The following is a 115,343-nucleotide window of genomic DNA, read 5'->3' on the forward strand; positions in this document are numbered from 1 at the left end:
TTTGCTTACTGCAATTGCATCAATCTCTTTTGGAGAAATATTCACTTTTTTAAATATATGCTCAATAGCAGGCATAACACCTGCAGAGTGGTTTACTCTGATGTTTGTAACTTCGCTTGCGATTACTTGTCCATCCTTTACTATTGCAATAGCTAAAGGAGAATTCGCTGTATCTATTCCTAACCAAATCATTTCATTAACTCCTCACACAACCGTTCGTAATGTATTCCGATTGGTTTCAATAAAAATCTTCTTGAATGTTCATCAATACGCTCAATTATAATCTCTAAACGCTCAGGTGGCAGGTCTTGTTCAATTAAATGAGCCCATTCTACGACAGTTACAGCTTCCCCATAGAAAATCTCATCCCACCCAAGATCTTCATCGCTATCTGCTAAACGATAAACGTCTAAATGATTAAACGGTAGTCGACCCTCGTATTGTTTTAATATCGTGAAAGTTGGGCTATTAACTGTACGTTTAATACCTAGACCTTTTGCTAAGAATTGCGTAAATGTAGTCTTCCCAGCACCAAGATTTCCTTCCAAAGTAATTGTATCTTGTGCTTCAAGTAATTTAGCAAGTTTCAATGCTAATCGGTTTGTTTCATCTAAAGAAGCAACTCTAATTTCCAATGTCATAGTCTTCGTCCTCTCAAATTCACACTACCTATAGTTTACCTAAAGCAATGAAAATGTTCAAAGTGAACGAGTTGAAATCATTCAGACATAAAAAAATAACACAGCTGTTTAGCTGTGTTTGCATTTACATTTAACCTAAAATGGCGGTCCGGACGGGACTCGAACCCGCGACCTCCTGCGTGACAGGCAGGCATTCTAACCAGCTGAACTACCGGACCATAATTTTTAGCCAAGAATTATTATAACAGGTATTTTATTAAATTAGCAAATTATTTATAGAATTGACAGATTTATTTGCTCATTTTGAGTGCGTTTGCTCTTTAGAGTTTTTAAGCTTAATTGAAAGTTTTATATACTTCTCGAAATGCTTTTTTGGCTATCTTGATTAATAGAGTTATTGTCTGTGATATTTATATAACACGTTTCAGTAGTAGCTTATATTCGTAATAATGCTATAAATAAACTTAATAATATTAACAAAGATCAAAAAAGCACAACTATTAACTAGTTGTGCTTTAATGTGTGCCTAGCAATGTCCTACTCTCGCAGGGGGACAGCCCCCAACTACCATTGGCGCTAAAGAGCTTAACTTCTGTGTTCGGCATGGGAACAGGTGTGACCTCTTTGCCATCATTACTAGACTATTTATAAAGAAAGAATTGTTCTTTCAAAACTGGATAAACCTTATTGAAGTTCTTAAAATAACGTTTGGTTAAGTCCTCGATCTATTAGTATTCGTCAGCTCCATGTGTCACCACACTTCCACCTCGAACCTATCTACCTTGTCGTCTTCAAGGGATCTTACTTACTTGCGTAATGGGAAATCTCATCTTGAGGGGGGCTTCATGCTTAGATGCTTTCAGCACTTATCCCGTCCACACATAGCTACCCAGCGATGCTCTTGGCAGAACAACTGGTACACCAGCGGTGTGTCCATCCCGGTCCTCTCGTACTAAGGACAGCTCCTCTCAAATTTCCTACGCCCACGACGGATAGGGACCGAACTGTCTCACGACGTTCTGAACCCAGCTCGCGTACCGCTTTAATGGGCGAACAGCCCAACCCTTGGGACCGACTACAGCCCCAGGATGCGATGAGCCGACATCGAGGTGCCAAACCTCCCCGTCGATGTGGACTCTTGGGGGAGATAAGCCTGTTATCCCCGGGGTAGCTTTTATCCGTTGAGCGATGGCCCTTCCATGCGGAACCACCGGATCACTAAGCCCGTCTTTCGACCCTGCTCGACTTGTAGGTCTCGCAGTCAAGCTCCCTTGTGCCTTTACACTCTGCGAATGATTTCCAACCATTCTGAGGGAACCTTTGGGCGCCTCCGTTACTCTTTAGGAGGCGACCGCCCCAGTCAAACTGTCCGCCTGACACTGTCTCCTACCCCGATATAGGGGTACGGGTTAGAATTTCAATACAGCTGGGGTAGTATCCCAAGGACGCCTCCACCGAAGCTGGCGCTCCGGTATCTCAGGCTCCTACCTATCCTGTACAAGCTGTACCAAAATTCAATATCAGGCTACAGTAAAGCTCCACGGGGTCTTTCCGTCCTGTCGCGGGTAACCTGCATCTTCACAGGTACTATAATTTCACCGAGTCTCTCGTTGAGACAGTGCCCAGATCGTTACGCCTTTCGTGCGGGTCGGAACTTACCCGACAAGGAATTTCGCTACCTTAGGACCGTTATAGTTACGGCCGCCGTTTACTGGGGCTTCGGTTCTCACCTTCGCTTACGCTAAGCAATCCCCTTAACCTTCCAGCACCGGGCAGGCGTCAGCCCCTATACGTCACCTTACGGTTTTGCAGAGACCTGTGTTTTTGCTAAACAGTCGCCTGGGCCTATTCACTGCGGCTCTCTCGGGCTTGCACCCTACTAGAGCACCCCTTCTCCCGAAGTTACGGGGTCATTTTGCCGAGTTCCTTAACGAGAGTTCTCTCGCTCACCTTAGGATTCTCTCCTCGACTACCTGTGTCGGTTTGCGGTACGGGCACCTCCTACCTCGCTAGAGGCTTTTCTTGACAGTGTGAAATCAGGAACTTCGCGGTAAACCGCTCGCCATCATAGCTCAACGTTATAGAGAGCGGATTTGCCTACTCTCACGCCTTACTATTTAGACGCACATAACCAACAGTGCGCTTACCCTATCCTACTGTGTCCCCCCATTACTCAAATGGTAGGGAGGTGGTACAGGAATATCAACCTGTTATCCATCGCCTACGCCTATCGGCCTCGGCTTAGGTCCCGACTAACCCTGAGAGGACGAGCCTTCCTCAGGAAACCTTAGTCATTCGGTGGATGGGATTCTCACCCATCTTTCGCTACTCATACCGGCATTCTCACTTCTAAGCGCTCCACCAGTCCTTCCGGTCTGACTTCACAGCACTTAGAACGCTCTCCTACCACAGACATCATAGATGTCTATCCACAGCTTCGGTGAATTGTTTAGCCCCGATACATTTTCGGCGCAGCGTCACTCGACCAGTGAGCTATTACGCACTCTTTAAATGGTGGCTGCTTCTGAGCCAACATCCTGGTTGTCTAAGCAACGTCACATCCTTTTCCACTTAACAATTACTTTGGGACCTTAGCTGGTGGTCTGGGCTGTTTCCCTTTTGACTACGGATCTTATCACTCGCAGTCTGACTCCCGTGCATAAATCATTGGCATTCGGAGTTTGTCTGAATTCGGTAATCCGGGATGGACCCCTAGTTCAAACAGTGCTCTACCTCCAAGATTCTCTATCACGAGGCTAGCCCTAAAGCTATTTCGGAGAGAACCAGCTATCTCCAAGTTCGATTGGAATTTCTCCGCTACCCACACCTCATCCCCGCACTTTTCAACGTGCGTGGGTTCGGGCCTCCAGTAAGTGTTACCTTACCTTCACCCTGGACATGGGTAGATCACCTGGTTTCGGGTCTACAACCACATACTCATTCGCCCTATTCAGACTCGCTTTCGCTACGGCTCCGTCTTTTCAACTTAACCTTGCATGTAATCGTAACTCGCCGGTTCATTCTACAAAAGGCACGCTATCACCCATTAACGGGCTCTAACTACTTGTAGGCACATGGTTTCAGGATCTCTTTCACTCCCCTCCCGGGGTGCTTTTCACCTTTCCCTCACGGTACTGGTTCACTATCGGTCACTAGAGAGTATTTAGCCTTAGGAGATGGTCCTCCCAGATTCCGACGGAATTTCACGTGTTCCGCCGTACTCAGGATCCACTCAGGAGAGAATGAACTTTTGACTACAGGACTGTTACCTTCTTCGGTAGGTCTTTCCAAACCGCTTCGTCTAATTCATTCCTTTGTAACTCCATATAGAGTGTCCTACAACCCCAAGAGGCAAGCCTCTTGGTTTGGGCTGTTCCCGTTTCGCTCGCCGCTACTAAGGGAATCGAAATTTCTTTCTCTTCCTTCAGGTACTTAGATGTTTCAGTTCCCTGAGTCTGCCATCATGACGCTATGTATTCACGTCAAGATACTATTCCATTACGAATAGTGGGTTTCCCCATTCGGAAATCTCCGGATCAAAGCTTACTTACAGCTCCCCGAAGCATATCGGTGTTAGTGCCGTCCTTCATCGGCTTCTAGTGCCAAGGCATCCGCCATGCGCCCTTAATAACTTAACCTATAAGTTATTAAGCCTAAAAATTTAAAACTTAATATAAAAAAATGTGTTACTTAAGAATTTTTCAATGTCGTTTTATCCAGTTTTCAAAGAACAATGTTTTGAAAGCGATGAGCCTTCAAAACTGAACAGCAAGCGTTAATCTTAGAGAACCACGTTCTCTATTCCGAAATATTCCTTAGAAAGGAGGTGATCCAGCCGCACCTTCCGATACGGCTACCTTGTTACGACTTCACCCCAATCATCTATCCCACCTTCGGCGGCTGGCCCCAAAAGGTTACCTCACCGACTTCGGGTGTTACAAACTCTCGTGGTGTGACGGGCGGTGTGTACAAGGCCCGGGAACGTATTCACCGCGGCATGCTGATCCGCGATTACTAGCGATTCCGGCTTCATGTAGGCGAGTTGCAGCCTACAATCCGAACTGAGAACGGTTTTATGAGATTAGCGTGCTCTCGCGAGTTAGCGACTCTTTGTACCGTCCATTGTAGCACGTGTGTAGCCCAGGTCATAAGGGGCATGATGATTTGACGTCATCCCCACCTTCCTCCGGTTTGTCACCGGCAGTCACCTTAGAGTGCCCAACTAAATGATGGCAACTAAGATTAAGGGTTGCGCTCGTTGCGGGACTTAACCCAACATCTCACGACACGAGCTGACGACAACCATGCACCACCTGTCACCAATGTCCCCGAAGGGAAAACTCTATCTCTAGAGCGGTCACTGGGATGTCAAGACCTGGTAAGGTTCTTCGCGTTGCTTCGAATTAAACCACATGCTCCACCGCTTGTGCGGGCCCCCGTCAATTCCTTTGAGTTTCAACCTTGCGGTCGTACTCCCCAGGCGGAGTGCTTAATGCGTTAGCTGCAGCACTAAGGGGCGGAAACCCCCTAACACTTAGCACTCATCGTTTACGGCATGGACTACCAGGGTATCTAATCCTGTTTGCTCCCCATGCTTTCGCGCCTCAGCGTCAGTTACAGACCAGAAAGTCGCCTTCGCCACTGGTGTTCCTCCAAATCTCTACGCATTTCACCGCTACACTTGGAATTCCACTTTCCTCTTCTGCACTCAAGTCTCCCAGTTTCCAATGACCCTCCACGGTTGAGCCGTGGGCTTTCACATCAGACTTAAGAAACCACCTGCGCGCGCTTTACGCCCAATAAATCCGGACAACGCTTGCCACCTACGTATTACCGCGGCTGCTGGCACGTAGTTAGCCGTGGCTTTCTAATAAGGTACCGTCAAGGTACGTTCATTTCCTAACGTACTTGTTCTTCCCTTACAACAGAGTTTTACGATCCGAAAACCTTCATCACTCACGCGGCGTTGCTCCATCAGACTTTCGTCCATTGTGGAAGATTCCCTACTGCTGCCTCCCGTAGGAGTTTGGGCCGTGTCTCAGTCCCAATGTGGCCGATCACCCTCTCAGGTCGGCTATGCATCGTCGCCTTGGTAGGCCGTTACCCCACCAACTAGCTAATGCACCGCGGGCCCATCCTGTAGTGACGCGAAAGCGCCTTTCAACATTTCACCATGAAGTGAAATGGATTATCCGGTATTAGCTCCGGTTTCCCGAAGTTATCCCAGTCTACAGGGCAGGTTGCCCACGTGTTACTCACCCGTCCGCCGCTAAATCAGAGGAGCAAGCTCCTCGTCATTCGCTCGACTTGCATGTATTAGGCACGCCGCCAGCGTTCGTCCTGAGCCAGGATCAAACTCTCCATAAAAGTAAAGTTTGAAAGCTCATTAGCTTTGCTAGCGCATCATCAAAGATGATGTCTATTGTTTGTCCTTGTCACTAACAAAAGTTAGCAAACAAGGTTTATTGATTAACGTCTTGCTTGTTCAGTTTTCAAGGTTCATATAATTTCATAATTTGGAGCGGGTGAGGAGAATCGAACTCCCGACAACAGCTTGGAAGGCTGTGGTTTTACCACTAAACTACACCCGCAAAAAAGGTTTTAGTTAATAATGTTTTTAAAATTATGGTGCGCCCAGCAGAAGTCGAATCCACAACCTTCTGATCCGTAGTCAGACGCTCTATCCAGTTGAGCTATGGGCGCATATTAAATTATTTTCTTGGTGCGATCGAGAGGACTTGAACCTCCACCGAGTTAACCCCGACTAGGCCCTCAACCTAGCGCGTCTGCCATTCCGCCACGACCGCATTATTCTTATCGGTATAAATTATTATAAAATATCTTTTTACCAATGTCAAGAAAAAATGGTGAGTCATGCAGGATTCGAACCAGCGACCCTCTGATTAAAAGTCAGATGCTCTACCAACTGAGCTAATGACTCGTAGCTGAAATAACAAAAGAAAATGGCTGGGGTACCTGGATTCGAACCAGGGCATGACGGAATCAAAATCCGTTGCCTTACCGCTTGGCTATACCCCAATAAAAATGGCGGTTCGGACGGGACTCGAACCCGCGACCTCCTGCGTGACAGGCAGGCATTCTAACCAGCTGAACTACCGAACCATTGAAATGGTGACCCCTACGAGATTCGAACTCGTGTTACCGCCGTGAAAGGGCGGTGTCTTAACCGCTTGACCAAGGGGCCAATATGGCTCCGAAGGCAGGACTCGAACCTGCGACCCTCTGATTAACAGTCAGATGCTGCTACCAACTGAGCTACTTCGGAATAACCTTCATTTGTTTGTCGCTTCAATGTCTTATCATCTTGTCGACTTTTACTATTATAAAGAGTTAAATCGTAATCGTCAAGAGTTTTTATAAAAAATTATTTTTTTAATATAAGGTTGCCTAAACACTTGCTACAACGATACTTTGCAGTATTCATTCGAATCTTACGATGATAATTTGCCCCACATTTGACGCAAATATACGTATATCTATTACTAATACTCCTTCTTTTTCCACCATCTAAATTTGCACAAAAGCGAGGAGCATTTGTTTTTTTCAATAGCATTCTAAAATCTGCATCTCTATGCTGATACCCCTTACCTTCTAAATGAAGATGGTAATGACATAGTTCATGACGAATGATTCCTTTTACTTCTTCAAGACCATATTGTTCATATGCTTTGGGGTTAATTTCAATATTATGAGATTGTAATAGATAGCGCCCCCCTGTTGTACGAAGTCTTTTATTGAAATAAGCTTTGTGTTGAAACGGCTTTTGAAATTCTTGCTCTGAAATTGTACAAACTAATTTATGTAAATCACAATCCTTCATAGTCTACCTCCTATAAAAAAACAATACCCCACATAAGTGGGATACTGCTAGTCTAATTCAATAATTTGTTGTTCGGGAGGAAGCATTGTTAAAGAGATTCTACCTTTACCCGCTTCTACTTTGTCTACCCAAACGGTAACTATATCACCTAAAGCTACAACATCTAGCGGATGCTTTACATAACCTTTTTTTAATTTTGAAATGTGTACAAGTCCATCTTGTTTTACCCCTATGTCAACAAATGCTCCAAAGTCAACAACATTACGCACTGTACCTTGTAGCTCCATTCCAGTTTGTAAATCTTCCATTTTCAATACATCTTTTTTAAGTAATGGTTGAGGAAACGCATCACGTGGATCTCTTGAAGGTTTCATAAGTGAATCAATTACATCTTTTAATGTTATTTCCCCTACTTCCCATTTCTTACTTAAATCAGTGATATTTAATGTACCGATGGATTGCTCCGCCTCGCGTGTACCAATATGTTCTTTATCGATATGAGCTGCTTCTAAAATTTGTTTTGCCAAATCATAGCTTTCCGGATGGATTGCAGTGGCATCTAGTGGGTTTTTGGCATTTGGGATACGTAGAAATCCTACCGCTTGTTCATAAGTTTTGGCACCTAATCTTGGTATTTTCTTTAACTGAGTACGTGCTGTAAACTTACCGTTTTCACTTCGAACCTTAACGATGTTCTCTGCAACAGTTTTGGATAAACCGGACACGTATTGTAGAAGTGAAGGGGATGCTGTATTTACATCTACACCGACTTGGTTTACCGCTGTTTCAACAATAAAAGTTAACGACTCTTCAAGTTTCTTTTGAGAAACATCATGTTGATATTGGCCTACACCTACTGCTTTCGGATCAATCTTTACTAGCTCTGCTAGAGGATCTTGTAATCGTCTTGCAATTGAAACAGCGCTTCGTTGCTCAACATGCAAATCTGGAAATTCCTCACGTGCAACTTCAGATGCAGAGTAAACACTAGCTCCTGCTTCACTTACAATTACATAAGACGCATCACTATGCGACTCCTTTAAACACTCAGATACAAATTGTTCTGTTTCACGAGATGCTGTACCATTTCCAATTGCAATAATTGAAATCGGATAACGATTCAAAATATCATTAAAAGTCTTTTTCGATTTTTCTACATCACCTTTTGCAGTATGAGGATAAATCACTGATATTTCTAACATTTTACCCGTGTCATCTACAACCGCAAGTTTACAACCTGTCCTATAAGCTGGGTCTACTCCTAGTACGTATTGGCCATTCATAGGAGGTTGAAGCAATAAATTCCTTAAGTTTTCAGAGAAAATATGAATAGCCTGCGCTTCTGCCTTTTCGGTAAGTTCATTACGTATTTCTCGTTCAATAGATGGCTGAATCAAACGTTTATATGCATCTTCAATAGCTGAATCAACTTGTGATACAGCCGGAGAAGAGGTTGCTGGAATCCATTCATTACGCATTATTTGAGTCACTCGTTCAATAGGTACTAAAATATTCACTTTGAGAATATCTTCTTTTTCACCACGATTAATCGCTAAAGTGCGATGTGGCACGATTTTATTAACGGGCTCTTCGTATTCATAGTACATTTCAAATACCGATTTCTCATCTTGTTCTGCGTTTTTAACAGCAGTTTGGATTTTACCTTGTTGCCATGAAATTTTACGGATTTTTTCGCGAATAGCTGCGTCATCTGCAAATCGTTCCGCTAATATATCATTTGCACCTTGAAGTGCTTCCTCTATATTTTCAACTTTTTCAGAAAGAAAAGGAGTAGCCAACTCTTCTAGAGACGTTTTTCCGAAAACCATTAATTGGTCAGCTAAAGGTTCTAAGCCCTTGTCTTTTGCAATTGTGGCCTTTGTACGTCGTTTTTGTTTATATGGGCGATATAAGTCTTCAATTCGCTTTAGAATTGTTGCTGCGTTAATTTCTTTAGCTAGTTCTTCTGTTAACTTGCCTTGTTCATTGATTAAACGGAGAACTTCCTGTTTTCGTTGTTCTAATTGTTGAATATAGTGATATCGATCTTCGATTGCCTTTATTTGCACCTCATCCAATGATCCTGTAGCTTCTTTTCGATAGCGGGCTATAAAAGGGACTGTATTAGAAGCTTCAAGTAATTGAATAACTTGCTCCACTTGATGCGTACGAATCCCAACTTCTGAGGCGATTAATTGATACATTTTTTTGTCGTCCATTCGTTCACTACCTTTCTTTTGTCTTCCCTATTTTACCATAGAGGAATTTTATTCTTCTTCTAGAAACACAAAAAAACCTGTCCCATTACAGAACAGGTAATTACTTTATGGTTTAAGATGGTGAGGCTATAGCATCTTGCAATTTTCTAATGGCCCCACGTTGTAGTCGTGAAACATGCATCTGTGATATACCAAGAATTTCGCCAGCTTCTTTTTGACTCAGTTGTTCAATATATGTAAGCTTTATAACATTTTTTTCTTTTTCCGATAGCACCTTCATAGCTTCTTTTACTATGATGCGTTGGTCTGTCTTTTCAAACTCATTGTCTTCTTCCCCAATAATATCAAACAATGTGGATGAACTCTCATCATTACCTGATTCAACCGGTCGATCCATTGATAACGCTTGATAGCTTCGGCTCATTTCCATTGCTTCCAATACATCTTCTTCTTCAACTTCTAAATAAGCAGCTATTTCAGAAATAAGGGGAGACCGTTGGGATTCGGTCGTAAGATATTCTATTGCAGCTTTAATTTTAGGTCCTAATTCTTTTATACGTCTAGGTACATGTACATCCCAAGTTTTATCTCTTAAATAACGTTTAATTTCACCGATAATCGTAGGTACTGCAAAAGCTTCAAAACTCCGACCAAAGGAAGAGTCAAACCTTCTAATCGCACCAAGTAGGCCAATCATTCCCACTTGATAGATGTCATCATAGTAAGAGCGTCCGCTAGAGTATTTACGCGCAATCGATTCAACCAAATATTGATAGTGCTTCACTATCTTCTCTTGGCAGTCTTTATCTTCATTCTCTTGGAATTGATGAATTAACTCTAAAATTTGCTCTTTTGACTTCAAATTAGAAGGAGATTGTTTCCACATGGTCATTCACCTGCTCTCGAGAAACATATTTAGTCATGAAAACAGTTACACCATTGTCGTTTAACACCTTCACTTCATCCATTAGGCTTTCAATAAGATATAGCCCTAATCCTCCTTCGCGGATAAATTGAATATCATCATCTTCGTGATAAGGTCCTACTTTTTCTTTGATTTCCTCATATTTAAAACTTTGCCCATAGTCTGAAACCATGATTTCTAACTTATCTTTATATAATGCACAGCCAATTATCACTTCGCCATATTCTTCCTCAGAATAAGCATGTTGGATTGCATTTGTAATTGCTTCACTAGAGGCAATTTTCAAGTCCTCGATATCATCATATGAAAAGCCTAAACGATTAGCTAAACCAGAAATAGCTAGCCTAGCAACACCAACAAACTGAGTTTTAGCAGGGACACGCATTTCAAAATAATCAAATTCTTTCATTGTTTGTTGTCACCTTTCCAACTTGTTCAATATTCATAATTTCACTTAAACCTGTTATATCGAAAAGTCTTTTTAATCGGTTAGAGAATCCAGTCAGCTTAATTTCACCTTCGTTTGCAACTACATTTTTATAAAATGTCACAATAACTCCAAGTCCTGTACTATCCATATAATTTACATTTGAAAAATCCAACTCAATTTTAATTCCATTTTGAATTTTCACGGTTTCCAATTTTTCTCGTAAAATAGGAGCTGTATAAGCATCTATTTCTCCACTAACGATTCCCTGTATAGTATCGCTATCTTTTGTTGATATATCTATATTAAAATCCAATTCAATCCCTCCTAATTGATAGCCGTTAAACAGATATGCCGAATTCAGGCAATATTGTTTTTATAAAAACGCATAAAATATCCTTCGTATAACAAGCAACAACAGTTATATACCCGCAATTCAACTTCATTAATCTAGGAAAATATTCATAATTTTGTATATAGTTAAAAAGAACTGCATTAATATGGAATATATTATCCACTTGAATTAAGCCATTTTTTTATTGTAACAGTCGTCCCCTTATTCAATTCAGTTTCTATATCAAATTCATCCATTAATCGTTTCACACCCGGTAAACCTGCACCTAGTCCCTGCGATGTGGAATATCCCTCTTGCAACACAAGTTCTACATTTGGAATACCCGGTCCAGAATCTGAAGCAATAATACATATCCCTACAGAAGATCCTTTTGTGATTTTTGTTATGTGAATTTTACCTTGTTCGGCATACAAATAAATATTACGGGCTAATTCACTGATGGCAGTGATAATTTTAGCTTGAGCTATCATATCAAAACCAATTGATTTAGCCTTCTTGCGACCTAACTGACGTGCGGTAACAATATCCCACTTTGTCAAAATATCTAGAGAAGACTCTTCCATCTCAAATTCTCCCCCCAAACTCTTAAGTATTTACCTTTAATCATTATTACGATAGGTTAAAACCTTCATATATCTCAATCTTTTTATAAACAATTATTTTTTGGATAAATCATCATAGTTACTATTAAACTACCTACTTTTTCTAATTGTATAATATATTAACTGACATTACACTGTTATTTTCGTAATATTTTACCTTAAACCATTGGATAAATATTCCTAAAATTTTATCTATGGAAAAACAAAAACACCAGAAATACAATTCTGGTGTTTCAATATGTATGCTATCTAAAATTTTAAAAGGCCAAGGCTAATTGCTAAAGCTTCTTCTACTTTTTCCATTAACGGACCATCTAGTTGCGTGATTTTATCAGTTAATCTTGATTTGTCAATTGTCCGCAATTGTTCTAACAAAATAACTGAATCTCTTTCAAATCCATATTTTTTTGCATCGATTTCTACATGAGTTGGAAGTTTTGCCTTTTGAATTTGTGCAGTGATTGCTGCAATAATTACTGTAGGACTAAACCGATTACCAATATCATTTTGAATTACCAGTACGGGCCTGGTGCCACCTTGCTCAGACCCAACTACTGGTGATAAATCTGCAAAAAAAACGTCACCACGTTTAACGTTCAAGTTTTCATCCTCCGCTTACGAGTCGCTCCACCATATGTTCCGCTTCATACTCAACATGTAAGCATTCACTACATATAGATAAGTTAATCTGTGACATTTCTACATATCCTTTAACCATTGCTTCTCGCATGTGATTTTTTTGTTTTGTATGCATATATCTTTTCGTAGGTATATAAACGATTTCATTCTTAATTTTAGTTATTTGTTTATAAGCTTGTTCAATATTCTCAGAAACCATCCGCTCCGGCATCTGAATAAGAACTTCTTCTGATCCTTTTTCACTCACGGCCAACACCTCCAAAAAACCATCACCTTTTATACCACTTTACCTACTATCCTAACATTAAAATAATTCATTGAAAAGACAGAATCAGTAAGTATTTGACATAAGCGTTGATTTTTTTCTGAATTTGTCGACAAGTAAAGATTATTTTTCATAGTATGAAGAATAAATAAAAAACATATCCCAGAACTACTCTTCATATACTCTTGGTACTCTTGAAGAAAGCATACATGGTATTTCATATACAATCGTGTTAAGTCTATCTGCCCATTCTTGAATGCGAATTTCTTCTTGTTGCTGTTTGCCAATTAAAACAACTTTTTGTCCAATTGCCATTTCGCGAGGTAATTTAATCATACATTGATCCATGCAAACTCTTCCGATAATAGGTGCTCGCATTCCATCAACTAATACTTCCTGACCGGATAGCCCACGATTAACACCATCAGCATAACCTACTGGTATTGTACCTACCCATTCTTCTTGTTGCGCTACATATGTACCGCCATAGCTGATTGTATCACCTTTAGCAATTTTCTTTACATACACTAGCTCACTTTCTAAAGATAAAGCTGCATGCAATTCATAAGGTAAATTCTTTTCGACATATGGTGATGGTGCAAGACCATACATTGAAATACCAAATCTTACAGCATCAAACTGAACATTTTCTTTAACCAATGAAGCGGCAGTATTTGCTGCGTGTACCAGGCGAGGTTTCACCGGTAATGTTGCTACTAATTCTTTAAATAGTTCTAATTGATGATCAAACTGAACCGTATTCTCTTCATCTGCAGTAGCAAAATGAGTGAAAATACCATCCACCTCTATATTATTTGCCAAAATTATTGCATCATATACAGCTCTTAATTCTTTTTCTGTTCGAACACCAATCCGACCCATACCACTATCTACTTTTAAATGTACTTTTAATGGTTTTTTAAAGTCTGTGGATGTTTTTGATACTTCATTAATCCATTCGGGAGTAAAAACGGTAAGTATAATATTATTCTCTGCAGCAAATGGTGCAAAGCTTTCAGGAACTGCGCCTAATATCAATATAGGAGTACCTTCAATAGCTTCTCTTACATGCAGTGCCTCTTCAGGTGTTGCAACTGCTAACATTGTTGCTCCAGAATCTATTGCAGCCCTTGCAACTTGTATATCACCATGACCGTAAGCATTTGCTTTTACAACTGCTATAATTTCAACATCTGCATGCAAATGCTTACGGAGATTTTCTATATTATAACGAATTGCTGATAAATCAATAATAGCTTTAGTGGGACGAAATTCTTGATGATAGTTCATATTTTCTTACCTTCTTATTTGTTTTTTTCTATTATCGTCCCAGATAAAGCTTTGGTCAATCATTAGTTACTTCACTTCTCCATTCACCATTGAAGATGCAACTTCGATTAGTTCATCCTTACTTAAATCGTTTGATGCGATAAAGAATGAAATACCATCGGCTTCCCAACTAATTGAATTATCTGTGATTGCACCAATTGTAAATCCTAAATCAGCAGGGTCACCAGGTGAGAATACCGGAATAAACAATTGTTCTGCTTTTGTTACTTTTTCTTGGATGATTGTAAAGCTCTTATCACCTTCAAATGATAAGATTTTACGTGTACCAGAATCCATTTGTAAAGACTCTTCATCTTTTAGTTTCACGTTATTCCATTTTTCTAATACAGGATAATGTGTTTTAAAGTCACCAGAATCAGCTGCTGTACTTGTTGAATCTTCAGTTGTAGTCACATTTTGATCTGCTGAGGTCGCAATTGTTCCATCATTTGTTGTAGTATTACCCTCTTCGTTAGTTAACGATTGACTATCTTCTGTAGTAGAGCCACTTGTAGATTGTGATGCGTCACTAGCACTCTCGTCCGTAGCTTGCCCATCTTTTGATTGTTCACTTGTTGCGTTCTCGCCTGTTGTTTGCTCTTCACTTGATGTTGTTGTTTGCTCTTCACTAGATGTTGTTGTTTGCTCACTTGTTGCTGCCTTGTCACTTGATTCCTCGCTTGTTGTTACTTGGTTATTAGCTCCTTGATCTGCCTTTTCCGCTGATGTTGTATCTTTCTTAGACTCAGCTTTTGTATCGCTTGTCTTTGTAAAGTCCTCAATTGAATAATCAGAAGCCTTCTTAGCTACACCAAGTGTTATCTTCTTAAATGTAATACGAATTTGTTCTTCATTTGCATCGTTTAAAACGATAACTTTTGTAGGCAATAGCGTCTTTTTGTCAATATAAACTTGTTGAGTCGGAAGCATTTTCGAGTGATTATTACGTGTCTTCGCTTTGAAGATATAAGCATTTTTTGTTTCTTTCATTTCCGCTGTTTTGTCTGAAGCTAAATCGTCTGCTAAAGCATTAATTAAATACCCTTGGCTGTTTTGCTTTGGCCAATCACTTTGGAATTTGTACGTCTTTTTCAAAGATGGTGTCACTACAAATACGCCATCTTCGTTTCGAATGATCATTTGTGATGTGTCTTGACCCTCTTCAGATACTGCAACACGATAAAATTCAGGCTTAGTATGCCATACATCTACATCATACTTTTTGGCATCACCAGTTGTTTTGATTTCCATGACAGCTTTTACTTCATATCCTTTGGCTGAAGTCCATTTCTTGCTTGTCTTTTTAACAATATCCTCTTTTGAATTCGATCCACAAGCCACTAACATTAATACTGCCGTAATACAAATGAGTCCTATAGTGAGAAATTTTCGCAAAATCCCATCCTTTCTACATTTTCCGTTAGAGTATCCTATGAACGAGCTTTAAAATTTATGCGAGCAGTATTACTTGAGCGGCCGCATATTCTTTTGAGTGAGTAATGCTTACAAACCCTTGAACAATTTCCTTTTTGAAATATAAAATCGGTTGACCCTGATTATTTGGCAAGATTTCTATATCCTGTAATGCACACCCCTTTCCAATTCCTGTCCCATTCGCTTTTGAGAATGCTTCTTTAGCTGAAAATCTTCCTGCTAGAAATTCTAGTTGCCTTCTTGTCTTTAACTGATTGAAAATTTTTAGCTCTCTTGGTGTTAAAACTCTTTCTTTAAATCGCGGGCTAAGATCATTTGCTTTCATTATTCTTGATATTTCTACGATATCGAGTCCAATTCCTTTTATCACTTTTGCTTCTCCTTCCATTCAGCTAATAAAACAATGTATAATAATCATATTAAAATCGAGGTGAATACATGTTTAATCGTACAGAAAATCTTTCGCAGTACATAAGACTATATCCTGTTATCTCGCTACTTGTTGCTATCAATATTATTATTTATCTAATTGGTCTAATTCCGCCAATTGGATCCAATATCATTAATATGGGTGCATCTGTAAATTTCCTAATTGCAGATGGTGAGTATTGGAGACTGATTACATCTATGTTCATACACGGTGGGTTTTTTCACTTACTTTTCAATATGTTCTCGTTATATGTATTTGGTCCAGAACTAGAACGTATCGCTGGTAAGCTTAGATTCTTTACCATTTACTTTGTATCTGGGATTATGGGAAATGTTGTTTCATTTCTGATACAGCCACCTAACTATGCAAGTGTAGGGGCAAGTGGCGCGATCTTCGGTATATTCGGTGCATTCGTAGCATTAGTTTACTATACAAGAAAAACAATGCCACAACTTAAACAAATAATTATGCCCATTATTGTAATCTCAGTTATTATGTCTTTCTTACAATCTGATGTGAATGGTACAGCTCATATTATCGGGCTTATTACCGGTCTAATTATTGGATTGTTTGATTTCCATCCAAAACGGGTTTTAAGATGGCTTAAAAAGAAAAAATAATGGATAAAGGAGTTGTCCAAGATACTTTTAGGACAACTCCTTTGCTACTAGTATTTCAATAGGAGCTTTTGCTTTTGCAGATTTTAGAGGCTGTCCTGAAAGTCCTTAAAGACTTTTAAGAAAGCCTCTCTTTTTATTCTTTTACACGACGTAAAGAATTAGGTTCATACCATCCAAAGGTTTCTTCCATCTCTAACAAATCAAAATGTTGGATTTTACAATTGTTACCTGTTGAACCTGACATAATATAAACGGTTATTGTTGCAAGGTCTTTCCTTTTTGCAAAGTAACTTTGTGAAAGGGACATAGTTTGTATTCTCTTTTTTAATGTCACAAAAGTATTTCTGCTAATCCCCCTGTATATAATCATAAGTTGGTTATTATTTAAAGAATAGCCTGCACTATGGTGTTGCCAAAGGCCAATTAATAAAGCTACAGGTAGTATAAGTAAGGACCATAACCCATATGGAAAAGCAAAGTAACTAACGATTACAGTTATAGGTGCAAGCCAATACACATTCTTAAACATGTATCGAAACATCGCTCTCTTAGGTGCTCCGTTAATAGAAGGCTCCAATTGAATTTCTGGAAATAGATTCTTCAAAATAGTCAATCCCTGCTTTTTTTTCACAAGGGGAATTAGAACAATCTTTTGATCGTCTTCTTCTCCAGAATTACCAGCACTCTCCAGAACAATCGTAGCATAGCCAAAAAGTTGCCTAAATGGGTTTTCTATAATCCTAATTCCTTGAATTCTTTTCAATGGAATAGTCAAACGTTTTTTCTCTAATAATCCTTTCGAGATAAAGAGCTTATCTTCCTCTTTTTCTACGATAAATCCATAATTATTTAAAAAGGTAAGAGCAACAGATAATAGCCATGCAATCAATAACACGATTAAACTTAAAATTATAATAATCAGCAATCCAAATTTCATGAACGCTTGGAACTCACCATATAACCGCTCATATGGTATCCAGTCATTAAACTGTGATGAAATAGCTGCAATACCTGAAAATACAACACCAATACCACTAGATGTAGTTGCTAACACCAATAAATCTTTTTTGGACATACGATGAATGACGGAGCGTGGAATTTCTCGTTCCTTTAGATCTCTATCAACCTCAACTAACAAATCTTCAGCCACATTCTGAGTAACTGTTTGCCCCCGCTCCCGCTTTGCCTTCTTCATCTCTTGTTCAATCATTGTAGCTTGTTCACGTGTTATAGCGATTAAATTTGCCTCTGCCTCACCGCCACTATCAGCTGCTGTTTCAATACTCACTTTAACAAGTTTAAACGGACGATGGAGGATTCCTTCTTTATAATTTAAGCTTTGAATACGTTCAAATGGAATATAACGCTTTTTCTTCACAAAGAATCCATATTCAATTCTGAGCTCTTCTTCCTCAAACCAATAGACAAAACGTTTCCAATTAATATAAGAAACAATTAGTAGAATCGTGATAATTAAAAGAATAATACAGGAGGAAATAATGGTTTCTGTAAAATGCTTGCTATCAGGATTTAATGTATAGTGAAATCCTTTTCCTAAAAAGATAAAAGCTAGTGGTATAACAAAGTTCTTAAGACTAGAAAAAAAACTAACTACAACAGTAATAGGATGTAAATGATTCACTTCTCTAGACATCATCTTCAGCCACCCTTGCTAATTCCGAAATACGAATCCGTAATTGATCAGCTTCCGCTACAGATAACGCTGGTATCGTATGAGTTGTTGCTGCGGTAGAAATTGAAATACTTGCTAACTTATAGTGTTTCAAAATTGGACCTTGTGAGGTATCTACGTGTTGAACACGTACCATAGGGACAAGTGTCCTTCTTACAATAAATAATCCCTGTTGTATATCGATTTCTTGCTCTCTTACTTCATATCGCCAATGATTCCAACGGATTTTCGGAAATAAATATATGGAAAAGAACATATCAATTAACACGATTACAAAACTAATACCGTAAATCCATTTAGGCCAATCGAAGATATAAGTTAATACACATGCAGTCACTGCAAGCAATATTAATATGGTCACTCCAAAAACAGCATGAATGCGCCACACCTTTAGCCCCCTTTTTGAAATATGATATTTTGGTTGTGAAGTCATATTAAAACCCCTTTTCCTATGTATACAAGCATACGGTACTAAAATAGAGTGGTTATTTAATGTGATTATTGTTCCTTAATTTATGCCTATATTTATATTCTATATACGTTTGGACAAGTTGATAGTTTCAATTTTATAGGATTTGTTTCAAACATGGACTCTTAACGGACAAATAAGAATATAAAAAAATAAGCATTTACAAATTGATTCCTCAATTTGTAAATGCTTTTGTAATCATGCAGACAAGTTAGTCTTCGCTACGACGAGGTTGACGTCTGCCACCTTCGCGACGTCCCCCTTCACGACGGCTGCTGCTATCACGACGATTATTACGATCGCTACTACGGCGTCCACCACGTTCGCCACGATTGTTACTGCCACCGCGTCCACCACGAGAACCACCGCGATTTCCACCACGGTTGTTGCCACCATGATTTGATGAACGACGCATTGGTAATGGACGTTCTTCAGTTATTTTAATTGGTGTATCATCAGGTTCTTTTGTTAATGATTTAAGTGCTGCAGCAACCAAATCCACTGCATCATGGCTTGCTAATAACTCTTCAGCCATTCCACGGTAATCACTCAAATGATTCTTTTCAACAAGTTCTTTTAATTGTTCTACAGCTAATGCTTGTTGACCAACTAATGCTTCATCTGCAGTAGGTGGCTTTAATGGAGTCATACGTTTTTTCGTTGTTTCTTCTACGATACGTAAATAGCCCATCTCACGAGGTGTAACGAATGTTACTGCAAGTCCTGATTTTCCGGCACGACCTGTACGTCCAATACGGTGAACATAAGATTCTGGATCTTGTGGAATATCGAAATTGTATACATGAGTAACACCTGAGATATCCAATCCACGTGCAGCAACGTCTGTTGCAACTAAGATATCAATTTTGTTTTCCTTAAATTGACGCAAAACAGAAAGACGTTTTGATTGGCTTAAATCCCCATGAATTCCTTCTGCAAGATATCCACGAATATTAAGTGCATGTGCTAACTCATCCACACGGCGCTTAGTACGACCAAACACGATTGCAAGTTCTGGTTGATGCACATTTAAAAGACGTGATAAGACATCGAATTTCTCGCGTTCTTGTGCTTTTACGAAATACTGATCGATATTTTCTACTGTCATCTCTTTTGACTTAATTTTAACGAGTTCTGGGTCTTTCATGAAAGTTTCAGCAATTTTACGAATTGGTGCTGGCATTGTTGCAGAGAACAATAGTGTTTGGCGTTCTGCTGGCACGTTTTCTAAAATTGTATTGATATCTTCAATGAAACCCATGTTTAACATTTCATCTGCTTCATCAAGGACAAGTGTTTCTACGTTTTCAAGTTTTAATGTGTGACGTTTAATATGATCTAGAATACGACCTGGAGTACCTACGATAATTTGTGGTTTGTTTTTAAGTGCACGAATTTGGCGACTAATATCTTGTCCACCATATACTGAAAGAATGCGTGCGCGTTTATCGTAACCAATTTTATGAAGTTCTTCTGAGCTTTGAATCGCTAATTCGCGAGTAGGGGCAATAATAAGAGCTTGTACCACAGGATTTTTAGGATCTACTTTTTCGATTAGTGGTATACCGAAAGCAGCAGTTTTACCAGTACCAGTTTGCGCTTGGCCAATAATATCGCGGCCTTCTAACGCATACCCAATAGTACCTTCTTGGATTGGTGTTGCTTCTTCAAATCCCATACGTTTTAGGGATTTTTGTGTAGAAGCGCTAATATTTAATTCTGAAAAATTTGTCAAACTTCTCATTCTCCTTCTTTGCTTATGCATTTGACAAATGGTTACATTTTCAGATGAAAATAGGGCAAATCGAGCCTTATGTTAGGAACGTTTCCGTTACTTATTATATCTCTACAAAAGAATAGAGGAATTTTATATAAAAAGGAAAGCCCGGTCTTTGCCGAGCGGTTCAACTCTCATGTGATTCACACATGAAATATAGAATAAACCGTAATGTTCAAAAAAAAGTACCCTCCATCACTTCGGAGAGTCTTCACACAAAATGTATCCATTGCTTTCACTATTCTAACACGCGTAATGCTTTCATGCAATTATTTACTCTCATTCTAAATTTTCCGATTTTTATTTACAGCTATTTAGAAAATGCAAAGCTTTTTTAAACCACTTTTCTGCATCCTTACAATAACAAATAAGATGCTTTCCATCAGGGGAAGTAATCAACTCCTTTTTTGCGCTTGCTATTTTATTATATAAATATTTAGCTGTTGTATACGGTACAAGCTCATCTTTTTCTCCTTGTACTAGACATACTGGAACAGTAATTTTTTCGTAATAAGGAGATACTTTATGTACCAATCGTGTAAACTCAGCAGCTGATGAGATGGGAACATCAATTACTTTCCGTTCATATAGTTTAAAAAAATCGTTGTCCTTATGTTCTCCGTGTAAGGCGTCTAAAAATAATCCATTCAAATCGATCACAAACTGTTTTGTTCTTATATATCTTGCTGCAGGGCTCAATAGCACTAACGCCTTTACTTTATATCGTAATGCTATATACATAGCAATGATGCCACCCATAGAAAAGCCAACAATAAAAATTTCGTCTACTTCTTTTAATAGACGCTTATACGCAATTTCTGCATCCATCAACCAGTGCTCTGCTGTAAATAATTCTAAATTCAATTTCTCACCATGGCCTGATAATATAGGCACGTGAATGGTCCAATTAGTATTTTGTTCAAGATAATCTGAAAACGCTTTGATTTCATAAGCGCCACCAGTAAATCCATGTAGACACAGTACACCTATTTTCAACCAACTCATCTCCATCTTGAATTATTAAAAAGAGTACCTAGAAGAAACTAGTCTTCCCTAGGTACTCTTTTTTTAAACTTTCGCGATGTATGTTAATTCTTATTAGTTAGAGAATGCTTGCAATACATGTTCAAGTGCCATGCCACGTGAACCCTTTAAAAGAATAATAGAGTTCTCATTGGCATTTAACTTGATTTTTTCAATAATTGGATCATAACTTTTCTCTGACCAGACTAAGTTCTCCGGCTGTACTTTTGTTTGTAATTTTTCATATAACCATTTCATACGTGGTCCGAATAGGCATATTTGATGTATATTTGCTGGGTCAATGGCTTCTGCCAAATCCTCATGGAATTGTTGCTCCAATTCCCCAAGTTCCAACATATCACCTAGTACTACCCATTTATCTTGTCGCAAATTTGTTGATTGGATGAATTGTAATGCTGCACGAACAGAAGTCGGCGCTGCATTGTAAGCATCATTAACAAACAAAATGCCTTGACTTCCATTTACTAACTGCATGCGCATATTCGTCAAAGATACCATTTTCAATGCATTACGTATTTGCTCATCTGTTAAGCCTACTTCATGAGCAATTAATATCGCTATTAAGGTATTTTTTACTTGATGGCGACCAAGCACTGGAATAAAGAAATCACCGTTGACCACTCCATTTATGGTAAACGAACTACCATTTTCAGTCGATTCAATATTCGACGCCATTAAATCATCAGAAGAATTTAAACCAAAAGATAGTGCATCTAATTTTTCTTCTGCTGCTACCAATGGTTGAAGTAATGGTTCATCGCCATCATAGAAAAATTTACCGTCATCTTGAAGCCCTTGAATAATTTCAAATTTTGCTTTTGCAATGCCTTGGCGTGAACCAAGTGCTTGCATATGTGCTTCACCGATATTCGTAATTACTGCATATTTAGGTTTTGCCATTTTAGTCAAAAATTCGATTTGGCCATATCCATCCATACCCATCTCTAATATTGCAAACTCTGTATCTTCGTTTAACGATAAAATAGTTAATGGTAACCCTAATTGGTTGTTATAGTTACCTTCTGTTTTTTGAACCTTAAAATAAGGAGATAGTGTTCCCGCTACAAGGTCCTTCGTAGATGTCTTACCGTTTGATCCAGTGATACCAATAAATGTTGCTTTATGTTCTGCTCGATAACAATTTGCCATTTGTTGTAGTGCCATCTCAGAGTTATCAACGAAGATTAACGGCACATTTTTTGGAGGATTTGGCTCATCTTTTTGCCATAGTGAGGCTGATGCACCACTTTCGAATGCTTGTAAGACATATTTATGACCATTTGTATTTTCCCCACGAAACGGGATAAATAAATCTCCTTTTTGTAATGTACGTGTATTAATCGAAACACCTGTTACTACAATGTCTTCTTGTAATTCTTGATTACTTTTTAACCAATTAGCAATTTGCTTCAATGTTTTTTTCACAATAGATCACACTCAATTTCTTTTATTGGTAATGAAGTTGTTGCTTTTCTTCATGGCGTTCAATTGCTAAAGCAATAAGTTCTTCAATTAAATCCCCGTATGCTAAGCCAGTGTTTTGCCATAAAATTGGATACATACTTACTGGAGTAAAGCCAGGCATTGTATTGACCTCATTAATATATACTTCATCTTCTGCAGTTACAAAGAAGTCTGAGCGTACAAGACCTGAGCAATCTAAAATTTTGAATGCACGTATTGCCATATTAGACATTGTTACAATTACTTGATCCGTTACAGGTGCTGGAATTAATAAATCAGTTTTATCATCATTGTATTTTGAATCATAATCGTAGAAATCTGTTACGGGTTTGATTTCCCCTGGTACAGAAACTTTTGGTTCATCATTGCCAAGCACAGCCATTTCAACTTCACGTGCAACAATTCCTTGTTCTACAACAATTTTACGGTCGTAATTTAAAGCAATTTCAACTGCTTTTACTAATTCTTCGCGGTTTGATGCTTTGCTAATTCCAACACTTGAACCTAAGTTAGCCGGTTTAACAAACATTGGCCAAGTTAACTTTTCTTCCATTTTAGCAATTAACGCTTCTTGGTCTTTAGTCCATTCTTTGCGGATGAAGTATACATAAGGAACTTGTTTTAGTCCTGCTATTTCGAATAATTGTTTCATTATTACTTTATCCATTCCAGCAGCAGAAGCTAACACGCCATTTCCTACATACGGTAAATTTAATGCTTCTAGTAATCCTTGCACTGTTCCGTCTTCACCATTTGTTCCATGAAGTAATGGGAAAATCACATCGAATGGTTTTTCATTTTCTTCTAATAAGAAGCTAGAAATATCATTTGGTTTTGCTTTTTCTGAGTTTGCTCCAAATTGTAATTCCGAGATACTTTCTACAGGAGAAGCTAGTTGTGCACCTCTTCGCCATTCACCATCACGAGTGATGAAGATTGGAAATACATCATACTGATCAAAATGTAATGCTTGGATAACAGCCTTAGCAGTTGATAAGGACACATCATGCTCTGCTGATTTACCACCATATAATAAGCCTAATTTTTTCTTCATAGGTTTTTTGTTCCTCCAGATTTTTTCTATTCATAGTTTAGCACGAAGCTAATGGAATCATAAAGTGAAACTCCAATCAGCGAGGTTTTTTCCGCTGGATTGTTAGTTGAACCAATGGGCATTTACGAACAGTTATCTCCAACCTTTGCTTTTTTGGATTTTATAAAGTCTTCAGGTGGAGGGTACTGCTAAGTTAATGCGGGATAAAATGATTTCAATTTCCAAAAAGTATGTACCACTTTTCAAAAACATTGTTTTTATATCCTTAAAAAATAACATTTCTATAATAGCACTCTGAAAAAATAATGCATCAAAAATAAAAAGATTCCTACTTATATTATGTAGGAATCTTTAATACGTTATAGATAAAATCCAATAACAGGAAAAATAATATATAAGAGCTATTACTTATGGATTTCTAAAATTTCCTCAGGCTTTTTCTTTAAAATACTATTTAGATCATCCCATATCTCATCCGGGAAGTATTCATCCGAAATATTGCGTAATTCAATAACATAAGCAAGTCTTGGCTTTTCTATTTTATACAACGAAAATAATACACCATCTTTTACATCTTCACGAAAGTTCTTCATCATTTCTTCCATGAATTGCGGTGTCGAATTACTCACTCTTCTTCTCCAAAAAGTTGTTAAACGTTCTTTTTCTTGGATTACGTTATTAAATACCTGTGTAACTAATTTGTTCACATCTGTTAAATCGCGGAAGTATATTTTCGATGTTTTTTCTTCTTCACTTGATAAATAGACATACTTGTTTTGTAACTGATGATAAAACGGAGAACGGACAGGCTCTTTTTTGTGTCCTATATAAAGTAGTTCCGCCTGCTCCTGTGGTGTTAAGAGATTCAATTTTCGTTCATCAGAAAAATCAATCCAGCATAAATCCTTCTTTGAATCCATTGCTTTTTTCACAAACTTTGGTACACTTTTCTCTTCCACAAACTCTAACCGTGTATGCATATTAAAAGAGCCATCTTCGTATTCGTTTTTTAGTAGCAAAATATTTTGAAGAGGACCGACTGCAGAGACAAATTCACGGAAAGTTAAACCACTAAAAATAACAAATTGGTTTAGTTCGTTCATGTGTACATATAAGTGATGTATAAAATCGTCAGCAGCTCGCATCTTTTTTGCCAAGTCGATCACCTCATTTCCAATCTCATTATAAGACATTATAAGATGTTATTACGAATTTTGAAACATTTGTGTTTCGATTTCGTCACAACTTTGGACACATGCATGATACAATGAAATAAGCTAAAATTATTTAAAAGCGGAAGCGGCTTTTAATGATGATAGTCTAAGGGCGCCGCGTCCTGCGGCAACGACTATCTGACCCACATCGTGTGGGCCTCCGAAAAACATTGGAAGGCCCGACAGATGCGCATCTTTTAAGCTATCGACCGAGGGACTGTTTCAAAGAAGGTAGCCTAAAGGCGCCACAACGCGAGCGCAACTGCTATCGGGTACACATCATGTGTACCCTTGAGGGTCTAGCCGCTAGAGCTGGATAGTAATTTAAAAGCGGAAGCGGCCTTTTTAGGTAGATAGCCTAAGTTCACCGCCATAGCTGGAATTATTTCAAAAGCGGAAGCGGGTTAAGTGTGCACCCCTAGGTTCAGGCCGCTGGAGCTGGTTTATGCAAGTTTTAAATCTACTAATTTAGGTGACTATAATGAATTCAAAGAGAACTTTTTCCGATCGTTTTGACTGGACGCTCGCTTTTATAATGTTATTGTTTTGTATAGTCAGTGTGATGGCTATTACATCTGCACAATCATCTGGTCAATATGGCATTAATTTTGTGCCTAAACAGCTTTTTTGGTACTTTGTTGCAGCAGTTATCATCGCGGTGATGATGTATTTTGAACCTGATCAGTATAAAAAGATGACTTGGTATCTATATGGTTTAGGAATCTTCATCCTGCTTGTTTTAATGATTACACCTGGATCTTTAACAGAGCCTAGAAACGGTGCCAAAAGTTGGTTCCATTTAGGTTTTGCTGATATTCAACCTTCCGAGTTTATGAAAACATTCTTCATACTGGCTCTTGCCCGAACTGTAAGTAAACATCATGAAAAGTATTCGATGAAATCTATAAAAACAGACTTTATCCTATTAGGAAAAATTTTCATTGTGTTATTGGTTCCATTAGCCTTTATCTTAAAACAACCAGACTTAGGTACTGCACTTGTATTCTTTGCCATCACAGCAGCTATAGTAATTGTTGCGGGTATTTCATGGAAAATTATTTTACCCGTTGCTGTAAGTGCTGGTACTATAGGTTTCTCATTATTATGGATGGCTTTGTATATGCAGGACTTTCTTTCTACAAAGCTTGGATTCAGCCCTTATCAGTTTGCGCGGATCTACTCTTGGTTAGACCCCTATTCTTATTCTTCTGGAGACGGTTACCATTTAATTTCCTCTTTAAATGCGATTGGTTCAGGCGGAATTCTAGGAAAAGGGTTTAAACATAGACAAGTCTATGTACCTGAAAATCATACAGACTTTGTTTTTAGTGTAATTGGTGAAGAATATGGTTTTATAGGTGCAAGTGTTGTTATTTGTTTATTCTTTATCTTGATCTTCCATTTAACAAAACTTACTCTACAAATGAAGGATCCATTCTGTACCTATGTCTGTGCTGGCATTATTGCCATGATTACTTTCCATGTATTCGAAAATATCGGTATGACTACTCAGGTCTTACCAATCACTGGTATTCCCCTTCCTTTTATTAGTTATGGGGGTAGTGCGATGATGGGAAATGCATTAGCATTAGGTTTAGTATTCAGCATGAAGTTTCATCATCATACTTATATGTTTGGTAATCATGATGATGATGATTTCTAAGTATTTAAAAACAGCCATAAAAGAGAGTGATTAAAATCTCTTTTATGGCTGTTTCTTCTTATCTAGTAAAAACTTCGACAAGCTTGCCGAAGTTAAATTTCTACAACTAAATTAGTTTTGAGTTTGTGGAGATGATTTTGGTGGTGCTAGTGCTTTTAGTAATTCTAAGCGTGACTTAGTAGTCGTTGCCTTAACGCCAAGTTTTGATAAATTCGCAATTATTTTTGTTACATCTACTTCTCTTGACATACCTTTCCACCTCTTTATGTCTCATGTATTTTATATAACGCAACAACAAATAAAAAAGTTGCTGCTACTATTAAATAATAACCAAATAAGCCACTATGTATCCCTTATTATCATAACATTTTTTCGCGCTCTAAATTTTTCAATATTGTTAAATAAATATTATGGATTATTATCATACTATATACACGAAGGTCTTACAACTCCATTTTTATTAATGATTTTTTACCAATAGAACTTTTTCATCTAAGTTCATAGGAGTTTTTTCTAAATAAATTTATTCAATTTCTATACATATATCAAACGCTTCACATACCCCTATACAGTATGTTATGTTATAAACAGGAGGCGAGGTCTATGGATGAAGAATGTAAGCATAATTCTGTTCGAAAAAGTCATCACCCCGAGAATGTAAAAAAAGATTTAACTACTCGATTAAATCGAATTGAAGGACAAATTCGTGGGATTAAAGGGATGGTTGAAAAAGATGTATATTGCGATGATATCATTACTCAATTGTCTGCCACCCAATCTGCTTTAAATAGTGTAGCGAAAGTTTTACTTAATGGTCATTTAAAGGGATGTGTCAGAGATCGATTAGCAGAGGGTGATGATGCTGTTTTAGATGAACTAGTCATTACTATACAAAAACTAATGAAGAAATAAGGAGAGGTTAACTATGACTGAAAAAGTACAACTAAAAGTAGAAGGCATGTCTTGTGGACATTGTGTAAAAGCTGTCACTGAAGGTGTCGGAGAATTAGACGGTATTGAATTAGTAGACGTAAGTTTAGAAAAGGGATTAGTAGACGTCACATATGACGCTTCTAAAGTAAAAATAGATGCTATCAGTAATGCTATTGAAGAACAAGGATATGACGTGAAATAAAAACTTACTATTTATAAAACAAGAGGACATCGCAATTGTTGCATGTCCCCTTTTTCGTTTATTTTTTAACAATTCCATGCAATTCAGTTAAGCCGAAAAGACGATCTCCACTACGTAATGCAAAACCAAATTTAACTGTTGTATGTTGTTTTTCACCATTTAGGGTACTTGTCGCTTTATATACATCCATATTAACAGAATCAACTGCAACATCAGTATGGCCAAGTAATTCTAATTCTTGAATTACTTTAAATTTACGTGCAGGCACCAAATCAATTAGTACAGGAATATTCAAATCTAAAACGGATTCTGTACCTTCATTTGTTTTAATAGTAGCGATTGTTGTAATATCCATCGTTACGAAGACCTCCTTTATTATTCCACTTTATTATAGCACTATACAAATTCTTCGAATAAAAGTCTCATTATTGAGAGAATACATACATCAAGTGAGAAAAAGTTCAGCATTTATCAGGGGGAAAATAAATTTTAAGTACTTCCTCAATAATTAAATAAACTTGACTACATAATGTTTCATAGAAATTAAAATTTTAGCATTCAACTACCTTAAGTTTTATACTATTGTATATGTTTACCACAATTTTAGGTATGTTATTCTTTTTCCAAAGGTAAACTGTATTAGATTATATCTGTATATAGAAAGCAGGGTCTATATGAAAAAATCAATCATCTTGCTAATGTCAGTGCAATTTTTTGTTTACTTAGGATTTGGCTTAATTATTCCTATTTTGCCAGAAGTAATTGTTCAACAAGGGTTTGCTAAGATGCATGTTGGTGGATTGTTAACCATTTACTCTTTGGCTAGTTTCTTCACAGCTCCTTTCTGGGGAATGTTAAGTGACAAAATGGGCCGCAAAAAACTAATCTTAATAGGGCTTCTCGGATTTAGTGCTAGCTTTTTAATGATTTCATTATTCATGACATCATTAACAATGCTTTATCTTTCCCGCATTATCGGAGGATTATTCTCAGGAGCTTTATATACTGCAGTTACTGGATTCATAGGTGATATGTCTACAGAGGAAAATCGCAATAAGTATATGGGCTTTATGGGCATGTCAATTGGCCTTGGCTTTATCTTTGGACCTGCTTTAGGTGGTTTACTTGGAAAGATTTCTTTAAGTACACCATTTACAGTTTCATCAATTTTAATTTTCTTTTTAATGATTTACGCGGGTATTGTGTTAAAAGAACCAACTCGCCATGTAGAATCTTCGAAACGCTCGATCATCCCAAAAGGAGCTTCTACATTAGTAACATACCGTGTCCGTTACTTATTCTTATTTTCCTTTATGGTGACCTTTTTGCTAGCTGGTGTAGAATCTACTCTGCAGTTATTCCAAATGGAGAAGATCAATATCACTGCTACACAATTAGGATCTCTATTCCTTTTTAGTGGATTTGTAGATTTCATGGTGCAAGGTGGACTTGTTCGGCATATTAAAGATGGTGCAGAAACAAAATGGTTAGTAGGTGCTCAAGTGGTCACCGCAATAGGCTTATTAATGTTCCCATTCACACACAGCTTATGGTTTGCAGGCCTTGCACTTTGCGTCTTCACAGCAGGAAATGCATTGGCTCGAACATTAAATACTTCCCTCTCCTCTAAGGAATCAGGAGGACAATTTGGAACTGCAGCTGGTCTTTCATATTCTATGGATAATATGGGACGTATTCTTGGCCCATTATTCTTCACATGGATCTTAACAATAGAATCCAACTTTGTTTATGAAATTTCAGGCGCACTAGCATTGTTAAGTATTCTTATACTTGTACTATTTAATGCAAGTAAAAAAACATTACGCGAGTCAAAATAAATTCGTTGTTTAAAGAAATAAAGAGTAAAGAAGATTGTTCATCTTTCTAAATTTTAATTATAAAAAATCCCCGTTCCTTTTCGCCTATAGGAACGGGGATTTACATATATATAGATTAAGCTTCTGCTAAATCTTGAACTTCTTTAGAGTTATAAACCTCTTTATCTAATTCTCCTGTAATTCGTGCAGTTGTAACACCTGCAACCATCGAATCATTTACATTAAGCGCTGTACGTCCCATATCGATTAAAGGTTCAACAGAGATGAGTACACCTGCTAAAGCAACTGGTAGATTCATAGCTGAAAGTACAATGATTGCTGCAAAAGTAGCGCCACCACCAACACCTGCAACACCAAATGAGCTGATCGCTACAACAAGAATTAATGTTGCAATAAATCCTGGATCAAATGGATTAATCCCTACACTTGGAGCAATCATAATTGCTAGCATGGCTGGATATACTCCTGCACAACCATTTTGACCGATTGATATACCAAAAGACCCAGAAAAGTTAGCTATCCCTTCAGATACCCCTAAACGCTTTGTTTGCGTTTGGATATTAAGAGGCAATGTACCTGCAGATGAACGTGACGTAAAGGCAAACATTAATGCTGGAATAGCCTTTTTAATATATGTGATGGGGCTCATACCTGTTAATGCAATAATAATCATATGGATGATAAACATAATTGCCAATGCTATATATGAAGCAATCACAAATTTCCCCATATTATAAATGGCACCAAAATCTGAAGTAGCAATAGTTGATGTCATGATCGCTAAGATACCAAATGGAGTTAAACGTAATACAATTTTAACAACTTGCATGACAAGTGCATAAATTGCATCAATGCCTGTTTTAATCAAATCGGCAGTTTTTGCATCTTTGCGTTTTACTGCTAAATAACCGAAACCTAAAAACGCCGCAAAGATAACTACCGCAATTGTTGAAGAAGAACGTGCTCCCGTTAAATCCAAAAATGGATTAGCAGGTAATAAATCTAAAATTTGTTGCGGCATTGTTTTATCGCCCATGTCTTCTGTTTTTTGAACAATTTCTTGACCTCTCGCTTGTTCTGCATCACCTTGAACAAGTTGAGTTGCATCTAAGTGGAAGCCTAGTGCCGATGCAACCCCAACTGAAGCCGCTATTGCTGTAGTACCTACTAATATAATAAGAATAAGTGCTGCCATTTTACCAAAGTTTTTACCAGCTACTATCTTTGTAAAAGCAGAAATAATTGAGATAAATACTAACGGCATTGCAACCATCTGTAAAAGTTTCACATAACCTGAACCTGCGATGCTAAACCAATCTACAGACTTTAGTACAACTTCTGAGGTTGGACCATATGTGAAATGTAATATTAAACCAAATACTATTCCTAATCCTAAACCAGTAAATACACGCTTTGAAAAGGAAACATGTTTTTTATGCATAGATATAAGTAAACCAATGAGCAATAAAAGAATTACTACATTGAGAACAATCAAAAATGTATTCAATTTTTACTCCTCCTTAAAATTTGTTTAATTATTGTACAATAAGTACTATTCATACACTATATTAATTATTCCTATGGGTCAAGTAGGTTTTACGTAAAAGTTAAATTCCTGTGAATTTATGATGAGCTTCTAATACTTTCTTAATAGTTGTTATTTAAGTTATACTTATGGATAGATTACGGAAGTAGGTGAAGAAATGGATACTGCTGCTTTTACATCTATACTTGTTTCCACCACTTTGATTTTAAATATTTTCCTTGCTGCCATTATTATATTCTTAGAAAGAAAAGATCCATCTTCAACATGGGCTTGGATTCTTGTATTATTCTTTTTACCCGTTGCAGGATTCGTATTGTACTTATTATTAGGCAGGCAGCTACGAAAAAGACATCTCTTCCGATGGGAAGGACGAAAAAAAATCGGGATTGATAAATTAATCGATTATCAATTAGAAGCAATCCGAGATGGCACTTTCGAATATCGATTAAATGACGCAATGCTTTACGAAGATTTAATTCACATGAATTTAATAACCAATCATGCAGTGCTGACTCAAGATAATGACGTCACAATTTTTAATGATGGCAAAGATAAATTCAAAAGACTAATTAAAGATATTGAATCTGCAAAACACCATATCCATATTCAATACTACATTTTCAGACTCGATAATCTCGGAACCCGGATATTGCAATCATTAATAAAAAAGGCAAAACAAGGTGTACAGGTTCGTTTATTATATGATGAAATGGGTTCGAGAGGAGTTCATAAAAGACATTTCAAAGAACTAATTGAATCTGGTGGAGAAGTTGAAGTATTCTTTCCTTCGATTCTTCCACTAATTAACCCCCGTATGAATTACCGTAATCACCGAAAGCTTGTCATCATTGATGGTCGAATTGGTTATATTGGAGGATTTAATGTCGGCGACGAATATCTCGGATTAAAAAAACGGTTCGGATATTGGCGTGATACACATTTACGCCTTGAAGGTAGTTCAGTTCATCCAATGCAAACACGATTTCTGCTTGATTGGAACCAAGCTTCTAATACAAAGGATATTGAGTATGCCGATCACTATTTTCCTACCATTGCTCGTAAAGGTGAAGTCAGTATTCAAATCGTATCAAGTGGTCCAGATTCTGAGTGGGAACAAATTAAAAATGGTTATTTAAAATTAATCGGTATGGCTAAAAAGTATATCTATATACAAACACCGTATTTTATTCCAGACGATAGTTTTATGGATGCTGTACGAATTGCTTGTTTGTCAGGCATCGATGTTCGAATAATGATTCCCAATAAGCCAGATCATATGTTTGTTTACTGGGCAACCTATTCTTATGTTGGACAATTACTTAAAGCAGGAGCGAAAATTTACATTTATGAGAATGGGTTTTTGCATACGAAAATGATTGTGATTGATGATGAAGCTTCTACTGTTGGGACTGCAAATATCGATTTTCGTAGTTTTAAACTCAACTTTGAAGTAAATGCGTTTATCTATCATCGTGAGACATCACACCAACTTGCTGAATTGTTTGAAGAAGATATACTGTTATCGACCGAACTTACACCGGAATTATATGCAAATCGTTCTCGCATTATTAAAATGAAAGAATCTATCTCTAGATTGCTTTCACCTATATTATAGAAATCCACACTAGTTGGAGCATAGCTATTTTTCTAATTAATCATTTCAACTAAAAAAAGGGGCAAATCAATTATTGATTTGCCCCTTTTTTCTATAGTCTTTGATTTAAACCTTAGTATTTTATCCCTAAGTATTCTTCCAATGTTTCGTTTTTGTTGTATATTTCTGTAGCGATTTTTTTGCCTACGTAGCGGAAATGCCAAGATTCATGCATATATCCTGTTACGGCTTCTTTTCCTTTTGGATAACGCATAATGAATCCAAATTTGTGAGCGTTTTTTGCAATCCACTTACCCGCTTCTGTATCTCCAAATTTGTTGTCTGCAAAGTCTTCTTCGTTTCCAACTTCACCAATATCAAACGCTAAACCTGATTGATGTTCAGAATATCCTGGGCGAGCACTATAAGTATCAGCGGCTTCTTTACCGTCTCTCTTTACATAGGCATCATATAACCCTACTTGACGGTCATAAGATCGATATGTGCTAAAAGCATTAAATTGAAAGCCGTCTAATAACGCTGCAGCATTTAATTCATCAAATGCATCTCGAGCTTCTCTATCCCCACCAGGAGCAAAATCTGCTGGTAATGGATACTTTTTACTTACTACTAATATGCCTTGAATATATGTTGCTTTCTTTGGAAGTTTTTGACCTACAATGTATCCCCCTGCATCTACTTTAGGTTCTCTTTTAATGGCTTTTGTTGCAGTTGTATCATGCGAAACCGCTTTTTGCTCATTTTGAGTAGGCTCGCTTTCTGTTTTTTGATCACCACAACCTACTAGTAGACTACCTGAAAGAGCGATTATGGAAGCTAGAGCAGTTGGGAATTTTAAATTGTTTTTTTTATTCACTTTGTGGACACCTCTATTAAACTTTTGAACAAATCATATTATAAACCGATTCATGCTCAAAAATAATCCCATTAAATTATTTTCTCTTTACTATACGTAAAAACGGTATCATACAACAAGATGCATTGATACCGTTTTTATGTTAAAAGATAATAATGATTAATTCAACTAGAGTCGCAATCCCGAAGAAATAAGCTACACCTTTCATCCATTTCGCTTCTTTTTGATAGCCTTGTCTCGCCATATCCTTTGCACGGAATGTGTTGGTAATCGTAAACATAAGAGTTATGAATAATACGGCAAGGTTAAAGTTTTGTTTAATGACAAAGATGACAGCTAATATACTTGTAATTGCAACAAGTACACCTGACACTACTTTTGTGTTCAATGTATTTCCTCCTAATTACTTGTGTTCTATAATTGGCATGAAAAAATCGGGACAGCACACGCCCCGATTTTTACTTTTACTATTTTTTTGATTTCTTTTTAGCTGACTTAGCAGCTTGTTTTTCTGCTGGTGTAAGTTTCCGATCTTCATCCTGAACTTTTGCAACTTCTTTTGCTACTTTTTCCGGATGTTGTGAATAGAATTTACGACCAAGATATGTTTGGAAAATTAAAATCGCACCACTAACTGACCAGTAAAGCGGTAATGCTGCCATACTAGAGAATGAGATGAACATAATCATGATTGGTGAGATGTACATCATCATTTTCATTTGACTTTTTTGTTGTTCTGGAACTGTCCATAATGATACTTGTGCTTGAACGAAATAAACAACACCTGCAATAAGTGTCATAACAATATCCGGTTTACCAAGCTCGTACCATAGGAAGTGATGTGCTTTTACTTCGCTAGAGTACAAGATCGCATAGTACAAACCCATGATAATTGGCATTTGAATAATTACAGGAAGACAGCCCATATTTAAAGGATTGACGTTATGCTTTTTGTACAAGCCCATCATTTCTTGTTGTAAAGCCGTTTGTTCTTCTTTTGTTTTTGCTGCTTTTAATTTCTGTTGGATTTCGTCCATTTCTGGCTTCAATTTATCCATTTTCTCTTTCATGCCCTGTTGATTTTTATAATTTTTAAGCATGAATGGCATCAATATTAAACGAATAAGTACAGTGATTAGGATAATCGCTAATCCATAACTACCGTTAAATACATGATCACTGAAGAAATCTAACAGAAATCTCATTGGTTTTACGAAAGTACTATAAAAAAAGCCTTGTTGGTTTTTTACTGCATTACAACCTGCTAGCACGAAGGGTGCTAAACCAAGCATTGAGATTAACCAAAGTTTCTTCTTCAATATTTTCACCTACAATTTCTAAAGCTATAGGAAGTATACATTATTTAGAGGATACTTATCAAATCAAAGTTATGCAAGGTCAAAAAATATATGTAATTATTTTTATAAAAGTCTATCCGGTAGTTGGAAACGGAAATAAGGGTGATCTGGTTTATCCCTAAAGTGCTTTGGCGTTACTCTAACATATTTTTTGAAAATACGAGTATAGTAGCTTTGATTACAAAAATGAAATTGTTCAGAAATATCAGATATACTTTTGTTCGTATGTCGTAAATAATATTGAGATTCTTCTACTCTACGAACATTTAAGTATTCAACTAATGTAATACCTACATGTTCTTTAAAAATTCGAGACAAGTGGCTAGTACTTATAGAAAAGTACATTGCAATATCTTCTACCGACAAATCTGTCTCAACTTCATCATCAATATACATAATCACTTTGTTTACGGTTTGATGCTTATACGAAGGTTGCTTTCTTTCAGAGATGACATAAATATAAAACTCTATTAAATCGTCAGCGAATTGGTAAAATTCCGCATCATTTAGCCTCTCATCAATCATATCAATACATGCAGTATTAAAAGCAAATGCCTTTTTAGTGGGTGCCTGATTTTCTATTAATTTTCTTGTAACTACTGAAGATAAGATTACAAAATAATGCCTGATTGCTTTAAAAAAGTTTTTTCCAGTTCGAACAGAAATAATATCAAGTAATTGATGCAGAGAAACTTTCGCATCTTTCGCTTCTAATTGATAAACTTCCCTTAATAATTGAGCTTCAATATCGAAGAACCTTTCTATCCCCTCGTAGTCATTCAACGTCTCAATTTCCTGGAAATATCTTTTAGAGATTGCTTCAGAAATGGAATATTGTTGTTCTAGCATAAACTCCCCATCTTTCTATAAAGTTACACACTTTTATGTTACATTATTCTTACTATATAACGAAAATGGTAATATGAAAATAGTTTTATTAACCAACTTTGAAGAAAAATTACGTAAAATCCTAATGGGACATTATCCTCATCAAAAATACAATTGGAAAAATAACCTTATTAAAAGAAATATAAAATGCAAAAAGGGTAAATAGATAGAACATCGATGGAGAAATGGAAGATTATTTTTACTAAAAAAGATGATGACACTAGCAGTGTATTAAATGATATGATGAGTAAATCAGGAAATTTCCCTTTATTTTTAGACTGCATCAAATTATAGTATTATATAGATAAAATTTCTCACACTTATGTATGATGATATTTTAATGTATACCTATGCTTTATTTATTCATACTTAATTTATTCATTTATTTATAGTAGAATATTGTGAAGAACTTATAAGATTGGAAAGAAATGAGGTAGGAATTAATGGATCCACGATCAATCGAGGAATTGATAGATGTTATTAAGGAATTCTTTCCAGATAACACTTCAATTGTTATTTCAGATACAGAAAAATATTTATATTATCAACCAAGTAAGAAAATCGACTTGAAGATAAAACCTGGTGACGACATTCCAGCAGGTTCTGCAACTCAAAAAGCGCTTGACTATGGGCAAAAAATAAATTCTATCATTGAACCTGACGTATTTGGAATTCCTTACTATGGAATGAGTATTCCATTAATGGAAGAAGGGGAATCAAAAGGTGCTATTACAGCAGTATTCCCGCAAAAGCCTTCTCCTTTCTTAACTAATTACATCACTATTAAAATTGACGACTGCTGGTACCCAGTAAAACACAATGAAGTTATCTACTTAGAAACACAGCTTCGTAAAACGTTTGTCAAGACAATGAAAAAAGAAGGATATCACCGATTAAATTTAAGTGATCTTGAACTATTCTTATCACCCGATACATTTATCCGTTGCCACCGTTCGTATATCGTGAATATTGATTATATCGAAGAAATTCAGCCAGATTCCCACTCTACATTCCTATTAATTATGAAGGATGGAACACGTATTCCTGTTAGTCAACGTTATGCAAGTTACTTCCGTCGTTCTTTAGGTTTTTAGAAGATATTTCTGTGAATATTATAAAGGAGCTGCCCAATGGGCAGCTCCTTTTCTCTTTAGCTCACTAAATTTCTGTCTGATTCATCATTTAAGGCCTTTCATGCGGTTGCAAACAAATTGTGACAATTTTGTGATAGTATATAACCCAGTTATATAACTATCATTAAATTGTTACTATACAGAAACTTTTCACACAATAATAGATATTGAAATTTTACGTTAATATAGAAAGGAAGATTATCGTGACTTTAGTTCAAGTAGAAGATAGACTTCGCAATCAAGAACTTGCAAAAAAAGTAATGACAGCTGACGAAGCTGCACTATTCATTAAAGATGGTATGACACTAGGACTAAGCGGATTTACTCGCTCTGGTGATGCAAAAGCTATTCCTATGGCATTAGTAAAACGTTCAGAACAAGAAGATTTTAAAGTTGATATTTATACTGGTGCATCTCTTGGTTCAGATCTTGACAAATTGATGTCAGATGCTGGAATCATCAGAAAACGATTACCTTTCCAATTGGATCGCACAATGCGAAGCCACATTAACAAAGGTGATTTATACTTCGTTGATCAACATTTATCTGTAACATCTGAATACCTACGCCAAGGCGCTATTAAAGGCATTGACGTGGCTGTAATTGAAGCAACTGCTATTACAGAAGATGGTATGTTAATCCCAACAACTTCTGTTGGTAACTCACCCATCTTTGTACAAAAAGCAGATAAAGTTATTATCGAATTAAACCTTGCTGCTTATCCGGCACTTGAAGGGATCCATGATATCTACATCCCTGAAGCTCAAGGCGAACGTGGTCCAATCCCACTTACTAAAGCTTCTGATCGAATTGGTACAATTGGTATCTCATTAGATCTTGAAAAAGTAGTAGCTGTTGTAATTACAAATCAAGAAGATTCACCATCGTCAATCACGCCAATCGATGATGAAACTCAACAAATTGCTGATTACATTTTGGACTTCTTGCGTAACGAAATTAAAGAAGGTCGTTTAACAGAAAAACTTGCTCCACTTCAATCTGGCGTTGGTTCTGTAGCGAATGCTGTACTTGGCGGTATGGTTAATTCTGAATTTAAAGACCTTGAAGTTTTCTCTGAAGTACTACAAGATGCTGTATTTGATTTAATCGATGCAGGAAAAGTTAAATTTGCTTCAGGTTGCTCAACAACTTTATCTGAAGAAAAAATGGAAAAAGTATATAATAATTTAGAAAAATATGCTGACAAATTAGTATTACGTCCACAAGAAATTTCAAACAATCCTGAAGTAATCCGCCGTATGGGCTTAATTGCTATGAATACAGCTCTTGAATTTGATATCTATGGAAACGTGAACTCAACTCATGTGTCTGGTACAAAAATGATGAATGGTATCGGTGGTTCTGGCGATTTCGCTCGTGCTTCACGTATTTCCATTTTCATTACAAAATCATATGCAAAAGATGGTAAAATTTCATCAGTTGTTCCATTTGCTTCACACATCGACCACACTGAACATGATGTTGACGTAGTTGTAACGGAACAAGGTATTGCAGATTTACGTGGATTAGCTCCTCGAGAACGTGCAGAACTAATTATTGAAAACTGTGCACATCCTAAGTATAAACCAGTTCTACGTTCTTATTTTGAAGAAGCAAAAGAACTTGGAGGTCAAACTCCTCACGTTCTAGAAAAAGCACTATTATTCCACACAAACTTAGCAAAATACGGAACAATGCTTCCTGAAGAAAACTAAGAGACAATAAAGAACGCTATAAAAAAGACTCAAAAGCCCTCTGGCTTTTGAGTCTTTTTCGAATTTAAAATGATTAGTTAATTGTACTAGGTGGTTTTACACCATTTAAAGCTTCATGTTGTTCTGCGCTTTCATATTGAATAGCAGTCGCAGAACCTTCGTTGATCATTTTCGTATCATCATCGTTATATGTCATCTGTTCATTTGTATTACCATCCGCATATGTTGTCTTAAATGAATCTGCCGCAACATTTACTGATGAATTAGAAAAGTTCTTTTCTATAAAATCACTTACCTTGTCTTTCGTGCTATTAAATGCATCTAATGCTTTATCACGATTTTCCTTTTTACGAAAATAAGCATATGCACCTGCAGCAAGACCTGCAATAACTAATGATTTTTTTGCCATATTATCATTTCCTCCCGTTTTATCGTTCTAAAATAACTATACCCCATTTTTTAGAAATTACACATTTTCATACGAAATTATTATTTTTTATCATAAAAGAAAGGAGCTTTCCAATAACCTTTGATAAATGGCTATTTGAGAAAACTCCCTTTATAGTTTTAGGCTTGCTCGATATACGTGGAATCAGTTTCAGTTAACTCTACAATTTTAGGTTTACGTACGAAACAGATAATAGCAGCAATATAATAGATGATGGAAGTTGGCGATAAAATGCCTGCTAACACGCCGGCCACGATAAACATTGCACCAGCAAAATTAGCTTTCTTTTCTTTTGCCCTTACAACTGACACCATAGCAATAATTCCTAAAACAAAACTAATAATAAAGCAGATGTTAATAAACCAACCCAGAGGTCCAAAACTGTTAATCACAGACATCATACTATCAGAAAAAGATTGAACATCTACTTCCTGGAATTGCGGATCTTTTGAAAATTCATTTTCAAATTGGGTAACCAACTCATCCTGAATTTGTGTATTATTTTTTAATTGGCTCATACCTGCTAGCATTATGCCCAAAAACGCAATTGCAATTACATTGAAAAGTGAACCAATAATTCCAAAAACGACTTCTACTGTCCTTTTCACTAAATCACCTCTATATTTTTACTTATAAATTACTATACGTGTTCCTTCTATAAAAGTTTCACTTTTTTTCAACCTATACTATGCTCTAAAATGAAAGCTGACTTCTAGGCGATGTTAATACGAAGAAGTCAGCTTTTTTCTTAATTGAATGGATTTTATACTTATGCTTTTACATCGTCATAGCTATTTGACGTTTTAAAGGCTTTTACTACATATGAACATACAGGACTAATCTTATAGTGGTTTTCTCGCGCATAATTTGCTGCCCGATCTAGTAATTGTTTAGCTACGCCTTGGCCACGTAATGATGTATCAACAAATGTATGATCGATGACCATTATATCGCCTAATTGTGTCCAAATAATCTCGGCGATTACTTTACCATTATTTCTGCTCTCGAATGCAAATTCGCCATCTTCTCTTTTACTTAATTGGAATTCCATTTATTGCACCTCCATGTAATTAAATTCTAGCGTAAGACAAATTAATCCTGCTAAAAAAGAGTAGGAAAATACCAAGACTCTAAAGCACCCTACTATTTGTAAGATCACGAGTCTTTTACTTACGTATTATTAGCCATACCCCATACCTTAATTCTAAACCCTATCCTACTAATAATGATATTTAACAATGACTCATTTAATGTTTATATTTTTTTGAAGATGATTCATATAAAAAAATTCTTATATAGCATTTGCCATATAAGAATTTTTTAAACAGCTATTAGCCAAAGATGCTACTAATCCCATCGATTATTTTTTGGAAGAAGGCTTTTACGCTTGCCCAGAAACCTGTATCACTCTTAATGTCTTCGTTAATCTTAGTTAGTTGACCTTTGATATTACCACTTAAATCATCCAATTGTGTTGACCATTTACTAAAGTCAATATCTAGTTTGCTAATTTTGTTCATTAAATCGATTAGCAATTGTCGGTCTTTATCACTTAAATTAATTTCTAATTTTTTTAGTTGTTCATCTACAATTTTTTGCACATCTTCTTTTGTAGCTGGTTTTTGTTCAGCAATTTGCTTTTTAATTTCTGTTAAAAGTTCGCCGACTTTTTCATTGTCTACACCTGAATTTTGAGCAATATCAGTTGCAACAGATAGCTCTTGGTTTGCTACATCTGTACGGTTTTTGTCTAATGTCTTACCTGTTGTTACTTCATATGCTTTATAAATCCCAGCTAAAGCAGAATGTCCTGTTACTTTTTTAGGGGCTGCTACTTCAACAGTTGCATCTTCAATACCTGCAGTAAGCATGGCATTTGAATACATATCAGCTGTTACTTCTGTAATATTTTCAGGTGTCACAATATTGATGACTAAACCTGCACCCTTATCTTTTGGTGTAATTTTAGCAGATGAATATAGCCGTGCGCTTGAGTTTCCATTTTCAATATATTTTGCAATATCAGCACCCGTAATGGTGATTTCTTTTACAGTAGTATCATTTGAAATTCCTAGACTATTTTTTACGCTTGCTTTTTCACTTTCTGATAAACTCCCACCGAAAACTACTATTGGATCTCCTAATTTTTCATTTACGACATCATTTGAAGTTTGCGATGAAGTGGTACTTGCATAACTTGTTATAGGTGCTACCACAGCTGTTGTTAAGCACATAGCTGTTAACACTGCAAAAATTTGTTTTTTCAATCCTATTTCCTCCTTGAATCTTTTGTCATTTTATTTGCGCAGTATAAGCTGCTTTTTTGCAAAAGATTTGGGACTTTTAGTAAATCATCTTCCCTAATAATACGATAAAAAGAGCAAAAAGTTTCTGAAAGCATAAAAACTTTCTCCTTTTGCTCTTTAAATTTTTTATTTAATAATTGTCCATCCATCTTCTTGTATAACGCGATTTGCCTTCATCAATGTACCTAATGCACGTTTGAATGCACCTTTACTCATATGGAACATTTCTTTAATCTCCTCTGGTGATGATTTATCGCCAAATGGCATTTTACCACCAACTTCTTCGAGGTATTGGAAGATTTGTTCGGCATCATCAGATAAACGTTCAAATACACGTGGAAGCATTGAAGCATTAATGGTACCATCTTCTTTTATTTCAATCACTCGGACGTTGACGTCTGAGCCTAGTCGAGGTTCTGCTTTTCTTTCTGACTCATGAACAAAAACTCGATAAGGTGCGTCTACACCAAGTAAGAATGTCCCTACTGGTAACAAACGGTATGGTCGAGCCAGGATATTCTTATTGAATAGTTCTGGATCTGCATCCTCATACATTTCCAACACTTTCTCTTCTGTGATTAATCGGCCAAACAAGCCACCTTCACGATCTGTACGTAATGTGATATATAAATGATGTCCTGGTTCTGGCCAAAGTGGTTTTAATTTTGGTAGATCCTCAGCAGGGACTAATACTTCTCTTGAAGTCCCGATATCCACATAAGCACCTTCGCGATCTTTGACATGCAAGACTTTAGCCCAGCCATATTCGTCTTTACGGATATGTGGTATTGCGGTCGTTGCTGCTAGATTTCCTCGTCTATCTGCATATAAAAACACTTCAACCTTTTGGTTAATATTTAATGGCTCTGTTACTTCAGAAGCATTAAGAGGAATATCAACATTATCGTTTGTTAAAATATACTTTGATTCTTGTATTTCTTTTACTACTAAGTTTACAACATCACCTGATTGTAAATCTGCCATATTCTTAACTCCTTTCATATGACATGAATTATTCACTTGGATGAATGAGGTTCTTTTAACTCTTCCAATTTGTGAATAAATTCAGGGTTTTCTTCTAATACCTGTATAAGGTCAGCAATACATTCAATGGAATTCCAACTTAAATGATGTTCGATTCCTTCAACATCATTGTAAATTCGTTCTTCATCTACACCAATCAGTCTTAAAAACTGTTCTAACAAGCTATGTCTTTTTACTAATCGCTCCCCTAACTTTAAGCCTTTTGGCGTTAAAGTTAACCCTCTATAGCGTTCGTATATTAAATAACCATCTTTATCAAGCTTTTGAACCATTTTGGTAACAGAGGAAGGAAGAACTGACAATGCTTCTGCGATGTCCGATACACGTGCATAACCCTTCTGGTTAATTAATAAGTAGATTTGTTCGATGTGATCTTCCATACTCGGTGTCGGCATCTCAATTCCCTCTCTTTCGATATCCTATCTAATTAGTTTACTACAAGTTGCCTTAAAACGTAACCTGTAGTCCAAAACCGTATTATTTAATTCATAATTTAGCGGGGATGAAACAACCTTACGATTAATGCATTTAACGTTTTTTGTGTTATTGAATTTTAGCATAAATACAAGTATCACGGAGCGCCTGACCGTCAGCTGTTCGACTATCTTGCTTTAATATACCCTCTAATTCAAAATTTGTTCTATTTGCAACTGCTCGACTTCTTATATTATCACTATCACAACGGATTTCTAGACGTTTTGCTCCTAATATTTCAAAAGCAAACTGTGAAATCCTTTGAACCGCTTCTGTTATATAGCCTTTTCCTTCATGACGAGCATCGATCCAATAGCCAATTTCAAATTTGGGAATCGTCCAATCGATATTATGTAATCCTGTGGAACCAACGAATTCTCCACTATCCTTCAGAAATACATGCAATCGTAAATCTTTTCTTGTGATAAAATCGCCCATTGCTTGACGTATATTTTCTCTTGTTTCTTCTTTTTTGGGTAATGTTTGTGCCCAACTCATAAATGGCTTTAGAGATCCCGCTGAATGGACAATTGCGTCCCAAACAGCATCCACATCTTCCATTAACGGCATTCTAATAATTAGTCTTTCTGAATCAATTGAGCTTGGGAAATCCCAAGTTGCTTTATAATCGATTTCCTCGATTTTCACTTCATCATCCCAGCTAACAGGGGTTGTCTTTCCTTCAAAATAATCTTGCCGCGTAATACCATAAGTAACTGCATCATAATAAGCATTTTCCTTTGGAACATACCAAGCTTGTCGTAAATGAGCTTCTTTTACAAATCCTGCATTTTCAAAAGTCTTACGCATTGCAATATTATCTTGTCTAGTATGACCTTCTAATCGAATTTTATTGTCTGGTAATGAAAAAACATATTCAATTACCAATTTTAAAGCTTTCGTACCAAAGCCAAGTCCTCTCCACTTTTCAGCTATACGCAGATCAAACAGTGGAATGTCATCTTGTAAATCATAAATTTTTACCATGCCAATTTTTTGATCATCATCGCTCACAAGCCAAAATGTTTTAGCTTCATCTGATTCATAGCCACCCTCATCAATTGTTTTTTCCACAATATTTCTAGCAGGATGTGAATTTACATGATAGGGCCATACGTTTGTTGTCATAAATTCTATCAATTGTTCTTGTTCTTCCATCGTCCATTCTATTAATTTCACATTTTCCAACTCCCGAATCATAGTGCTTATATTATATACTAATGAAAACATAATATTTTAAAGCATTATTGCTAATGTTTTTCGATTAGTAAAGAAAGAATGCGTACTTATTATATTGTACTCAATCCTTTATTTATTGTCTCTATTCTAAGATTAAGGGTATTTTGGTGGACAATAGAAAAATTCTTATTTTGATTTTCAAAAGAAATTATACCTATGATTAAATAGAGTAAAATGATCCATAGAGGTGATGTCATGCAAAAGGGAAAATGGAATTTGATTACTGATGTTTCAGATGTGCAGGTTGGTCATGTGACACTGTACAAAAAGCTAAATGATGAGGATACAATTTGTACAGGTGTAACAGCAATTTTGCCTCATGGTGGTAATCTTTTTGAGCAAAAGGTTCCTGTAGCTAGCTTTGTACTGAATGGTTTTGGAAAGACTGTTGGACTTGTACAAGTTGAAGAATTGGGTGTAATGGAGTCGCCACTTATGCTGACAAATACTTTTAGTGTAGCGGCTGTATTAGACGGGACTTTGGAATATATGCTTGAGCAAAATCCAAGTATTGGAGAATCAACTAGCTCACTTAATATTGTCGTAGGTGAATGTAATGATAGTCATCTAAATAGTATGAGATTACGTGCTGTGAAACCGGAACATGCCATTTCTGCTATACATAATGCTAAACATGCACCATTTGATCAAGGTGCAGTGGGTGCTGGCAAAGGAATGATTTGCTATGGACAGAAAGGTGGCATTGGATCTTCTTCTCGTATCGTAGAGCGAGAACATGATTGCTTTACAGTTGGTGTATTATCATTAACGAATTTTGGTAATAAAGGAGAATGCAAATTTGCAAGCTTTTTTGAATCATTGCCAATTGAAAAACCAGATGGCTCAGTCATTATTGTTGTTGCAACTGATGCACCTGTAAATGATCGTCAGCTAAAACGCATGGCAAAGAGAGCCGCCATTGGTCTCGGACGCACAGGAACACATATTCATAATGGTAGTGGCGATATTATCATTGCTTTTTCAACAGCCTATACGATTCCTCATCAGTCAGATTCACAAATCGGTGAAGCAATAGCTTTTGTACGAGATGATTCAAAGCTGATGAATGATCTTTTCCAAGCGACCATTGAAGCAACAGAAGAGTCAGTTTATCAATCAATGTTACATGCAGAAACAACAGTTGGTCGAAAGAATCGAGTAATCGAGAAAGCAAAATTAGATTAGTAAAAAAGATTGGCTAAAGGAAGCCAATCTTTTTATAATTGATATCCTAGTGTACAAAGGATTATTCCAGCAAATAGTGTTAAAACTGGATATAAAAAGACTCCTCTGTAATCCTGTTTTTGTATCAATTTCACCGTATCGAATGCGAATGTGGAAAATGTCGTAAATGCACCTAAAAAGCCTGTGGCAAAAAAAGCTGTGGATAACTGATGCGCTATGGCAATATGCAGAGCAAATCCCATAAGCAATGAACCTACACTATTCACAATAAATGTTGCCACATAATATGGCTGTTCTTTATGTTCCATCCAAAGCACAACGGCATATCTCGCAGCAGCTCCCAATCCTCCACCAATCGCAAGTATCAGCCATATCATGACCTCTCACCCACTTTCTTTTTAGGTGCAGCCAGTAAAAAGCCAAACGATGCAAGTGCAACACATAACACGGTCATCATAAGTGCATAACAAATTGCCATTACTACATTTACTTGCATCAATCGAAACCAGCTTGCTGAAAATGTAGAAAATGTAGTGAATGCACCAAGCATGCCAGTAGTCAAAAATAACTTCCAGCCTGAATAATGTGGAAAACGTGTGAATAATCCATTGAATAACCCCATAGCAAAACTACCTATTCCATTTTCTATCCACAGCGCCCACTCCGCCTGTGCGCTCATTATGACACCATAACGCATAAAAGTACCAACAATTCCACCTAGTATCACTGCTACAAAATTTTTTAACACCTTATGCACCTTCAACTCATTTTGCTTTTATAGTAGTTCTTATCGTGTGTTATTTTAACATCGATTATGGTTTCATGATACTTTCAGTTCACCTATGAAAAAGGTGTAGCTGACTTCACTTCATTTTTATCAACAACCTGTTGAAAGCTCTAGCATTATTGGACAATGGTCACTGCCTAATACGCTGTCGTGAATTTCAGCTTTTGCGATTTTTTCTTGTAAACGGTTAGACAAGACAAAGTAATCAATACGCCAACCAATATTTCGTTCTCTTACTTTGTTCATATAAGACCACCACGTGTAGCGATCTGTTACATCTGGATATAAATAACGGAAGGAATCAGTAAAGCCTGAATTTAATAACCGTTTCATCCTTCCTCTTTCCTCATCTGTAAAACCAGAGTTTCCGATATTAGCCTTAGGGTTTTTCAAATCGATTTCTTCATTTGCAACATTTAAATCACCACAATAAATAACTGGTTTCTTTTCGTCAAGTGATTTTAAATAAGCACGTAGTTCATCTTCCCAAATCACTCGATATTCTAGTCGTGTTAAATCACGTTTTGAATTTGGTGTGTAGACGTTTACTAAATAAAAGTCCGCATATTCTAATGTAATAATGCGACCTTCTTCTTGTACATCATCTTCGCCCACACCATATTTAACAGAGAGCGGCTCGTGTTTTGTGAATATAGCTGTACCAGAATACCCTTTTCGTTCTGCATAATTCCAAAATTGATAGTAGCCGGGTAAGTCTAACTCTACTTGTCCTATTTGACATTTCGTTTCTTGAATACTAAAGAAATCTGCAGCCATATCATTGAAATAATCCATAAACCCTTTCTTCAAACAAGCTCGAATGCCATTTACATTCCACGATATAAATTTCATTACTATATCTCCCTATGTAAAAAATACGCCTTCCGCATAAACGAAAGGCGTTCGTTATTCATCACTACTATAAGTTAGTTATTGTCAGATGATAAGTCTTCCCCAACAATTTTCACTTCAGTTTCAAGATCTACACCAAACTTCTCTTTTACAGCTTTTTGTACCATATGAATGGTATCAATATAATCCGTCGCAGTGGCATTACCCTTGTTTATGATAAAACCTGCATGCTTTGTAGAAACCTCTGCACCACCGACACCTTTACCTTGCATGCCACTATCCTGGATTAACTTACCAGCAAAGTAACCTGGTGGGCGTTTGAATACGCTTCCTGCTGATGGATATTCAAGTGGCTGTTTAGATTCACGCTTGAAGGTTAAATCTAATATTGTCTCATCAATTGTTGCTTGGTCGCCTCTTTTCAACTCAAAAATAGAAGATAAAGCGTAATATCCATTTTGAGCAATAATACTTTTACGATAACCAAGTTCTAATTGTTCTTTTGAAAGATCTACAATTTCGCCTTCTTGTGTTAATACTTTACAACTGACGATAACATCTTTAATCTCACCGCCATAAGCACCAGCATTCATGGCCATCGCACCACCGATAGACCCAGGTATACCACAAGAAAATTCAAGTCCAGTTAAGGAATTTGCTGCAGCCGCTTTTGAGACATCTTTTATAAGCGCTCCTGCTTGTGCATATACTGTTGTTCCTTCAATACGGATTTCATCTAATTTTGAAAGATTTAAAACAATGCCACGAATACCGCCATCTCGGATTACCATATTCGAGCCATTTCCAAGTAAAAAGATTGGTACATTGTTTTGATGTGCATATTTTACAACTTCAGATGCTTCAGCTTCGTTAGAAGGCATAACAAATAAATCTGCCTTGCCTCCAAGCATTGTCATTGTATAGTTTTTAAGTGGTTCATCTATTTTAAGATCTTGTTGATTTATAATAGTAGACAAATCTTTAATCCATTGTTCTTTCATAATGGAAAGCCCATTCCTTTCATACTTTCTTTTCCTTCATTAAGTATGAATACACAATGCCTTTTTTACAAGCAAAATTCATTTAAAGCCATCTTTTGGACCATATTTCAATGGCATCTATTGCGTCTTTTAAGCTTATTCCCATATCTGTAAGACTATATTCTACACGAACTGGTACTTCTGAATACACTTTACGTTCTACAAGGCCTTCTTTTTCTAGTTCCTTTAATCTTTCTGACAGTAAACGACCACTAATCGGAAGTGCTGATTCGATTTCATTAAATCGTTTATGACCTTCTAATAATTCATATAATATAAGGCCAACCCAACGTTTACCGATTAAATCCATTGCTTTTGATAATCGTGGACAAAGTGTTGTTTCCTTCATTTTTTTCACCTCTACAAACTACATTGTAATCACAATTGAACAAAAAGTAAAACTCCGTAACTTAATTACTTGACGTAATTAATTTACTGTTCTATAGTAAGTTACGAAAAGTAAGTTAAATATTTTTTTCAAAGGAGATACTACTTTGACATATAAATTAGATCCCAATATGCAATTAGGATATGTACAATTACGTGTACAATCGTTAGAAGCTCAAAAAAAGTTTTATCAAGCATTGGGTTTCAACCTATTAAACGAATCACCTGATGAAGTCATCTTTGGCGCAGGCAGTTCTGAACCAATTCTTATATTGACAGCTGATAGTGATGTGGTACCAAGACCTCCACGTACGACTGGTCTTTTCCACTTCGCAATCCTAGTACCAAGTCGTGAAGATCTTGCCTATATGGTAGGCAATCTGATGAAAATACAAGCGCCGTTTAGTGGTGCAGGCAATCACTTGTACTCAGAAGCATTCTATTTAACGGATCCTGAAGGAAATGGTATTGAGATTTATCGCGATTTACCACGAAACGAATGGAACATCAATGATGACGGTAGCATTGATACCGATACATTACCTGTTGATATTAACGGCATCATGTCATTATATGATCCAGAACGTGAATGGGTAGGTTTTCCAAAGGGAACAATTTTAGGCCATATGCATCTAACAGTTTCTGATCTAAACGAAGAGTTAAAGAAATTCTATTTAGAAGCACTTGGTTTGGATTTAAAAACCAACTTTATGAATTCTGCTTACTTCATGTCAGCAGGCGGCTATCACCATCATATTGCTACAAATGTATGGAGTGGAATAGGTGCACCATTAGCCCCTAGTATTGCTAGTGGTCTGATTAATTACTCATTAAATCTTTCTTCAATTGAAGAATTAAATAAATTAAAACAGAATTTAATAGCATACTGTGTATCTTTTGAAGAATTTGAAGGCAAAATAATGGTGAAAGACCCTAACAAAAACGGAATGATTTTTACAGTTCTTAACATTTGATTTACAAAACTTATTATTATCTTTAATTAATATCTCTTGATTTCGAGATAATAATGTATTATGCTAAATATAGCAAAACAAACAATGTTTAGGAGGAAATTTAAAATGACAAAATATAATGTAGACGTAGCTCACTCAAACCTAGGATTTGAAGTTAAACATATGATGATTGCAAAAGTAAGAGGAAACTTTGATTCATTCACTGCTGAAATTGATGCAAACCCTGAAGATTTAACAACAGCTTCTATTAAATTTGAAATTGATGTACAAAGCGTAAACACAAACAACGCTGATCGTGACAACCACTTAAAATCAGGTGACTTCTTTGAAGCTGAAAAATTTCCTAAAATGACTTTCGTTGCAACTGATATCAAATCTAAAGGATCAAACGAATACAAAGTAACAGGTGACTTCACAATCAAAGACGTAACTAAACCAGTAACTTTTGATGTTGAATACACTGGTACAGGTACTAACCCATGGGGCGTTGAAGTTGTAGCATTTGAAGGTAAAGCTAAAATCAACCGTAAAGAATTTGGCTTAACATGGAATGCAGCACTTGAAACTGGTGGCGTATTAGTTGGCGATGATATCAAAATCAACATCGATATCGAAGCTAACCCTGCTCAATAATTCAATTAGATTTAAAACGAGTCGCTATATGCGACTCGTTTTTTTATTATATATCTCCCTACTGAAGAATCTCTTCAATCGTCTTTTTCCATCGGTGCAATACTTCTTGCGAATCTTTTAAACTAATCTGAATCCCCGAAATAATATCAGCATATTTCGCCATATCTGAGCGTATCCAGATAACTTCCGCTTCAAACCTTTCCCTTTGGTATTCAGCATTAGGCAATATGCCGATGGGATTTATTGAAAGGCGTATATAATGTGCTTGGCCAGCATAGACAATCACTAATGTGGCCTTTTTTGAGCGAAGAATATTCGCTGTTGTAGAAGTGCTTGGCCATAATCCGATTCTAAGTTGATGGCGATTTAAAGCAACAACCTCTCCGACACTTACCATTGCATTATGTGGATAACCTTCTTCATTTACGGTAAGTAGCAACATTGCTTCATGCTGTTTTTTTCAAGTTCTTGACCATTTAATAATTCATAAACATCTAAAGGGAGTTCTACTTTTTCCATTCTACACATCCTATCCTTTTGAAAAGTAATATTAGTGCCCCTCTCATGCTCTCAACGTTAAAATCCTTTCGAAAGAAATATCCAAACGTGAAATTTAGTGTTTGGGAAGGCAACTCAACTCATCTGATGGAACTTCTAGAAAATCATACAATTGACATTGCAATAGCAGCTGATTCCCTTTGGCAAGGGGTTGAATCTATTCAAAGTTCAAAACCAGATCCATGTGTTTTTATTGTTCCAAAAGAATATACACTGATTCAAGAGCATATTAGCATTAAAGAAATAGCGAATGCACCACTGATATTGTTAGGTCCCTCAGAAGGAAATAGTTTATATGGACAAATTATCGATGAATTTCAACGATTAAATTTAACACCTAGCATTTTATGTGAATGTCATGACTCAGCTATTCTATTAAATTTAGTCAAAATGGGCTTTGGTGCCACCATTTTGCCTCTATCAATGATAGAATCACAATTCCTAGATAATTGCCAAATCATCTCAATCTATGATAATCCTTGGATAAAACGATCCTCTTTAGTGTGGCGGGCAAATCGCTATCTATCAGCTGCCGGAAGAGAGTTTATTAATTTCTTTCGGGATTTAAATGAGGGGCATTTGGATGAGTAATTTTATCATAGAGAAAAATGCAAAAAGACAAGTATCTAAATAATAGATACTTGCCTCTATCAAATCTAATTATGATATTAAGCTTTAACAGTCATTTCAACTAAGCGTTTTGCTGCTGCTTTAACTTCTTCTAAACCATTTGCAATGATTTCTTGTGCTTTATCAGACATTGCATTATGTCCTTCGATGATTACTTCATCGATAACTTGCATACCGAATACGCCACCAAATACATTACGCATGTAATTAATACCCATATCCATCGGTGCAGCTTCAGGAGTTGAGTATATACCACCGCGAGCATTTAAGAAAATCGCTTTTTTCTCTGGCATTAAGCTAACTAAATTACCATTTTCATCATATTTGAATGCGAAACCAGCAGCATATACATAATCAACGAATGTATGTAATTTAGCAGGGATTGTTAAGTTCCATAATGGGAATGCAAATACTACTACATCTGCAGCTGAAATTGCATCCATTGCTTTTTGTTTTGCTGCAAGTGTACGTTGTTGAAGTTCTGATAATTCTTCGCCATTTTGCAATTTACCAAATGCTTCAAGAAGATCTTGTCCAAAGTATGGTGTATCTTCATTAAATAAATCGTATACAGTAACGTTTAAATCTGATCCTTCTAATTCTGCTGTGAATGTTTCAAACATTTTTGTTGAAACGCCATCAGGGCGGTTATTTCCTTTTACTACTAAAACGTTAGTCATTATATAATTCTCTCACTTTCAATAAAATCAATTTTAATATCTCTAATTCGAGATAAATTCATTTTAAAAGAAAACCCCTTCGAAGTCAACGAATGGGTTCTCATACTTTCGACTGAACTTTATAATTCACATTTGCCATCCGTGCAAATACCTGTTTCATCTTGCCCTATCATTTTTAGACTTGGGCGTAGGCCATTTTCTTCAGCGATTTTTCGAACTGCTTGTTCAAATACTTCGCCTGGTTGAGCTCCTGATATTGCGTATTTCCCATTGAATACAAAGAAAGGAACACCACGAACTCCAATTTGGGATGCTTGTTCAATATCTACTAATACTTCATCTGCAAAGGAACCATCATTTAGTACATCTTCAACAGCTTGCTTGTCTAAGCCTACCTCTACTGCTAGCTCTACTAAAACATCAGCTAATCCAATCTTTTTTGTTTCGCTGAAGTACGCTCGTAACAATCGTTCGCTCATCTCTGCACCTTTGCCAACAGTTTCAGCATATTTTGCAAGACGGTGTGCTTTAAATGTATTGGCAGGACTCAAATTTTCATAATGATAATCTAACCCTAAGTCGTTGGCACGAGCAATTATACCTGCTGATTGTGCTTTCGCTTGTTCTATCGTCATACCATATTTCTTTGCCAAAGATTCGTAGATACTTTCTTCTGTAGTCGCTTTAGCATCTGGACTAAGCTGATAACTTTTTAATTCAACTTCAACTTGGTCTTGCAAGCCTGTTTTTTTCAATGCATTTTCTAGCTCTCTTTTACCAATATAGCAAAATGGGCATACATAATCTGACCATATTTCTATTTTCATGTACATTCACCTCTTGCAGTAATTGTATAAGTCGTGAATTCGAATGACAATTTATCTGCTTATGAATGATTTCTTTCTTTTTACGTATTCTAATGATAAAAAAGTAGGAGAATCTATGAATTCATCTATCTGGTTACAAAATAAACGAACAATTGTTAAACCACCCCTGGAAGAATCGATTCATACAGACGTTTGTATTATTGGCGGTGGTCTAAGTGGAATAATGACTGCCTATCACTTAGCAAAAGCAGGAAAAGATGTGGTTTTACTTGAAGGGAATTCTATACTTCATGGTGCAACAGGGAATTCTACTGGAAAGCTAACGGCGCAACATGGTCCTGTTTATCAAACAATTATCGGGAAATTTGGATTAGATTCTGCAAGACTCTACTATGAACTAAATCAAAAAGCCATTTCTCAAGCTTTAGATCTTGTTGATTCAACAATAATTCAACCAGCTACCTCCTATTTATATACATTAGAAGGCAAAAATATTAAAAAGATAGAAGATGAATGGGAAGCTTATAAACAACTACACATTCCTGGTACATTTGGAGAAAAGGGAGAAGTCCCATACAGACTTAAAGCATCGGTTGCTATGTTAGATCAAAGCCAAATACATCCTGTGCTTTTTGGACAAACTATTCTGGAAAAAGCGATAAAAGCCGGCGCCAAGTTTTATCAAAATTCTCGTGTGGCACATATCAACGTAGCAACTCCTTATGTTGAACTCGAGAATAAGGAAATTGTCCATTGTAAGGATTTAGTTATTTGCTCACACTATCCATTAGAAGCCATGATTGGTTTGCAATTAGTTAAACTTAAAGTAAATCGTTCTTACATGATTGCTTTTAAATGTTCCGAACCTTATTCTGGACAATATCTCTCTATTGATCAGCCTAACCGTTCTATCCGCACAGTTAAAATTGAGGATGATTATTACACACTACTTGTTGGTTCCTCACAGCGCGCTGGTTCATCTTCAAATACGGATATTTTCTATGAAGCCGTTGAAAATGAGGCTTTTGGAAATTTCGCTGCCACCGATATCCAATACAAATGGTCAGCACAAGATCCAGAAACACCCGACTTACTTCCATATGTTGGACAAATCAGTTCTGGTCATCCTAATGTTTGGCTTGCAACGGGTTTTAGAAAATGGGGAATCTCCAATTCACTTGTAGCAGGGAAAATTGTGTGTGATGGAATATTGGGTCGCCCTAATGAAGGGATTGAACTTTACTCACCAAAACATACAAAACTAGGTGATGCCCTTTTGCAAGGTTTAAAAGTTGGCGGCCAGACGGTCATCGATTTGGTAGGAGGATATGTCACAAGAAGTTCTATGCCAAGATGTACACATTTAGGTTGTAAGACACGATGGAATGAAGCTGATGAAACGTGGGATTGCCCATGTCATGGCTCAAGATTTAAAAAGGACGGTTCTATCTTAGAAGGTCCTGCTGTAAAACCATTAGATTTCAAAAAGTAAAAAGGCTGTCCAACTCTAAATTGAATTGGACAGTCTTTAATATGACAAAAATTATTTTAATGCATCTGTTAAAGCTGGAACGATTTGTTTTTTGCGAGAAACAACGCCTTTTAACACTAAGCGATTATTTTCTAAAGTAGCGCCAAATGCTGGAGCAGCCTTTTCGGCTACTTTACCTACTGGTACAGCTACTGAATCATTATTTAAAATATCTGTAACTACGAAGAAGAATAAATCTAAACCTTTTTCTTCAACTTCTTTATTTAGTAATGTTTCAAGTTCAGCTTGACGATTAAGGACATCGTTTACATCAACAGCATTTACTTGTGCGATGACAACTTTGTGATCACCCATAGAGAATTCCTTTGCATCAAGAGACAATAAATCTTCTAAAGATTTATCGCTTAAGTCAGCTCCTGCTTTTAGCATAGCAAGGCCATATTCTTCTGCATTTACACCAGCTTTTTCAGCAAGCTCTTTTGCAGCTTTTACATCTTGATCTGTGCAAGTTGGAGATTTGAACAATAAAGTATCAGAAATGATAGCTGAAAGCATTAAACCTGCATAATTAGCTGGGATTTCAATATCATTTTCTTTGAAAATTTTATTTAAAATAGTTGCTGTACAACCTACTGGTTCTGCACGGTAGTACAATGGATCAGCTGTTTCAAAATTAGCAATACGGTGATGATCGATAACTTCTGTGATTTGTACTTCTGTGATATCATCTGCAGATTGTTGACGTTCGTTGTGGTCAACTAAGATTACTTGAGCAGCTTCAGAAGCTACTTTTTCTACTAAGCGTGGAGCTTTGAAGCCAAATTTTTCTAATGCATATGCTGTTTCATTGTTTGGTTCACCTAGGCGAACAGCTTCTGCATCTACTCCCAATTGTTGTTTTAAATAAGCATATACTAATGCAGATGTGATTGTATCTGTATCAGGGTTTTTGTGTCCGAATACAAGGATTTTACTCATGATTATTCCTCCTAAAGTTTATCTACAATTTCCGACTATATTTTATCACATATAGTGATGAAAAAGAACGTTACACTCTACTATGATTTCGCCACTATAAAATAATTTAAACATTTCTGTATTTTAAGCTTTTGATATTCAAAAAGCTTGAGTATGTACCTTATAAAACGAGGACAATACCACTTATTTTGTCAAGTGAATTTTCAACGAAAAAAGAAATACATTTTTGTTAATTTTATGTTAATATTTCTATATATTATTGATAAAGAGGGTTTCAAATGGAAAAAACGATTGAAAAAAAATACATACCACTAGCTGCTTATTTTGAAGCACTCATGCAAGATCAAATCACATTAACCTTTTCTGAAATTGAAACTATTATGGGTCAACCTCTACCTAATGCCTCATATTTAAATAAAAGCTGGTGGATGAAAACGAAGCCACCATTAAAGCATTTTACTGCATGGACAGAATATGGCTACCATGTAACAGATATTAAGCTTGGCTATCATATTACTTTTGAAAAACCATCAACCAATCTTGAAAATTCAATAGTAGATTCACTTTCTATTCATCCCACTTATATTATTCGCCCAATTGAACTAGATGATGCACGAGAAGTTATTCGCTTATATCAACAATTGTTCGTTGAGTCGGATTATATGGTATATGGTGATAAAGACCATTCGTTTTCAGTACAAGGGTTTCGCAAACTTATTACGAATTGGAAAGCTACAAACTCTGCAATTATTTTAGTAGCTATTATAAATGGAGAAATTGGCGGTGCGATTTCAATTTTAGTAAATAGAGCAATACGGAAAATCCATTGTGCTTCTATAACGATAGGTGTTCTTGAGAAATTTGCAAACAATAGTATTGGGACTTCTCTAATAAGCGAAGCCGAGAGATGGGCTCGTACTCATAACATTAGTCGCTTAGAATTATCTGTTATCGAATCCAATCAAAAGGCTATTTCTCTTTTTGAAAAATTCGGATTTACCGTTGAAGGAAAAAGATATAAATCGGTTAAGATTAACTCAAGTTATGAAGATGAACTTTATATGGGAAAACTATTTATCTAAGGATATAAAAAAGCTGATGAATCCAAAATGAACTGATTCATCAGCTTTTTTATAATTTATTGATAAAGCTTTTGTTTTACTGTATAACGTTCTAATGCTGAATAGTTAATTTGATAGCCAATACCTGGTTCATTAGGAATGTTAATACTCCCCTCTTTTACTTCTACTTCAGGCACTATGATATCTTCCATCCAATAATGACTAGAACCAGCTGTATCACCTGGTAATACAAAGTTTGATAATGTCGAAAGAGCTATTGCATGGGCACGACCGACCCCAGCTTCCAACATTCCTCCACACCAAACCTTAATATTGTTTTCTTCACATAAATCATGAATTTGCTTCGCTTCTTCTAAACCTCCAACACGGGCATATTTTATATTGATAATTCCACAACTACCTAACTCGATCGCTGTTTTAGCATCACTATAAGAACAGATACTTTCATCTAAACAAATTGGCGTATCTATCAGTTGTTGCAATTTTGCATGTTCTAATATATCATCCGCAGCCAGTGGTTGTTCAATCATCAATAATTTATATTGATCTAGTTCTTTTAATATTGGGAGATCCTTAAGTGAATAACATGAGTTAGCATCAGCCATCAATGGAATTTCAGGATATCGATCTCGAATTGAACTTATAAGCGATTGATCTAACCCCGGTTTAATCTTCACTTTAATCCGCTTATAGCCATCCTCTAGTGCATGATCAATTTTTCTGTAAAGATCTGCAGTTGTTTTCTGAATACCTATACTAATTCCTACTTCAACTGCCTTTTTGTCCCCACCTAAAGCTATTGCTAATGGTATATTATTTTGTTTTGCATATAAGTCCCATATAGCACTTTCAATAGCTGCCTTCGCCATATTATTCCGGCGGATTTTGCGAAATATTTGATTGACTTCAGATGGATGTTCAATTTCCTTTTGCAAGACTATTGGTACTAAGAAATCCTCCAAAATATGCCAGATTGTTTTTAATGTTTCTTCTGTATACCATGGAGTTTCAAATGCAACCCCTTCCCCAAAACCTGCTCTGCCATTTTCGTCTTTCACTTCTACAATTAAAAATTGTTTATCTTGGACAGAACCAAAGCTTGTAACAAATGGTGACTTCATGCGCATCTTTAAATGCCGAATTATTACTTGATTAATCTTCACTGTAACTTCACCTAGTCTTTAATTGTTGGTTTGTTTGTCTTTAATTTGGCATACTCAAATGCACATAAGACAGTTCTAGTTAAAATTTCTACTCCTTTAATTAATTGTTCTCTATTAAAAGTCATTTCTGGATGATGCAGACCAGGCGTTAGATTACATCCCACCCCTAACATCGTTGCTTTCACTTTTGGACGCTCTAATGTATAAAAGTGAAAGTCCTCTCCGCCTGGCGAGTATAGTGGTGGCCGAATATGTTCATGGCCAACGGATTGAATAATTGCATGTTCTAAGATTTCTTGCGCTTCCTCGTTCACATTTGCTGCCACAATATCCAATAAAACTTTCAAAACAATACTTGCATCATACAATTTACTTACTGCTTCTACAATTCGATGAATATCTTCTACGAGCTCTTTCATTCCTTCATTTGTTTGGGCTCTAATATCTAAATTGATAAAGGCCTTGCCAGGAATAATATTACCTGATTTCCCTCCGGCATGAAATGTAGTTACTTTTACAGAATAAGGAATCATTGTATCAATATGAATTGACTTTAACGATTCAACCAAGCTACTGCCAATCTCTATAGCGTTTTTCCCTAAATGTGGCCTAGCTGCATGTGCTTCGACGCCATAAATTTCAGCTGACATCATCATCGAAGCGCCATGGTGTAACGCTGGTGAAAATGTACCGTCTTCCAGTTCTTGAGTTGGCCTTAAATGTACGCCAAATAAATAATCAATATCGTCAATCAAGCCTTTTTCTAAAAAAGAGAGTGCACCTTGCCCTTTTTCTTCAGCTGGTTGGAATAATACGCGTAAAGTTCCTTTAAACTCTGTTTTTAGTTTTTTTAGAAGTAGCAGAACACCAATCACCATTGTCATATGGCCATCATGCCCACAAGAATGAATGGCTTTCATTTCTCCATCTACTTCTTGCCATAGTGCATCCATATCTGTGCGTAAACCTATTACTGGTTTACCCTCTCCAATCTCCACATATAACCCTGTACTATTAGGGAAAGTGTGTACTCTATAACCTTCTTGTTGTAAAAGTTTTGTGATATATGTTGTTGTTTTATATTCTTTCCAAGCAATCTCCGGATTAGCATGCAAATATTCAAATATTTCCCTTATCCTCGGCTCTATATCCTTCAATTGTTTTTTCATTTAAAACCCCGTCCTTTTACACATTAATTAGCAACTTTTTACTTCTTTCAAGATTTAAATATTTACCTATTATATTCATTATCGAAAGTAGGCTACAATATGCACGAAATCTTGAATATGTCAGATGAATCGCTAATATTTCTAGTGATATAAATATTCGGAAATTTTACATATACCGCTTAATATATCTTATTCAGATAGCTATATGTATGCACTTTAATTTTTGAGTTCATTAAAATAGCTTGTTACATGTAAGTAACAGGCTATTTTTTGCTTTTTTATTTATTTGGGCCAGTATTATTCAATCTGTTCATTATTTAGCTGCGGTGGTTAATTGCAGTAGGAATCTAAAATCCCCACTGATTGAAGTTTAACTTTATTATTTAAATGTTTGTGCTGCGCGTACGGCAGTTTGCCAGCCAGAGTATAGTTGTTTTCTTTTTTCTTTGTTCATTTCTGGGGTAAATTGTTTTTCCAGGTGCCAATGTTTAGAAATTGCTTCAGTGCTTTTCCAAAATCCAACTGCTAGACCTGCTAGATATGCTGCTCCTAATGCAGTTGTTTCACTAATTAACGGTCGTTCAACTGGAACATTTAATAGATCTGATTGGAATTGCATTAGGAAATTATTTGCAACGGCTCCTCCATCAACTCGTAATGTTTTGAGTACTATACCTGAATCCGCTTCCATTGCATCTAATACGTCCTTAGTTTGGTAAGCAAGTGACTCCAAAGTGGCACGTATGAAATGTTCCTTTTCTGTACCTCGCGTTAATCCAAATACCGCTCCCCGAACATCACTATCCCAATATGGTGTGCCGAGACCCACGAATGCAGGTACTACATAGACACCGTAAGTCGAATCAACTTTTTCGGCATAGATTTCACTTTCTGATGCATTACGTAACATGCGCAGACCATCACGTAACCATTGAATCGCTGAACCCGCTACGAATATACTACCTTCTAGCGCATAATTGATTTTACCATCGATTCCCCAAGCTATGGTCGTTAATAAGCCTTTTTCAGATCTCACCGCTTTTTCCCCAGTATTCATCAACATAAAACAGCCGGTACCATATGTGTTTTTTACCATGCCTTTATCAAAGCACGCTTGACCAAATAACGCTGCTTGTTGATCACCTGCTACCCCAGCAATCGGAACTTCTTGGCCAAAGAATAAATCAGCACTTGTTTTACCATATACTTCTGATGATGAATGGACCTCTGGGAGCATGGAAGCATTGATACCCAGAATTTCAAGCAGTTCCTCATCCCACTTTAAATCATAGATATTGTACATTAAAGTACGGGAAGCGTTTGAATAATCCGTTACATGTACCTTCCCACCTGTTAACTTCCAGATTAGCCAAGTATCGATTGTACCAAATAATAAATCACCGTTTTCAGCCCTTGTGTGAGCTCCTTCAACATGATCTAATATCCATTTAACTTTTGTCCCTGAAAAATATGCATCGATTAGTAATCCTGTTTTTTCATGAAATAGGTCGTTATAGCCTTTTGCTTTTAATTCTTCGCATATAGATGCAGTTTGCCTAGATTGCCATACTATCGCATTGTATATTGGTACTCCTGTGTTTTTATCCCATACCACAGTTGTTTCACGTTGATTAGTAATTCCAATCCCTGCAATTTGGCTTGCTGCTATATTTTTTTCCGACAATACACTAGCTATTACCGATAATATAGAACTCCAAATTTCTTCCGCATTATGCTCTACCCAACCGGATTGTGGAAAATATTGCCGGAATTCCTGTTGCGCTGTATGGAATATATTACCGTATTCATCGAATAATATTGCACGAGAACTCGTTGTACCTTGATCTAGTGCCATAATGTATTTTTTAGCCATTTGATTCCCCCTACTTTCATCATACGAAAACGCTACCTTATACAGAATGCTTTTTTGATTGCCACTTGAATTTAGTATACAAAAAATGCAGATACTATTCCAAAAACTAAAGTGCTTCCATAAAAAAAGGGCTCATTCATTTTTAATAAATGAATGAGCCTTTAAATAAATCCAAGTGGCATTAGAGACCTTCTTTTAGAGCTTGTTTATTTTCAATTCTTTTTACTAATAAAATACTTGCTTCATACAATATAATCATTGGAATTAAAACAATGATTTGACTAAAAAAGTCTGGGGATGGGGTAATAACAGCAGATACAACTGCCATAACAACATAAGCCCATCTTCTGATTTTCTTAATCGTCTCTGATGTTAAAATTCCTATTGTTGATAAAAACATAGCAATAATCGGCAATTCGAATATCAAACCAACTGGAACAGTAGTCATTATAAGATAACTCATATATTGGCTAGCAGATACCATTACATTAAAGTTTGATTCTCCTATGCCTACAAGAAAGTCATAACTTAGCGGATTAAGAACAAAGTACCCAAATGCAACGCCAATTAAGAATAAAACAAGCATTACTGGAGAATATAAACCAAGGAATCCTTTTTCGTTTTCCTTTAATCCAGGTTTAATAAATGTCCATAGGAAATGCATTAAGAATGGTAGTGAAAGTCCTATAGCAAGTGTTGTTGAGATTGACATATAGAATCTAATCACTTCTAATGGACCTAAAATGACTAAGTCATGACCCCTAGTTACATATTTTAACCAAAAGTTCACTGTAGAAAATACAACGATAAAGAAAAACAAGAAAACTGCTATACCTTTTATCAATTGCTTTCTTAAGTCAGCTAGATGGTCTACTAATGATTCACTTATATCATTTAATGAACGATCATCATCCATTTCATCTTCTTGTTCGATACTTGCAAGAGAGGTAGAATCTGATTCAGAGACTTCAGATTCACTAGAAGCCTCTTCTCCACTCTTTTCTTCTATATCATCATTACTGATTTTATCCAAAGGGCTTAGTACTTTTTTTGCATTTTCTTCATATGGATCCATACGAACACCCTCTAGTTATATTTCTTTTTTATCTGAAGTCGAATTATCTTTTTTCGATTTTGTTTCATCATCATCGATTAAACCTTGAGTTGACTTTTTGAATTCCGAGAAAGTTTTACCTACTGCAGAACCAATTTCCGGTAGTTTCTTTGGTCCAAATACAATTAATACAATAACCAAGATTATGATTAACCCGGGTATTCCAATTGCGCTTAAGCCCATGGCTCATTCCTCCTTTAACAAAAAGTAATTCTATCATTTAATTTGATATTAAACCAGTGAACCACCTTTTTTAGAATATTTAATTATTCCCTCTGAACAACGGTATGCTAAAGCCCCTACTGTATCAGTTGGGTTATAACCAGAGTTGTTACCAAATGAACCTGCACCTACAGCAAATAGATTTTCACAATCCCAATGTTGTAAGTAATTATTTACTACCCCTTCATCTGGTGTTTTACTCATTACTGTGCCACCAGTGTTATGTGTTGATTGATAAGGTACAATACTATAATTTGTAAGTTCAGCACGAATTTCCACTTTTTTAGCACCCATTTCTTTTAAAACTTCTCCAGATTTTTCAGAAATGAATTTGTGTAATTTTTTGTCTTGGTCAGTAAAATCATAGTTTATTTGCAATAATGGAACTCCATAAGCATCTTTGTACTTCGGATCTAAGGTCATGAAGTTTTCCTTATGAGGTATAGAAGCACCTTGACCACCAACACTTAATGTACGTGTATAGTTCGTAATTGAATCCTTTTTCCAATCAGCACCCCATGTAGGTGTATCAGAGTGAGTTGTATTATTACCTATTGGACGAAGCCCTAACTGTGTTAATGCAATGTTTGCGCCGTGAATGAAGCCAAGTTTAGAGTGATCAAAATTATCGCCATTGAAATCATCAAAACACTCACCTAATGCACCTGCACCCATAAATACATTGAACTGTTCATCAAAGAAACCAATTGCACCCGGCATAATTTGGTAGCAATAGTTACGACCTAGAGTTCCTCTTCCTGTAGTAGGATCATACATTGTACCAATGTTCGATACCATTAATAACTTTGCATTATTCATCATAAATGAAGTTAAAACTACGACATCTGCAGGTTGGAAAAATTCTTCACCTGTCACAGTATCGAGATACCTAACACCTGTTGCTTTGTTTCCTTTCGTAATAACTTCAACTACATTTGAGTTAAACCGTATTTCATATTTTCCTGATTTAAGAGCTGCTGGAATGACTGATACTTCGGGAGTGGCCTTTGCACCATATTCACATCCGAAACGTTCACAGAACCCACAATATTGGCATGCATTAATCGTTTCACCATATGGGTTTTTGTATGATGCAGACAAGTTGGCTGAAGGCATCATATACGGATGATAGCCCAACTTTTTCGCTGCCTTTTCAAACTTTTGGAGTAATGGCGTTTTTTTCATAGGCCCGTTTGGATATTTATCTGAACGTTTAGGACCTAGCGGGTTTTCTTCACCACTAATACCCGCAGTTTTTTCAAATTTATCGAAATATGGCTCTATTTCATCATAAGTCAGACCCCAGTCCACCATCTGGTAATCATTGCTCATAAAGTTTTTGCCGTATTTTTTTTCAGTCATAGTTTTCAATTGGAAGTCGTATGGCAAAAAGCGGAATGTTTGACCATTCCAATGCGTACCAGCACCACCAAGACCCTCACCAAGTAAGAATGAACCTAGTTGGCGCATTGGTAGAGCTTGTTGTTTACGGTTATTACGAAAAGTAACCGTTTCTTTTGATAAGTCTTGCATTAATTCATAACGAATTGCGTAACGGTATTCATCATGCACATTCGCAAAGTTTACAGTACCTCGGTCTTTACCTCTTTCTAGTCCAACTACATTTAAGCCGGCTTTTGTACATTCAGCGGCAACGATACCGCCTGTCCAACCAACACCGACAGTTACAACATCTACTTTTGGCAGGGTTTTAGCCATTGTTACATCCTCCTAAATTAGTGCATTCCTAGAGATCTAGGTTCAATTTTTTGGAATCCTGGTTTTTCAATTACGTTTATATAAGACATTTGGTGGCCTGGGAAGCCTTTCATTCTCCAGCCATCCATGTTTCTGTTTCCACCATATAAGGGATCTGAATACGCACCTTCAATTGTTGCGGATCGTAATAATGAAAAGAAGAAAGCTGAGGTAACACCTTTCATCTTAATTTCATCTTTTTGGAAAGCTGTTAAAATTACATCACGTTCTTTATCAGAGATATCTGTGAAGCTTTTTTTGTAACGTTTTTGAGCTTCAGACTCCAATGATTGAACACCTTGCATGAAGATTTCTGCACGAGTTAGTCGAGATTGGTAACCTTGCGTAGCTAGACCTGAACCAAATGGCCCTTGCATATATTCTTTGGAATTACTACCATATTGACCAGCTAATTGCCTGTCGATGAAGTAAGGTACACCCAAATCTATTGCACCTGGTCCTAAATCATCCTTTGGGAATATACGTTCAGTAGCTGCAGCTAAAATGTTAAAGTCTTTATCTGTAGTAAAGAACATTTTACCTTGACTTGTTTCAGCTGTTTTGTTCGCAGTATTTGATGGAGCATTTTTCGTTGGTGCACCAGTTTTGTTCGAGTTATAACCAATTAATCCACCGATTATCCCACCACCTACTAATGTTCCTGTAGCAATACCAGTTGTTTTCAGGAAGTCTCGTCGTGTAATATCCTTTTCGCTCATTATTAAAAACCCTCCCTTAATTTATAGAAATGGTAGTTAATCCTAATCCATATGGAAAAAACCCACTCTTAAGCTTCATTATTTCCCTGTTTAACAAATTTTTAATCCATTTAAATACATAAAATTTATTCATTTACGTTGCAGTTTTTAGCATTTTAAGATTAATTTCTACATTTTGAATAAAATAAAAAGGAATTAGCAAATAACAAATGCTATTTCCTTTTTATTTTTTTTACTTAAATATCAGTATTATTGTAAAACAGTTTTCTTAGTTTCTTTCCCTAATAACAGAATAGCCAAAATACCGATTAAAATAGAACAACAGAAAATAGTGAAGACTAATCCAATAGATACACCTTGTGCCATTAGTGAGCCTACTAATAACGGCCCTAAAATTCCACCTACTCGTCCGATAGCAGCTGCCATCCCTACTCCGGTTCCTCTAATAATTGTTGGATACTGCTCAGGTGTATAGGCATACAAAGCTCCCCATGCGCCTAAGTTGAAGAATGATAAAAACATACCAGAAGCAATTAGAATCCATGTAGTATCAGTTAAACCAAAAGCAAGTGCACTTATTGCTGTACCTAGTAGATAGGTAGATAATACAATTTTCCGTCCCCACTTTTCGATTAACCATGCTGCAGTGAAGTAACCTGGCAGTTGAGCAATAGTCATTAATAATACATATTCAAAACTTTTTATTAAACTAAATCCTTTTAATACCATGACACTTGGTAACCATAAAAACATTCCGTAATATGAAAATACTACTGTAAACCACACAATCCATAACATTAAAGTTGGTTTAACATATGGTTTTGACCAAACATCTTTTAGATTTTGCAAAGTATTTCGCGAAGGATTTTTTTTCGCCGAAAACTGGGGTGAATCTGGTAAATGCAAACGTAAATATATAGCATATAGTGCTGGTATTGCTGTTAAGATTAAAGCAATTCTCCAACCATAGTTTGGAATCACAAAGTATGAAATGAGTGCTGCTAATAACCAGCCCACAGCCCAGAAACTTTCTAATAATACGACGATTCTTCCTCTTTCGTCAGCCTTTACACTTTCGGATACTAACGTAGAAGCAACTGGCAGTTCGCCACCTAGTCCCATACCGATAAAAAACCGCAAAAGCATGAACATCGCAATAGATGTAGAAAAGGCAGATAATCCACTTGCTACAGAGAATATGACAAGTGTCCAAATAAAAACAGATTTTCGTCCAATTCTATCCGCAAAGATACCAAATACAAAAGCACCGACGGCCATACCGATTGAGTTAACACTTCCAATCCACCCCATTTGCTGTGATGTTAAATGCCAATCAGAAGCAAGTGCTGCAATAACAAATGATAATATTCCAACATCAAGCGCATCAAATAACCAACCGATCCCCGCTGCTCCTAGTAATTTATTTCTTGAAATTGATTGTGTAGTAGATGGTGCTCTTACTGCTTGTCTCACAATCTTCTCCTCCTTCTTATGTCTTTACACTTGTATATTCTATTGTACATACAACTATAAACAGAAAAGTGTTTTGTGACAAGATGAAAATAAATTCAAATTGTTTTGAAAATTTACAGAGATACTATTGAAAACAGGACCTAAAATGCGTTAAAATGTCTCTTATAGAAAAACACTTGTACTTTTTGAACGAACATTAAAAATGGTTTTTACAAAAGGAGATTGTTACATATGTGGAAGGGCCTTTTAGAGCACTATAAAGAATTTTTACCTGTAAATGAAAAAACACCAGCATTAACATTACATGAAGGAAATACACCACTTATTCATTTAGATACATTGTCAAAGGAATTAGATATTGATTTACATGTAAAATTTGAAGGTTTGAATCCTACTGGTTCTTTCAAAGACCGTGGTATGGTCATGGCTGTAGCAAAAGCCATTGAAGATGGTAGTAAATGTGTTATCTGCGCTTCTACTGGTAATACTTCTGCAGCGGCTGCTGCATATGCTGCACGTGCTGGTATCCAAGCAATCATCGTTATTCCAAAAGGGAAAGTGGCTGCTGGTAAACTAGCTCAAGCATACATGTACGGTGCGAAAATTATTGAAATTGACGGTAACTTTGATGAAGCACTACAAGTTGTACGTGATATCAGCGAAACAACTGCCGTTACATTAGTAAACTCAGTTAATCCATATCGATTAGAAGGGCAAAAAACAGCTGCATTCGAAGTGTGTGACCAATTAGGAGAAGCTCCGGACATTCTTGCAATTCCAGTCGGTAACGCTGGTAACATCAGCGCTTATTGGAAGGGCTTCAAAGAATACAACGATAAAAAAGGTACCAAGCTTCCTAGAATGTTTGGCTTTGAAGCTGAAGGTGCTGCTGCAATTGTACAAGGTGCACCAATCGCACATCCTGAAACAATTGCCACTGCTATTCGTATTGGAAATCCGGCAAGTTGGAAACTAGCTGAAGCTGCTCGTGATGAATCAGATGGTAAAATTGGTTCTGTTACAGATGAAGAAATTTTGAATGCATATCGCCAAATTGCTTCAAAAGAAGGCGTCTTCGCTGAACCAGGATCAGCTGCTTCTGTTGCAGGTGTTTTACAATCAGTCGCAAACGGCTCTATTCCTAAAGGAAGTCGCGTCGTTGCTGTACTAACAGGTAATGGATTAAAAGACCCTGATACAGCTGTAAGTGCATCAAAAGTGGACATGATTTCTTTGCCAAACGATGAAGAAGAAATTCGCAAGTATATTGAGGGTTTAGTATGAGTAAAAAGTGGTCCATTTCTGTCCCAGGTAGTACAGCCAACCTAGGACCAGGATTTGATTCAATTGGTTTAGCATTAGGTCTTTATCTGGATTTAGATGTAACACTTAGCAACCAATGGGAATTTGAACACCATTCACCTCATCTTCCCCAAAAGTTTACAATGGAAGACCATCTAATCTATAAAGTCGCAAAAGAAATAGCCGAACGTTATAATGTTAATTTGCCACCATGTAAAGTTGTTATGCATAGTGAATTACCATTAGCACGAGGTCTTGGAAGCAGTGCTTCTGCTATTGTTGCAGGAATTGAAATAACCAATCAAATCTGTAATTTAAACTTATCTATTGATGAACGTTGCCGTCTAGCTTCTAAGCTTGAAGGTCACCCCGATAATGCTTCTGCATCAGTATGTGGTGGCCTCACAATTGGTGCTACATTACCTAACGGTCAACTTGAACTTATAAATGTACAAGATGTCGATGCTGCATTTGCTGTTTTTATACCAAACGTAGAGTTAAAAACAGAAGAAGCAAGAAGAGTATTGCCAGCAAATTATGATAAAGCCTATGCTGTACATGCAAGCGCCAATGCAAATATGTTAACAGCAGCGCTTTTATTAAAGGATTACAAACGTGCTGGAGAATTTATGGAACATGATTTATTCCATGAACCTTTCCGCGCAAACTTAATCCCAAATTATCATGAAATTCGCCAAACTGCAAAAGATGCAGGCGCATTTGGTACAGCTATAAGTGGTGCTGGCCCCACTGTCATCTCACTGATCAATAAAGAACGCGTAGAAAGCTTTGTTGAAAAAATGAAACCTCTATTCCCTAGCTATGATATTCAAGCTGTTCATGTGGATACAAAAGGTGTACAAGTAAAAATCTCAGAATTAGTAGAATAAACCTTTGAACCAAACACATATTATTATGTGCTTGGTTTTTTGTTATCTTTTTGATTAGGGATTGTGCATTCGGGAAGATTCTCTTCTATTCAAAAATTATAATCACTTGACATTCCATCTTCCTGTAACTATTATAGTTACAAACAGGTGGTGAGCCAAATGGTAAACAGTCGGTTCTCTGTTGCGATTCACATACTTTCATTGATTGCTTCTACAAAGGATGCACACACTCTAACTTCTGAATTTATCGCTAGCAGCGTAAATACTAATCCAGTAGTCATTCGTCGCATCAGTAGCCAATTGAAAAAAGCAGGTTTAATTACATCTCATGCCGGAATGTCAGGTTACAAACTGACGATAGCACCCAAAGACATAACACTATTAGCTATATATCGGGCTGTTCAAGCACCTGAAGATTTATTTGCCATTCATGACAATCCAAATCCGAATTGTGCAGTAGGTAAACAAATTCAATCAACATTAGATGATGTATTTTGCTCTGTTCAACAAGCAATGGAAAGTAAATTGGAAGAAGAGACACTTCAAGACATTTTAGATCATCTCTTTACATAAGAGACGATCTATTTTCTCACCCTACCTGTAACTTTATTAGTTACAAGATTACTAAACTATTTGAATAATCTAGGAGGAATTTATAATGAAAATTGGAATTATCGGTGCAACAGGTAAAGCAGGAAACAAAATTTTAGCAGAAGCTAAATCACGTGGACATGAAGTAACAGCAATCGTTCGCAATGCATCAAAATTACAAGATCAAACTATTACTGTATTAGAAAAGGATGTATTTGATTTAGCAGCTGCAGATATTAATGTATTTGATGTTGTCGTAAATGCTTTTGGCGCTCCAATGGGTCAAGAAACATTACATGTGGAAGCTGGTCGTCACCTAATTGATATCTTCAAAGATGCAAAAAACACAAAACTATTTGTAGTTGGTGGTGCAGGTAGCCTATTCGTAGATCCTGAAAAAACAGTTCTCGTGATCGATACACCAGACTTCCCTGATTTCGTAAAACCTACTGCTTCTAACCAAGCTAAAAACCTAGAAGATTTGAAAGTCTCTACAATTACTTGGACATTCTTAAGCCCATCCGCAATTTTCGATCCAGAAGGTCCACGTACAGGAAAATATATCGAAGGAAAAGATAACCTATTAGTAAATGAACAAGGCGAAAGCTACGTATCTTATGCAGACTTTGCCGTCGCAGTACTAGACGAAATCGAAAACCCTAAACACATAAACGAACGCTTCACAGTAGCTTCTAATAAATAAAAGCAGAGGGCGCTCGTTAAAAAGGAAGATAGCCTAAAAGCGCCACATCATGTGGCAACGGCTATCTGACCCACATCCTGTGGGCCTCCGAAATCATTGGAAGGCCCGAATCGAAAGCGTGTTGCAAGCTTCAACCGAGGGACTGAAATGACTTGAGGGTCTAGCCGCCGCAGCTGGATAATATGTAAAGGCAAATACGCCCAATAGTAAAGGGGATTGCAAAACATACTGCAATCCCCTTTCTTTATGCCAATAATACCAAACTAATAGCCATTACAATCATCCCTAAAACTACGCCGTAAATAGATGAATGCGCCTCATCGTATCTTCGTGCAGCTGGTAATAATTCATCTAATGATATAAAGACCATAATTCCTGCGACGCCAGCAAAAATCATTCCAAACATAATATCATTTAGAAATGGCATTAAGAGCATATATGCGACAAAAGCTCCAACAGGTTCTGCAAGCCCCGATAAGAACGATAACTTGAATGCTTTTTTACGATTACCCGTTGCATAGAAAATCGGAACAGATACTGCTATACCTTCTGGAATATTATGAATGGCCACAGCAACAGCAATCGCAAGACCAAGGTTTGGGTCATTTAAAGCAGAAACAAATGTTGCAATACCTTCTGGGAAATTATGAATGCCAATAGCTAGTGCTGTAAAAACCCCCATCTTCATAAGTTTCGTATAATCGGCATTAGAAGGACTCTTTTTCAAATCCTCGACCATCTTCACTTCATGAGGATTTCCAAGACTCGGAATCAGCTTATCAATCAATGCAATTAATAACATGCCGCCAAAGAATCCAATCACGGTAAATAAGTAACCTTGTTTCGCCCCTAGTTCACTGACAAGTGCTATCTTTGCCTTTACGAAAATTTCAACAAGTGACACATAAATCATGACACCCGCCGAAAACCCAAGTGAAAAGGATAAAAACTTTGTGTTCGTCCTTGATGTAAAAAATGCAATTAAACTTCCTACACCTGTTGCCAATCCAGCAAATAATGTTAACCCCAGCGCATATAAAACACTTGCATCCATCCGCATACCTCTCTCTAATTTGAACGTTTTGGTCATTGTATGCAAATTCTTTCCTTTATGAAACAATATTTCTCGAAGAAAAGTATTCTTACCTTATATATTTATTCTTCTTTAATTTCTTCAATGATAAAATTTCGAAATGTTTGTGCAACTTGCGGCATATATCTTTTCCCCATAAAGGCCAGTCCCAATTTGCGCTCGCAAGCTGGGTAGCTTACAGGAATTTTAGAAACTTGATAGGCATTTAGCCCTCGAATATTAGGTAATAATGCAACACCTAAACCTGCTTCAACAAAGCCTGCAACTGTATGAAACTCTTCCCCTTCAAAGACAATCTCAGGTGATATATTTGCAAGCTCCAATAATTGATCATTGATTTGTCTTAGTGAATTTCCTTTTTTTATTGAAACAAACGGATACTCTCCAATTTGTGATAAATCTATTTGCTTACGAATTGCTAATGGATGATTCTTCGGTACAATCACGAACAATTCTTCTCTCCAAAGTTCAATCCACTCAAATGGAATATCTGTTTCAACATATGGCACCAGGCAAAGATCAAACTTTCCCTCCTCGAGTTGCTGAAGTATATGAGATGAATTATTTTGTGTAAATTCAAATTGAACATTTGGAAATTTGTTACGAAATCGATGAACTAAATGTGGGACCAGTTCCATTCCAACTGTATGCGTAAATCCTAGAGATAATACACCTGAATCAGGTGCCACAAGATCTAATATCTCTTGTTTAACATCATCGTAAAGCTTATTGATCGGCAATGTTCTTGTTAAAAAGAGTTCACCATATCGATTCAATTTAATGGAACGCCCCTTACGTTCAAATAATGGGACACCAATTTCTTCTTCAAGTTGAGCAATAGACTTACTTAGAGCGGGTTGGGAGATATTCAATAATTCTGCTGCGTGTGTCATATGTTCTATCCTTGCTACTGTTTGGAAATACTTCAATTGCTGTAAATCCATTTTTGCACCCCCTAATAACCAATTGGAATCGAATTAATAAAAATAATAAATTGTATTTATGAATTGATTGAAACTATAATAAACCGTAAGCGAGAAATTGACAATTGAACTTCGAAATCTGCAATTATTTAATGGAGTGATCATTAGAATGGATGAGTATATCAAACAAGGAACAATTGATTTTCGCAAAGCCAATCTAGCATTGTTTGCGGGTGCATTTAGTACATTTGCGAATTTATATACGACCCAGCCAGTATTACCTACATTTGCAAAGGTTTTTCATATTTCCCCTACAACTGCTAGTCTCTCTCTATCACTAACAACAGCATCTTTAGCTTTTTGTATGTTGATTGTTGGTTCACTTTCAGAAGCTTGGGGTCGTAAACCAATTATGACTTTTTCAATGATTGCAGTAGCCATCTTAACATTTCTCATTGCCATCTCACCAAATTTTCATGTGTTATTAATTTTACGGGTAATTCAAGGAATAGTGTTTGCAGGGTTACCTGCTATCGCGATGGCTTATTTAGGAGAAGAAATTGAACCTAAAAGTTTAGGTGCTGCTATGGGGTTATATGTTAGTGGGAATTCTATTGGCGGTTTAGCCGGACGTATTATCATGGGGTCTGTTAGTGATTTCTTCAATTGGCGTATCGGTATGATTACTATTGGCGTTATTAGTTTACTTGTAGCGATTGCCTTTTATTTCTTACTACCTGCATCAAAGCATTTCAAGCCAGAAAGATTAGCATTTAAACCATTATTTAAGTCATTACTCATGCATATAAAGGATCCAGCTTTACTTAGTCTGTTTGGAATTGGTTTCTTATTTATGGGATCTTTTGTCACCATATATAACTATATTGGATTTCAATTACTTGAACCTCCATATTCTTTAAGTCAAACGATTGTTGGGTGGATTTTCTTAATTTATCTAGTCGGAACTTTTAGTTCTGCATGGATGGGTAAATTAGCTGATAAGCATGGGCGTTTTAAAATGCTCTTATTAGGGATTGGATTAATGTTTAGTGGAGCCATTCTTTCACTAACCGGTAACTTATTGGTTAAGATACTTGGTATTGCTATTTTAACTTTTGGCTTCTTCGGTGGTCACGCCATTGCTAGTGGCTGGGTAGGAAAACGAGCAACACATGATAAAGCACAAGCCTCATCACTTTACCTATTCTTTTACTATGTAGGCTCAAGCGTTGGAGGGACGACAGGAGGTTTCTTCTGGTCTAAATTCGGCTGGAGTGGCGTTGTGAGTATCGTATTAGCTTTCTTAATCATCGCTGCTATTTTAGCCTTTATTATTCATAAGATTACAGAAAAAAGAACAATACCTCATACTTAATCTTATATTAGAAAGGCACTGTTCTTTACATATCAGTGCCTTTTGTTTTGCTAATTTGTATGCTGATTTATTACTTTTTTACGGCGTTCATACCAAATAACGATTAAGATAAACCAACTATATCCTAGCGACCACCCAGCAATTATATCTGATGCAAAATGATGACTCTCTGCAATTCTGGATAATCCAATCAAAGCAGTTAATATGACGGCGAAAGACCAAACAATGATTTTCTTCTTTGTAGATGCCGAAAACTCTGTTATAAAATATGCTAATGTAAATATATAGAGTATTCCCACCATTGCGTGACCTGAAGGAAAACTAAAAGATGATAACTGATGAGGAATATCAGGCCGTGTTCGTTGTACCCAATTTTTGATCATCTGATTCAGTACGTTTCCTGCTCCAATTGCTAGTAACACAAACATCATGCCACTATAATTATGATGGCGTATCCATAACCAAATGAGCATAAGAATGGCTACAAGTAAGATGAATTTAGTTTCTCCAAAGTTATGAAAAAATCCAAAGAATGAACTTCCTTTCAGTAAGTCCGATGCATTAGCATCTAAACTAGCAATCCAATTGCTATTTAAGTTGAAATATATAATCCAAAAGATGATGACAGTTACAATCGCAAAAGGATAGTAAAATCTTTTCATCATAACTCCACCTTTCCATAAACAATCTTATGACAGGGCAAATGCCCTTTCTATATTTTATGGAAAAAAACACAGAAAAGCACCTAGCAAAAAAATGCTAAGTGCTTTATTTTTCACAAAATCCTTTAAATAAATTGGGCAACTATACCACATTGATTATAGTGCAGCTTCTACTTCTTTTGCCATTTCAGCTACAGATTGTAATCCTCCGCCTGATAAGTACCAAACTTCTGGGTTAAGGTAAATGATTTTACCATCTTTATAAGCAGTTGTTTTCTTTACGATATCATTTTCAATATCTTTTTTCGCAGAAGCACCTTTTGTCACAACTGCATCACGGTCTACCACAAAGATGATGTCTGGATTTTTTTCTAGGACATATTCGTAAGACACATTTTGGCCATGTGTAGAAACTTCAATTCCTTCATCAACTGCTTTGAAACCAAACACATCATGGATAAGGCCAAAGCGTGATGCAGGACCGTAAGCACTGATTTTACCTTCTGAACCTAAGATGATTAATGCTTTTTTATTTAAATCTTTTGTTTCACCTTGAACTTTTGTGATTGTATCATCAATTTTTGCTAATTCATCTTTTACTTGATCTTCTTTACCAAAGATTTTGCCTGCTAGTTCAGTATTCTTTTTAAAGGATTCCATGTAATTTGATGTGTCTAATCCTACATAAACCGTTGGAGCAATTTTACTTAATTCATCATAAAGGCTTGCTTGACGACCAGAGATGAAAATAACATCTGGAGCAATTGTTGCTAGCTTTTCAAAATCGGGTTCTTTTAATGTACCAAGGTTTTCATAATCTGCGCTTGCATATTTTTCAAGATATTTTGGAATAGAATCTTGAGGAACACCAGTAACTTTAACTCCTAGTGTATCTAGTGTATCTAGAAAGCCCATATCAAAAGAAACAACTTTTTTGGGGTTTTTCGGTACATTTACTTCGTCTTTTACAGAATCTGATGTACCATCCTCATTTTGAATACCAAAATCATTTACTACAGTGATTGTTTCTTCTTTTGATCCGGAATTTGATTCTTCTTTAGTTGAATCTTTTGAGCTGCATGCCCCCAATACGAGAAGCATGGCAAAAACTAATGAGAATAACGACCATTTTTTCATTTTTTTAATCTCCTTTATTATGAATTAAAATATACACAGATACGGCAGCTGTCCATCTCTTGGATAGGGATGTCCATATCGTAAATTTCTTTTAGTGATTCAGAGTTAATAATTTCATTTGTTGGGCCGTCTTTTATGACTTTCCCATCTTTTAATGCGACGATGAAGTCTGAATAGACAGAGGCAAAGTTAATATCGTGCAAGACAATGACGACTGTTTTATCTAATTCATCTACAAGCTTTCTTAGGATTTTCATAATTTGAACGGAATGTTTCATATCTAGGTTATTTAACGGTTCATCTAGCAAAATATATTCAGTATCTTGAGCGATAACCATTGCGATAAAGGCTCGTTGGCGTTGCCCACCTGATAACTCGTCTAAATAATCATGCTCTATATCTTCTAAATTCATATAATGAATAGCCTCATCGATTTTCTTCTTATCTTCATCTGTTAAATGACCATGAGAATATGGGAAGCGACCAAAAGAAACAAGTTCACGAATAGTTAGTCTCACATTCATAAAATTAGACTGTTTTAATATCGATACTCTTTTTGCAAAATCATTGGATTTTAATTTCTTCACATCTTTGCTATCGAGCAAAACTTCACCGGTATCTGCATCCAGTAACCGACTGACCATCGAAAGTAAAGTAGATTTACCAGCACCATTCGGACCGATAAAGGATGTAATTTTACCACGTTTTATATCAACGCTTACTTTATCAACGACGACTTTTTTTCCAAAAAACTTGGATATTTCTTTAACTTGGATCATGCAGATCGACTCTCCCTTAGTAATAAGTAAATAAAGTAGATACCACCGATGAAATTGACGATAACACTTAATGTTGTCGAAAAGGTAAATACTCTCTCAACAAGCCATTGACCACCGAATAAAGCAACGATACTCAAAAGAGATGCACCTGTGATTAATACAGAATGCTTATAGGTTTTGAAAAATTGATAAGATAGGTTTGCTACGATTAAACCAAAGAAAGTAATCGGGCCTACTAAAGCTGTAGAAACTGAAATTAAAATACTTGAGATGACAAGCATCCTTTTTACTACTTTGTCGTAAGGAACTCCTAAGTTAATAGCAGTTTCTCGTCCAAGTGATAAGACATCTAATTCATTTATCATTCGCCAACCAAACACCATAACAACAATGATAATAACTAATGCAAGCCATACTAAATCGCCATTTACATTATTAAAACTCGCAAACATTTTGTCCTGAACTCGTGAAAATTCGTTTGGATCAATTAATACTTGCATGAAAGTTGTAACGCTTCCAAAAAAGGTTCCAATGATAATCCCGACTAGAAGTAAAAAGTAAATCGGTCTATTTCCTGAACGGAATAAAAACTGGTAAAGAATCAGAGCGAATCCAATCATGGCAATGACAGAAATAAAGAAGTTAACTTGCGTATTCATAATCGCGACATGTCCAGAACCTAGGAAGAAAATAATAACCGTTTGTAATAACAGATACATTGAATCTAATCCCATAACACTTGGGGTTAAAATCCGATTATGTGTAATGGTTTGGAAAATAACCGTAGAATAAGCAATCGAAACACCAGTTAATGCCATCGCCAGCACTTTAATCATCCGACGAGGCAATATGTAATCATAGTTACCATTCAATCCTTGGAACAGATATAAACCACAAAATATAGAGGAAAGAACCACCAATATTAATATTTTGACACTATTACGCATACGCTCTCCCCCTAAACAACAAGAATAGGAAGACTGCGCTGCCGATGACGCCTACCATTAAGCTAATAGAAATCTCATAAGGATAAATAAGAACACGTCCCAAAATATCGCAAATCAATAGAAAAATTGCTCCAAGCATAGCGGTATGCGGTAAAGTCTTTTGTAAATGATCTCCTTTATAAATAGAAACGATATTTGGGATAATCAAGCCTAAAAATGGAATCATACCAACTGTTAGTACTACAGTAGTTGTCACTAAAGCAACAAGGATTAATCCAAAGTTAACAATTCGTTTATAAGCAAGCCCTAAGTTCTTTGCAAAATCTTCCCCCATCCCAGCTACCGTAAATCGATTAGCATAGAGATAGCTAACAATTAATACTGGCACACTAAGATAAAGCAATTCATAGCGTCCCTTCATGATCATCGAAAAATCCCCTTGCAACCAAGTCGAAATATTTTGAATAACATTTGACTTATATGCGAAGAAAGTTGTAATGGAAGATAAAATATTGCCAAACATCAACCCAACAAGTGGAATAAATATCGCGTCTTTAAATTTAATACGGTTTAAAATTTGCATAAATAATATTGTGCCGGCTAATGCAAATATAAATGAAACCACCATTTTCTCTAAGATCGAAGCGTTTGCAAATAACAACATCGATACTAAAATTCCTAAACGAGTGGCATCTAGTGTACCAGCCGTTGTCGGTGACACGAATTTATTGCGACTTAAACTTTGCATGATTAAGCCTGCAATACTCATTCCAATTCCCGCTAGTATGATCGCGATTAACCTAGGTACACGACTAATAAGGAAAATTTGCGTTTTTTCCGATTGAATATCTAGCAAGTCCTTAGGCGAAATATTACTTACCCCAACAAATAGAGATAAAATAGATAGAATTACAAGTGCTATAAACAAATATCGCTTTTTCATATTAACCTCAACTTCTTCCATTCTATGAGTAAATGACTTGATAAATGAAAAACATTATCATTTACTCACAATAATTATTATAGTCCATATTGATAATCATTTTCAATGGATAAATGAAAATGATTATCAAATAAACAGTTTGGTGCAAGAAATTCCTTGTTAATACTCGATCTTAATGTTTTTTAATTCTCAATTAGTTTATTATTTGGGGTATGTTTGGGTAGAAGTGGGCTACTATTTTCAGAGGGAATGATGCATTATTAGGAATCTTGTTAAACAAGCTCGTGCTTACATAAATAAAAAACCTGTCCTAAAACCGGCAAAACCGATTAAAGGACAGGTTTGTTTTATTCATATGAAGCGTTCTTATCGAATATGACCCATTTTCTTAGAAATCCATGGACTTAAGATTAACATGATTAAGAAAAGAACTACTGAAGCTCCACCAAGATAACCGAAGTATTGAATTTCTGAAATCTTACTAAATAATTTTGCAAATTGAGCATTCAATGCTTGAGCTGCAGTACTTGTTAAGAACCATAGAGACATTGTTTGTGCTGCAAACGCTGCTGGCGCAAGTTTAGTCGTTGCTGATAGACCAACTGGTGACATTAATAATTCTCCGATTACAACTAGGAAGAATGAAATAACAATCCACCATGGGCTAATCAATGCTGTACCGCCAGAAGAAATTGCTGGAATAATCATAATTAAGAATGAAACCCCGGCAAACAATAGTGAGAATGCAAATTTAATTGGTGTAGATGGTTGACGATTCCCCATCTTAACCCAAATCCATGCAAAAATTGGCGCCATTGTGATAATAAATAATGGATTTAAAGATTGGAACCAAGAAGCTGGAATCTCAAATGACCCAACTGTTAAATTAGTACGTTTTTCGATATAAGTTGCAAGAATTGTTGAACCTTGTTCTTGTATTACCCAGAACATTGTACTTGTAATGAATAACGGAATATAAGCAAGAAGATGTGATTTTTCTTCTGACTTTGTTTTTTTACTAGTGAACATCCAGATAAATACACATATTGGAGCTAATAATCCAATTACTGTGAAGAAGTTAACGACACCGCCAATTGTTAGTGTGCCAGTCATCGCTGCGATAATTGCTATTACAGCAACAATAATAACAGCTACAATAAACTTTTTAAGAATACTGCTACGTTCGTTAACATTTAATGGGTTTGTAGGTTCTAAACCTGCAAGTCCTAATTTTTGTTTTTGTTTATGTGTGTACATAAATAATCCAATTGCCATACCAATTGCAGCAATACTAAAACCTGCATGATAGTTATATTGTTTTTGGACTGCCCCAACGATTAATGGAGAGATAAACGCACCAGCGTTAATACCCATATAGAAGATGTTGAAACCTGCATCGCGACGAGTATCGTCCTCTGCATACATATCACCTACAACTGATGATACGTTTGGTTTTAATAAACCAGTACCAATAATGATAAATATCATTGAAGCAAATAAGAATGTTAAGCCACCAGGAATTGCTAGAGAAAGGTGACCGATGATAATTAAAATACCACCCCAGAATATTGTTCTTCTAGTACCTAAAACACGGTCTGCAATCCATCCACCGATAATCCCAGACATATAAACTAGTGAACCATAAATTGCCATAATTGATGCGGCAGTCGTTTCATCTAAACCTAAACCACCATTTTTTACTGTATCGTACATGAAGTAGATCAGTATTGCCTTCATACCGTAATATGAGAATCGTTCCCAGAATTCAGTAAAGAACAAACTAAATAAGCCTTTTGGATGCCCGAAGAATCCTGTTTGAGGAACAGACTTTACGATTTCCTCTTTAGTTGCCATAAGAAACTCTCCTTCTTTCAATATAAAAAATAGTCCAACAATTCAAACTATATCGTCTACAACTTTTCTTTCCAACGAGTCTGTTGTCCATTATACACACACAAATGTAACATGTCAAAATAAAATATAATTATAGAATATTTTATATTTTCCAATAACTTAATATAAAGAAAGTCTTTTATATCAATAACATTAGGTAATATTAATCAGGAGCCTATAATATTTCTCATCTAAATCTCGACTAAATAAAATACTCCTTACAATAATATTGTGCTTTCCAGAAATACAAATATATACAAAAAAAGGGAGCGAGACTTTTTTGTCATCGCTCTAGTTTACCCTAAACTCTTGATATTTTTGCGCGGTTGCTTCCTTTACTTCAACTTTTAAGATAGTTCCCTTTTCATCATAAGAAGTATCCAATATATGGGCATATTCATTTAAATAGGAAACAAGATCTCCTCTTTCATACGGTATACAAAAAGTACAAGTTACGTAATTAGAAAAAATATGTTGACGAATTAGCTGAAGTAATTCATCGAGCCCTGCCCCTTCTTTAGCAGATATCCAAATTTGATTATTATTTACATATGGATAAGCAAGATTCGCTAAATCTGCTTTGTTGAACACATAGACAGTTGGGATATCTTCTACGCCAACTTCTTGTAATGTATTATTGGTAACTTCCATCATGTACTGGTTTTCTGCATTGGATGCATCGACTACATGCAAAAGTAAATCTGCATCTCTTGCCTCTTCCAAAGTAGAACGAAACGCTTTTACTAAGTGATGTGGTAGCTTACTTACAAAACCAACTGTATCTGTTAATAAAAAGCTTTTGTTGTCAGGTAAAGTAATCTGCCTTACTGAAGTTTCAAGTGTAGCAAAGAGCATGTTTTTTTCAAATACTTGTTTATGCTCTTGTTGATTGATTTTGTTAAGTAGTTGATTCATAATCGTAGATTTCCCTGCATTTGTATAACCTACAATTGAAACGATTGGAATTTGGCTTTTACGTCGTTGCTTCCTTTGTGTTTCTCTTTGTTCTTTTACTTGTTCTAAATCTTTATGAAGTTTTGAGATTTGATCTTCAATTTTCCGGCGATCTAATTCAAGTTTTGTTTCCCCTGCGCCACGGTTTACAAGACCTCCTCCTGTACCACCGCCTTGCCGGCTCAATGAATCTCGAAGTCCTACTAATCGTGGTAACATATATTGTAATTGGGCTAATTCAACTTGCATTTGTGCTTCCTTAGATTTCGCACGTCTAGCAAATATATCTAGAATTAACATAGTACGGTCAATCACTTTACATTCCAAGTCTCTTTCTAAGTTACGAATTTGTGATGGGGATAGTTCATCATCAAATATCACTAAATTTGCGTCTGCCTCGTTATAAAAGTTTTTTATTTCTTCTATTTTACCTGTACCAACGTAGTGCGAAGGATTTATACGTTCTAAATTTTGTGTAATAACACCAACCACTTCAACATCTAAGGCTTCAGCCAAATTTCCTAGTTCTTCAATTGAATAGTCAAAATGCAAATCATTACGTAAATTGACTCCAACTAATATTGCTTTTTCGATAAATGGATCCAATATAGTTCCTCCCTCACAAAATCCTAAGTTTACATTTATTTAAATAAAAAGGAGAGCAGATTGCCTACTCTCCAGGTACTTCTACTAATAAGGTATGTCCATCCTATCACAAGAAATGTCAAAAACTCAAATTTTCACAATCTCTATTGTGTGAAGACGTTCTTTCTCCCCTTCATGATAATGAAATTCAAACGTAGTATTGGGAAGCTTTAGTGAATTTGCTTTTGCTGGCAATGATAACAGTCGAGACCACTGCGTTACTTTTTGCTCAACATCTTTCACATAGAAAATACAACGTTTGATTTGCAGTTTTCCATTAGTTTGTTGAATCGTACCATCTATCTTTAACTCTTCATATCGTTTCTCTAATGGTTGGTCCCATTCAATGAAAAATGGATATGGTAGTGCGTGATCAATCTTTTGGTCTATAAAGAGCATTTTCCATTTGATTAACTTTCCATTTGTTGTTCTTCTCTCGGCTGGAATAACACCACTTGTCCTATAGCCAAGTTTATTGAAATAACGATTTTTGCTTTCAATATCAACTGTTCGTAAACATAATGAATTATAACCTTCTCCAGCCTTAAGGTCATATAATAATTGTTTTGTAAGAGGCTGTGTCGAACTCTTAGCAATCTCTTCATTTTCAACAGCTAACCATTCAATATAGCTACTTTCTGTATAAAGCAATGCGTTACATGTACCCCATTGTATATGTTGCCCACCTTCAACAGGGTGTATGCCTTCAATTGTAACTTCTTGAGCAATTTCTTTTGGATTTTTTTCTGTAAAATAAACGACATGATCTAATTCGAACATTCTCATCACTCCTTAGAAAAAATGTCTGTAGAAATGCAGTTGCAATCTACAGACAGGTTACTTATCCTTTCTTTTCTTGATTTAATAATTCTATTGTTCTATCAAATTCATCTTCTATTTCTTGATTTGGTTTATAAGTAATTAAACTAACTACAACAGCTACGACTAAACATACGATAAAACCTGGTACAATTTCATACATTTTCGCATGTAATGTTGCATTCGATCCCCATACATATGCTGTGATAGCACCTGTGACCATTCCGGCTAAAGCGCCCCAGTTCGTAATCTTCTTCCAATATAGTGTTAACAATATGATTGGTCCAAATGCTGCACCAAATCCAGCCCAGGCAAACGATACAAGGTCTAGAATTTTGTTTCCTTGTTCCCACGCTAAATACATCGCAAGTAGAGATACTAGCAATACAGCCATACGACCTAAAAATACATACTGTTTATCCGAAGCATCTGATTTAAATACCGCTTTGTAAATATCTTCTACTAATGCAGATGATGTAACAATTAGTTGAGAAGAGATTGTACTCATAATTGCTGCCAAAATCGCTGCTAACATAACGCCTGCAATAAAAGGATGGAATAAAATTTGGCCAAGAACTATAAATACAGTTTCTGGGTTTTCCAAAGTAGAACCATTTTGTTGATAATAGGCAATACCAACTAATGCAGTTGCAATCGCACCGAATAAACTTAAGAACATCCACCCAATACCAATTCGGCGAGCCTGTTTTGTCTCTTTTACACTTTTGATCGCCATAAAGCGGACAATAATATGCGGTTGCCCGAAATAACCTAATCCCCAAGCAACTGTTGAAATAACGCCAGTCAACGTTGCACCTGAAAATAGATTTAATAATTTTGGATCAACGGTACGTATAGAAGCAGCAGTTTCTGAAAATCCACCTGTTAAAAACAAACCGAAAATTGGAACAATAATCAGTGCTAAAAACATAACAAGACCTTGAATAAAGTCTGTATAACTCACAGCTAAGAATCCACCAAATAACGTATATGCAATAACAACTCCTGAAGTTAACAATAAACCTGTATGGTAGTTATAACCAAATGAACTATTAAAGAATACTCCTCCTGCTACCATCCCTGAAGATACATAGAAAGTGAAAAACACTAAAATGATTAAACCTGATGCGATTCTTAATAATTTTGTTTTATCTTTCAAACGGTTATCTAAATAGCTTGGAATGGTAATCGAATCATTCGAAACTTGCGTATACATACGTAAACGAGGTGCAACGAGTAACCAGTTTAAATAAGCCCCTACAGTTAAACCAATGGCAATCCATGATTCAATTAAACCGCTCGCATAAATAGCTCCTGGTAAACCCATTAATAACCAACCTGACATATCTGCTGCACCAGCACTTAAAGCTGTAACTGCCGGTCCAAGCGATCGTCCTCCTAGCATGTAATCCGTTAAATTGGATGTTCTACGAAATGCATACCAGCCAATTACCAACATAGCAATCATATAAATAAGAATTGCCAATAATTGATATATATTATCGGACATCTTAAATTCCCCCTTTTATTTTTCTCTTGTTGTATTCTATTTCCAAAATTGTTCATCTATTTATATTATCATAAAATTCAGTTAATAATAACCTTATAAAATGCTAATAATTCCTTAGATTTTCCTAAATAGAGCTACAATCACCCTTTTTTAATATAAGTAAAGCGAAATATTTATCACTCGTTAACCATCCATATGCGTCTACTTAGTTGATTATTTAACTATATGTCAGGTGGATTTTTCTGTAGAGCTTTCAAAAGTAAAACGGTACCTTTTCTCTATGATATAAATTTTCCTATTAATATATTAAAATTACGTCAAATGTATTGACTATCCTATTAAACATGATAAAATTCTTTATAGCTTCAACGCGTTGAAGTGAAAAAGTATATTTCAAGTGATGGACCAATAGTAGTGTTGTAGATAACAGCAATTAGAGACTAGGCAGTTGCTGAAAGCCTAGGTTATTACAATGATGAATTACACCATCAACTAAACTTGAACCAATGAAGTGGTCAAATTATGTTGACAATTAGGGTGGTACCGCGGAGTTTCCTTCGTCCCTTACGATGGGATAGAAGGATTTTTTTATTTAAAAGCAGTTCAGCTTGATAGCAATAAATTGAAGTCTGAGGAGGATTTACAATGTTTCATATTAAAGCCAAGTTGACACCTTCCTTTTTAGAGGCATTCATCTTGATTATTATAATTATTGCCATTATGACAGTATGTATTGCTGGATTTGATTCAGTACCGCATATGCCTATATTAATTGCGATTCTATTATTGATGGCATATGGTTTATATAAAAAAGTTCCATACAAAGCTCTAGAGAGTGGACTTGTTGGTGGTGCTTCAGCAGGAATGAGCGCAATTTTCATCTTTTTCTTTATTGGAACATTGATTAGTAGTTGGATGATGAGCGGTACAATCCCTACATTGATTTACTTAGGTTTTGTAACAATCACACCTCATTTCTTCTATGCAGTTGTATTTATCGTCTGTTGTATTATTGGGATTGCGATTGGTAGTTCTCTTACGACAACAGCAACTATAGGTGTAGCCTTTATTGGAATGGCGAGCGCTATGGACATTTCACTTGCGATTACTGCTGGTGCCATAGTATCTGGAGCATTCTTTGGGGATAAAATGTCTCCATTATCTGATACATGCAATTTATCGTCTACCATTATGGGCGTTAATTTATTTGAACATATCAAGAATATGTGTTGGACAACCATTCCAGCACTTATTCTTTCATTAATAATTTATTGCTTATTGTCACCATCAAAGATTGTACAAAACATAGATAAAATTGTGACATTTAAAAATGGACTGCTCGAAACGGGGATGATTCATTGGTACACATTAATTCCTCTAGTGGTTTTGATTATTATGGCATTAAAAAAAATACCGGCTATTTTAACACTAGCCGTAAGCACAATTGTCGCAATTATCGTTTCCTATTTCCATCAACACTATGGTTTTGGAGAAGTCTTGAATATTTTATTTAACGGCTATACTTCTCACACAGGAATTAAAGATATTGATTCGCTACTATCTCGTGGTGGTATTAATAGCATGATGTTTACTGTTGGATTAGTTATTTTAGCTCTTAGTATGGGGGGCCTTTTATTTACTTTAGGCATTATCCAAACCTTACTATCTCGTTTAGAGAAACTTTTTAAAAGTGTGGGTTCCGTTATTACAGGTGCAGCAATTACAGCAATTGGTGTAAATACATTAATCGGAGAGCAATACCTTTCAATCCTACTAACAGGACAAGCATTCCAAGCACAGTTTCAAAAAGTAGGTTTGAAGAACAAAAATCTTGCTCGAGTTGCAGAAGATGCAGGAACTGTAGTAAATCCGCTCGTTCCATGGAGTGTATGTGGGATTTTCATCACAAACGTACTATCAGTGACAACTTGGGAATACCTTCCTTTTGCGTTTTTCTGCCTACTATCTCCAATACTAACTGTTATTGCTGGTTGGACTGGCAAGACTCTTACGTATATTGATCAAGTTGAAGAACAATAAGACATCTACGTATTTTAAGAAAAACATAAATTTAGATCACTATTGCCAACTGTTAAATGATAAAAAGGTAAAAAACGGAATGTATTTGGATACTAAATAGTGTCCCAGATGTCTAGAAACTGTAAGACTTAGATTTATGAAATTTACTCATTTAATAAATTTAATATCCTAAATCATTAAAATAAAAGGTGTTATCTATAAGTCTTTTAACTTATAGATAACACCTTTTAACTAATCCCTATGGAAGCATCCATGATAACACATTGCTTTGTAAGAAATTAATGATACAGATAAGTAATAATAGGAAAATACTATACTTTAATGTAAAACGAAGTAACTCTGATTCTTTTCCAGCTAAGCCTACTGCCGCTGTCGCTACTGCAATGGATTGAGGTGAAATCATTTTACCTGTTACTCCACCTGATGAGTTAGCAGCAAGCGATAAGATTGGGTCCATGCCAACAGAGCCAGCAGTAACTTGTTGAAGTTTTGCGAACAATACATTGGAGGATGTATCCGATCCTGTGATAAACACACCTAACCAACCTAATACTGGAGAGAAGAATGGGAATAATACTCCTGTTTTTGCCAGTAATAATCCTAACGTCGTTGTCATACCTGCAACATTTTCTACGTATGCAAAGGCAACTACCGAACAAATAGTAATTAAAGGATATTTGATTTCATTGACTGTCTCACCGAAAGTTGCAATCCATTTGTTCCAAGATACTTTAAGTAAAAATTTCGTTGCAACTCCTGCTAGGAGAATTGCAGTACCTGCCGCTCCTAAAATTTCTAACTTGTACACCGCTGCAATTGGTTCATGAGTTGTTCCACTAATTACTTTGTTGTGTAAAAAAGGAACTTCAGGCATAAATGTAAGTGCATGTCCTAATGCATTTACACCTTTTAAAATAACATTTGACCCTTCGTAATGACCTGTCAATGCCAGTTTAATAATTGGAATGCCCCAAATAGAGATAAATGCAGTAAGTATAATAAATGGTGACCAAGCTTTTAATATCTGTCCCCCCGTATAGGTTTCCTCTTCCGTTCCACGTCCCACTGTTACTACCGTTGCAGCTGTTTCCTGCTCAGTTCTAAAGCGAAAAACCGTTTTGGGTTGCCAGAATTTCATAAATACCGCAAGCGCTACCAATGATACTAAAGCAGAAAGAACGTCAGGTAACTCAGGCCCCAAAAAATTAGAAGATAAGAACTGTGTTAGAGCAAAAGATATACCCGAGACAAGAACTGCTGGCAATACTTCTACAGCTTTCTTAAATCCAGCCATAATAATAACTAAGAAAAATGGAATAAATACTGATATTAATGGTAATTGGCGGCCAACAACTTTTGAAATTTCAGTTGCTGCAATTCCCGTTGGCCCTTCCATTGCAGTAATAGGAACACCGATTGCACCAAATGCAACTGGTGCAGTGTTAGCGATTAAGCAAAGTCCTGCTGCGTATAATGGATTAAATCCAAGCCCTACTAATAACGCTGCAGAAATAGCAACTGGTGCTCCAAATCCTGCTGCGCCTTCCAAAAATGCACCAAATGAAAATGCAACTAGTAATGCCTGAATTCTACGATCTTCCGTAATTGATAACACCGAATGACGTATTATATTAAAGTATCCTGTTTTCACAGTTAAATTATAAAGAAACACTGATGTGATAATAATCCAACCAATTGGTACTAACCCGTACACAGTACCTTGTGTAGCAGACATGATCGCTGCTCCAACCGGCACTTTGAAAGCGATTACAGATAATATCAGAGAAACTAGTAATGTCGTTATTCCGGCCATATGCCCTTTCATTTTTTTAATTACTAATGCCCAGAAAAAGTACAGTATTGGAATAACAGCGATTAGTGCTGACCATCCCAAGCTTCCTCCAACTACTGTGAAATTTTGAGTGAATGTCATTTCTTACCCCCCTAGATTATCTCGAAATTTTTCTATACCCCTAATAGAAATTACTCCAATAACTATATTCTTATAAATACAGTTATTAGGTCATCAGATGACTTTATGATAAGATTATATTGTTTAATTTTTATATTTTCAATATATTTCGTCAATTTCATTTCCAGTTATTTTAACGCCCTGGAGAGAAACATCATGTATAATATAGCAATAACATTGTTTCTAGTGTCTATGAGGTGAATACATTTTGCAATATAAAAAGATTAAAGCAAAAAAAATATACGAAGAAGTTGCTGAAGCTTTACACGAAATGATTCGAACGGGCATCTTACAACCCGGTGATCGTCTTGATTCTGTACAGCAACTTTCTGAAAACTTCCAAGTAAGTCGCTCTGCAGTAAGAGAAGCACTATCTGCCCTTAAAGCAATGGGATTAATTGATATCAAACAAGGAGAAGGTACTTTTGTTAAATCATTTGATGCAAACGAAATGGTATTTCCCTTATCAACTGCTATCCTTATGAATAAAGAGGATATATCCAACCTCTTAGAGGTGCGAAAGATTATTGAAGTAGGGACAGTAACTTCTGCAGCTAGAAATCGAACAATAGAAGATTTAACTAAAATGCAGGAAATTTTGGAGGAAATGAAATTATCACCCCTTAATGGAGAATTAGGGGAAAAGATTGATTTTGAATTTCATACTGCTATATCCTTAGCATCCCATAATCCGTTACTTTCTATTTTCTTAGATCAAGTATCTGGGCTTATGTTCGAAACGATGAAGGAAACTAGAAAAATATGGTTATATTCGAAGCAAACTACATGGAAAAAATTATATCATCAGCATATGAAGATTTATGATGCTATCGTAGAACAAGATGAAACAAAAGCAAAACAAGCTATGTTATCTCATCTTGAAAATGTAGAGAATATCTTAATGAAATATTTTAAAGAAACAGATATTATAAAAAAAAGCAATGAACCTAAATAATTCAAATTTGTTCAATCAAAGAACTATTAAAAAATTTTTAGAATAAGATAGGATTTCTTGAAAGGGAGGAGTTCCTCCCCCTCCTCCTTCTTAACTAAATCATCTTTGAAAGAGCCTTATACTTATTTGTTATTCATCTTTTAATAAATATTCATAAAGTAGAATGTAAACACTTACAAATATAATAATGTAGCATTTTAAAAACAGATGCGTTATAATTCATAATTACTTAAGTCATCTGATGACCAGTTCATCAAACTTATCGCCAAAATAGAAAAATATTATTTGCTAAGGAGAGATGACAATGAAAGTAAGCCTTTTCACTACTTGTCTAGTAGATATGTTTCAAGGTGATGTTGGCAAAGCGGTTGTTGAAGTATTAGAAAGACTTGGTTGTGAAATTGATTTACCTGAATCTCAAATCTGCTGCAGTCAACCAGCTTATAATAGTGGTTATGTAGAAGAGTCAAAAAATGCCATGAAACAAATGATCACAGCTTTTGAGCACTCAGAATATGTAGTATCTCCATCCGGTTCATGTGCATTTATGTTTAAAGAATATACTGAAATTTTCAAAAACGATCCTATCTGGGGTCCGAAAGCACAAGTACTTGCTGATAAGACTTATGAATTCACTGAATTTATCGTAGACGTATTACACGTGGAAGATGTTGGAGCCCACCTAGAAGGAAAAGCTACTTACCATGCTTCGTGTCATATGACTAGATTATTAGGAGTCAAAGATGCACCAATAACATTATTAAGTAATGTTGATGGTTTAGAGTACACTGAACTTCCAGGCAAAGACCGATGTTGTGGATTTGGTGGAACTTTTTCAGTCAAAATGGGCAATATCTCAGAACAAATGGTAGATGAAAAAGTTCAAACTGTAGAAGAAACGGAAGCCGATATTTTAATAGGTGCCGATGGCGGTTGTTTGATGAACATTGGTGGACGAATGGAGCGACTTGGTAAACCTGTTAAGGTCATGCATATCGCAGAGGTTTTAAATTGTCGGTAGATATTCAACTAATGAAGAAATGAGGGGATCTTATATGGCGATGAAAACGAGTAATGAAAAATTCAAAAGCCGTGTAGAAAATGAACTTTCTAATACATTCATGCGTGGTGCAGTTTCAAGTGCTCAAGAACGTTTTCAATCACGTCGTCTTAAACAAGCTGAAGAATTGGGTAACTGGGAGGAATGGCGTTCTCATGGAGAAGAAATTCGCCAACATGTTCTTGAAAATTTAGATGTCTATCTATACCAATTAAGTGAGAATGTTGTAAAACGTGGAGGTAACGTTTTCTTTGCACAAACTCCTGAAGAAGCAACAGAATATATAAAAAGCGTAGCTGAAGAAAAAGAAGCAAAGAAAATCGTAAAATCCAAATCTATGGTGACTGAAGAAATCAATTTAAATGCCAGTTTAGAAGCACTGGGATGTGAAGTAATTGAAACAGACTTAGGAGAATACATTTTACAAGTAGATGATCATGAACCACCATCCCACATCGTAGTACCTGCCCTACATAAGAACAAAGAACAAATTCGTGATGTATTTAAAGAAAAACAAGGTTATTCAAACACAGAAAAGCCTGAAGAACTAGCTCTTTATGTACGAGAAAAATTACGAAATGACTTTTTAACTGCTGATATTGGAATTACAGGTTGTAACTTTGCAATCGCTGAAACAGGCTCTATTACATTAGTTACGAATGAAGGAAATGCTGATTTAGTTACATCTTTGCCGAAAACTCAGATTACAGTAATGGGAATGGAAAGAATTGTACCGACATTCGAAGAAATGGAAATACTCGTAAGTCTTTTAACAAGAAGCGCAGTTGGCCAAAAATTAACAAGCTATATCACTACACTTACTGGACCTAGAGAGCAAGAAGATTCTGACGGACCAGAAGAATTCCATTTGGTCATCGTTGACAATGGTCGATCAGATATTCTAGGTGGTGAATTCCAACCAATCCTTCAGTGTATACGTTGTGCCGCTTGTGTTAATGCATGTCCAGTCTATCGCCACGTTGGTGGACATACATATGGTTCTATTTATTCTGGCCCTGTAGGTGTTGTACTCTCCCCTTTATTAGGAGGCTACGATGATTTTAAAGAACTTCCTTACGCTTCAACATTATGCGGCGCTTGTACAGATGCATGTCCAGTTAAAATCCCGCTTCACAAGCTCATTCATAAGCACCGCGAAAATATTGTAGAAAAAGAAGGTAGAGCACCTGTTTCAGAAAAAATTCTGATGAAGGCATTTGGTCTCGGTGCATCTTCCCCTTCTCTATATAAAATGGCTACAAAATTTGCCTCACCGATTACATCGCCATTTACAAAAGGTGGTAAAATCTCTAAAGGTCCAGGGCCGCTTAAACCTTGGACAGAATCAAGAGACTTCCCTGCTCCAAACAAAGATAGTTTCAGAGATTGGTTTAAAAATCGTCCAAAGGGAGGTAACTAAGGATGCAAGGAACTATTCAAAATCGTGATGCCTTTTTGAACAAAATTGCTAAACAATTAGGTCGACAAGGAAAAACAGAGGTTGAAATACCCACCTATCAGTATCATCCACAAGATAAAGTGTTGCAAGGTGCTACTCAAGATGACTTAGTTATCGTTCTAAAGGAACAATGTAAAAATATTAATACCGATGTAATCATAACAAGTACAGAGGAACTTCCAAACTCTTTACAAAAAGTTGTTCAATATTATGGAGGTAAATCCATTATCACTTCCAAGGATTCACGCTTCGAACAATATGGATTATCCAATCTTATGGATGAATGGTTAATACATGGAATAGACTTTTATGTATGGAATGCTAAAGAAAAAGAACAAAATGTCCACAAAGCGGAAAATGCTAATATTGGTATTACAATCAGTGAAATCACCTTAGCGGAATCAGGAACAACAATTGTTTTCAGCGATAAAGACAGAGGAAGAACTATAAACTTTCTCCCTGAAAAGTCTATTTTCTTAGTTCCTAAAAGTACGATTGTTCCCCGTATGACACAAGGAGCACGACTCATTCGTGAAAAAATAAAAAATGGGGAACAAGTAGCATCTTGTATTAATTTCATCACTGGGCCAAGTAACTCTGCGGATATCGAAATGATTCCTGTAGTTGGGGTACATGGACCGATTAAAGCTACGTACATTATTGTAGAAGATCAATAATTAATAAATATTACAGAGCTGGATCTAAGATTTTTTATCCAGCTCTATTTTTTTATTTTTAATATTCAATGATGGTGCACAACTTAGATAAAATTGCAGTATTCAAAAACAGACTGTTTGAAGCTGGAATGATTCATTGATACACATTGATATCATAGTATTGAAGAAAATACCGACAATTTTATCATTGGTAGTAAGTACTATTGTCGCAGTTTTAGTTTCATATTTCCACCATCACAAAGGGTTGGGTTGGGTGATACCTTATATTGAGAAAGCTGAATAGGAATAGGAATAGGAAATCTACACCGTTAAGAAATTCATAAAATTATGATACACTATTGCAAACGATTAAATGACAAAGTAGGCGAAACGATTAATGGATTTTAATGAAATGAAACAACATTTGCTTGAACATCTATTAAAGGAAGAATTAGTATCAGCAACAATCAGCCAACCTCGTACAAAATCTAGTGATTTAAAACGAGTAAAGATGAAACCCATTAAACTAAAAGGTATTTATAACATTCAATTTGAATATCAATATGAACGAATTTTGAAACACGAAAACGTTCCATTATCTTTAATTGGAAAAATCATAAACGAATTATTTGATGAGTTCCGTCAATTCCAAGGTGAATTTATAAAGGAAAATATCCACATCCAACTATCAAAGAAAAACAAAGTGCTTTTTAAATCGGAAAAAACGGAAAAGAAAAAAATTGATCTATCACACAACCGTAAGAAAAACTATTTATTGAATCCAGAAAAACCTTATCCATTCTTAATACGTCTTGGTGTTCAATCACCTGAAGGTAAAGTGAAGAAACAAAAATATGATAAGTTTAAACAGATTAACCGATTTATCGAGTTCATCCATGATTCACTCGACTATTTACCAAAAGATCGAACCATTCGTATCTTAGATTTTGGATCTGGTAAATCTTATTTAACATTTGCCCTTTATCATTATTTAAAAGTTGAACAAGGTTTGGATATTTTTGTGACTGGACTCGATTTGAAAAAAGAAGTTATAGAAGAATGTAGCGCAATTGCAAAAGACTTAGAGTATGATCAACTTGAATTTTTAGTTGGGGATATCAATGATTATAATGATGAAACTGCTGTTGATATGGTTGTTACGCTTCATGCATGTGATGTCGCAACAGATATGGCTTTAGCCAGAGCTGTAAAATGGGGAGCTCGTGTCATCCTAAGCGTTCCTTGCTGTCAGCACGAACTAAATCGTCAAATACAATCATCCCCTCTTGATGTGATGCTACAACACGGGCTTATTAAAGAACGTTTTTCAGCACTTGCAACTGATTCTATTCGTGCTGAAATCTTAAATCTTGTAGGCTATGATGCACAACTTCTCGAATTTATCGATATGGAGCATACGCCAAAGAATATCTTAATTCGTGCTTACTTCACAGGTAAAAAACCTACAATTGTACAAAAAGCACGTTATAATGCATTCGTAGAATTTTTGTCAGCAAAGCCGTTTTTAGAAAATGAACTAAAAGAATATCTGGATTAAAGGTAATTGAAAGCATGTCCTATCTATGTGATCGACATGCTTTCTCTTTATTTCTTTGCATCACTTTCGTTAAAATTTGCCAACCTCTATCTATCATGTTCCAGCATCAAACCACCTTTTCCCAGCATGATGACATCCCTTTTTTCATATATAAGAAGGATGAAATATTTTTCTCCTATTTATATCAGAGACATTATTAAATATAATGGATTCAGTATCCAATATTTACTTAAAAGTCTTTCTCAATTTCTATTGATTTTTAGGTTGATAATGATTATCATTACTATTAGTAAAAAAGTACGTGATGAAAAGTTATTAGAAAGAAGGATATGGATGAAAGCAAAATCATTAATGGCTATTTTGTTAGCCGGTAGCGTCATGATGACTGGATGTAACAGTTCAAATGATGCAAAAAAAGACGATACCAAAGCAAAGACTGAGGAAACAACAAACAATGCCTTATCTAATGCTAAATTGCAAAAAGAAGTTGATGCATACAAGGAATTTGCAATTGGCCAATTAGACAAATTCACTATTGAAACAGAAAAATTCGTAAAAGCAGTAAAAGCTGGCGACATCGAAAAGGCGAAAGAAATATACCCAACTGCACGTATGTATTATGAACGTTCAGAACCAATTGCAGAAAGTTTTGGAGACCTTGATCCTCGAATTGATGCACGACTTGCTGACCTAAAAGCAGAAGGTCAAGGCGAAGAAGATTGGACCGGTTATCATAAAATTGAATATGGTTTATGGAAAGACAACACAACAAAAGGTTATGAAAAAATAGCTGACCAACTACTTGCTGATTCAAAAGAATTACGTGCCCGAGTAGAAACTGTTGACGTAACACCAGATCTTATGATGACTGGTGCCGTAGACTTATTAAACGAAGTATCTACATCTAAAATCTCTGGGGAAGAAGAAATCTTTTCTCATACTGACTTGTACGATTTCAAAGCTAATATAGAAGGCGCTGAAAAAATCTTCACTATTTTAGAAGACCAAATTACAAACAAGGATCCTCAACTAACTAATGATCTAACTGAAAAGTTTAAAAAAGTAAATGATTTATTAGCAAAATATGAAACAAAAGACGGCGGCTATGTTTCATATACAAAACTTACTAAAGAAGATACGAAAGCATTATCAGAAGCTGTAAACCAATTAGGTGAACCATTAAGTCAAATGGGAATTATTGTGGAGTGATGATAAAATGACTAAATCAAATAATGATGAAAAACTAATAGATAAAAAGATTACCCGCAGACAAATGTTGAAGGTAACAGGTGCTGGTGCCGCCGGTTTAGCAATTGGCGCCTCTGGTATGGGAGGTGTTCTTAAAGCCTTTGGTAAAAATCTTCTTCTGGATGATGACACTTCTGCTACAAACAAGGTGAACTTCTATGGTAAGCATCAAGCAGGAATTGCAACGGATGTACAAACCAATATCTATTTCGCATCCTTAAATGTTTTAGTCAAGTCAAAACTCGAGTTACAAGAGTTGTTTAAAATGTGGACTCCTCTTGCTTTACGCATGATGAATGGTGAAATAATTGGTGCAAATAAGACAGATATGATTCCTCCAACGGATACAGGAGAAGCAAAAGGTTTAGATGCACGAAACTTAACAATCACATTTGGTGTTGGACCATCACTATTTGAGAAAAAAGAACTCGGTTTAGCATCATTAAAACCAAAAGAACTTAAAGATTTACCTCATTTTCCAAAAGATCAGCTTGAAGATGCTTATACAGGTGGAGATATTTGCATTCAAGCCTGCGCCGATGATCCGCAAGTAGCATTCCATGCTGTACGCAATCTTATACGAGCAGCTTCAGGAAAAGTTACAATGAAATGGTCACAAGCAGGTTTTAATTCATTCCCTATCGAAAAAGGGAAAAAACAAACACCTCGCAATCTATTTGCATTTAAAGATGGTACCGAAAACCCTATCACTTCAAGTGAAAAAGATATGAATAAGGTTGTTTGGGTACAACCAGGCGAATCTAAATCATGGATGACTGGCGGGACTTATTTAATTGTACGTCGTATTCAATTACACTTGGAAACTTGGGATCGTACTTCACTAAAGGAACAAGAAAAAACATTTGGGCGTCACCGTGATAGCGGAGCTCCACTTGGTAAACAAAATGAATTTGATGATATGGAAATCGAACGTAAGGATGAGAACGGCAATCATATCGTGCCTGAGAACTCTCATGTATTTCTAGCAAAACAAGCAAAAGCTCGAATCATGCGTCGTTCTTATTCTTATTCTTCAGGAATTATTGATTCTACAGGTACTTATGATGCTGGATTAGTTTTTATAGCATTCCAAAAAGACCCTGATCAATTTATCAAAATTCAAAATGCCCTTGGACGATTAGATAAACTTAATGAATATACTACCCATCGAGGCAGCGGCGTCTTCGCTTGCTTCCCTGGTATAAAAAAAGGAAGTTATATAGGTGAAGCATTATTTAATACGTTGTAGTCAATTTGCCATCATCCTATTCCTTGTATTACTTACGACAATTCATCCTGTAGCTGCTGCAGAATCTTATAGCAGTCTCTATATTTCAATTAGTGATGCGATTATGAGTTCGAAACAAGGTGATGATAAGAAAGCAAAAGACGCAGTCAAAACATTTGAAGCAGATTGGAAACAAACAAACGTCAAGAATTCAAAAGAGGCAAAAGTTGTTGACCAAGCTTTGGAAAACGCACTTACAGCAAACTCAAAGGATGATCGTTTAGCTGCATTAACCAACCTTTCAAAGGCACTAACAGCTCTTGAAAAAGCTGAAAATCCAGTTGATGAAAAAGCAGAGCGCAAAGCATTTGCAATGGCGATGACACCTGCGTTAAACCAATTACAAAATGCTATAAAAGAAGGAAATGCAGAAAAACTAACAACTGCATATAACACTTTTAACGCCTTTTGGAAGAAAAAAGAAATTCCTGTACGCCAATATGATATTGCGGCTTACGGTAAAATTGAAACTCAAATGTCATTTATTCGCATAGAGCTCTCAAATGAAAAGCCAAACTTTACTACCATTCAATCTCAATACAACGATTTAAAACAAGCTATTGCAGATTTTGGTGCTAACAAAAAAGTACAGGCATCATCAAAAGGGACTTACTCTGTACAGTCATTAATCGACCTAATCGATGATGCAAAATCGCAAATTGATGACAACAAGTACACAGAAGCATCCGCTACAATTAAGAAATTCATCACTACTTGGCCAAATGTAGAGGGTGATATTCGTACAAAAAACGCTGGCCTTTATACACAGATTGAAAGTGATATGCCCATCATTGCAAGTGATTTGATGAAAGATCATGTTGATGTAAAAGATATCAATTCACAACTAGAACATCTAAAACAAGAAATCCAACTAGTTCAAGCGGACCAAAACTATACATTTTGGGATTCTGCCTTAATCCTTCTTCGTGAAGGCTTGGAAGCTTTGCTTATAATCATTGCATTAGTAGCTTTCTTAAAGAAATCCGATCAAACTCACATGGCTAAATGGATTTATTTTGGTGCAGGCGTTGGTATTGGCTTGAGTGCTGTGTTAGCTGTCTTAATGTCAACATTGTTCCAAACTACTACTATAAATACTAGTCGTGAAATGATGGAAGGTTATATAGGGTTAATTGCAGCAGCTATGATGATAGGTATTGGAATTTGGTTACACAGTAAGTCCAATATTAAATCTTGGAATTCTTATATTGCGAAACAATTGAACCATGCGATGTCAAAACAAAGTGTTTGGGCAATGGCCTTCATCAGTTTCTTATCTGTATTCCGTGAAGGTGCTGAAACCTTAATTTTCTATATGGGTGTTGCACCTAAAATGTCGACTACTGATTTTACTCTAGGAATTGTTGTTGCAATAGTAATATTGGCAGTTGTAGCATTTTTCTTATTACGTGTAAGCGGCAAAATTCCTTTACACAAATTCTTTGCAGTTGCTACGATCTTGATTTACATTCTTGCATTCAAGATTATTGGCGTCAGCACTCACTTATTACAACTTACTAGTTCATTGCCTACAACTATTATTAATGGCTTACCTGTTTGGGCTTCTATTGGCTTCTATCCAACAGTCGAAACAATTATTGGCCAAATTATTTTACTTGTTTTAGTTGCACTCACAATTATTTATAAAAAACGTAATGAAAAATAATAGTTCCAGCAAAGAAAGAGCTAACGAAAGCAAATTTCCGTTAGCTCTTTCTTTCGCTTATCAATTTTACAACCGGCTTCAAATAATAGTAAATACAAGAACACTTAATATCACCGATACAACAGTTAACATGATTAGCGGTTTTAAAGCTCTTGCTTTTAGCTCTTTTAAGTCCACTGACATTCCTAATGCAGCCATTGCTACAGCTAAAAAGAAAGTACCTGTTTGAGCAATTGCATTTTGAATTACTTTACTCATCCACCCTACTTCGGTCCCCCACGTACCCAGGACTGAAACCATTAGGAACCCTAATAAAAAATATGGAAAAGAAGCTTTTTGACCTGTTTCCCGGTTTTTAATTTTCATAAATCCAACAAGCAATAATGTTACTGGAAATAATAATAATACACGACTTAATTTGGCTAATAGAGCTGGTGTTAGTGAAGCATCCCCAAATGCCGCTCCGGCTAATGCAGCGTGTGCAATTTCGTGTAAACTATACCCTGACCAGTAGCCATACGTCTCTGGTGCCAAGTTCAACAAATGACCAACAGTCGGATAGATTAATGAAAATATTGTTCCCATCAAAGCAATCATACCAACCGACATTGCTGTATCTTCTTCTTTTGCTTTTAAAATTGGAGATACTGCTGCAATAGCCGCTGCACCACAGATTCCTGTACCAAATGCCAATAGCATCATTAACTTATCTTCCACTCTCAATAATTTACCAATAAAAACTGTTAATAGAATTGCACCAACAATAACCCCTGCAGATCGAACAATTAATGGAATTCCTTCGTATGCTACAACTGCAATGTTTAATCGAATTCCATATAAGATAATTGCAAATCGTAAAATTTTCTTAGATGAAAAATCAATTCCACTTTTCCACTGCTGTGGATAAGGTTGTGTATTTCTAATAATTACCGCAATGATTATAGAGACAGCTAAAGGACCTAAATAATTTAGGATTGGCAGTTTACTTAAGAGGAACGCAATGATTGCGATTGCAGTAGTAAAAAGGATTCCTTTTATAAATCCAGGTTGTTGCATGAGTTCAGCTCCAATTTTTTATTTCCTATATTCATGATAGAATGATTCTTATTAAATAGATAATTAATCATTTTAATCCATATCATAAGCATTTACTTATAGGAGGTCATAATGGCAGATAGGCTAAATGTTTTTTTGAAAGTAGTCAAGAATATGAACTTTTCCCAAGCAGCAAAAGAGCTTTATATGACGCAACCTGCTGTGAGCCAATATATAAAAAGTTTAGAAGATGAGTTAAATGTTCAGCTTTTTGATCGTTCAAAGAAAAAAGTACAACTAACAAAAGCTGGAGAGATTGTTGCTTACTATGGAAAAGAAATTAACATGTTATCAACAAAGATGAACCGTGCTCTGGACGACTTAACTAATCAAGTTACTGGACAATTACAACTTGGGGCAAGCTATTCATACGGTGAATACATACTGCCTCAACGTTTAACAACATTCTTAAACGATTATCCACAGGTTACTCCACAGATTAGTATTGATAACACAAAAGAGATAGCAAAAAAAATTATGAATCACTCATTAGATTTGGGGATAATTGAAGGTTCTATACACAATAAACACATTGTTATGCACAAAATTGCGATTGATCATATGGTGATTGTTGCAAAACCTGAACAAACTGTGCATAACTTAAATGAACAAACTTGGATTATCAGAGAAGAAGGATCTGGTACACGCGAAGCATTCGAGCAGTTTATTAATGAGTATCATATCGAACCAAAGCGGATATTAGAATTTGGTAGTACACAGCTTATAAAAGAAGCCGTTTCAAGTGGTTTAGGAATTTCATTATTATCTGAGTGGACGTTAAAGCAAGACCTTCTGTTAAACAACCTGCAAATCGTTTCCTTAGATGCTTATAGCTATACTCGTGATTTCTATGCCATTCACTTGAACACGCCCTTTCTCTCCAAAACTACGGAGACTTTTTTACACTTTTTGAAAAATAGTCTATAAGAAAAAGCCTGAGTATTTATATACTCAGGCTTTTAAATAACGGTATTTAAATGTTCGATAGACTTTTAGAACTTAATCATTTTGCTAGGAACAACCCATTCGTTGAATTGTTCTTCTGTTAGAAGACCAGTTTCAAGAGCTGCTTCTTTTAATGTTAGACCGTTTTTATGTGCATGTTTTGCAATTTTAGCGGCATTTTCGTAACCAATGTATGGGTTAAGAGCAGTTACTAACATTAATGAGTTATTTAAGAAGTGTTCTAGTTTATCTTCATTAGCCGTAATACCTTTTAAGCAGTGTTCGTCAAAGCTACGGATTACATCAGATAATAATTCAACGGATTGCATGAAGTTATAAAGGATAACTGGTTTGAATACGTTCAATTCAAAGTTACCTTGAGATGCAGCAAAACCAAGAGTTACGTCATTACCCAAAACTTGTACAGCAACCATTGTTACTGCTTCACATTGTGTTGGGTTGACTTTACCTGGCATGATTGATGAGCCTGGTTCGTTTTCTGGAATTGAGATTTCACCGAAACCAGAACGTGGACCTGAAGCTAACCAGCGAACATCGTTAGCAATCTTCATCAAATCTGCAGCTAGAGCTTTCATTGCACCGTGAGTTGTTACCATTTGGTCATGTGATGTTAGGGCATGGAATTTGTTTGGTGATGGAACAAATTTAAGACCAGTTTCTTTTGATAGTACAGCTACTACTTTTTCATCGAAACCATCAGGAGTATTAAGACCAGTACCTACTGCAGTACCACCGATTGCAAGTTCTAACATATGTTTTGAACTTTCTTCAATCATTTCTTCTGATTTTTCAATCATGTGTAACCAGCCACTGATTTCTTGTCCTAATGTTAATGGAGTAGCATCTTGTAAATGCGTACGGCCAATTTTAATTAGTTGCATAAATTCTTCGGATTTTGCTTTTAATGTAGCTTTAATTTGACGCAATGCTGGAAGTAAGTTCTTTTCTACTGCAATTGAAGTTGCGATATGAATTGCAGTTGGGAACGAGTCGTTTGAGCTTTGAGATTTGTTAACGTCATCATTTGGATGTAGGCGTTCTTCACTACCTTGAGCTTCTAGGTATTCGTTACCTAAGTGGGCGATTACTTCATTTACGTTCATGTTTGTTTGAGTACCGCTACCTGTTTGCCAAATAACTAGCGGGAATTCGCTATCCCATTTGCCTGCCATGATTTCATCAGCTGCATGAGCAATTGCATCAGCTTTGACTTGTGATAAAGTATCAAGTTCAACACATACTTTTGCTACTGATTTCTTAAGTAATGCATAGCCATGTATAAATTCAATTGGCATATGTTCTGAACCAATTTTAAAGTTTTGTTTACTACGCTCTGTTTGAGCACCCCATTTATGTTCTGCAGGTACTTTTACTTCTCCCATGGAATCATGTTCAATACGATATTCCAAGTTATTCATCTCCATTTCTTTTGCTACGAGTTATGTTCCCACTCAAATCTTATGATAACGTTTTCTTCTAAAAATGTCTGCTATTTAAGTTTTAAGACAGTAAAAGCTTTGAAAAAAAATGAAACTTCTAACTTTTTGCAAAGCACTTTAAAGCATTAATCTTATAATGGCATAGGCGTTGGTGTTGGTTTTGAATAACCTTCTTTATAATCTTGATCTATTTGTTTACGAATTTCCTTCAATGAAGAGCCCTCTTGAGCTTGTTTAATGGATTTAATGGCTATTTCGACACAGACAATACAACGTGTACCATGATCATCCCAGACCACAGAGCCATCGTCTTTTACTTCTTTTATAAAGCAATTCAAATTGCTTTTATGATTTGCACTTTCTGCACATCCGCAATAACAAGGCATCCATTTTAAAATTTCAGTAGCCTGTCCTGCCGCTTTATAGACTAATTTTAAATCTTCTGATTGATGATCTAAGAAACTTGGTAAAATTTTTGATGAAGAAGTTTCTTCTTGGATATCTCCATTTGCTAATGTATGTTGATGGTTCACATGATTTGAATTTTCTGCTTCTGTTGTTGTAGTTGTTTTAGCATGATTACTTTCTGTGTGATTGTCCTTTGAAGACTCACCGTAATTGTTACCACATGCTGCTAGAAGCATTGAACCAGCTAATAAAACTGATAACCATTTTTTCTTCACATTAAATCTCCTTTACTCATTTTCTTCATTATATCTCAGCAGGATATTACATAATAATAATAAATCAAAGACATTTTCTTGCGCTTGCAATAGCAGCACAAAAAGGATTACTTATATCTAGCTGCCCTTAGATATAAGTAATCTCCATAGTAAATCAGTCTTCTGTAGTGGCCGCTGTTGAAACATCTTTGTTTTGAACATTATCTGCCAATCGTTCAATACTTGGGCGAATTGTATATTTGCCTGAGTAATTTTCTAGCATTTCTTTCATATCTATTCCTGATGAAGCTTTTAATGTTTCTTGTAATGTCGCCATTAAGTCTGTAGCGTATCCAGTCACTTTGTTTGCACCGCCACCTTCGCCACCGCCAGTATCAACTACTGTAATCTTATCGATATTCGATAATGGGCTTGCTACCTGTTTTGCGTATTCCGGAATCATTTGGATAATCATATCTAATACTGCTGCTTGCCCGAATTGTTCAAATGCTTCTGCAATCTTCCGTTTTGCTTCTGCTTCCGCAAGACCTTTTAGACGAATGATTTCTGCTTCTGATTCCCCTTGTGCACGTTCAGAATCAGCTTTTGCTAAGCCATCTAGGCGTACTTTTTCAGCTTCAGCCTTAGCTTTTGCCTCGATATGATATTTTTCCGCATCAGCCTGTGCTAATTGTTTCATCTTTTCTGCCGCTGCATTCTGTTCGACTGCATATCGATCTGCATCCGCCTTTTTCTTCACTTCAGAATCATATTGTTTCTCACGACGTAAAATTTCTTTTTCTTCTAGCTCAATTTGCTTTTGGCGCTCAATAATTTTAATTTGCATTTCTTGTTCCGTTACTTCTTGTTTTGCACGGGCTGTTTCTAGCTCATATGCTTGGTCAGCTCGCGCTTTGGCAATATCTTGTTCACGGCGGAATTCAGCTACTTTTAACTGATTTTCCTTTTCTGCTTCTGCAATCTCAGTAGCCCGTTCAAGTTCTGCTTTTTGGGCTTCTTTATCAGCTTCAGCACGTTTTATACGTGTTTCCTTTTCTGCATCAGCTGTTGCAATATCGGCATCTCTTTTTACCTGAGCGATTCTTGGTTTTCCAAGTGAATCTAAATAACCGTTTTTATCACGTACATCTTTAATAGTAAAGGATACAATGGTAAGGCCCATTTTTGCTAAATCTTGAGAAGCTACTCGTTGTACTTCTTGAGAGAACTTATCGCGATTTTTGTATATTTCTTCTACTGTCATAGAGCCTAAAATTGAGCGTAAATGCCCCTCCAATACTTCTCTTGCTTCACTTTCCCTTTCTCCTTTTGGCTTTCCTAAAAATTGTTCTGCAGCTGTAGCAATTTCAGATATAGAACCCCCGATTTTGATAATAGCAATTCCATCTGCCATCACAGGTACACCTTGTTCTGTGTAGACTTCCGGTGTTGTTACTTCTAACTTACTAGAAAGTAAACTCAAAGGTTCTGCTTGTTGGAATACAGGTAATACAAATGTACCCCCACCACGGATAATTTTAATGCGGTTTCCTGAATCATCCGTATGTACATTTTTTGATCCTAAATAGCTACCTGTTACAATTAACGCTTCATCCGGTCCTGCTGTACGATATTTAGTAACATAGACTCCAATGATTGCTAATAACAAAACAACAACAATTCCACCAACGATTAATACTAATGGCATATCATTTCCCCCTTTTATGATTACAAGCTTTTGTAGCTTACTCTCTGCTTTCCACTTTGTTAAAATATTTTAAAATAAAACTTCATATTCTCTGACAAATAAGGTTCCATTTGAAACTTCCACTATTAACACCCTTGCGTCAAACGGGATGGCTACATTGTCATAACTTGTTGCTCGTTTTGAAATAATACCGTTAACCGTTTCGATGATTACTTCACCAAAACCATCTATAGGAATTGGGACAATCACTCTTCCCACCTGGCCTCCCAAAGACTCCTCCGTATATGCCATCGATACTTCGGCTGATTTCAAAGGTATCAAAATGAAATAATAGAGAAGAATATCTAATACAAAAGAAATAACTGCAGAAATAATGCCAATAAGAATACTGTTTAATGATGTAAATGTTTCGATGATGAATCCAATTGCTGCGAAGAACGTTAGAAATGCTAAGATTACTGTTGGATTAAAAAAGGGGATTCCTTCTCCTATTCCATCAGCAAAATCTACAAAGAAGAGATATAAAATCATACAAATTGCTAAGAATATTAATGAGTACAAATACCACTGTTCGATAGACCATGCGTGCATATCAATAATCTTCACCTCCATTTCGAATGTTTTACCACTATGATATACGGGTAAAGGAGGAAAAGGTTTCGATTTATTTGATAATTTTTTATTTTCTATTAATTTTAATTTCCATTATTACAGGATTGTAAATTGTTACGCTAATGTAAATTTTGTAAAGGTACCTTTAATTTTGGTATGGATTTTCGACACAATTTGATATGATAATAAGTGCGTTCAAAATTAGAAATTAATGATTCATCAATTTAGGAGGCTTTATATGTTTAGCTCAAAAAGAGAAGATCCTTTCTTTTCTGCATTGTTGAAAATTGCTCAGAATGTAAATGAAGCAACTCATTATGCTGATGATTTTAAAATTACTGGCGTTGCAGATTTGAAAGAACTTAGCGTGACACTTAAGAAATATGAAACAGATGGAGATATGTTAATCCATGAACTAATCCAGATGTTAAATAAATCATTTATGACACCAATCGAACGTGAAGACATTTTAGAACTAGCTGTACGTATGGATGATGTTTTAGATGGTATTGAAGGTTGTGTTGCTCACTTTGAAATGTTCTCGCTAACTGAAGTAGACGAATATATGAAAAGTTTCTTAAAGTATATTGTCTTAAGCACTGATGAAATTGCTAAAGCAATGGAACATTTAACAAACAAAAATCTAATTAACATGAGAGATCACGCTATTCTTATTAAGGATTATGAGCGTAAATGTGATGAAGTTTTACGTACTTCAATCAAACAATTATTCCTTCACGAAAAAGACCCTATTCGCATTATTCAATTCAAGGATATTTATGAACAACTTGAAGAAGTTGCAGACTATTGCCAAAATATTGCCAACTCAATGGATACTATTATAATGCGTAATGCATAGGAGCTGTAGAAAGAAATGAATACTATAATAATCTTAACCGTACTTGTTGTTATTTTTGCACTATTATTCGACTTCATAAACGGTTTCCATGATACTGCAAATGCAATTGCTACAGCTGTTTCTACACGCGCTCTTTCTCCACGAGCAGCTGTAATTTTAGCTGCATTGATGAACTTTATCGGTGCTGTTACATTTACTGGCGTTGCACAAGCTTTAGCAAAAGATATTGTTGACCCATTTACTTTAAATAATGGTATTCTCATTATTTTAGCTGCATTAGTTTCAGCAATTATTTGGAACTTACTCACTTGGTACTTCGGTATTCCTTCCAGCTCATCACATGCAATCATCGGCTCATTAGCTGGTTCTGCAATAGCTGCTGCTGGATTTGCGGCAATTAATTTTGGTGGCTTTATCAAAATACTTAAAGGGTTATTGTTTTCACCCTTTATCGCCATCATTGTTGGTTTCTTGATGATGTCATTATTTAAAGTGTTATTTAAAAACTTAAATTTATACCGTACAAATAAGGGGTTCCGAAAAGTACAAATTGTAACTGCTGCCTTGCAAGCATTTACACATGGTACGAATGATGCTCAAAAGTCAATGGGGATTATTACAATGGCTTTAATTGCAGCAGGATTTCAAAGCGGAGACAATGTACCATTATGGGTCCGTGTATCCTGTGCAGCTGCGATGGGTATAGGTACTTCAGTCGGCGGTTATAAAATTATTAAAACCGTTGGCGGTAAAATTATGAAGATTCGCCCTGTTAATGGTGTGGCAGCTGACTTATCTTCTGCATTGATTATCTTTGGTGCTACTCATATACATTTACCTGTTTCTACAACTCATGTTATTTCTTCTGCAATCATGGGTGTAGGTGCAGCACAAAATGCTAAAGGTGTACATTGGGGAGTGGCGCGAAGAATCGTTATCACTTGGGTTATAACGCTTCCAATTTCCGCATTATTAGGCGGACTGCTTTTCTTCGTTTTCAATCTATTTTAAGAGATTATTAAAAAGATTCTATAGGCTTTATGCTTATAGAATCTTTTTTTAGTTTAATGTATAAAATTGTTTGTCACCAAGTCTACCAATCCTAAAGATTGTTGATTCGGTTGATGCGGGTTATTTTTGAAGAATGTTGAGATTGATAAAAAGATTAATATTATACATATAAGTACAAATCCGATTATTACTAATGCCATCTTTTTTCCTGACATCTGTCTCTCCCCTTCTATTTAGCCAAACATAACCTCAAGCGTTATTTGTTTGAGGGTCTAAATCCTTCAGAAAGTAGATAATCTTCTGCGTCATCACGGGTACCAAAGCTTTCTTCTAAATTAAAACCATGATAAATGTTCCAATAAGGTGCATCATTTACAAGAAGTAATTGGTCTGCTGTCCTATTACGCCAAATTTCTTCAATTTTCACCTCTTCAACAGGTTCGTCAACTTCCGATAAATACATAATGGAATCTTCAACGATTTCACGAAGCTCTTGTTCAGAGAAATCTCTAATATTCACTAGACCCTTTTCATCAGCATTATATCGTAGCAAGTCTCCAACATAGACAAAGCCATTTCCATTTGGATGTAGTTTTTCAACGACAATTTTTTTGTCGTATTGACTACCTTCAAAGTGATAATTTAACCGATTCATGGAAATTTCCTTTCGAGTTAGCTCAGGGAAACTTTCAATAATTTGTTGTTTTTGTTCAAATGTTAACATAATTTACTCCTTTGTTGTGTACAGTCTGTTTTAGTATAGCATGTTCAGCATTTATATTCGCTTTCAAACAAAAAACGAAATAGGCTGTTTTAGTCTCTCAGCCTATCTCGCTCTCTATACATTCTTTGTTGCTGTTGATCGAATTTCTTTCCAATGTTCATAAACATTTTTAACAATAACTTTACCAACTGCATATAAGGGAACTCCTAGTAAAATACCAATAAATCCTGCTATATTACCTGCTGCTAAAATAATCGTAATAACCGTTAATGGATGAATATCTAGTGTTTTCCCCATCACATTTGGTGTGATAAAGTTACTATCAATTTGTTGAGCGACAAGTGTAATTACACATACCCAAACGGCTTGCATCGGATTATCTAAGAATCCTACAATTACCGCTGGAACTAGTGCTATCCAAGGTCCGATAAATGGCACCATATTCATAAAGAATGCAAAAAGTGCTAATAACAACGCATATTCAAGGCCTATAATTTTATATCCGATGAAGATGATTGTAGCTAAAATTAAACTAATTAATAATTGACCTTGTATATAGTTACGTAAAACATCATCAATTTCTGCTAGAGTTTTTTTAATCCATTCACGTCGTGTTCCTGTGAACATTTTATATACATTCGGAGCAAACTTTTCATGGTCTTTTAACATGTAGATGAAAAAGAATGGAACTAATATTAAGACAAATGCCCCTGATACAATGTTAGAAATCACCTGAACTAAAAACTTACTTGCAGATACCGTATAGGTTTGAATTGAGTTCGTCAAACTATTAATCGTATCATTTAATTGAGCAGGGAAATTTTCGCGATTCTTCAATACATAATCGACCATATCTGTTAGTTCATTTGCTAGAGTCGGAGCAGCTTTTACCAAATTATTAACTTGCGCATTAATCGGTGGTACTACAATCGCAATAAACGCATATACAACTAAGCAAATTAATACAATAATTGAAAGTATGCTAGCCCATCTAGGGAATCTTCTCTTTTCTAAGAATCTTTGAATTGGCTCTGTTACATAATATAAAATCCCACCAGCTAGTAACGGTACGAAAATAGCACTTAGGATTACAACTATTGGGTAAAAGAGTGATTTTATTTCAAGGAAATACTTCACAATTAGGAGTGCTAGAAGTATTCCGACACCAGCTTGAAACCATAACTTTTTCGTCAATTATTTCACTTCCCTCTTAAAATTTCCACAATGTAGCTTTCATAGTTCAAGTATACGCTAAACTCTTTCAATCTGGAAAGATAGTCCATAAAAAAAAGAACCTACTCCTATAGTAGGTCTTCAAAGTCCAATTTAGTCAAAAAATTTCCTTTTTGTTTTGATTATTTTATCAATAGATAACTTTTGGTACTTTACGAATAATAACTTCCCATGTTGTTCCTGTACCAATATGGTAAGCATCCGCAAATGATCCTTGGTTAATTGCAATACCAACATTATCTAGTGAATTTATATATAAAAGGGGTTCTCCTACTCTTAAATCTGCAAAGGAATGACCATACGTCATAATACTTTGAAAAATTTTGCGGTTTTCCGTTTTTATGGTTACCTCAAAAGGGTCCCCATAGCTTATGGCTAGTTGTTTAAACTGTTTACTTCGTATATTAGTCCATAGGTTACCAAATGGTTTATCTACTATATCAATATTTCCATGTATGATCTCATTTTCCAAGGTGGATTTTCTTAGTGTAAGTTCTGTAATATCGGACACGATTAATGATGGACCTACTTGCTCAAACGAAATCACTCCTGAAGCAAGACGTGCGCCAGTGTAAGCAAAAATATCTCGACCATGAAATGTATGAGATTCACCCGAATTAGGAAGTCGGTTAATTGATTCATCAATTTCTCTGATTTCTGAAATACCATAATAGCATTTAATATGCGTTAATGTACCATTATCTGGTGTGACGATATACTGGTTATTCATTGTTTTCACAACAACTGCTTTTCTCTCTGAGCCAACTCCAGGGTCTATAATTGAAACAAAAACAGTACCTTCAGGCCAATATTGTACAGTCTGCAATAAACGGTAGCTCCCTTCCCAAATATTAAATTGCGGAATTTGATGTGTAATATCGTATATCTTAATATCTGCATTTACACTATTTGCTACGCCATACATCGCACTAACTGCTCCATCACTTATGCCAAAATCTGATTGAAAAACTAGTAAATTTTTTACCATTTGCAGCAACTCCTTAGAATAAATCTGTGACTAGGGCGCATTCCGCTTTTAATCTATCTAGCTCCATGCGCCAGCCCCACGAGGGTACACAGGACGTGTACCCGATAGCCGTTGCGACATGATGTCGTGCTCTTAGGCTATCTTCCTTGTAACAGTCCCTCGGTCGAAAGCAAAGGACGCTTTCGATTCGTGCCTGAAAGCAGCTGTTGGGGCTTAACGGGCGCATTCCGCTTTTAATAAAAACTCGCCCTCCCAATCAGTTTGATTGTGAAGGACGAGTTTTATGCTCGTGTTTCTACCTTAATTTACTAATTATTAATTTATCTGAAATTCCTTTTTTTGTCAAATTATTAACCGGAAATTCATTACAATTTTTCATCTTCAACAGAATCTAGATATTCTTTAATTGCAACCATAACAGATTCTACACATCCATCTTCAAATGGTGAAATTAAGTTTGCCTCAGCCACTAGTTTTGTGAATGACATTTTACCACCTAATTGGCAAAGATGGATATAATCCTTCCATGCAACTTCGTGGTTTTCACGAGATTTCTTCCAAAATTGGAATGCGCAAACTTGCGCTAATGTGTAATCAATATAATAGAACGGACTATTGTAGATATGTGCTTGACGTTGCCAAAAGCCACCTTGTTCTAAATATTCGATACCATCATAATCTCTGTGCGGTAAATAGACTTGTTCTATTTTTTTCCACGCTGCTTTTCGTTCTTGGGAACTCATTTCTGGATGCTCATACACTACATGCTGGAATTCATCCACTGCAACGCCATAAGGTAAGAATAAAAGTGCTTCACTCAAGTGAGAAAACTTATATTTCTCTGTGTCTTCTTTAAAGAAAAGTTCCATCCAAGGCCACGTAAAGAATTCCATACTCATAGAATGAATCTCACAAGATTCATTTGTTGGCCAAATGTATTCTGGTATACCAATATTGCGACTAGTATAAACTTGGAATGCATGCCCTGCTTCATGAGTTAATACATCAATATCTCCAGAGGTACCGTTGAAATTTGAGAAGATAAATGGTGAGCCATAATCATCAATAAATGTGCAATAGCCACCACCCTCTTTTCCTTTTTTCGCAACTAAATCCATTAACTCTCGTTCAACCATAAAGTTAAAGAACTCTGCCGTTTCAGGTGATAACTCTTCGTACATTCTTTTGCCGTTTTCTACAATCCATTCTGGTGTGCCTTTTGGAATAGCGTTACCACTTAAGAATTTTAAGCCTTCATCATGGAATTTCAATTGATCCACGCCAATACGTTTTGCTTGTCTTTCGCGAAGTTCTGTTGCATAAGGAACAACAACATCCCGGATTTGGTCGCGATAATTTTTAACCATCTCTGCATTGTAATCAATTCGATTCATTAATACATAGCCCAGTTCTACAAAATTTTTGTAACCTAATTTTACGGCCATTTCATGACGCACTTTTACAAGATCATCATAAATGCGGTCAAACTCTTCCTCATGTTCTTTAAAGAAGCCAAATCGTGCTTCTATTGCAGCTTTACGGATATTTCGATCAGTAGATTCTGTATAGGGACCTAATTGAGCAAGTGTTAATTCTTTTCCATCAAATTTAATTTGAGCAGATGCAACGAGTTTAGAGTATTCAGAGCTTAACTTATTTTCTTTTTGCATTAACTCCATAATTTCAGGTGCAAAACCTTTAATTTGGTTTGCTGCTAAATCGAATAATTGCTCTCCCCATTTTTCTTCTAAGTCATTTTTGAATGGAGAAGCTAGGAGAGCTTTATAATATTCTGTCGAAATTTCTTCCATTTCAGGTGTCTTTTCATCTAAATAATCTCTTTCTTTTTGATAAAATTCGTCATTTGTATCAATAGAAGCTCGAATATACACTAAATTATATTGGGTAGAAAAGTCATTACGGAATGCATTGATTTTCTCAATCACTTCGCTTTGATCCTCAACTGATTGTGCACCTTTAAATTCTGTTAATAATTGCTGGAAATATGCCTTACCAGCCACTAAATCTGGTCGTTTGTATTCATAATCCTTAAAAGTAACCATCTTCATTCTCCTTTTCTATGTATTCTTCGGATTTCGAAATACTTTCTTCTATTATTTATTATATTCAGAAATATTTCAACTAATGCGCCAAAACACCTCTAAATTTTGGTAATAACATCCTCATTTCGAAATAGTACAATTAAAACACTTATTTTTTTAGCGAAATTGTGCTAACCTAATTTCATGCCCAATTTTTAAAGAGAGGTGCTTTACATTGGTAGGTCGTAACGATCCTTGTCCATGTGGCAGTGGCAAAAAATACAAAAAGTGTCATGGTAAAAACGCTTTAGGCGATATTACTACACTTGTAAGCGAAGAAATAGATCGTATAGTGGAAGGTTTTGTAAAGGAATCATTCCATACTCAAGATTATCGCGAATTAGAAAAAAGAAATCATCTTTGGCAAAATGCATTGCAGCATGCATTTACAAATAAATTAATAGATACAATTGCTATGGAAACATACATTTATATCGATCGCCCTGAAGTGTGGCAAAACTATATTAACCATCAATTAACACTTCAAAGCCGCCAACAAGTGAAGGACATTCTTCAATCTTGGCTGAAGCCTGTTTATTTGCTTGCAAAAGTGGATTCTCAAAGTCCTGAAGTTATTGAATTAACAGATATCGTTACAAACAAAAACTATGTGATGAACGGTACACCTGCAAAAACTTTCTCAGGAAGCTGGTTGTTCGGTATCTTCATGCCAGATGCTCGTAAAGGCGAAAATGGACTAACTGCAACAAGTAGTGTGGTTTTCATTCCTGATGAAAAAGAAAACATTGTGGAAGCATTACGTTTAAAACTTCAAAATGGTTATACAGATTCATTGGATCTATATCAAACATTTATGGAAGCTTCAATATCTACTACTGATGAAGTAAAGGCAGAAGCTACGAATGATGTTAGTTCTTCTTCAAATGTAGCTGAGAGTGAAGCCGCAGTTACTACTGATACTACAGCTGAACTTGCTCCATTTACTGTTGAAGTGTTAAAGCATGTCAACAAATACTTAAATGAATATAAGCTTGATGCTATTAAATTCATTGAAAATCTTACAAGCTTCCTCGAAGGAACTGCTGTCAAAGCGAAAAAGTCCGAAACAGTTGCTGCCGGAGCTGTTTTAGCTGGACAAGCTAATGGTCAAATTCCTGAAGGTGGCGTTTCAAAAGTCAAAGACGTAGCAGCTTTCTTTGAAGTGTCTGCTTCATCCATTTCTAAATATCGTGATCAAATCAGTGAATTTCTCGCTAAATAATAATAATGCCATAAAACAGCCATCTAATTTCTAGATGGCTGTTTTATTTACCTGTAAAAGCGGATTTAATAAGTGCAAAGCGTTCCCGAAATCTGACTTTTGCTTCGATACTTTTTGGTGTCTTAGCAGAAACTACATCACAATTTAGTCGAAGTACTTCAGCAAGCATTTTTGCACGTGCTAAATGGTAATCACTTGTTACGATTGTTATCCCTTGCAAATCATCTCCAATTATATTCTTTGTGTATAATAGGTTTTCATATGTAGAAGTGGATCGATCTTCAACGATAATGTGTGTCTCTGGAAAACCACGGTCTATTAAATATTGTTTCATTACGGAGGCCTCTGTTGCATCTTCGTCAGGGCCTTGTCCGCCTGAAACAATGATGTGAACTTGAGGATGCCTTCTAGCATAGGTTAGAGCAGCATCTAATCTAAAAGCCAATGCTCTAGATGGTATTGCCCCTCTTTTCACTTTTGCCCCTAAAATGATGACATACTTATATGTACCTTTTGCTCTTGGTCTTTCACCATCTTTTAGCCATTTTGAAGTAATGCCAAAAAAGAATAATATTGGTATACATAAAATTAATAAGAGTAACATTGTCTTTTTTCTCACCTCAAGCAACATTCCTTTAACATATACTGTTCAACTTATTACAACTCTTTTTCCATTATGATTTTACGTTTCCCACTGTTACTAATATACGTTTCTATGATGTCAAAACCTGCTTTAATATTTAAAATTAACATTCCTTTACGATAATTACGTCCAATCGTAAGAATTTTTTGATGGCCTTGCTCAAAAGCTAGTTTATGTTGTAGCATCATTAGTTCTGATGCAATTTCTTGCCTACGGTAATCAGCACTTACCCCGCCTAACCAACTATAGAATAATCCTCTCTACTTTTCGTAACCTAATTTAAATCCTGTCATGATATGCTCATCTAAAGCAATGCAACATAGCAAATTCGTTTTTTCTTTCAATTCATTTATAGATAGCTCATCTCCATCAAAAACTTCTCTATGGAGCTTCTGGATACCTTTAATTGCATCTTCATTTGGCAGTCCGTTTACATAAACATAATTCAATTATATTCTCCTTTCATTTACACTAAAACATTACATCAATATCAGTTGCGTATACATTTATAAATTCTTTTAAAAAATCCAGTAGCTAAGAGCTACTGGATTTTATTTTTCTAATGATATTGAATACTATTTATATACTAAATATTAACTATTAAAATTCTACGTTATAATCTACGTGTGTACATGTTAAGGTTGCAAACAAAAACCTTTATATATCAACGTTTACCAATCATTTCTCCATTAGAAAATTGTCATGTTTATCATAATGGAAATGTTGATATAAATCAACGTCCTTGTGGTGTATATCACAACCAAATTGACTTATTTTTGAAAATATTAATATTCAATTTACTTTGCTAAAGTATATGTATTAAAAGTACCCAGCTGTGACAATTCAGCTGACTACTCTTAATAAAAACTCGGAGAAAATCAAATATGATAATTTATCAAAAATTTACCAAAAATTCCGCTATCATCCTTTCCAAAGAAAATATCATTTATCCAGAATATATAGTTATTATTTTGAACATTCTCTAGATGACAGGTAAATGTAAAAAACGATTTACTGGGATGTCAAACTATGGAAGGAGCTAAAGCCAAAACAACAAAACACTAAACATCCTAAAGTGTTCTTAGTGTTTTTTATAGCCAAACTATAGTAAAATTTTACTGTGACATTACCTTTAAATAGTGTTACGATAACCTTGGATTTTATATAAATCCTATAAGAATACTCGGAGGTAAGAAAATGAAGAAATTAGTTTCACTCTTGTCACTAGTACTTGCATTATCTTTAGTTCTTGCAGCATGTGGCTCAAAAAGTAATACTGAAGGGAATAAATCTTCAACTGAAGATTTATACGATACTGTAAAAAAAGAAGGCGTTTTAAAAGTAGGAACTGAAGGAACTTACCCTCCTTTCACATTCCACGATAAATCAAACAAACTTACAGGATTTGATGTAGATATCGCAAATGAAGTTGCAAAACGTATAGGTGTAAAAGCAGAATTTGAAGAAACACAATGGGACGGTATGTTTGCCGGACTTGATGCAAAACGATTTGATATGATTGCAAACGAAGTTGGTATTCAACCAGAACGCCAAGCAAAATATGATTTCTCAGATCCATATATTGAATCAGGTGCAGTATTAATCGTAGGTAAGGACAATAAAGATATTAAATCTTTTGAAGATGTAAAGGGCAAAAAAGCTGCACAATCATTAACAAGTAATTATGGAAAAATGGCTAAAAAATACGGAGCTGAAATTGTATCCGTTGAAGGCTTTACTCAATCTGTATCACTAATCGAATCAAAACGTGTAGATGCAACATTTAATGATAAACTATCTTTCTTAGATTACAAAAAATCACATCCAAATACACCAGTTAAAGTTGTAGCAACAGAATCAAACTTAGCACAAAGTGGATTAATGTTTAGAAAAGGTAGCAATAAATTAGTGGAAGCAGTTAATAAAGCGTTAAAAGATATGAAAGCTGACGGAACATACTCAAAAATCTCTAACAAATGGTTTGGTGAAGATGTTTCTCCTAAATAGTATCTTTCAAGATCCTGAGCGAATCGACCAATTAGTGTCGATCGCTCAGTCTTCTCTTTTACCCATGGTAGAGGGAGCTATTAAATATACGATTCCACTAACTATTATTTCATTTGGCCTTGGACTAATTTTAGCAATTCTCACAGCATTAGCCCGAATATCATCTAATAGAGTTTTAAATTGGATTGCACGTATATATGTGTCTATTATTCGGGGAACACCTTTACTTGTTCAATTATTTATCATCTTTTATGGTTTACCAAATTTAGGTGTAACAATCAATCCGTTTACATCTGCTATTATCGGGTTTTCTTTAAGTGTAGGAGCATACGCTTCTGAAATTATACGCGCCGCAATTCTTTCAATACCAAAAGGACAATGGGAAGCCGGTTATTCAATTGGAATGAATTACACCCAAACTTTGAAGCGAATCATTTTCCCTCAAGCTACTCGTGTATCCATTCCACCATTATCGAATACTTTTATTAGCCTTGTAAAAGATACATCACTTGCATCATTAGTTCTCGTATCAGAAATGTTCAGAAAAGCACAGGAAATAGCAGCAACTAACTATGAATTTCTATTACTTTATTCAGAAGTAGCTATTTTATATTGGATCATCTGTACTGTACTTTCTTCCATTCAAGGACGACTTGAATCAAGACTTGAGCGATATGTATCAAAATAGAAATAGAAGTAATTAAAGGA

At 35.9% G+C, this 115,343-nt stretch carries 109 protein-coding genes, 9 tRNA genes and 3 rRNA genes (1 of these 121 running past the window's edge); 34 read left to right on the plus strand and 87 right to left on the minus strand.

Features of this window, described 5'->3' with window-relative positions; genetic code table 11:
- The 25 genes from tsaB to acpS form a co-directional block, all read right to left on the minus strand.
- A protein-coding gene (tsaB, locus tag ACWV26_RS18060) for a tRNA (adenosine(37)-N6)-threonylcarbamoyltransferase complex dimerization subunit type 1 TsaB (RefSeq protein ID WP_455896061.1) crosses the window boundary here: on the minus strand, positions 1–192 show its 5' portion. It extends 513 nt beyond the left edge of the window; the window shows 192 of its 705 coding nt (coding positions 1–192); the start codon lies at positions 190–192; the stop codon falls past the left edge of the window.
- Positions 189–641, minus strand: a complete 453-nt coding sequence (tsaE, locus tag ACWV26_RS18065; RefSeq protein ID WP_455896062.1) for a tRNA (adenosine(37)-N6)-threonylcarbamoyltransferase complex ATPase subunit type 1 TsaE — start codon at positions 639–641, stop codon at positions 189–191. Before tsaE ends, tsaB begins: the two co-directional genes overlap by 4 nt.
- A 141-nt stretch (positions 642–782) precedes the next feature.
- Positions 783–859, minus strand: a tRNA-Asp gene (locus ACWV26_RS18070).
- A gap of 306 nt (positions 860–1,165) precedes the next feature.
- A 5S ribosomal RNA gene (rrf, locus tag ACWV26_RS18075) occupies positions 1,166–1,282 on the minus strand.
- A 67-nt stretch (positions 1,283–1,349) separates the two neighbouring features.
- Positions 1,350–4,279: ribosomal RNA gene (locus tag ACWV26_RS18080) — 23S ribosomal RNA — on the minus strand.
- Positions 4,280–4,460: 181 nt separating this feature from the next.
- Positions 4,461–6,008: ribosomal RNA gene (locus tag ACWV26_RS18085) — 16S ribosomal RNA — on the minus strand.
- Together the 16S, 23S and 5S rRNA genes with 9 tRNA genes alongside form the textbook arrangement of a ribosomal RNA operon.
- Before the next feature lie 150 nt (positions 6,009–6,158).
- Positions 6,159–6,232, minus strand: a tRNA-Gly gene (locus tag ACWV26_RS18090).
- A gap of 35 nt (positions 6,233–6,267) precedes the next feature.
- Positions 6,268–6,344: transfer RNA gene (locus ACWV26_RS18095), tRNA-Arg, on the minus strand.
- 17 nt (positions 6,345–6,361) lie between these two features.
- Positions 6,362–6,448 (minus strand) — tRNA-Leu (locus ACWV26_RS18100).
- A 58-nt stretch (positions 6,449–6,506) separates the two neighbouring features.
- Positions 6,507–6,582, minus strand: a tRNA-Lys gene (locus ACWV26_RS18105).
- Positions 6,583–6,605: 23 nt separating this feature from the next.
- Positions 6,606–6,680, minus strand: a tRNA-Gln gene (locus ACWV26_RS18110).
- 7 nt (positions 6,681–6,687) lie between these two features.
- Positions 6,688–6,764: transfer RNA gene (locus tag ACWV26_RS18115), tRNA-Asp, on the minus strand.
- A 7-nt stretch (positions 6,765–6,771) separates the two neighbouring features.
- A tRNA-Glu gene (locus ACWV26_RS18120) sits at positions 6,772–6,846 on the minus strand.
- Between the two features lie 4 nt (positions 6,847–6,850).
- Positions 6,851–6,927, minus strand: a tRNA-Asn gene (locus ACWV26_RS18125).
- A gap of 99 nt (positions 6,928–7,026) precedes the next feature.
- Positions 7,027–7,482, minus strand: coding sequence for a SprT family protein (locus ACWV26_RS18130; RefSeq protein ID WP_455896063.1), 456 nt, complete (start codon positions 7,480–7,482; stop codon positions 7,027–7,029).
- A 47-nt stretch (positions 7,483–7,529) separates the two neighbouring features.
- Entirely contained in the window at positions 7,530–9,701 is a 2,172-nt protein-coding gene (locus ACWV26_RS18135; protein ID WP_455896064.1) for a Tex family protein, read from the minus strand.
- 112 nt (positions 9,702–9,813) lie between these two features.
- Positions 9,814–10,587, minus strand: a complete 774-nt coding sequence (gene sigB, locus ACWV26_RS18140; protein ID WP_455896065.1) for an RNA polymerase sigma factor SigB — start codon at positions 10,585–10,587, stop codon at positions 9,814–9,816.
- Positions 10,565–11,035 (minus strand): anti-sigma B factor RsbW, encoded by a 471-nt coding sequence (rsbW, locus tag ACWV26_RS18145; RefSeq protein WP_455896066.1) that lies wholly within the window; start codon positions 11,033–11,035, stop codon positions 10,565–10,567. The genes sigB and rsbW overlap by 23 nt, the downstream gene beginning before the upstream one ends.
- Positions 11,022–11,369: an STAS domain-containing protein gene (locus tag ACWV26_RS18150; RefSeq protein ID WP_455896067.1), complete on the minus strand. Its 348-nt coding sequence runs from the start codon at positions 11,367–11,369 to the stop codon at positions 11,022–11,024. The genes rsbW and ACWV26_RS18150 overlap by 14 nt, the downstream gene beginning before the upstream one ends.
- 194 nt (positions 11,370–11,563) lie before the next feature.
- Positions 11,564–11,971 carry an anti-sigma regulatory factor gene (locus tag ACWV26_RS18155; protein WP_455896068.1) on the minus strand — a complete coding sequence of 136 codons (408 nt, stop codon included), beginning with the start codon at positions 11,969–11,971 and terminating at the stop codon, positions 11,564–11,566.
- A gap of 288 nt (positions 11,972–12,259) precedes the next feature.
- On the minus strand, positions 12,260–12,610 hold the full coding sequence (locus tag ACWV26_RS18160; protein WP_455896069.1) for a type II toxin-antitoxin system PemK/MazF family toxin: 351 nt from the start codon (positions 12,608–12,610) through the stop codon (positions 12,260–12,262).
- A gap of 4 nt (positions 12,611–12,614) precedes the next feature.
- Positions 12,615–12,896: a transcriptional regulator gene (locus tag ACWV26_RS18165; protein WP_455896070.1), complete on the minus strand. Its 282-nt coding sequence runs from the start codon at positions 12,894–12,896 to the stop codon at positions 12,615–12,617.
- Between the two features lie 186 nt (positions 12,897–13,082).
- On the minus strand, positions 13,083–14,204 hold the full coding sequence (gene alr, locus ACWV26_RS18170; protein ID WP_455896071.1) for an alanine racemase: 1,122 nt from the start codon (positions 14,202–14,204) through the stop codon (positions 13,083–13,085).
- Positions 14,205–14,270: 66 nt separating this feature from the next.
- Positions 14,271–15,638, minus strand: a complete 1,368-nt coding sequence (locus ACWV26_RS18175) for a LolA family protein (protein ID WP_455896072.1) — start codon at positions 15,636–15,638, stop codon at positions 14,271–14,273.
- A gap of 55 nt (positions 15,639–15,693) precedes the next feature.
- A complete protein-coding gene (gene acpS / locus ACWV26_RS18180) occupies positions 15,694–16,047 on the minus strand; it encodes a holo-ACP synthase (protein WP_455896073.1) in 354 nt (117 codons plus the stop codon).
- 68 nt (positions 16,048–16,115) lie between these two features.
- On the opposite strand from acpS, the gene ACWV26_RS18185 reads away from it, so the two are divergent.
- Positions 16,116–16,727: a rhomboid family intramembrane serine protease gene (locus ACWV26_RS18185; RefSeq protein WP_455896074.1), complete on the plus strand. Its 612-nt coding sequence runs from the start codon at positions 16,116–16,118 to the stop codon at positions 16,725–16,727.
- Positions 16,728–16,860: 133 nt separating this feature from the next.
- Here ACWV26_RS18185 and ACWV26_RS18190 read toward each other — a convergent pair whose 3' ends face one another.
- From ACWV26_RS18190 to ACWV26_RS18220, 7 genes are all read right to left on the minus strand, one after another.
- Positions 16,861–18,381, minus strand: a complete 1,521-nt coding sequence (locus ACWV26_RS18190) for a PH domain-containing protein (RefSeq protein ID WP_455896075.1) — start codon at positions 18,379–18,381, stop codon at positions 16,861–16,863.
- On the minus strand, positions 18,374–18,853 hold the full coding sequence (locus ACWV26_RS18195; RefSeq protein WP_455896076.1) for a PH domain-containing protein: 480 nt from the start codon (positions 18,851–18,853) through the stop codon (positions 18,374–18,376). The genes ACWV26_RS18190 and ACWV26_RS18195 overlap by 8 nt, the downstream gene beginning before the upstream one ends.
- Before the next feature lie 247 nt (positions 18,854–19,100).
- Positions 19,101–20,624, minus strand: coding sequence for a DEAD/DEAH box helicase (locus ACWV26_RS18200; RefSeq protein WP_455896077.1), 1,524 nt, complete (start codon positions 20,622–20,624; stop codon positions 19,101–19,103).
- Positions 20,625–20,966: 342 nt separating this feature from the next.
- A complete protein-coding gene (locus tag ACWV26_RS18205) occupies positions 20,967–21,662 on the minus strand; it encodes an alpha/beta hydrolase (protein WP_455896078.1) in 696 nt (231 codons plus the stop codon).
- Positions 21,663–21,764: 102 nt separating this feature from the next.
- Complete coding sequence (locus ACWV26_RS18210) at positions 21,765–23,135, minus strand: UDP-N-acetylmuramoyl-tripeptide--D-alanyl-D-alanine ligase (protein ID WP_455896079.1); 1,371 nt, start codon at positions 23,133–23,135, stop codon at positions 21,765–21,767.
- 22 nt (positions 23,136–23,157) lie between these two features.
- A complete protein-coding gene (locus ACWV26_RS18215; protein WP_455896080.1) occupies positions 23,158–24,228 on the minus strand; it encodes a D-alanine--D-alanine ligase in 1,071 nt (356 codons plus the stop codon).
- 404 nt (positions 24,229–24,632) lie between these two features.
- Entirely contained in the window at positions 24,633–25,394 is a 762-nt protein-coding gene (locus tag ACWV26_RS18220) for a hypothetical protein (protein WP_455896081.1), read from the minus strand.
- Positions 25,395–25,923: 529 nt separating this feature from the next.
- Between ACWV26_RS18220 and rodA the strand changes: the two genes are divergently transcribed.
- Positions 25,924–27,105, plus strand: coding sequence for a rod shape-determining protein RodA (gene rodA / locus ACWV26_RS18225; RefSeq protein ID WP_455896082.1), 1,182 nt, complete (start codon positions 25,924–25,926; stop codon positions 27,103–27,105).
- Between the two features lie 111 nt (positions 27,106–27,216).
- On the opposite strand, the gene ACWV26_RS18230 is transcribed toward rodA, so the two are convergent.
- The gene (locus ACWV26_RS18230) at positions 27,217–27,354 is read right to left on the minus strand and encodes an Lmo0850 family protein (RefSeq protein ID WP_455896083.1); all 138 of its coding nucleotides are present in this window, start codon (positions 27,352–27,354) and stop codon (positions 27,217–27,219) included.
- Between the two features lie 354 nt (positions 27,355–27,708).
- Here ACWV26_RS18230 and ACWV26_RS18235 point away from each other — a divergent pair, with 354 nt between their 5' ends.
- Both ACWV26_RS18235 and copZ read left to right on the plus strand, forming a co-directional pair.
- A complete protein-coding gene (locus ACWV26_RS18235; RefSeq protein ID WP_455896084.1) occupies positions 27,709–28,017 on the plus strand; it encodes a metal-sensing transcriptional repressor in 309 nt (102 codons plus the stop codon).
- A gap of 13 nt (positions 28,018–28,030) precedes the next feature.
- A complete protein-coding gene (copZ, locus tag ACWV26_RS18240; protein WP_455896085.1) occupies positions 28,031–28,240 on the plus strand; it encodes a copper chaperone CopZ in 210 nt (69 codons plus the stop codon).
- Positions 28,241–28,298: 58 nt separating this feature from the next.
- Here copZ and ACWV26_RS18245 read toward each other — a convergent pair whose 3' ends face one another.
- Entirely contained in the window at positions 28,299–28,595 is a 297-nt protein-coding gene (locus ACWV26_RS18245; protein ID WP_455896086.1) for a hypothetical protein, read from the minus strand.
- Positions 28,596–28,914: 319 nt separating this feature from the next.
- Here ACWV26_RS18245 and ACWV26_RS18250 point away from each other — a divergent pair, with 319 nt between their 5' ends.
- Complete coding sequence (locus ACWV26_RS18250; RefSeq protein ID WP_455896087.1) at positions 28,915–30,078, plus strand: MFS transporter; 1,164 nt, start codon at positions 28,915–28,917, stop codon at positions 30,076–30,078.
- A 115-nt stretch (positions 30,079–30,193) separates the two neighbouring features.
- On the opposite strand, the gene ACWV26_RS18255 is transcribed toward ACWV26_RS18250, so the two are convergent.
- A complete protein-coding gene (locus tag ACWV26_RS18255) occupies positions 30,194–31,585 on the minus strand; it encodes an L-cystine transporter (protein ID WP_455896088.1) in 1,392 nt (463 codons plus the stop codon).
- 196 nt (positions 31,586–31,781) lie between these two features.
- On the opposite strand from ACWV26_RS18255, the gene cls reads away from it, so the two are divergent.
- Positions 31,782–33,239 (plus strand): cardiolipin synthase, encoded by a 1,458-nt coding sequence (cls, locus tag ACWV26_RS18260; RefSeq protein WP_455896089.1) that lies wholly within the window; start codon positions 31,782–31,784, stop codon positions 33,237–33,239.
- A gap of 112 nt (positions 33,240–33,351) precedes the next feature.
- Here cls and ACWV26_RS18265 read toward each other — a convergent pair whose 3' ends face one another.
- From ACWV26_RS18265 to ACWV26_RS18280, 4 genes are all read right to left on the minus strand, one after another.
- On the minus strand, positions 33,352–34,095 hold the full coding sequence (locus ACWV26_RS18265; protein WP_455896090.1) for a M15 family metallopeptidase: 744 nt from the start codon (positions 34,093–34,095) through the stop codon (positions 33,352–33,354).
- A gap of 142 nt (positions 34,096–34,237) precedes the next feature.
- A complete protein-coding gene (locus ACWV26_RS18270; RefSeq protein ID WP_455896091.1) occupies positions 34,238–34,483 on the minus strand; it encodes a hypothetical protein in 246 nt (81 codons plus the stop codon).
- 79 nt (positions 34,484–34,562) lie between these two features.
- On the minus strand, positions 34,563–35,387 hold the full coding sequence (yidC, locus tag ACWV26_RS18275; RefSeq protein ID WP_455898298.1) for a membrane protein insertase YidC: 825 nt from the start codon (positions 35,385–35,387) through the stop codon (positions 34,563–34,565).
- A gap of 129 nt (positions 35,388–35,516) precedes the next feature.
- Entirely contained in the window at positions 35,517–36,302 is a 786-nt protein-coding gene (locus tag ACWV26_RS18280; protein WP_455896092.1) for a helix-turn-helix transcriptional regulator, read from the minus strand.
- Between the two features lie 482 nt (positions 36,303–36,784).
- On the opposite strand from ACWV26_RS18280, the gene ACWV26_RS18285 reads away from it, so the two are divergent.
- Both ACWV26_RS18285 and ACWV26_RS18290 read left to right on the plus strand, forming a co-directional pair.
- Positions 36,785–37,435 (plus strand): LytTR family DNA-binding domain-containing protein, encoded by a 651-nt coding sequence (locus ACWV26_RS18285; protein WP_455896093.1) that lies wholly within the window; start codon positions 36,785–36,787, stop codon positions 37,433–37,435.
- A gap of 242 nt (positions 37,436–37,677) precedes the next feature.
- Positions 37,678–39,189: an acetyl-CoA hydrolase/transferase family protein gene (locus ACWV26_RS18290; RefSeq protein ID WP_455896094.1), complete on the plus strand. Its 1,512-nt coding sequence runs from the start codon at positions 37,678–37,680 to the stop codon at positions 39,187–39,189.
- A gap of 73 nt (positions 39,190–39,262) precedes the next feature.
- Here ACWV26_RS18290 and ACWV26_RS18295 read toward each other — a convergent pair whose 3' ends face one another.
- The 7 genes from ACWV26_RS18295 to ACWV26_RS18325 form a co-directional block, all read right to left on the minus strand.
- Entirely contained in the window at positions 39,263–39,598 is a 336-nt protein-coding gene (locus ACWV26_RS18295) for a hypothetical protein (RefSeq protein WP_455896095.1), read from the minus strand.
- A 158-nt stretch (positions 39,599–39,756) separates the two neighbouring features.
- The gene (locus ACWV26_RS18300) at positions 39,757–40,245 is read right to left on the minus strand and encodes a DUF4064 domain-containing protein (RefSeq protein ID WP_455896096.1); all 489 of its coding nucleotides are present in this window, start codon (positions 40,243–40,245) and stop codon (positions 39,757–39,759) included.
- 161 nt (positions 40,246–40,406) lie between these two features.
- On the minus strand, positions 40,407–40,688 hold the full coding sequence (locus ACWV26_RS18305) for a GNAT family N-acetyltransferase (protein ID WP_455896097.1): 282 nt from the start codon (positions 40,686–40,688) through the stop codon (positions 40,407–40,409).
- Positions 40,689–40,968: 280 nt separating this feature from the next.
- The gene (locus tag ACWV26_RS18310) at positions 40,969–41,904 is read right to left on the minus strand and encodes a DUF1002 domain-containing protein (protein ID WP_455896098.1); all 936 of its coding nucleotides are present in this window, start codon (positions 41,902–41,904) and stop codon (positions 40,969–40,971) included.
- 165 nt (positions 41,905–42,069) lie between these two features.
- Positions 42,070–42,927, minus strand: a complete 858-nt coding sequence (locus tag ACWV26_RS18315) for a CvfB family protein (RefSeq protein WP_455896099.1) — start codon at positions 42,925–42,927, stop codon at positions 42,070–42,072.
- Between the two features lie 32 nt (positions 42,928–42,959).
- On the minus strand, positions 42,960–43,382 hold the full coding sequence (mntR, locus tag ACWV26_RS18320; protein WP_455896100.1) for a transcriptional regulator MntR: 423 nt from the start codon (positions 43,380–43,382) through the stop codon (positions 42,960–42,962).
- A 148-nt stretch (positions 43,383–43,530) separates the two neighbouring features.
- A complete protein-coding gene (locus ACWV26_RS18325; protein ID WP_455896101.1) occupies positions 43,531–44,640 on the minus strand; it encodes a GNAT family N-acetyltransferase in 1,110 nt (369 codons plus the stop codon).
- Positions 44,641–44,895: 255 nt separating this feature from the next.
- On the opposite strand from ACWV26_RS18325, the gene ACWV26_RS18330 reads away from it, so the two are divergent.
- A complete protein-coding gene (locus ACWV26_RS18330) occupies positions 44,896–45,885 on the plus strand; it encodes a P1 family peptidase (protein ID WP_455896102.1) in 990 nt (329 codons plus the stop codon).
- A gap of 32 nt (positions 45,886–45,917) precedes the next feature.
- Here ACWV26_RS18330 and ACWV26_RS18335 read toward each other — a convergent pair whose 3' ends face one another.
- The 5 genes from ACWV26_RS18335 to ACWV26_RS18355 form a co-directional block, all read right to left on the minus strand.
- Positions 45,918–46,262, minus strand: a complete 345-nt coding sequence (locus tag ACWV26_RS18335) for a fluoride efflux transporter FluC (RefSeq protein WP_455896103.1) — start codon at positions 46,260–46,262, stop codon at positions 45,918–45,920.
- Positions 46,259–46,633, minus strand: a complete 375-nt coding sequence (locus ACWV26_RS18340; RefSeq protein ID WP_455896104.1) for a fluoride efflux transporter FluC — start codon at positions 46,631–46,633, stop codon at positions 46,259–46,261. Before ACWV26_RS18340 ends, ACWV26_RS18335 begins: the two co-directional genes overlap by 4 nt.
- 129 nt (positions 46,634–46,762) lie before the next feature.
- Positions 46,763–47,524 (minus strand): exodeoxyribonuclease III, encoded by a 762-nt coding sequence (locus ACWV26_RS18345; RefSeq protein WP_455896105.1) that lies wholly within the window; start codon positions 47,522–47,524, stop codon positions 46,763–46,765.
- 74 nt (positions 47,525–47,598) lie between these two features.
- On the minus strand, positions 47,599–48,528 hold the full coding sequence (gene murB / locus ACWV26_RS18350; RefSeq protein WP_455898299.1) for a UDP-N-acetylmuramate dehydrogenase: 930 nt from the start codon (positions 48,526–48,528) through the stop codon (positions 47,599–47,601).
- Positions 48,529–48,607: 79 nt separating this feature from the next.
- On the minus strand, positions 48,608–48,913 hold the full coding sequence (locus tag ACWV26_RS18355; protein WP_455896106.1) for a winged helix-turn-helix transcriptional regulator: 306 nt from the start codon (positions 48,911–48,913) through the stop codon (positions 48,608–48,610).
- Positions 48,914–49,058: 145 nt separating this feature from the next.
- Between ACWV26_RS18355 and ACWV26_RS18360 the strand changes: the two genes are divergently transcribed.
- Complete coding sequence (locus tag ACWV26_RS18360; protein WP_455896107.1) at positions 49,059–49,925, plus strand: VOC family protein; 867 nt, start codon at positions 49,059–49,061, stop codon at positions 49,923–49,925.
- Positions 49,926–50,030: 105 nt separating this feature from the next.
- On the plus strand, positions 50,031–50,558 hold the full coding sequence (locus tag ACWV26_RS18365; RefSeq protein WP_455896108.1) for a YceI family protein: 528 nt from the start codon (positions 50,031–50,033) through the stop codon (positions 50,556–50,558).
- A gap of 58 nt (positions 50,559–50,616) precedes the next feature.
- On the opposite strand, the gene ACWV26_RS18370 is transcribed toward ACWV26_RS18365, so the two are convergent.
- Entirely contained in the window at positions 50,617–51,000 is a 384-nt protein-coding gene (locus ACWV26_RS18370; protein ID WP_455896109.1) for a pyridoxamine 5'-phosphate oxidase family protein, read from the minus strand.
- A gap of 95 nt (positions 51,001–51,095) precedes the next feature.
- Here ACWV26_RS18370 and ACWV26_RS18375 point away from each other — a divergent pair, with 95 nt between their 5' ends.
- The gene (locus tag ACWV26_RS18375) at positions 51,096–51,707 is read left to right on the plus strand and encodes a LysR family transcriptional regulator substrate-binding protein (protein ID WP_455896110.1); all 612 of its coding nucleotides are present in this window, start codon (positions 51,096–51,098) and stop codon (positions 51,705–51,707) included.
- A gap of 77 nt (positions 51,708–51,784) precedes the next feature.
- Here the strand turns inward: ACWV26_RS18375 and ACWV26_RS18380 are convergent, their stop codons facing one another.
- Positions 51,785–52,426, minus strand: coding sequence for an FMN-dependent NADH-azoreductase (locus ACWV26_RS18380; RefSeq protein WP_455896111.1), 642 nt, complete (start codon positions 52,424–52,426; stop codon positions 51,785–51,787).
- Between the two features lie 119 nt (positions 52,427–52,545).
- Entirely contained in the window at positions 52,546–53,253 is a 708-nt protein-coding gene (locus ACWV26_RS18385; protein WP_455896112.1) for a DsbA family oxidoreductase, read from the minus strand.
- 115 nt (positions 53,254–53,368) lie between these two features.
- On the opposite strand from ACWV26_RS18385, the gene ACWV26_RS18390 reads away from it, so the two are divergent.
- On the plus strand, positions 53,369–54,745 hold the full coding sequence (locus ACWV26_RS18390) for an FAD-dependent oxidoreductase (RefSeq protein ID WP_455896113.1): 1,377 nt from the start codon (positions 53,369–53,371) through the stop codon (positions 54,743–54,745).
- Between the two features lie 51 nt (positions 54,746–54,796).
- Here ACWV26_RS18390 and ACWV26_RS18395 read toward each other — a convergent pair whose 3' ends face one another.
- A complete protein-coding gene (locus ACWV26_RS18395; RefSeq protein WP_455896114.1) occupies positions 54,797–55,723 on the minus strand; it encodes a manganese-dependent inorganic pyrophosphatase in 927 nt (308 codons plus the stop codon).
- 278 nt (positions 55,724–56,001) lie between these two features.
- On the opposite strand from ACWV26_RS18395, the gene ACWV26_RS18400 reads away from it, so the two are divergent.
- Positions 56,002–56,805, plus strand: coding sequence for an N-acetyltransferase family protein (locus ACWV26_RS18400; protein ID WP_455896115.1), 804 nt, complete (start codon positions 56,002–56,004; stop codon positions 56,803–56,805).
- A 56-nt stretch (positions 56,806–56,861) separates the two neighbouring features.
- Here the strand turns inward: ACWV26_RS18400 and menC are convergent, their stop codons facing one another.
- The 8 genes from menC to ACWV26_RS18440 form a co-directional block, all read right to left on the minus strand.
- Complete coding sequence (menC, locus tag ACWV26_RS18405) at positions 56,862–57,968, minus strand: o-succinylbenzoate synthase (RefSeq protein WP_455896116.1); 1,107 nt, start codon at positions 57,966–57,968, stop codon at positions 56,862–56,864.
- Positions 57,969–57,979: 11 nt separating this feature from the next.
- On the minus strand, positions 57,980–59,137 hold the full coding sequence (locus ACWV26_RS18410; protein ID WP_455896117.1) for a M20 peptidase aminoacylase family protein: 1,158 nt from the start codon (positions 59,135–59,137) through the stop codon (positions 57,980–57,982).
- 379 nt (positions 59,138–59,516) lie between these two features.
- Positions 59,517–61,010, minus strand: a complete 1,494-nt coding sequence (glpK, locus tag ACWV26_RS18415; RefSeq protein WP_455896118.1) for a glycerol kinase GlpK — start codon at positions 61,008–61,010, stop codon at positions 59,517–59,519.
- A 181-nt stretch (positions 61,011–61,191) separates the two neighbouring features.
- On the minus strand, positions 61,192–62,085 hold the full coding sequence (gene tatC / locus ACWV26_RS18420; protein ID WP_455896119.1) for a twin-arginine translocase subunit TatC: 894 nt from the start codon (positions 62,083–62,085) through the stop codon (positions 61,192–61,194).
- 15 nt (positions 62,086–62,100) lie between these two features.
- Positions 62,101–62,307 carry a twin-arginine translocase TatA/TatE family subunit gene (gene tatA, locus ACWV26_RS18425; RefSeq protein WP_455896120.1) on the minus strand — a complete coding sequence of 69 codons (207 nt, stop codon included), beginning with the start codon at positions 62,305–62,307 and terminating at the stop codon, positions 62,101–62,103.
- Positions 62,308–62,355: 48 nt separating this feature from the next.
- Complete coding sequence (locus ACWV26_RS18430; protein WP_455896121.1) at positions 62,356–64,065, minus strand: GMC family oxidoreductase; 1,710 nt, start codon at positions 64,063–64,065, stop codon at positions 62,356–62,358.
- Between the two features lie 17 nt (positions 64,066–64,082).
- Positions 64,083–64,823: a gluconate 2-dehydrogenase subunit 3 family protein gene (locus ACWV26_RS18435; RefSeq protein ID WP_455896122.1), complete on the minus strand. Its 741-nt coding sequence runs from the start codon at positions 64,821–64,823 to the stop codon at positions 64,083–64,085.
- A gap of 249 nt (positions 64,824–65,072) precedes the next feature.
- Positions 65,073–66,296 (minus strand): MFS transporter, encoded by a 1,224-nt coding sequence (locus ACWV26_RS18440; protein WP_455896123.1) that lies wholly within the window; start codon positions 66,294–66,296, stop codon positions 65,073–65,075.
- A 231-nt stretch (positions 66,297–66,527) separates the two neighbouring features.
- On the opposite strand from ACWV26_RS18440, the gene thrC reads away from it, so the two are divergent.
- The 4 genes from thrC (at position 66,528) to ACWV26_RS18460 (ending at position 69,782) form a co-directional block, all read left to right on the plus strand.
- On the plus strand, positions 66,528–67,580 hold the full coding sequence (gene thrC / locus ACWV26_RS18445) for a threonine synthase (RefSeq protein WP_455896124.1): 1,053 nt from the start codon (positions 66,528–66,530) through the stop codon (positions 67,578–67,580).
- Entirely contained in the window at positions 67,577–68,488 is a 912-nt protein-coding gene (gene thrB, locus ACWV26_RS18450; RefSeq protein WP_455896125.1) for a homoserine kinase, read from the plus strand. The genes thrC and thrB overlap by 4 nt, the downstream gene beginning before the upstream one ends.
- A gap of 159 nt (positions 68,489–68,647) precedes the next feature.
- On the plus strand, positions 68,648–69,061 hold the full coding sequence (locus ACWV26_RS18455) for an Rrf2 family transcriptional regulator (RefSeq protein ID WP_455896126.1): 414 nt from the start codon (positions 68,648–68,650) through the stop codon (positions 69,059–69,061).
- Positions 69,062–69,146: 85 nt separating this feature from the next.
- Positions 69,147–69,782 carry an NAD(P)-dependent oxidoreductase gene (locus ACWV26_RS18460; protein WP_455896127.1) on the plus strand — a complete coding sequence of 212 codons (636 nt, stop codon included), beginning with the start codon at positions 69,147–69,149 and terminating at the stop codon, positions 69,780–69,782.
- Between the two features lie 244 nt (positions 69,783–70,026).
- Here the strand turns inward: ACWV26_RS18460 and zupT are convergent, their stop codons facing one another.
- Together zupT and ACWV26_RS18470 are read right to left on the minus strand one after the other, a co-directional pair.
- The gene (gene zupT, locus ACWV26_RS18465) at positions 70,027–70,836 is read right to left on the minus strand and encodes a zinc transporter ZupT (RefSeq protein ID WP_455896128.1); all 810 of its coding nucleotides are present in this window, start codon (positions 70,834–70,836) and stop codon (positions 70,027–70,029) included.
- Positions 70,837–70,937: 101 nt separating this feature from the next.
- Positions 70,938–71,819 (minus strand): LysR family transcriptional regulator, encoded by an 882-nt coding sequence (locus ACWV26_RS18470; protein ID WP_455896129.1) that lies wholly within the window; start codon positions 71,817–71,819, stop codon positions 70,938–70,940.
- Positions 71,820–71,967: 148 nt separating this feature from the next.
- On the opposite strand from ACWV26_RS18470, the gene ACWV26_RS18475 reads away from it, so the two are divergent.
- A complete protein-coding gene (locus ACWV26_RS18475) occupies positions 71,968–73,173 on the plus strand; it encodes an MFS transporter (protein WP_455896130.1) in 1,206 nt (401 codons plus the stop codon).
- Positions 73,174–73,223: 50 nt separating this feature from the next.
- Here ACWV26_RS18475 and ACWV26_RS18480 read toward each other — a convergent pair whose 3' ends face one another.
- The 9 genes from ACWV26_RS18480 to putP form a co-directional block, all read right to left on the minus strand.
- Positions 73,224–73,835: a phosphatase PAP2 family protein gene (locus ACWV26_RS18480; protein WP_455896131.1), complete on the minus strand. Its 612-nt coding sequence runs from the start codon at positions 73,833–73,835 to the stop codon at positions 73,224–73,226.
- 156 nt (positions 73,836–73,991) lie between these two features.
- On the minus strand, positions 73,992–74,972 hold the full coding sequence (locus tag ACWV26_RS18485) for a siderophore ABC transporter substrate-binding protein (protein ID WP_455896132.1): 981 nt from the start codon (positions 74,970–74,972) through the stop codon (positions 73,992–73,994).
- A 17-nt stretch (positions 74,973–74,989) separates the two neighbouring features.
- On the minus strand, positions 74,990–75,751 hold the full coding sequence (locus ACWV26_RS18490; RefSeq protein WP_455896133.1) for an iron ABC transporter ATP-binding protein: 762 nt from the start codon (positions 75,749–75,751) through the stop codon (positions 74,990–74,992).
- The gene (locus ACWV26_RS18495) at positions 75,748–76,698 is read right to left on the minus strand and encodes an iron chelate uptake ABC transporter family permease subunit (protein WP_455896134.1); all 951 of its coding nucleotides are present in this window, start codon (positions 76,696–76,698) and stop codon (positions 75,748–75,750) included. The genes ACWV26_RS18490 and ACWV26_RS18495 overlap by 4 nt, the downstream gene beginning before the upstream one ends.
- A complete protein-coding gene (locus ACWV26_RS18500) occupies positions 76,691–77,641 on the minus strand; it encodes an ABC transporter permease (RefSeq protein WP_455896135.1) in 951 nt (316 codons plus the stop codon). The genes ACWV26_RS18495 and ACWV26_RS18500 overlap by 8 nt, the downstream gene beginning before the upstream one ends.
- Positions 77,642–78,007: 366 nt before the next feature.
- A complete protein-coding gene (locus ACWV26_RS18505; RefSeq protein WP_455896136.1) occupies positions 78,008–79,495 on the minus strand; it encodes a peptide MFS transporter in 1,488 nt (495 codons plus the stop codon).
- A 330-nt stretch (positions 79,496–79,825) separates the two neighbouring features.
- Positions 79,826–81,094 (minus strand): GTPase HflX, encoded by a 1,269-nt coding sequence (hflX, locus tag ACWV26_RS18510; RefSeq protein WP_455896137.1) that lies wholly within the window; start codon positions 81,092–81,094, stop codon positions 79,826–79,828.
- Positions 81,095–81,220: 126 nt separating this feature from the next.
- A complete protein-coding gene (locus ACWV26_RS18515) occupies positions 81,221–81,913 on the minus strand; it encodes a VOC family protein (RefSeq protein WP_455896138.1) in 693 nt (230 codons plus the stop codon).
- Positions 81,914–81,974: 61 nt separating this feature from the next.
- Positions 81,975–83,462 (minus strand): sodium/proline symporter PutP, encoded by a 1,488-nt coding sequence (putP, locus tag ACWV26_RS18520; RefSeq protein WP_455896139.1) that lies wholly within the window; start codon positions 83,460–83,462, stop codon positions 81,975–81,977.
- Between the two features lie 645 nt (positions 83,463–84,107).
- Between putP and nhaC the strand changes: the two genes are divergently transcribed.
- Positions 84,108–85,502, plus strand: coding sequence for a Na+/H+ antiporter NhaC (gene nhaC, locus ACWV26_RS18525; protein ID WP_455896140.1), 1,395 nt, complete (start codon positions 84,108–84,110; stop codon positions 85,500–85,502).
- 238 nt (positions 85,503–85,740) lie between these two features.
- Here the strand turns inward: nhaC and ACWV26_RS18530 are convergent, their stop codons facing one another.
- Positions 85,741–87,435 (minus strand): L-lactate permease, encoded by a 1,695-nt coding sequence (locus tag ACWV26_RS18530; RefSeq protein ID WP_455896141.1) that lies wholly within the window; start codon positions 87,433–87,435, stop codon positions 85,741–85,743.
- Positions 87,436–87,682: 247 nt separating this feature from the next.
- Here ACWV26_RS18530 and ACWV26_RS18535 point away from each other — a divergent pair, with 247 nt between their 5' ends.
- The 8 genes from ACWV26_RS18535 (at position 87,683) to ACWV26_RS18570 (ending at position 97,364) form a co-directional block, all read left to right on the plus strand.
- Positions 87,683–88,429 carry a FadR/GntR family transcriptional regulator gene (locus tag ACWV26_RS18535; protein WP_455896142.1) on the plus strand — a complete coding sequence of 249 codons (747 nt, stop codon included), beginning with the start codon at positions 87,683–87,685 and terminating at the stop codon, positions 88,427–88,429.
- A 304-nt stretch (positions 88,430–88,733) separates the two neighbouring features.
- Positions 88,734–89,450, plus strand: coding sequence for a (Fe-S)-binding protein (locus tag ACWV26_RS18540; RefSeq protein WP_455896143.1), 717 nt, complete (start codon positions 88,734–88,736; stop codon positions 89,448–89,450).
- Positions 89,451–89,484: 34 nt separating this feature from the next.
- Positions 89,485–90,909 (plus strand): LutB/LldF family L-lactate oxidation iron-sulfur protein, encoded by a 1,425-nt coding sequence (locus tag ACWV26_RS18545; RefSeq protein WP_455896144.1) that lies wholly within the window; start codon positions 89,485–89,487, stop codon positions 90,907–90,909.
- Positions 90,910–90,911: 2 nt separating this feature from the next.
- Positions 90,912–91,625: a LutC/YkgG family protein gene (locus ACWV26_RS18550; protein WP_455896145.1), complete on the plus strand. Its 714-nt coding sequence runs from the start codon at positions 90,912–90,914 to the stop codon at positions 91,623–91,625.
- Between the two features lie 376 nt (positions 91,626–92,001).
- Positions 92,002–93,162, plus strand: coding sequence for a class I SAM-dependent methyltransferase (locus ACWV26_RS18555; RefSeq protein ID WP_455896146.1), 1,161 nt, complete (start codon positions 92,002–92,004; stop codon positions 93,160–93,162).
- Between the two features lie 333 nt (positions 93,163–93,495).
- Positions 93,496–94,371: an iron uptake system protein EfeO gene (gene efeO, locus ACWV26_RS18560; RefSeq protein WP_455898300.1), complete on the plus strand. Its 876-nt coding sequence runs from the start codon at positions 93,496–93,498 to the stop codon at positions 94,369–94,371.
- A 7-nt stretch (positions 94,372–94,378) separates the two neighbouring features.
- Positions 94,379–95,659, plus strand: a complete 1,281-nt coding sequence (gene efeB / locus ACWV26_RS18565; protein ID WP_455896147.1) for an iron uptake transporter deferrochelatase/peroxidase subunit — start codon at positions 94,379–94,381, stop codon at positions 95,657–95,659.
- The gene (locus tag ACWV26_RS18570; protein ID WP_455896148.1) at positions 95,634–97,364 is read left to right on the plus strand and encodes an FTR1 family iron permease; all 1,731 of its coding nucleotides are present in this window, start codon (positions 95,634–95,636) and stop codon (positions 97,362–97,364) included. The genes efeB and ACWV26_RS18570 overlap by 26 nt, the downstream gene beginning before the upstream one ends.
- Positions 97,365–97,442: 78 nt before the next feature.
- On the opposite strand, the gene ACWV26_RS18575 is transcribed toward ACWV26_RS18570, so the two are convergent.
- Positions 97,443–98,420, minus strand: a complete 978-nt coding sequence (locus tag ACWV26_RS18575; RefSeq protein WP_455896149.1) for a YeiH family protein — start codon at positions 98,418–98,420, stop codon at positions 97,443–97,445.
- Between the two features lie 111 nt (positions 98,421–98,531).
- Between ACWV26_RS18575 and ACWV26_RS18580 the strand changes: the two genes are divergently transcribed.
- Positions 98,532–99,386: a LysR substrate-binding domain-containing protein gene (locus tag ACWV26_RS18580; RefSeq protein WP_455896150.1), complete on the plus strand. Its 855-nt coding sequence runs from the start codon at positions 98,532–98,534 to the stop codon at positions 99,384–99,386.
- Between the two features lie 65 nt (positions 99,387–99,451).
- Here the strand turns inward: ACWV26_RS18580 and fumC are convergent, their stop codons facing one another.
- From fumC to ACWV26_RS18600, 4 genes are all read right to left on the minus strand, one after another.
- The gene (fumC, locus tag ACWV26_RS18585) at positions 99,452–100,834 is read right to left on the minus strand and encodes a class II fumarate hydratase (protein ID WP_455896151.1); all 1,383 of its coding nucleotides are present in this window, start codon (positions 100,832–100,834) and stop codon (positions 99,452–99,454) included.
- 161 nt (positions 100,835–100,995) lie between these two features.
- Positions 100,996–101,547 carry a PCYCGC motif-containing (lipo)protein gene (locus ACWV26_RS18590; RefSeq protein ID WP_455896152.1) on the minus strand — a complete coding sequence of 184 codons (552 nt, stop codon included), beginning with the start codon at positions 101,545–101,547 and terminating at the stop codon, positions 100,996–100,998.
- Between the two features lie 154 nt (positions 101,548–101,701).
- Positions 101,702–103,234, minus strand: a complete 1,533-nt coding sequence (locus tag ACWV26_RS18595; RefSeq protein WP_455896153.1) for a flotillin family protein — start codon at positions 103,232–103,234, stop codon at positions 101,702–101,704.
- Positions 103,235–103,303: 69 nt separating this feature from the next.
- A complete protein-coding gene (locus ACWV26_RS18600) occupies positions 103,304–103,825 on the minus strand; it encodes an NfeD family protein (RefSeq protein ID WP_455896154.1) in 522 nt (173 codons plus the stop codon).
- 259 nt (positions 103,826–104,084) lie between these two features.
- Between ACWV26_RS18600 and ACWV26_RS18605 the strand changes: the two genes are divergently transcribed.
- Both ACWV26_RS18605 and ACWV26_RS18610 read left to right on the plus strand, forming a co-directional pair.
- Positions 104,085–104,705 carry a DUF47 domain-containing protein gene (locus tag ACWV26_RS18605; RefSeq protein ID WP_455896155.1) on the plus strand — a complete coding sequence of 207 codons (621 nt, stop codon included), beginning with the start codon at positions 104,085–104,087 and terminating at the stop codon, positions 104,703–104,705.
- Positions 104,706–104,720: 15 nt separating this feature from the next.
- Entirely contained in the window at positions 104,721–105,716 is a 996-nt protein-coding gene (locus ACWV26_RS18610) for an anion permease (protein WP_455896156.1), read from the plus strand.
- A gap of 256 nt (positions 105,717–105,972) precedes the next feature.
- On the opposite strand, the gene ACWV26_RS18615 is transcribed toward ACWV26_RS18610, so the two are convergent.
- The 4 genes from ACWV26_RS18615 to ACWV26_RS18630 form a co-directional block, all read right to left on the minus strand.
- Positions 105,973–106,440: a hypothetical protein gene (locus ACWV26_RS18615; RefSeq protein ID WP_455896157.1), complete on the minus strand. Its 468-nt coding sequence runs from the start codon at positions 106,438–106,440 to the stop codon at positions 105,973–105,975.
- 114 nt (positions 106,441–106,554) lie between these two features.
- A complete protein-coding gene (locus ACWV26_RS18620) occupies positions 106,555–107,634 on the minus strand; it encodes an AI-2E family transporter (RefSeq protein ID WP_455896158.1) in 1,080 nt (359 codons plus the stop codon).
- Between the two features lie 169 nt (positions 107,635–107,803).
- Positions 107,804–108,661 (minus strand): SAM hydrolase/SAM-dependent halogenase family protein, encoded by an 858-nt coding sequence (locus tag ACWV26_RS18625; RefSeq protein WP_455896159.1) that lies wholly within the window; start codon positions 108,659–108,661, stop codon positions 107,804–107,806.
- A gap of 365 nt (positions 108,662–109,026) precedes the next feature.
- Positions 109,027–110,724 (minus strand): M3 family oligoendopeptidase, encoded by a 1,698-nt coding sequence (locus ACWV26_RS18630; protein ID WP_455896160.1) that lies wholly within the window; start codon positions 110,722–110,724, stop codon positions 109,027–109,029.
- A gap of 214 nt (positions 110,725–110,938) precedes the next feature.
- On the opposite strand from ACWV26_RS18630, the gene ACWV26_RS18635 reads away from it, so the two are divergent.
- Positions 110,939–111,985, plus strand: a complete 1,047-nt coding sequence (locus tag ACWV26_RS18635) for a YecA family protein (RefSeq protein ID WP_455896161.1) — start codon at positions 110,939–110,941, stop codon at positions 111,983–111,985.
- Positions 111,986–112,028: 43 nt separating this feature from the next.
- Here the strand turns inward: ACWV26_RS18635 and ACWV26_RS18640 are convergent, their stop codons facing one another.
- From ACWV26_RS18640 to ACWV26_RS18650, 3 genes are all read right to left on the minus strand, one after another.
- A complete protein-coding gene (locus tag ACWV26_RS18640; RefSeq protein ID WP_455896162.1) occupies positions 112,029–112,589 on the minus strand; it encodes a YdcF family protein in 561 nt (186 codons plus the stop codon).
- Positions 112,590–112,642: 53 nt separating this feature from the next.
- The gene (locus ACWV26_RS18645; RefSeq protein WP_455896163.1) at positions 112,643–112,816 is read right to left on the minus strand and encodes a hypothetical protein; all 174 of its coding nucleotides are present in this window, start codon (positions 112,814–112,816) and stop codon (positions 112,643–112,645) included.
- A 72-nt stretch (positions 112,817–112,888) separates the two neighbouring features.
- Positions 112,889–113,077: a hypothetical protein gene (locus ACWV26_RS18650; RefSeq protein WP_455896164.1), complete on the minus strand. Its 189-nt coding sequence runs from the start codon at positions 113,075–113,077 to the stop codon at positions 112,889–112,891.
- Between the two features lie 748 nt (positions 113,078–113,825).
- Here ACWV26_RS18650 and ACWV26_RS18655 point away from each other — a divergent pair.
- Positions 113,826–114,635, plus strand: a complete 810-nt coding sequence (locus ACWV26_RS18655) for an amino acid ABC transporter substrate-binding protein (protein ID WP_455896165.1) — start codon at positions 113,826–113,828, stop codon at positions 114,633–114,635.
- Positions 114,619–115,323: an amino acid ABC transporter permease gene (locus ACWV26_RS18660; RefSeq protein WP_455896166.1), complete on the plus strand. Its 705-nt coding sequence runs from the start codon at positions 114,619–114,621 to the stop codon at positions 115,321–115,323. Before ACWV26_RS18655 ends, ACWV26_RS18660 begins: the two co-directional genes overlap by 17 nt.
- The last annotated feature ends 20 nt before the right edge of the window (positions 115,324–115,343 follow it).

Source organism: Rummeliibacillus sp. JY-2-4R (assembly GCF_053847205.1).

Excerpts from the sequence above, each read along its gene's own strand:
- tsaE (WP_455896062.1), bottom strand. The coding sequence starts at position 641 with ATGACATTGGAAATTAGAGTTGCTTCTTTAGATGAAACAAACCGATTA.
- ACWV26_RS18130 (WP_455896063.1), bottom strand. The coding sequence starts at position 7,482 with ATGAAGGATTGTGATTTACATAAATTAGTTTGTACAATTTCAGAGCAA.
- ACWV26_RS18135 (WP_455896064.1), bottom strand. The coding sequence starts at position 9,701 with ATGGACGACAAAAAAATGTATCAATTAATCGCCTCAGAAGTTGGGATT.
- sigB (WP_455896065.1), bottom strand. The coding sequence starts at position 10,587 with ATGTGGAAACAATCTCCTTCTAATTTGAAGTCAAAAGAGCAAATTTTA.
- rsbW (WP_455896066.1), bottom strand. The coding sequence starts at position 11,035 with ATGAAAGAATTTGATTATTTTGAAATGCGTGTCCCTGCTAAAACTCAG.
- ACWV26_RS18155 (WP_455896068.1), bottom strand. The coding sequence starts at position 11,971 with ATGGAAGAGTCTTCTCTAGATATTTTGACAAAGTGGGATATTGTTACC.
- alr (WP_455896071.1), bottom strand. The coding sequence starts at position 14,204 with ATGAACTATCATCAAGAATTTCGTCCCACTAAAGCTATTATTGATTTA.
- ACWV26_RS18185 (WP_455896074.1), top strand. The coding sequence starts at position 16,116 with ATGTTTAATCGTACAGAAAATCTTTCGCAGTACATAAGACTATATCCT.
- ACWV26_RS18190 (WP_455896075.1), bottom strand. The coding sequence starts at position 18,381 with ATGTCTAGAGAAGTGAATCATTTACATCCTATTACTGTTGTAGTTAGT.
- ACWV26_RS18195 (WP_455896076.1), bottom strand. The coding sequence starts at position 18,853 with ATGACTTCACAACCAAAATATCATATTTCAAAAAGGGGGCTAAAGGTG.
- ACWV26_RS18215 (WP_455896080.1), bottom strand. The coding sequence starts at position 24,228 with ATGAAGAAAAAATTAGGCTTATTATATGGTGGTAAATCAGCAGAGCAT.
- rodA (WP_455896082.1), top strand. The coding sequence starts at position 25,924 with ATGAATTCAAAGAGAACTTTTTCCGATCGTTTTGACTGGACGCTCGCT.
- ACWV26_RS18230 (WP_455896083.1), bottom strand. The coding sequence starts at position 27,354 with ATGTCAAGAGAAGTAGATGTAACAAAAATAATTGCGAATTTATCAAAA.
- ACWV26_RS18235 (WP_455896084.1), top strand. The coding sequence starts at position 27,709 with ATGGATGAAGAATGTAAGCATAATTCTGTTCGAAAAAGTCATCACCCC.
- copZ (WP_455896085.1), top strand. The coding sequence starts at position 28,031 with ATGACTGAAAAAGTACAACTAAAAGTAGAAGGCATGTCTTGTGGACAT.
- ACWV26_RS18245 (WP_455896086.1), bottom strand. The coding sequence starts at position 28,595 with ATGGATATTACAACAATCGCTACTATTAAAACAAATGAAGGTACAGAA.
- ACWV26_RS18250 (WP_455896087.1), top strand. The coding sequence starts at position 28,915 with ATGAAAAAATCAATCATCTTGCTAATGTCAGTGCAATTTTTTGTTTAC.
- cls (WP_455896089.1), top strand. The coding sequence starts at position 31,782 with ATGGATACTGCTGCTTTTACATCTATACTTGTTTCCACCACTTTGATT.
- yidC (WP_455898298.1), bottom strand. The coding sequence starts at position 35,387 with ATGCTTGGTTTAGCACCCTTCGTGCTAGCAGGTTGTAATGCAGTAAAA.
- ACWV26_RS18280 (WP_455896092.1), bottom strand. The coding sequence starts at position 36,302 with ATGCTAGAACAACAATATTCCATTTCTGAAGCAATCTCTAAAAGATAT.
- ACWV26_RS18285 (WP_455896093.1), top strand. The coding sequence starts at position 36,785 with ATGGATCCACGATCAATCGAGGAATTGATAGATGTTATTAAGGAATTC.
- ACWV26_RS18295 (WP_455896095.1), bottom strand. The coding sequence starts at position 39,598 with ATGGCAAAAAAATCATTAGTTATTGCAGGTCTTGCTGCAGGTGCATAT.
- ACWV26_RS18305 (WP_455896097.1), bottom strand. The coding sequence starts at position 40,688 with ATGGAATTCCAATTAAGTAAAAGAGAAGATGGCGAATTTGCATTCGAG.
- ACWV26_RS18315 (WP_455896099.1), bottom strand. The coding sequence starts at position 42,927 with ATGGCAGATTTACAATCAGGTGATGTTGTAAACTTAGTAGTAAAAGAA.
- mntR (WP_455896100.1), bottom strand. The coding sequence starts at position 43,382 with ATGCCGACACCGAGTATGGAAGATCACATCGAACAAATCTACTTATTA.
- ACWV26_RS18330 (WP_455896102.1), top strand. The coding sequence starts at position 44,896 with ATGCAAAAGGGAAAATGGAATTTGATTACTGATGTTTCAGATGTGCAG.
- ACWV26_RS18335 (WP_455896103.1), bottom strand. The coding sequence starts at position 46,262 with ATGATATGGCTGATACTTGCGATTGGTGGAGGATTGGGAGCTGCTGCG.
- ACWV26_RS18345 (WP_455896105.1), bottom strand. The coding sequence starts at position 47,524 with ATGAAATTTATATCGTGGAATGTAAATGGCATTCGAGCTTGTTTGAAG.
- ACWV26_RS18355 (WP_455896106.1), bottom strand. The coding sequence starts at position 48,913 with ATGAAGGAAACAACACTTTGTCCACGATTATCAAAAGCAATGGATTTA.
- ACWV26_RS18365 (WP_455896108.1), top strand. The coding sequence starts at position 50,031 with ATGACAAAATATAATGTAGACGTAGCTCACTCAAACCTAGGATTTGAA.
- ACWV26_RS18370 (WP_455896109.1), bottom strand. The coding sequence starts at position 51,000 with ATGTTGCTACTTACCGTAAATGAAGAAGGTTATCCACATAATGCAATG.
- ACWV26_RS18380 (WP_455896111.1), bottom strand. The coding sequence starts at position 52,426 with ATGACTAACGTTTTAGTAGTAAAAGGAAATAACCGCCCTGATGGCGTT.
- ACWV26_RS18385 (WP_455896112.1), bottom strand. The coding sequence starts at position 53,253 with ATGAAAATAGAAATATGGTCAGATTATGTATGCCCATTTTGCTATATT.
- ACWV26_RS18390 (WP_455896113.1), top strand. The coding sequence starts at position 53,369 with ATGAATTCATCTATCTGGTTACAAAATAAACGAACAATTGTTAAACCA.
- ACWV26_RS18395 (WP_455896114.1), bottom strand. The coding sequence starts at position 55,723 with ATGAGTAAAATCCTTGTATTCGGACACAAAAACCCTGATACAGATACA.
- ACWV26_RS18400 (WP_455896115.1), top strand. The coding sequence starts at position 56,002 with ATGGAAAAAACGATTGAAAAAAAATACATACCACTAGCTGCTTATTTT.
- ACWV26_RS18410 (WP_455896117.1), bottom strand. The coding sequence starts at position 59,137 with ATGAAAAAACAATTGAAGGATATAGAGCCGAGGATAAGGGAAATATTT.
- glpK (WP_455896118.1), bottom strand. The coding sequence starts at position 61,010 with ATGGCTAAAAAATACATTATGGCACTAGATCAAGGTACAACGAGTTCT.
- tatC (WP_455896119.1), bottom strand. The coding sequence starts at position 62,085 with ATGGATCCATATGAAGAAAATGCAAAAAAAGTACTAAGCCCTTTGGAT.
- tatA (WP_455896120.1), bottom strand. The coding sequence starts at position 62,307 with ATGGGCTTAAGCGCAATTGGAATACCCGGGTTAATCATAATCTTGGTT.
- ACWV26_RS18430 (WP_455896121.1), bottom strand. The coding sequence starts at position 64,065 with ATGGCTAAAACCCTGCCAAAAGTAGATGTTGTAACTGTCGGTGTTGGT.
- ACWV26_RS18435 (WP_455896122.1), bottom strand. The coding sequence starts at position 64,823 with ATGAGCGAAAAGGATATTACACGACGAGACTTCCTGAAAACAACTGGT.
- thrC (WP_455896124.1), top strand. The coding sequence starts at position 66,528 with ATGTGGAAGGGCCTTTTAGAGCACTATAAAGAATTTTTACCTGTAAAT.
- thrB (WP_455896125.1), top strand. The coding sequence starts at position 67,577 with ATGAGTAAAAAGTGGTCCATTTCTGTCCCAGGTAGTACAGCCAACCTA.
- ACWV26_RS18455 (WP_455896126.1), top strand. The coding sequence starts at position 68,648 with ATGGTAAACAGTCGGTTCTCTGTTGCGATTCACATACTTTCATTGATT.
- ACWV26_RS18460 (WP_455896127.1), top strand. The coding sequence starts at position 69,147 with ATGAAAATTGGAATTATCGGTGCAACAGGTAAAGCAGGAAACAAAATT.
- zupT (WP_455896128.1), bottom strand. The coding sequence starts at position 70,836 with ATGGATGCAAGTGTTTTATATGCGCTGGGGTTAACATTATTTGCTGGA.
- ACWV26_RS18470 (WP_455896129.1), bottom strand. The coding sequence starts at position 71,819 with ATGGATTTACAGCAATTGAAGTATTTCCAAACAGTAGCAAGGATAGAA.
- ACWV26_RS18475 (WP_455896130.1), top strand. The coding sequence starts at position 71,968 with ATGGATGAGTATATCAAACAAGGAACAATTGATTTTCGCAAAGCCAAT.
- ACWV26_RS18480 (WP_455896131.1), bottom strand. The coding sequence starts at position 73,835 with ATGAAAAGATTTTACTATCCTTTTGCGATTGTAACTGTCATCATCTTT.
- ACWV26_RS18485 (WP_455896132.1), bottom strand. The coding sequence starts at position 74,972 with ATGAAAAAATGGTCGTTATTCTCATTAGTTTTTGCCATGCTTCTCGTA.
- ACWV26_RS18490 (WP_455896133.1), bottom strand. The coding sequence starts at position 75,751 with ATGATCCAAGTTAAAGAAATATCCAAGTTTTTTGGAAAAAAAGTCGTC.
- ACWV26_RS18495 (WP_455896134.1), bottom strand. The coding sequence starts at position 76,698 with ATGCGTAATAGTGTCAAAATATTAATATTGGTGGTTCTTTCCTCTATA.
- ACWV26_RS18500 (WP_455896135.1), bottom strand. The coding sequence starts at position 77,641 with ATGAAAAAGCGATATTTGTTTATAGCACTTGTAATTCTATCTATTTTA.
- ACWV26_RS18505 (WP_455896136.1), bottom strand. The coding sequence starts at position 79,495 with ATGGCAACTAAAGAGGAAATCGTAAAGTCTGTTCCTCAAACAGGATTC.
- ACWV26_RS18515 (WP_455896138.1), bottom strand. The coding sequence starts at position 81,913 with ATGTTCGAATTAGATCATGTCGTTTATTTTACAGAAAAAAATCCAAAA.
- putP (WP_455896139.1), bottom strand. The coding sequence starts at position 83,462 with ATGTCCGATAATATATATCAATTATTGGCAATTCTTATTTATATGATT.
- nhaC (WP_455896140.1), top strand. The coding sequence starts at position 84,108 with ATGTTTCATATTAAAGCCAAGTTGACACCTTCCTTTTTAGAGGCATTC.
- ACWV26_RS18530 (WP_455896141.1), bottom strand. The coding sequence starts at position 87,435 with ATGACATTCACTCAAAATTTCACAGTAGTTGGAGGAAGCTTGGGATGG.
- ACWV26_RS18540 (WP_455896143.1), top strand. The coding sequence starts at position 88,734 with ATGAAAGTAAGCCTTTTCACTACTTGTCTAGTAGATATGTTTCAAGGT.
- ACWV26_RS18545 (WP_455896144.1), top strand. The coding sequence starts at position 89,485 with ATGGCGATGAAAACGAGTAATGAAAAATTCAAAAGCCGTGTAGAAAAT.
- ACWV26_RS18550 (WP_455896145.1), top strand. The coding sequence starts at position 90,912 with ATGCAAGGAACTATTCAAAATCGTGATGCCTTTTTGAACAAAATTGCT.
- ACWV26_RS18555 (WP_455896146.1), top strand. The coding sequence starts at position 92,002 with ATGGATTTTAATGAAATGAAACAACATTTGCTTGAACATCTATTAAAG.
- efeO (WP_455898300.1), top strand. The coding sequence starts at position 93,496 with ATGAAAGCAAAATCATTAATGGCTATTTTGTTAGCCGGTAGCGTCATG.
- efeB (WP_455896147.1), top strand. The coding sequence starts at position 94,379 with ATGACTAAATCAAATAATGATGAAAAACTAATAGATAAAAAGATTACC.
- ACWV26_RS18575 (WP_455896149.1), bottom strand. The coding sequence starts at position 98,420 with ATGCAACAACCTGGATTTATAAAAGGAATCCTTTTTACTACTGCAATC.
- ACWV26_RS18580 (WP_455896150.1), top strand. The coding sequence starts at position 98,532 with ATGGCAGATAGGCTAAATGTTTTTTTGAAAGTAGTCAAGAATATGAAC.
- ACWV26_RS18595 (WP_455896153.1), bottom strand. The coding sequence starts at position 103,234 with ATGCCATTAGTATTAATCGTTGGTGGAATTGTTGTTGTTTTGTTATTA.
- ACWV26_RS18600 (WP_455896154.1), bottom strand. The coding sequence starts at position 103,825 with ATGCACGCATGGTCTATCGAACAGTGGTATTTGTACTCATTAATATTC.
- ACWV26_RS18605 (WP_455896155.1), top strand. The coding sequence starts at position 104,085 with ATGTTTAGCTCAAAAAGAGAAGATCCTTTCTTTTCTGCATTGTTGAAA.
- ACWV26_RS18610 (WP_455896156.1), top strand. The coding sequence starts at position 104,721 with ATGAATACTATAATAATCTTAACCGTACTTGTTGTTATTTTTGCACTA.
- ACWV26_RS18615 (WP_455896157.1), bottom strand. The coding sequence starts at position 106,440 with ATGTTAACATTTGAACAAAAACAACAAATTATTGAAAGTTTCCCTGAG.
- ACWV26_RS18625 (WP_455896159.1), bottom strand. The coding sequence starts at position 108,661 with ATGGTAAAAAATTTACTAGTTTTTCAATCAGATTTTGGCATAAGTGAT.
- ACWV26_RS18630 (WP_455896160.1), bottom strand. The coding sequence starts at position 110,724 with ATGGTTACTTTTAAGGATTATGAATACAAACGACCAGATTTAGTGGCT.
- ACWV26_RS18640 (WP_455896162.1), bottom strand. The coding sequence starts at position 112,589 with ATGTTACTCTTATTAATTTTATGTATACCAATATTATTCTTTTTTGGC.
- ACWV26_RS18645 (WP_455896163.1), bottom strand. The coding sequence starts at position 112,816 with ATGATGCTACAACATAAACTAGCTTTTGAGCAAGGCCATCAAAAAATT.
- ACWV26_RS18655 (WP_455896165.1), top strand. The coding sequence starts at position 113,826 with ATGAAGAAATTAGTTTCACTCTTGTCACTAGTACTTGCATTATCTTTA.
- ACWV26_RS18660 (WP_455896166.1), top strand. The coding sequence starts at position 114,619 with ATGTTTCTCCTAAATAGTATCTTTCAAGATCCTGAGCGAATCGACCAA.